This is a genomic window from Bacteroides luhongzhouii, assembly GCF_009193295.2.
GTDB lineage: Bacteria > Bacteroidota > Bacteroidia > Bacteroidales > Bacteroidaceae > Bacteroides > Bacteroides luhongzhouii.
On record NZ_CP059973.1, the window covers coordinates 230,686 to 346,028 of the forward strand.

A 115,343-nucleotide genomic window follows, 5' to 3' on the forward strand; every position below is an offset into this window, starting at 1 on the left:
TGTAGAGATCTCTTGCATAAGTACGTCTTTATCAATAGCTCTAACCAGGTTACCATCGATATCAACGGTTTCCGTCACAGCATTTGGAAACAGTGCAGCAAGTTTTGCAAAATTCTCATCTGCTCGATTTTTGGTTTGCATTCTTAGTCTATTCATATATATATTTTAGTTTTTATCAAATAAAAATTACTACATCAACCTCTTAATTCTTTTTTGAGCTTAAGTATTTACTGATGCAACTCAAATTTCTTCCGATATTGGACTTCTTTGCGAGCTTTTGATTCTAACATCGCCATATGTTTTTAAAGGCTTCATTATAAGCGATCTGAGAAGTTGTATTCCTTTTCAGAATGTACATCTAGTATTGCTATTTGACCTTCTTTTACTTACTATCCTCTTTTCCCTTACTATATTTTTCTCTTTCTATTTTCAACAATTCCTCAAACAATTTCACAGCTTGCTCCATTGAAAAGTGATTGAGATTTTCCACATGAGTTATAGGACCTATATTAGATGCACTCACATGGCAATTTTCATAAAAATTGTTTGTACTATATAGGACTGTTTCTTCTGTGAACTTCTTTAAGCCATCTTCCGTGACACCTAATGCGTCAGCTACTTGTTTTAATTTGTCGTCATCTATTTTTTCTGATTGCTCCATTTTAGAGATAGCTTGTTTAGTCACTCCCAATAGCTCCCCTAAATCAGTCTGTGTCATACCGCGAAGACGCCGTATTCGTTCTATTTTCCGTCCTAAATGCGAATTGTTCGTATAAGATTCAGTTTCCATAATAATAAATTTATTTTTAAGAATGTTGTGCGATTGATATAGCACCTTGCTCAAAAGTATTATCTCTGATATTATTAATATTATAAATAGCCTTCTCTACATCAAAGTCTTCAATCACTTCTGCAGATATTCAATTTGATTTAAAAGACCTTCTTCTATTTCTTCCTGTTTCTCAATTTTTGAGACGACCTGCTGGTTTACACCAAGATCAGCCGCTAGAGCTTCCTGCTTCATACCAAAGTAAACACGGATCTTCTGCAGATTATGTCCTACATGTCTCCGGTTTGCTTTATCTTTTACTTCGATATCCATATCACTATCTTTTTAACTAGTACTTTGAGACAAAGGTAGTAAAAATCAACCCAAATCAAACCAAAGTCAACTTTATTTTTTTTTCAATCTCCAGTTCTATATGCATAATTTTGCCCTAATAAAATCTAATAGCCTATGGGGTAAGTAAAGTCGTTACAATCGAGACATAGCTTTAAATTGTCCGGAAATATAGCTATCCAAAAACAAATTAGTAAACATACAATTAAACAAAAAGCATGCACGGGCTTATTGCTAACAGAACGATCTAAGGTATACTGAAAAACTCTCAAAGAGAGACGATTATCGGAGCAAATATCGTTGAAAAAGGTAGCAGTAACGGTTTGGAGTATCTCAAACAATATGCCGAAGTTAATTATACCGGAGACGCAAACTATATAGATCAGCAAGGCACAAGAGATGGAAACATCGTTACTGCCGGAGGATTGATAGAAAAGAGAATGAACGACAAACAGAGACGAGAAAATGCTATCTCATCTTCCAACCACCAAAAAGTGTTTTCTTAAAGCAGGCCTTGTTTCGTTTCGCCTCTTCCGAATCATACTCTATAGCAAGATCAAAGTACTCTATTGCCTGCGGTATATTCTGTTCCGTACCTCGTCCGAAGCCATAAGCAACACCAAAAGCATTCAGTACCATAGCATCAAGAGGTTCCCATACCTCATCGAGTCTACCATTCTCTTCTATCTCGGAAAGGAATTCGAATGCCGCATCATCATCCTGAAAAGTGCCTAGACCGTTCTGATAACAAATAGCAAGTTCGGCTGCCGGTTGCCAAGAATCCTCATCATCCATATTATGATATGCCTTATCTAACCATAACACTGCCTTGGCATAATCCTGTATTATATTGCCACGCCCTTCAAAGTAGAAGTTGCCTACCTGAAATTGCGCCTTTGCGTTACCTGCCTTCGCTGCTATCATGTAATTCTCAAATGCCTTGTCCAAATCTTCATCAACGCCGTACCCTGTTCCGTAACACACAGCCACATTGTAGGCGGACTGGACATCTCCGCGCTCCACAGCCATTGAGTAATAATGGAAAGCCCCCTCCGCATCATCATACTCATCTTCCAGCAATTTGCCGTAGTCATTACAAGTGAGCGGATCACCCGTATCAGCAAGAAGTTTCAGGTAGTTCTCGTACACCTCGTCATCAATATCCGCCAGTCCCGACTCATAAATGGTACGATAGTTGCCGAATGCGGCAGGCAGACCGTTATCGAACGAGTTTTCATAGTATTTTGCCGCTATAGGATAAGCAAAAGCGTAATACTCATCTTCAGAATTATATTTGCGGTTTTCTTCCTCACCACGAATGACGAGATAATCACCATAGAACATAACATTTCCCACCACATATTGGCTAAAGGCATCTCCCGCCTGTGCTTGCTGTATCACTGTCGTAAAAGCTTCCTCAAGAGATGCGAAAGGCATCGTTTTCTGAACAGCAGGAGACAAGTTACCGGTCCGCAAAGCACATAATACCCCATCGGCACTGCCCCGGCGCACACTCTCCTTAATCAACTGGGATGCCTGCTCCTCATCTACGGGAAATTCTGCTCCGCACCAGACAAAATCTTCCCCTAAATGGCATCGTCCAAGGTAACAGTAAGCATCCGCATCCCCCTCTTCCGCTGCCTGACGCAGAAGCTCATATCCTTCCCACATTTGTTCTTTGTCGTAGCTTTTCCATATTTTGTCAATGGCAACAGCTACTGTTTCACTGTGTTTCATTGTTACAAATTATTATATATCCGTTTTCTTTCGATATGTCTTTTATTCTTCATTCATCATTAGCCACTTCTTCCGTTATATCCTCCCATTCATCCGTAATCCGGGGAAACTCACGTTTATGGTAATAATTGAAAAGCCAAAATCTGATACGGCCGATATAAGAAGCTCGAGTCATGAGCACCACCCAATCTCCCTCTTCATTATTTCCTCCTATTTCGACGATATAATTATCTTTCGTCCTCCTCACTTCCAGATACCCGTTCTGACAGCCGGGAGTCTTCAACAGCAGCGAAGAACATTTGCCGGCTTCGAGATTCTCGAGAGCCGCCAACACGTCTTCATAATCGATAAATTTGAATTCTTCATTGTCTACGTATAAATAATACGGCTCGTCAGCAGGAGATACCGGAGTGAAATGCCCTTTCTCCCAATTCTTAATTTCCGGAATTTCAAGCCGTTCGAAGTAGTTACAGAACATCCGGACAATATCACTCGGACTATAATCACAGCTAGAATACCTTGTCAACCCGTCAGACATGGCGAAACATACTGCAACTTGCAGATTGCCGTCCGGCACACTCATACACGATATCCCGGAACAATTACCATAAGGAGTGATTACAGGACGACAGTTACTGAGCCATATATCTCCATATTCATCAATATTATTTATTGCCCGCTTTATCTCCTCTTCGGAAACAAGTGATGTCCGTTCATAACCTTCCGAATAGTTCAACACAAATTGCATAGGTAGTTCAAATGCTACAACCTCCTCCGGCTTTTGCTTCTTTCCCGAGATCTTTTTTTTAAGAAATGAAAAAAACATTTGGTGTATTCTTAGTAGTTTTGCGAGTGCAAAAATAAAAAAAGATCACTAAAATCAATCTATGTATTGCATTTTATTCGTACATCAAGCCAACGGGAAATACTTTACCACGCTCATCTTCCAGCCCTTGCAGCTTTTTACATATAATCTGTGCTCCAAGCATACTGAAAGTAAATCCATGATCTCCCGAGGCAGGAATTGGCCGGCTTCGTAAACATGCACGGTTATGCAGGCACAGCATTATCTTCTTTGAAACAACAGCACATCAAAAAAGCAAGAATGGAAAATTGTGCAGCTGGTACGTATGGCGGCAGAAAAACACGGGAAAGGGTGGATATCCAATCACCAATAAATTGAAATAAAGAGGCTTGTCACCCTATCAGACAAGCCTCTTTACTATAAATTTCGAAAGTACTATAAACGCATCGTGCAAATTACATCGGTAATTTTCCGACTATGTCTTTCGAACATACAGGCAATTTACCTTCTTTTCCCATATTTACAAAAACAGTGGCACATAATACGGTCCATTGGTCACCGTATGTCATCGTACTGCTGTGGTTATATCCCAGACAATGTCCGTATTCATGGAACATGGCTTGACGGGGATAATTGTGCGGATGAGCATCGGGGGGAGTAGCATCAAAATAGACACCGGTATAACAATAACTAGCCAGTCCATACGTACTGCCCCCACCAAGTCCGCCGACACCCGAGACACATCCCAGCACAAGTCCTCCATGACTGCGAATTCTTTGACGCAAATTATCTAAATTGATCGGATTTCCTCCATTGTCTTTCAGTCTTCCTTCATAATTGTTCATTTCCGCATTAAACTCTTCGGAAGAGAACATAAAAGCCATATTGAGAGCCAACGCCACTCCGTGCCGACACAACAACGGGTTCATGTGCCGCCAATATGCATGACCAGCGTCAGCCGAATAGGCAGAAAAACGTATGAACCAATGGCTGTCTATCTGTTCCATTTTCTTCATGAACGGATCATCCGTCCGGAAGACAAGCGTCACATCATCATTCGCAAGTTCATGTTGTGCAGGCACCACCACTTTCCGACCGTTACTAGTGGTGAACGTCCGTTCCGAATCTACGACAGGCAAAGGAAACGAAGCTTCCATAAAAGGATAAATCTGGTCGAAGTGCGCCAGTTCGAAAAACTCGGTACTGACTTTGTTAAAGCGGCACAAAACCGTTACATCCTGAATGCCGACAGGAGAGAAGAACTTAACGAGCAGTTCATGTTCGTTTGAAATGGACATCTGCAATGGAGCATTTGCATAAAAAGACCGACGCCCACTGTTATAAAAGACATCACGCGGCTCATCGGCAAGAAACATCGTATCAGTCCGGAAACGAACAAAATCTTCCTCACGCACACGAAAGAAACCGTCCTGATTTTCCGGATGAAGGTAATCAATACTGATATGCGACACTCGCCCGGGCTCAATATTACAACCAATGAAACGGTATTTGCGTTCAAACCGCCTACCGTCGCTACATTCCGACTCGATAGACACAAAACCGGAAAGTGGTTTGTTTCCCGGTAACGAGTAGAAGGAGCATTTCCCGGTAATGTCATACGCCTCTACTCCTTTCGCTCCTGAATATTGCCCATCCACACCAAGAGTGGCATATATTCCCTCAGAATCATCAAATGTAATATCAATCTTTCGGATGAATCTCCACATATAGTCGGATGACAGCTTCAAGTCTACGTCCACTCTTCCCACACAACGTTCCAATGTTACAAGCTGTGATACCGGAGCCTGCTCTCTTCCAATGTGCAATTCTATCTTTTTATAAAAATAAACTGCATCGAGCGGCGCTTTTTCTGTAAAGTTCATCAACCAATCATCAGACAAATACGCAGGATCTTTGATCGTTTCTCCTGTCTCTTCTTCCACACTAGTGGTAGCAAGAAATGCCAATGTATAATCCCCCTGTTCCAATCCTTCGATCGTCAGTTTGGAAAAGTCATTTTCCAGCTTCTGGTACAAAGGTTTGATTATCCTACCTTCTTTATCGGCAACGGCATACCACATACGAGTAATCTGTTCCTGGCTACCGCTGCGTGTCTGTACGATAAAAACGTCATCTTCCTGCAAACCAAACAGAAACGTCACTTGTCCCATACTGGAGGATATGTTGTCCGTTTCCTGTTCGAAATCCCCCGAACAAGAGGCAAGCACCAATATCCAAAGTAACAGTATTGTGATTTTCATCATCTTCATTCTCATCCTCCCCTATTTTTTTACACAACGTACAGAGGCAAATGCTTCCATCTGCAATTGTTGCTTCTTAATAGTAGTTTTCTCTGCTCCTTCAAATGGTAACCAATAGGCCCATGCATATCCGCCCGGACAGCCGTTGCGTTCGCTTGCCCACAACACTGCCTTTCTTCCAAAGCCAGGATTGTTGGACGTCGTTTTATCACCTTTTCCGCCAACCAAAGGAATGATAAGGCAACGCTTGGTTTCTTCTGAAGTAAATTTCACATAGTGCTGCGTGCCCGTCACACCAGTCGGTGTGATCAGTTTGCCTTCCCCTACATGAAGTGTAGCGATAATTGTTTCTCCATTTCCTGCCTTATATGTGCCCGGAATCTCCTGTCCGGCAGGAAGAAGAGACTGCAATTCTGCAACAGTCGGTATCCGATACCCTTCCGGACAAGGCATGTGGCTATCATTTTTCCATGGGGTATCGGCTGCCTGATTTCCCAGATTGTTGGAAGGATTGTATCCTTGCCATGGCACATACATATATAAACGTCCGGACTGGAACAGCCCACCCACAGTATTTATCCAGCTTGTGCGATACATATCTTCGATTGTAATCCCGTCCAACGGATAAATCTGGTCATCAAGATCGCGGCTGCGCGCATTGAATGCCATCCATACGTTTCCGCCTATTTCTACAGTCTCAATTTGCTTGTCACTGGGAGCCACACGAATCTCCACATAATCATACGTCCCATCCAGTAATACATTTTTCAAATGTACCCGTACTGCATATCCCAGACGTCCGTTGCCTTGCGCATTCACCGATACGTTGAATACCGACACAATGCCTTCCGCTTCTTCCGACATGGATATACTTCCCACGTTTACGTCGTCACCGGCACCTTCCGTAGAAGATATGCCAATAGGAGTGTCGGACACAAACGCCAGCGTCATTTCACCAACACCCGTAGCAGGCACTTCCAAAATATTGTTTTCATAATCCGCCTTCACTTCTGCCGGAATCTTCGATTTGGATGCACTGAGCAGAATGCGGTGGTTCGTATCAGGCTTACCGATAATCGTCTCCCCTTCTTCCCACGGTTTGATAGTAAAGTTTCCCTCTATCTTAGCACCTACATTCAGCACAGTCAATTCATATACTTTATTACGTTCGACGACAGGCAACTCTACTTTCAGCCTAATGGGCACTTCGCCATACGTTCCGCGTAAAACGATATGAACAGGACGCATACTCTCAAAAATACGGAACACTTCTTTCTGTTCACCGTTGAAATCGGAACTAAACTCTTTCCGATAGTTTACCGTTTTATCTGAAGCCTGTTTATTTTCAATGAACGGGAAAGTTTCCGCCGGAGCGTCTTCTACAATGATTTCCTTGATTTTCGTCTTGCTATCAGCAATCGTATTCAGGTCGATACGTGCCACACCACGTTTCATAGCTACATTAATCTCTGTACCTCCACGGGTTACCACTCCACTCTCCAACTCAACAACTGCTGCCATAAAGCTCGGTGCGGAATTATCATGCAGTCCTTCACCAATGACCATATTGCGAAATTCTTCTTCACTGGTAACATTTTCTTCCATCGCTCCCTCCAATCCTGTCAGGAAATAAAGCCGCGATCCACTCACCGCTGAAATCTCGGACTGCCCGTCTTTTCCCGGATTCAATTGTTCCGCCTTGTAAAGACCTCCATCACTAAACTGAAAAACAGACACATCCTTAAGTTCTTCAGAAGATTCCTCACCTGAAACTGTAATACCTTTTAATGTTACTGAATAAGTTTGTTGAATAACTTTTTCCTCTGTTTGCTCATTGTTCGAACAGGAGCCTAAAAATAACGCTCCCATTAAAATAGAAACAATGGCTTTTCTGCTAGAATAATTCATGTTTTTAATATATAATTTCGAAATAATTGAAAACATTACCGGTACGTTTTTTAAAAGCGGCGACAAAAATACTACTTTTTATCTATCGGCAAAATCAAATATTTAGAATATATATACAAAAAACACTCATTCATAACAGAGGCTTACCATTTAATTCCAAATCCAGCAACCTCTTTTTAGCAGAAAGTCCGCCAGCATACCCTACAAGCGCTTGGTTACTTCCAACCACACGATGGCACGGAGCAAAAATAGAAATAGCGTTCGCCCCGTTAGCAGCAGCAACCGCACGGACAGCCTTCGGCACATTCAGTTGTCCGGCCAACTCACCGTATGACACAGTCGAACCGTATGGAATCTCCAACAACTTATGCCATACACTCTTCTGAAACTCGGTACCTACAAAAAGCAAAGGCACCTCAAACACAGTCCGCTTGCCATTGAAATATTCATCCAACTGCCTGATCGCTTCCTGTATCACATCTGATGTCCTCTCCTCATAACCTGCTTTCAACAGTTTCCGCAATCTCCTGTCTACAATATCCCTGTGACTTTCAGCCGCCCAGTCACAAAGGCAAAGCTTATCCCCAACCGAGCCAAGCATCAAATCACCACAAGGGGAATGATAACGCTGTATCTGAATTATATTAGTTTTATCTTCCATACTTCCAAAGATACATTTATTATAATTACTCTTCAATTTAATCCTCGATTATTTTAATCCCCCAATTATTTTTTGTACACGATTTACCCTAACACCCGACTTGTATTCCCCTATTCATCGTCCTTTCTCCCCCCCCTTATCAATTACTCCACTTTCATCAAATGATAAAGCGTCCCCTTGCGGGACTTACGACAGGGAATATTCAGTTTTTGAAGTGCACGCCCAAACTGTCCGACTTTATTAATAGCCAACTTATCCCGTGTTTTCGTCTGCAAATAACTCAAAATCTGCATGGCAGTCAGCCATTCACCTTCCATTTCCTCTTCTATCGGATTAAGATAGCAGTGGAACAACTGCTCCAGCGGACTAGCCTGTTCAAACTCACGGTTAGTCTGTTTCAATATGTTTTCATCTTCATCATTCAGCCAATAACGCTCACCTTTATAAATAGCTTCCATCGCTTGAGCATAAAGCTGTTTGTAATTGATGGTAACGTTCGTATTGATAGGAGCCGTCACCTCAATGCAAATGAAACGGCGGCTACCGCTAGGATCAGTCAGCAAATCTTTCTGATTGCTGGTGCCGATAAAAGAAGCATAACGCCTCATCTCCCGAATCGTATTACCGTATGGTTTGCGCAAATTCGCCACAGGCTTCTGCAACAAATGCTTCAAGAATCCCTGCTGACTGACATTAATCTGATCGAACTCATCAATGTTTATCAGAAAAAAACGTCCCAAATAGCGTTCCGCCTCCTGTTTACTTTTGAAATCAATGCTGTCCGTATAACCGAAACGCAACTCCGGCGGCAGAATAATGCGACAGAATGTAGACTTACGATACCCCTGCGAACCAACCAGCAAAGGCGAAGTATTATTACCATGCTGCCGATCGACTCCCCTCCAATGCGCCACCATACTAAGAAACCAACGGTAAAACAAATCCTGCCAGTGCGGATTGTCACATGGCACCAAACCTGCCAATGCACGAATACGATCCTTCCCATCCCAACGTCCTGTCTCATAAAGATATTCCTCCACAGGATTATACAAAGGAACACATTCCGAATTCAGAAAACGATCCACATCACGGTCCCACGCACTGATCCCTTCTTTCAAAGCATTGATCGCAATACTGTTGCGCACCCGTTTATCCACCGGCTTAAAACAAAAGTGAATAGAATCGCGCTGCCGATATTCCAAATCGTCCTGCACCGTATTGTAACGGAATTCATACCGACGTTTCATAAATTCTTCCAACAGAAAAGCCGTCTCCTGCTCTTTGCTGATACTGCTTTTCTTACCAAACCCCTTACATTCCTGATAAAGATTATGCAGTATCGAACGGATCACCTGCTCTTCTTCCTCGCGATAATAATGAATCATCGTCTGCCGTATCGCTTCCTCTTCGGGAATACCCGCTTTAAAACAATGCTCGGCAAGGTGGACCAGTAAAGGCTGCAAGTTGTCCCCACGTTTCCAATTCTCCATTTCCTGAAGTGCCCTGTTCAAGGCCGCTTCATAAATCTTCGTGAATGTTTGCGCCGACTCATATCCCGGCTGCAACCGCAATAACGGATTTTTCTCTCCCTGTTTCCGCTGGCGGAAAGTCTCTTCTCCCGGCATTGTAAGCGGTTGTTCCAGGCAGAACGGCACCGCATCCGGATTATAATAAGGAGATTCGTCCAACGTCATACGGCATTTCTGCGCCAATACCGGTTCTTTCAAGTCAATATCAAAAGGCAACATCGGCTGATAACATTTCACAGCCAGCCAATAAGCATGAACATGAAATAATTCCGCCTCCGCTTCCTTAGTCGGCAACCCTCCGTCATCCGGCAAAGCAAAACGCACCCATATTTTTACACTACGACCGCTGGAGCCACAAAAAGCGGCAAAAGTCTGTGGCAGAAGCGCTGCCTGCCGTTTCACAAATTCCGCTTCGGACCCACCGGCCAACCGGCTCACTTCCAACTGTACCAAACCATTATACTGCTTCATCTTCCGTTCGCCCTCTTTGGTACGGGTATATTCCACAGCCGAATAGATGTATGACAATTTATCAATATGTTCGTATCGGGCATACGTACCTTCCAGCAACGGTATAATCTCCCGCAAAGCCGTGATATGTCCCGCCTTTGTTTCCGTCTTCATTTTGTCGAATAGTGTGCCTGCCTCACAAATGCTAAGAGTTTCTTTTCCGCTCCCGTTGTCTTGTCTGATTAAAGTAATTTTCATCCAATTTTTGTCTATTTTTTCTACAATTACATCTGCATATTTAATTCCTGTAAAGATACACTTTTATCTTCCGGAAAGCAAGCATTTCATCCGATAAATGTCCGTAGTTCATTTGCATTTACCTTATTATTTATGTATCTTTGCTTAGTAGTTGTCAAGGGCTCACCCGTGTGAACAAACAGGCTATCAATTGTAAACAAAAACGTCCACAGACGTAAACAGCTTTGTTCACATAGGTGAGCCCTTGCAAAGCATTAGAGCTTAACAAAAGAAACATTAAGCACTAATGTACTACTATCTAAGAGAATACATAACAAGAACAGTTCATTTAAAACAAATATAAAGCTATGGCAATATTATTCGATTGGTATGAAGACCCGAAGCCTTCAAACAAACAGCAGGGAGAAAATGAAAATACCCTGCATCCGCGCATCAAATACAACGGTTCGATTGGGACCGACGTACTACGCCGCCGTATTCAGGAGCGTTGCTCGCTGACAGAAACAGACGTCACAGCCGTACTTGATGCGCTTTCGCACATCATGGGACAGGAATTGGCAGAAGGACGCCAAGTTCATCTGAACGGCATCGGTTATTTCCATCCGTGCCTGACCACTACGGAACCCGTAACGATAAGTACCAAACGGAAAGCAACTAAAGTGAAACTGAAAGCAATCCAGTTTCGCGCTGACCAAACATTGAAAAACGAGTTCGGTGTGCTTAAAGCGAAAAGCCTCAAAGGAGGACTGGATTTCACCCAACTGACAAACGAAGAAATTGACTTGCAACTGACGAAATACTTCCGGACTCACCAATTTATGCGGAGACATGACTTCCAATATCTTTGCGGAATGGCAAGAAGCACAGCCATGCGACATATCCGACGTCTGCGCGACGAGGGCAAACTGAAAAATATGGGTGGAGCCATGCAGCCGATTTATGTGCCTGGAAGTGGATATTATAGTAATAATGAAGAAGTTAGTAAAAAAACGGAATAAGATTAGTCAACTCAAATCAGGACGAGACAGGGTGAGAGTAAAAAGTTACCCTCACCTACTCTCACCTTTACCCTCACACCTGTAACCCCGATGAATAAATGGATTGAGCATAGAGGGTGAGGGTGTGAGGGTAAAACGTCACCAACATTTATTTGAGAACATTTTCAATGCGAGCAACTATTATACAAGAATACCTCCATACCAATCAACATTTTACAGGGGAATCTTAACCATTTCAACCGGCTGCTCCTGTATCTTATCCAACGGTTGTGATTGATATTTTACCTTTGAGAAATCAATAGCTTTCAAGTCAATGCAACGTATTGAATTGTTATAAGCCGTCTTATAATAAACTTTCCGGTTCGTGAGGTCGATAGCCGAGGTCCATTGCGTAGCACTGGGAATATCGGGAATATCACCTTGCGAATGTTCTATACCGATAGGAATATCAAAATTATTAAGCAAGTGGAAACATTGCTGCACAGTATCAAAACCCGTAGCACGTTGCGGAGCTGTCCCCCGATAAAAGGCAGCACGTACAAACCGCGAAGGAGGCGTGGCATCACCCGGAATACCGAGAAAACCGGAGTTGCCACCAGTCGGTTGCAACGTAATACCGCCCAATTTTTGCACGGAAGCGTCACCCGGATGAAGATTGACGTAATTGTTCAAATTTGTAAGTTGCCATTCAAAACCGGGGGCATTCGTCAATACTCCTACTTCATTCTCATAAAAATGCGGCACGCCACCTACAATCTCCAACACGACCTGACGCCCCGACGGTTCACCGATACGCCAATGTACTACCGCTGTCTCTTCCAGTCCTACGACACGTACAGAAGAAAGGGCTGCCTTCACCTCGTCAATAGTGGAAAACTGTGACAACAGCCACTCCGTCACTTGAAGGTCTGCCAATGTCCGCTGGTTCTGTGCAGCATCATACGTCTCATAACCACCATAATGGGGAAAGAAAAATAGTCCGGCCGAAAGTCCTGCCTCATTGATTCCTTCGGCAATAAATTCTTTTTGTACAACAGTCAGACCGACCACTCCATATTTTGCCGTGAACGTTAGTCCATTGACACCCGTAGGGGTGAATGACGTGAGCTGTTGCCCACGTGGAATAATCACATACTCGCTTTGCAACACACCACGCGCCCATTCAATCGTACGGGCTTGCACATAACTGCCGTCACGGGATGTCAGCGAGATTCCCGTACAAGCTACAGCCTGAAAAGTGCTGCCACATACGGCAGCAACCCCTAACAATAAGTTCTTTGTCATCTTCATCATTATTTATATATTTATTCTCTAAAAACTCAATACTGTATAAAGACAACAAAATAGGGGTTATTTTAGTTTGCAGATATATCTTTAGAGGTTATCCTATAAAACAAGGAAAAGCCGGACAAACATATTTTATGCTCATCGAACAAAACAAAAACGGGAAATTGTTTGTCATTTCTTTGCTATCCTCCATAAATCATCTATCTTTGCCTTTTGAAAGCCGAAGAGAAATGCGGCATATTGAAACGTTTTTTTGCGCTAAGAAAACTACCAATTTTATTATAAACAAAAAACATGGTTTCAATAAATCTGTTTCATACGTGCGACCTAGGGTCGGGCGTGTGAACATATTTATTAAACCATGTGGGTATTGGTAGTACCTCTTAGCGGATAAATATGAACTCAGCGTCCGGCTTCTTTTATATATAAGGTATACATCACACAAGTATATACCAAACATACAACAGAACACGGACGGTCATCAATATCCAAAAGAAGAATGAACAGACCGAACAAAGAAACATTGCGCCGTGTCATCCGGAAGATGCACAAACAGAATGACCATGAAAAGCTTGCGGAGAAACTATCCGCATCTACCAACATGCCTGTGAAAATCCGCCCCTGTATCACACACCAAACAAAATGTCAGCGAAGCCAGTGAACACATATAGCTAACTTCCTGCAAATCCTCCCAAGCAACAAAACAAGAATTCAATTATCAACTTAATCCCTATTACTCCTATGGCAAACTGGTTAACAATCAAGCAACTGTCCGAAAAACGCGGCATTGCAGAATCCACTCTCCGAAATTGGACAAACTTAGGCTACATCACTTCCTCAACTATCGACAATATCATAATGCTGGACGACGATAGCCTGACTTCCTATTTGGACACCCATCAAAGCAAAGGACTTAGTAAAGAATCCCTGGAAAAATTAATCAAAGAGAAAGAGATGGAATACGAAATCATTCTCTCCCGCCTCAACGACGAACTGTTCCTTTTAAAAACCCAAAGCCTCCACCAACCGCTTTTTCATACCATCGTGCAAGAACTCGGGCAACTGGATTCATTTCCATCGTATTTTTTAGCCAATTCACAAGCCTCCTCCCACAATGTGAATTACCTGACACATATTCTGCGTATACTTCCGTTTTTTCATGAATTATCAGGTATTAAATATTTGGGAGTCTGGTACGGTACTGCTCCAGTTCCATACCGACTCCTTCTGATTATATCAGCTTCAACCCTACAATTGAAATAATCAAAGTCGTCATAAAAAACAAACGACCCAAAGTTGCCGGTTCGTGAAAGAATAGGATACCGACCAATACAGTCCCCACTGCTCCTATCCCTGTCCAAACAGGATATGCAGTGCCGATAGGCAATGTTTGCGCAGCCTTTGCCAGCAGGAACATACTCAAGGTTACAGAGATTACAAATCCCGCCCCCCACAAATAAAAGTCAGTGTCCGTTGCTCCTTTAATCTTGCCTAGACAAAAAGTAAAACCAACCTCAAACAGTCCGGCAATAATCAATATAATCCAATTCATATCATTCTATTTTAATATCAGACTGCAAAATTAACAGAATGCCCGGAGCTTTCACTTTACATTTGATAAGAAATGACGGTATAAGAGTATCGTCAATTCTTCTTTTCCTAATGTAACTTTTTGTATTTTTGCAGACTAATGATTCAATGCGATATGGATATACACGAGATTATAAACAGGATATATCGGATGCCGGAGGCTTCGGTGGATAAGGTGGTTAAGCGTCTGTCAAAGGTCACATACCCCAAAGGCCATCATATATTGGAGGCTGGTAAGACCGAAACGAATATCTTTTTCATCGAAAAAGGGATTGCCAGAGCTTATATTCCCGTAGACGGAAAAGAGGTAACGTTCTGGATTGGGAAAGAAGGGTCTACCATTGTCTCATTGAAAAGTTATGTAAATAATCAACAGGGATATGAGTCAATGGAACTAATGGAAAACTCGATGTTATATCTATTAAAGCGCAAAGATTTACACGAATTATTCAAGGAAGATATCCATGTTGCCAACTGGGGACGCAAGTTTGCCGAATCAGAGTTCCTGCAAACAGAGGAAAGACTTATTTCTCTCTTATTCACCACTGCATCCGAACGGTATATGAAACTGATACAAAATAATCCGGAACTATTACAAAGAGTACCACTGGAATGTCTTGCCTCTTATCTGGGAATAACTCCGGTAAGTTTAAGCCGGATAAGAGCGAAATTGAAACGGGTATTTTGAGACAGCAACACAGGAACATAAGTTAGGATTCGAAGAGTAGACATATCCGGCACTGCTATTATTAGTAAAAGTAGAGCCGGATAAAATCATCGTATATTTAAAAACGTATGTCCCAAATACCGCAAGACTTCTCTAATTCCACCAAAGAAGCTACATATCCTTTCATGGTTTCAAGATATTCCTGCTGTACTTCATTATAGGTACGTTGAGCTACTAATACATCCAAAATATTGGTTTCACCACGTTTGTATCTATAAACCATCCCATCAAGCACCTTTCGTGAATCTTCGAGCATCCCCGACCTAAACTGGGCTACCTTCTTTTTTTCCGCTTCATGGCAGAACCATGCTTGAGTAATCTCCACCTGTATTTGTAATTCCATCTCTCTTTCCAATATTTCAGATTGAGCAATACGGAATTTAGCTGCTTTGACTGCTCCTTTATTCATATTTGAGAAGGACAACGGAATAGATATCCCTGCGGTAGCAGAACGCGCCGGAGGAAGAAAACCGTTCCAGTCTCTTTCATAAGAGACTGACAGACCAATGTCCGGACGACGCTCTGCCTTCGTCAACTTGTACGCACGGGCAGTGACTTCGGTACTTTTTTGAGCTGCAAGTAAGTCTATACGATTGTCTAAACCAACTTTGATTAGTTCTGACAGTATAAACTCACGGTTCAGTTCCTCCCAATTACCAAACGGGATATGAAGAGTATCCGCTGTCACGCCCATCTGTTTGTTAAGCATAACCAATGCAGACTGATATGCTGCTTCCTGTCCGTAAACTGTATTGAGTAAAGTAACGGCTTCCAGTTTCGACTGACGGGCATCATTCTCCGTAATTTCTCCTGCCGCATAACGCAAACTATCCGATCGGCTCAATTGCAGCATATATTCATAAGAACTTCGCTGCACTCCAAGTAGCTCTTTCTGCAAAATAGCTTCCAGAAAAAGATTGGCTGCCTCGGCTCGCAAATCCTGAAATCCCTGTTCTATCATCAACTTCTCAAACGCTGCCTGACTTCGTGCCAATTTAATTCGCGCCTCTCGTTTTTTTCCTAATTCCAATGAATAGGAAAGTCCCAACGAAAAAGTTTCATTACCAGCTTCAAATCCGAGTTCCGGATCAGGAAACACCTTTGCGGCAATAGCTTCCGCATCAGCTATACTCACATTCAACTTTTCTGCCAGATAATCCAGATTGTTCTTTCCTACCCTGTTCAGATATTCTTCGAAAGAAATATTCCGTTGTGGGTGTCCGACGGAAATCTGCGCAAAAATATGAACAGTCATCGCTTCCACAAGCAGCAAAAGAAGCAAGCTATTAAAGTGTATATTCTTTTTCATCATTCTTCTTTTTATTTAAAACGTTATTCTCAATCAGATAGTAAAAAACCGGAAGCACAAACATGGAGATGAGTGATGAGAACATCAATCCATAGACAATGACCGTTGCCAAAGGACGTTGCACATCACTGCCAATCCCTGTTGCCAGAGAAGCGGGAAATAGTCCGAGCACTGTTGTGACGGAAGTCATCAGGATGGGGCGGAACCGTTGGCGTGCCCCTTCGACAACAGACTTCCGAAGTTCCATTCCTCCTTTGCGCAAACTATTTATCTGGGATATCATAATAATTCCGTTCTGGATGGAAAGCCCGAACATAGCAATGAAACCCACAGCAGACGATACATTCAAGGTCATACCACGTATATTGAGCGCGAGCATCCCGCCGAAAAGTGCCAACGGCACGATGGACAATACCAGTCCGGCTTGCCGGAACTTCCCGAACGTAGCATAAAGCAAAATAAACATACACATCAGTGTCAACGGAAGGATGACAGAAAGACGGGTATAGGCTCTGTCCTGATTTTCAAAGGCACCTCCCCACTTGACTGTGTATTTGCTGCTATCATACTGTACTTTCTGATTGATAACTTCCTGAGCCTCTTTTAGAAAAGAGGCCAAATCGCGCCCACGCAAATTCAACTTTACCGTCAGATGACGTCTGTTCATTTCGCGAGTGATCGTACTTTCTCCGACACTCAATTTCACATCGGCTACCTGTGAAAGAGGTATTTCAGCTCCGGTAGAAGAGGTTAGCATCAGTCCGGCTATCTTTTCGGGTGTATCCCGCACTGCTTCTTTATATTTACAGGTGATATCATACTGCCGGTCTCCCTGATAAAGTTGCGCAATAGCTTTACCTCCGATTGCCACCTCTATCAAATCAGCTACATCAGACACATTCAACCCGTATCGGGCAATCGCATCCCGGTTCATAATGATCTGCAGTTGAGGTAAGGGCGGTTCCTGATCAATATCCAAATCAACGGCCCCCTTCACCGTTCCCAACACCCGGGTTATTTCTTCCGCGATACGACGTGTTTCCCGGAAATCCTCACCATATACTTTTACAACCAATTCGCTATGTGCTCCGGCTATTTTATCCATCACCCCGTCTATCATCGGTTGACTGAATCCGACTCTAAAACCGGGCAGCGTCTTATATTCTTCTTCCAATTCATGAATCAAATCCTGCTTGGTTTTTCCTTTCGGCCATTCATCATATGGTTTCATACCAATAGACACCTCAAAATGCGAAGGGGTGAACGGATCTGTGCCATCATCATTTCTTCCTGCCTGAACCATGATATAAGTAACTTCGGGATATTTCATCGTACGGGCACGAAGTGTGTCGGACATCTCTCTCGACTTCTCAACAGAAATACCGGGAGGAAGATTCACCTGCAACCAAATAGAGCCCTCGTCCAGTTCAGGAAGAAAATCTTTCCCGACAACACCGCTCAACACGATACCTGTTATCAGAATCAGGCACGAAAGGATGATTATATTCACTGGTTTTTCTATGAGTTTCACTATCGCACCGGTATATTTATCCTTCAATTTTTCCAGCCATTTATTCTTATAAATCCTGCGCGGCTTACGATAAATAGCATAAGCAAGTCCCGGGATCAGCAGAAGGGCGACTAAAAGAGCTCCAATCATAGCATAACTCATTGTAAATGCCATGGGAGTGAAAAGTTTACGTTCCACACGTTCAAAAACAAATAACGGTAAATAGGCTGTAATTATGACGATGGTAGAAAAAAGGATCGGGCGCCCTACTTCTTTGACACGTTGCGCGATACTTTTTTCTTCGATATATTGTCCGGGATGATCCTCACGTTTCTTGAGAATCGTTTCCAGCATAACGATAGCACCATCCACAATGATCCCAAAATCAATAGCTCCAAGCGATAGAAGGTTGGCGGGAATATCTGTGAGATGCATCAGGATAAAGGCGATAAGCAAAGATACCGGAATGGTGATTGAAACCAGCAATGCTCCACGCCAATTACCCAAAAACAGGATAAGCACAATAATCACCAATGCCATTCCCATCAGCAAGGTATGAGAAACTGTATTCAAGGTGGTGTCTACCAGACTGGTACGATCCAGAAAAGTATGTATCCGCACCCCTTCCGGCAAAGTTTCATTATTCAATTCATCTACTGCCGCATGAATGCCGTCCAGTACCTTAGACGGATTCTCGTGTTTCAGAAGAAGCACGACTCCCTCCAGACTTTCCGAATAATCACGAGTGCGATCGGTATATCCCAATATGCCTTTCCTCTCCAAATTTCCATATTTTAAAGAACCGATATCATTCAAAAAAACAGGAACTCCGGAAGTCGTACTAACCACAATGTGGCCTAAATCGTCCAAGTTCTCAATCAAACCGATACCACGTACCACATACCCCAAGTCTCCCCTGTTCAATATGCTTCCGCCCACATTGGCATTATTATTTTCAATAGCCTCAATAACCTGGCTAAGAGACAAGTGATATTGTTCCAGTTTATACGGATCTATTTCTACCTGGAACTGGGTGGTAATACCTCCGAAGTTTGTCACATCCGCCACTCCCGAAACTTCTTTAATGCGGGGAATAATCACCCAATTCTGAAGGTCAGTCAGTTCACGAAGTGAATGTTGGTCACTTTCTATAATATAACGGTAGACCTCTCCCACAGGTGACGTCAACGGATCGAGTCCCGGAACTGCACCATAAGGTAGCTCCACTTCATTCAGTCTTTCCTGTACCCGCTGACGGCTCCAGTAGTCTTCCGTCCCATCCTTAAATACAATCGTAATCATAGAAAGTCCAAACGTACTTTTACTACGCATGACATGCATGCCGGGCAGACCGTTGATGGCGCGTTCCAAAGGAATAGTGATCTGTTGTTCCACTTCTTCGGCAGCCAATCCCGGCACTTGGGTAACTACCTGCGATGTAACATCTGCAATGTCCGGATAGGCTTCTATCGAAAGCTGCATCCATGAGTAATATCCGAAAATGCACATCATCACGAACAAGCAAAGCATCACCCATCTTTTCTGTATAATTGAAAGCATCAAATCCTTCTTCATAATCTCTTATTTTAAATAATATCCCCCTTCACTGATGACTTTGTCTCCCGCGTGCAATCCATTACTTATCATGGCAAATCCGTTTTTGGTTGCTTCTACTTCTACCGATGTCCTGACAAAGACACCCGGAGCAATCTGCACATACACGTAACTGCCTTTCTCTCCCTGTAATAATGCGCTCTCCGAAACCTGAACCTGTTCAATAGGAGTACTACGAAAATGGACAGTAGTATACATACCCAATTTCAACTGTTTTTTCGAATTATCACAAACTGAAAGTACTTTTATAGACCTTGTATCTTCGTCAACCGCCTCTTCTACATGATAAATATTTCCTTTAATCACCATGCCTGGCAATGCCGACACTTCTATATCCAAACTACTGCCTGCATTGATAAATCGAATGTCTTTTTCCTTCACTTGAGCGGTAATCCATACCTCCGACAAATCCGCCACTATCGCAACAGGATCAGTATCATCTTTCAGGTATTGTCCGGTCACAATATTATTCTCTATAATTTCTCCCGAAATAGGTGAACGAACCACAAGAGGTTGCCCCAATGTCATATTCTCCGGATGCTCTACCTGATATACTACCAACGCAGCAGAAGCATTTTCAAACTCTTTGTCGGCAATAAGCAACGCATTCTGTGCCTCTTCCAGTTCTTTCTGCGAGCTAACCCCATTCTTGATCAGGTCTTCTTTGCGCTGTAAATCCTTCTTTGCCAGCTCGCGTGACGAAAGTGCCTGGAAATATTCTTTTTGCGCCGTAGTAAAGTCCGGTGAACTGATTTCAAACAAAGGGGTTCCCCGGTCCACCAGTTGCCCGATTTGTATATACGACTTTATAACTCTTCCCGCAAAAGGTGAAGCAATACAGGCATAGCGGGTAGGAATAGGACGTACCACCCCGGAAGTGATTACCTCCTTGGAATAAGGCTCAAGCCTGACATCGGTTATTTTTATCTTTTCAGATAAAAAACAATCTGTAACATGCACGGTGTCCCCCTCCATACGATAACCACTTTGTGGTTCTTCCTTTGATTTACTCTTGCATGCGGTAACTAGCAATACACCGCAAATTAAAAGCATTTGCAAATTTTTCTTCTTCATCATTATTCATAAAAATATAGTTGGAATCTTTTTTCGGACGCAAAGATAAATAGGGATGCTCCGGAAGCCTGTTAGAGATTTGTTAGAACGCTATTAGAATTTTATTAGAGCCTTATAAAAATTATTTCAAGACTAATTTTCTTTTTTTATGAACCCGGTTTCCAGAGGAACGACATTTTTTGTCTACATTTGCCGAATCGAAAACTGAACCAGAGAATATGAGAGTTATCTGTCAATTCATCCTATCCGTATCTCATTTGGAGCTCTCTTAGCTAGGCTTCCGTTCCTTTATATCTTTCCTCCATTACAGGAAAATAGAGAAATTCAACAGTCATTTCTCTCAATCAATTGTTTATTATTTAATCATAACGGTATCTTCCCTCTGCCATTTTTAGATACAGACTGGCAATACCCCTTATCATCATCCATAATCAATAAAGTATTATGAATAATTGGAAAAAGAAGTTTATCATTATATGTATATAATAATCGAAAAGTATGCCAGCTAATAATTGAAAAGTAGTCCACTAGTTTAGATTTGCAAAGGATATGATTCTTTTATTTCCCCGGTACATTTTTCCTCATATTTTGGGTTTCTTTAACTCTATACGATTGTCCGCTCATGTTTATCAGGTGTGCCTTATGTGTTAGTCTGTCTACCATTGCTGCCACTAGTACTTTATCTTTCACGATTTCGCCCCATCTGTCAAATGATAGATTTGTTGTAATGATCGTTGCTTTCTTCCCTGCTCTGAGTGATAGATGATTAAACAGAAGTTCTCCTCCTTCTTTATCACAACTTACATACCCAAACTCATCACAAATGACCATATCATATTTTTCAAACCTAAGTTCCAATTGTCTGAGACTTTTCTGTGACCTGCATTCCCTTATTTGTGTGAGCAGATGTGGCACCGATGTAAAAAAGACACTATATCCCTCCATACAGGCCTTAATACCTAAGGCTGTGGCTATATGTGTTTTTCCTGTTCCCGGATTCCCATATAGAACCACATTTCTTCCTTCTTTAATGAACTCGAGAGTTTCAAGTTCGGGTATGGCCATCTGTGCATCCTTAGGTAAATCGTCTCTTACGAGTTCCTGGAGGTATTTCATTTGTGGGAATCCGGCTATTCTTACCCTTTGTTTTCTTCGTTTCTCTATCCTTATTTCCATTTCTTTTTCCAGAATACGGGCGATCAACGTCCTGCATCCCCAGTTCTCCTGTGTTGCCAATGTTATAAAATCCTCCAGTTCATTCTGTAGGACATTAATTTTAAGTTCCCTGGCATATCCTGTAATCATTTCATTTTCTGACAAGTAGTCCATAACAATATTATTTTTAGTTTAAAGAATCTATTTGAGTCAAAGTTTGCGTGCTCTCCATCATCCGTGTCAGATCTGAGAGTATACCGATTGCGGCATCCTCTATCTGCCGTGATTGCTGCTGGTGCTCTGCAACGGGTATATTTTCTCTGTTTCCATCCTGTGGCTCATTATTTGCATGCATAAAGGCTTTGATCTGGTCTGCCGACACCTTATGCACTCCACGCTGTCTCAAAGCCTCATATGAGCGGATAATATCCTTGTCTGTAAATCCGTTTTCACCAGCATATTGTATCAACAGGACAAATTCTCTTCCGTTGTCCTGAAAATGTCTTTTGAAGAGTTCCTGTATCTTAGGCGGCATCTGCATGAGTGCCAACGAACCTTGTACAGCTCCCGGCTTGCGAAGCAGGGTACGCGCATAATGCTCCAACTGTATTTTCCAATCTGCCACACCATATACCCGTTCATGTGTTGCCACCTTCACCTGTCCGTGGAAGATAACAACCTTCTCACTGTACATCTTGACCGAGACGATTTTGCCCACTAATGTGTCGGGAACCGAGTAATGAATATTTTTCATACAGATAGTAGACCATTTGTCTACTTTGTAATCATCCACCTGAAAGCACCCCATCTCGTTCATGTGTGGCTGTAAGGCCGCCAGATCGGCTGCAAGGGATTTTTCCTTGTCTTGGGTTGAGATGCTCCCGACTTGGGTGTTGAGTACATTACATGCGTCTTGCAGGTGCTTGCCGGCTTCTTCCACCGAGTCAAATGACATCCGGACACAGAACGCCTTGCGCCTGACATACTCCACACTACGTTCCACATGTCCTTTTTCCCATCCGGCACGTGCGTTACAAAAGCGGAAGTCAAACTGGTAAAAGGTGCACATACGGCTTAGTGCCTCCGTGGGAGTCTTGTCTGTTCCTACGAAGCTCTTGACCGCCACACGCATATTGTCGTATACCATGACATAGGGGACTCCCTTTACCTGGCGGAAGAAGTTGCGGTGCGACTCCATAAAGGCCAACGTATTCTGATGACGGAACAGATAGGCATAACGCCCGTTGCTGTGGCTAAAAGTAAACACTGCCAGAAAGAAACGCTGGAGCTTGCCACGGATGCAGAGTTTTACCTCACCCCAATCGAACTCGCAGTTCTCTCCCGGAATATAATACTGCCGGATAAAGGCCTCTTCACGCTTGCGGGACTTTTGTGTATCAAGCCCTGTAATATACTTACATACGCTCGGATAACTGACTGTGAAGCCTTGACAGACAAGAAGGTTATGAATGTCCTTCTTTAGCATACATTGCTTCTTAAGACCGCTGGCTCGTTTACTGGCGTTCTTAGCCAGACAATCATCTATAATGGATTGTATCTGCCCGGTGATTACTCTACGACCACGTTTGGAGCTATCATACCGGGGAGCAGTAGTCAAAATTGTCTCCAAGCTGGATGAAGGAGTATCAGTAGACAAGGAACTCTCATATTCCTGAATTACCTTATGAACCGTTTTACGGCTGATGTCCAGTTCACGGGCAATGGCACGTTTGCTATACTCCCGACTTCTATACAAATGAATTATGGTTTGTTTATCCACCATGGTTATCATGTTTATACTTCACTTATTGGTTGAACCGCAAAGGAAGTGGTTATCTTAATAAGTCTTAATATAGAGCATGGAATTACGATAGGGAAAAAGTAATAAACAGACTCTATTTACGAACCAAGTGGTATACTTTTCAATTATTATGGTGGACTACTTTTGGGTTATTATTTACAACCGTGAGCCGTCCTTGGATTGCAAGAACCGTCCTTTGTCGAGAACAGATTGCCAGCGGGATTGGATGAACGAGTTTTCGAGAAGTACATCGAAAAAAATAGTCACATGACGAAGATTGTTTACCCGGATATGAAACCCCTCTTTACAGGAAAAGAGAGCTTCCATATCCTCGATGCGGAGTGTAGAAACGCAAAACAGATGATAAGTATTGGCACAAGACACAATACCTGTCATCTGTTCTTGAGTGAAGTTGCATCCGAAAGAAAGCGGTGGGGCATCTGTCACCTTATCGGTGCGGTGCTCGACTGGTGGCGGCAACGGCTCCGACCTATCATACCTCCTTCGCAGTTCCATACATTTCTCGAATGAGAAATCTGATGCTGTAAAAAGAGGTTGGATAAGTTGTGCACATTCTGTCAGCAGCCCTCTGACGATGTAAATGTTCATTTCGTGGCAGTTCCGACAAACCGCATTATCGCAGTTGATGTACCGGTGACTGTTAATGAAGTCATCCACATAGCGGCTATACCGCTTACCATCCGCAGTCACATTTTGGAGATAAAGTTCTCTCGCCTCGGAGAGTAACTCGAATAATTCTTCCGCTACATCCTGTTCAGTAGCAAAATGGGTTAGGTGTTGCTTCCCTTCAAAAAAAGAGAAGACATGTTACATTTCTCTTTCATGTCTGTTTACTTATTCATATTTTAAGTTCAAATTTGATGATAGTTTAAAGAGGGTTCATATCAGACACCCTCTTTTTACAAACCTTCTTAATATCAAAGCCTTGCATGAAAAACTATTTGGTTACCTTGTAAGTTCCACTTCCATAGTTCTTTGACTTCATCTCTCCGGGAAGAGTTACGGTAGCGGTGGCACCTTTAGGGATGGTAAATTCCCAAATCCAGGCGTCACCTTCGTATTTCCAGGCACTCTTGATGAGTCCGGCGGCGGAACGGTATTCGGCAGTCACGTGTCCCAACCGCTTGTCTGGAATAGGCTTCATAATGATATGTTTGAAGCCGGGGGTGACTGGATCGGCTGCAATGCCGGCAACAGTTTCCCAAATCCATTCACATACGCATCCGTAGGCATAATGATTGAAGCTGTTCATGCCGCTCGGTCCCATTCCCTTGTCTATCATATAGCTGTTCCACCGTTCCCAGATGGTGGTGGCTCCGTTATCCACAGAGTACAGCCAGCTTGGATTCTTACGTTGGAAGAGGAGTTCATAGGCAATGTCTTCCATGCCATTCTCCGTGAGGGTGGTCATGAGGATGGATGTGCCTAAGAATCCGGTCTGCAAGCAAAGGTCGTGCTGTGCGAAGTTTTCGCGCAGACGGTCTATCATCTTCGCTTTGGCTTCGCCTTCCACAAGTTGGTTCTTCAGGGCGAACAAGGCAGGAGTTTGCATAGTGTTGAGGATGGCGGTTTTGAAGGTACCGTCTTCATTGAGGAAGTTCTCTTTGATGTATGCCTTTGCCGAATCAGCCATTTGCTGGTATTTGACGGCATCGCGACCGGTGGCGGCAGCCATGTCCCGCATCATGAAAGCATCTGTCATCCAGTAGGAAGCACTCAAATAGTTCCAGTAGCTGATGGCATCAGGAAGCGGACCTTGGGGAGAGAAAGCCAGTCCGCTCCAGCTTTCCAGAGGTTCGTAGCTCAGCCAGTCGGCCCATTGATAGTTACCGTTCTCGCTACAGAGGGCCTCGTGGTTATACTTGGTGTCGTTGATGTGGTTCATAAACAAGTCCATGGCATTCCAGTTCTCCTCGATGATTTGCGTGTCATCGAATTGTTTCCATACCGTCCAAGGCACGATGATTCCGGCATCAGCCCAACCGAAACGCATTTTCTCGTCACCGTATTGTGCCAAGGGGGCCACTCCGGGGAATCCCCCCAAACTGTTCTGTGTGTCGCGCATGTCACGCATCCACTTATGGAAGAACTTCATGGTGTTAGCAAAGAACGTACCGGTTTCTGCAAACACTTGTGTGTCTGCTGTCCAGCCCAGACGCTCGTCGCGTTGCGGGCAGTCAGTGGGTATGGACAGGTAGTTGGATAACTGCCCCCAATAAGTGTTGGAGATGAGCTTGTTCACAAGGTCGTTGCCTGTGGTTATAGTACCGATCTCCATTTTCTTTGTGATGGAAGTGATTGGGATGGACTTCAGCGACTTGATGGCGACATTCCCGGTGGCAGTTATGGAAACGTAGCGGTAGCCGAAGAAGGTGCAATGAGGGTAGTAGGTCACATAGCTATTTCCGGCAGCAAAAGTGTAGTCCAGACGGACGCCGTAAGGGAAGCGCAGGCTTTCGCGGTGACAGCTTCCTTCCGGACCGTCCATGCCACGAATCTTGGCACCATTACCGTCATTGAGTAGTTCTGCGGGAAGGCAGGTCAGCACTGTTCCCTCAGCAGCTTTGAATACGAAAGAGGGGATGCCAGCACAATTTTGTCCGAAGTCCACCACTAACGTCTCTCCCGGACTTACGGTCATCTCCGTACCCGATGCGAACTCACGGGCGATAATCACCTTACCGAACTCATTCTCCTTTGTTCCTTCTACATTCTTCCAAACGTATGCTTTGACAGGAGCGAGGGCGAGATCTGTACGCAGATAGACTTCCGCTCCGTCCGAAGGCAGGATGTCGCCGGAGAATTCGGTATTCTCTTCGGGTGTGGAGAGTTTGTCCACACATTCGTAGCCCATCGGTTCGCGTGCATCGTACTCTTCTCCGTCAAAGATACCGGCATGTTTCACCGGACCGGCAATTCCGGCTTTCCAGTTTTTAAGATCAGTACCGTAGCGCTTCTTGCTTCCGTCAGAAAAAGTCAGTTCCAGTACACCACGGAAGGCACATTTCTTGCCTATCATGCCGTCATATCCTCCGGGGGTTATAATTTTGTCACCCCACCATCCCGGCGTCACCTGTACGGAGAGCATGTTCTCGGCGTTTGGCTTAGTACGAATGATGTCTGTAATATCATAGGTGAAAGAACGTTTGGTCTTGGCATAGTGTGTGAAGCCCGGTTTCAGGAATTCCCCGCCTACGGGTTTCCCATTCACATACAACTCGTAAATTCCCAGTCCGGTGGTCATCCACTTGGCGGAGATGACTTCCTGTTCGTTTTTTACAGTGGATACGAACCAGGTCGCGCCATCGGCCGCGAGACCGTTGTTGTGTCCTTTCGCCACGGGAGCGTCTGTTGCGGAAATCCATTTGGATTCGTTCCAGGCCAACGCTTCCAATGCGTCAGTACGTTTCCCGACTTCGGTTGCGTTTATCAGTCCGCTATTTGAGAACAACGCGAAAATTATTATCGGAATAATATCCGCAAAATAATGAAAATTCATTTTCATACTTATATGTGTTTTTATTTTTCTTATTTAATCAGATAATCAGATGCGTAGATAAAAGCACCGGCTGTCCAGCCCATAAATGGAGGCATTTCGTATTCATTATTCACTTCCAAATTTCCTAATTCAGCGTTATATTTCTCCCATAGATTACCTGAAGATTGGTAAATCTTAACAATACTACTAACATATTTCTGAGCTATGCGACGAGCTTCTTTTTTAAATCCATAGCGGTCCAGACCATTTATTGATAAAAGATTAAAACTCGCCCATGCATTAGGAAAATCCCACTGATAGGTTCTCTTGCGTTTTCCTTGTTCGCAAGCGACAATGCCCCAAGGATATTCTAATCTTTGAAGATGAACAACCACATTCTTAGCTTGATGTTTGGTTAAGACCTCTGCCCAAAGTAAATTAAAAATAGCCGCAGAATATATAGGGCTTAGTCGATTATTTATAAAGTCATAATCATAAAAACAGCCGTCTTGAGAGTTGTAACAATATTTATTCAACAGATTTTTCCTTTTTTGGGCTGCATCCAACCATTTGTTTGAACCTTTCTTTTTCAATTCTTTATAGAAAAAAGCAAAATTCTGTTCATATAAATAGAGATTTGCATTTAAATCCACAGGATTAAAATCTTCACAACGAAAATCAAAACGAGGGGAAAAATCCCAACCGGACTCCGCTTCTGCAATTAAATGAGAAGATTGTTTCAATAACTTCAAAGAATCTGTTAAAACAGGCAAGTCAGTGAAACGTGTTCTCATATATTCATAAAATGAAACCAGTTCATCTCTTGTTGCACTGTTCGAATATCGGTTCAGTCCCGTAGGTGTAATTCGTTGAGTCATCCAGAATGTGTACTCTTTTTCTAATATTCTACAGGCAGATTCCAACCATATTTTATCCCTGCTCTTTTCGTAAATATCCCGAACCATCATACTGGCAAATGGTGGTTGTGAACGATTCAAATATGAAACATTAGATCCATTAGGCATAAATCCAAACTTATCTATTAAGTAAAGGATGTTATCTATATTATTCAATGCCTGCTCAAAGTCATCATCCGATATCAACCCTATATTTGTAAAATATGTATCCCAATAATACATATCTTGCTGAAATGCACCACTCAAACTTGGAACACTATAAGGTTTTGGCAAAGCAATATATCCCAATGTATCCTTTTTACACTCTTTTACAGTATGTCCCATATGTTCTTTAATGAATAAACGTACATTTCGTATGTCTTCAAGCGATTGTTGTTGTGCATTTATAAAGAGAGAAAATATGAAAATAAATATTGCGGTTAATAATTGACGCATAGTATATTGTATTTTAATAATGTTTTATTTTAACTCAAATACTATTGTTCCCTTGATATTCCGGGAGGAACTCCCAATCATCGCTTCAAACTTGCCGGGTTCGGCTACCCATTCATGTCTTGCATCATCAAAGAAACTCAACGCTTTTTTATCAATCGTCAGTGTTACCGTTTTCTCTTCTCCCGGAGCCAATTTAACTTTTTGGAAAGCTTTCAGCTCCTTCAACGGACGCGGCAGGGAAGATTTTTTATCGCTGATATAAAGCTGAACAATTTCCTGACCTTCATAGGTTCCTGTATTTTTTATGTTGACGGTAAACGAAATCGTATCATCGGCGGTCATTGTTTTCTTGTCCGCAGCAGGTTTGCTATAAGTAAAAGTGGTGTAGCTCAATCCGTGTCCAAACGGAAACAATGGCTTGATTTTTTCTTTATCTGCCCAACGGTAACCTACAAAGATGCCTTCATGGTAAGTTTCGTTTATTGTGTCCCCTTGATGCTTAGTTACCAATTCTTCTTTATTGCCTGGATATTCGCCTAATCTATGAGCACCTACATCATCCAATTTTACGGGAAAAGTAAAAGGTAACTTACCGGAAGGATTAATATCTCCGATTAATACAGAAGCGAGGGCCGTTCCGGCTTCCGAACCCAAAAACCAGCCTTGAACAATGGCGGGAACTTCGTTCACCCAAGGCATAGCCACTGCATTACCGGAAATATTGACAAAAATCAAATTCTTATTAATCTTAGCCAATTCACGGATTACTCTGTCTTGCGCATATGGCAATCCCAAAGAAATACGGTCTGAACCTTCACAATCTTGTCCCTCACTCTTATTTAGCCCACCGAAGAAAATAACATGATCCGCATTTTCGGCCGCTTGCAGAGCCTCAGCGAGAAGTTCGTCTTCCGAACGGTCGTCTTTCAAGTCCTGACCGGTTTTCACACCGTTATATTCGCCTGTCGGGTCGCCTACGTAACCACGAGCATACACTATTTCCGCTTTTGTACCTACACGATTCTTCAATCCATCCAACGGAGAAATCTCGTACTTCACTTTCAAGGAAGAACTACCACCGCCCACTGTCATCATCTTGATTGCATTCTCACCGATAACGGCTATTCTTTTCGCTTTGTTCAAGTCGATAGGCAACACGTTATTGTTGTTCTGTAAAAGAACGATTCCTTCTTCAGCTATCTTACGACCGGCTTGTCCGTGTTCGGGAGAACCTAAAGAACCGAACGGCTTATGCGGATTCATCGAAGTACGGAAAATCAGACGAAGGATGTTGCTGACTTTCTCGTCCAACTCTTTTGTTCCGACTTTACCCTCTTTAATCAGTTTCAGGTAAGGGAAAGCCAGGTAATAATTATCATAAGCATTATGGGTTCCGTCAGACAATCCGTTTGTCCACGAACCGAATTCCAAGTCCAGTCCGTTGTAGATGGCTTGTTCGGTATTATGCACACCACCCCAGTCGGACACTACCACGCCGTCGAAGCCCCATTCGTCACGGAGAATGTCTTTGAGCAGACGTTTGTTGTGGCAAGCGTGCTGCCCCTGATAAAGATTATAAGAACCCATAATTGACCAGGCTCCACCTTCTTGAATGGCAGCCTTGAAAGCAGGCAGGTATATCTCATAAAGGGGACGGTCGTTTAGGTACATATTCGTAGTGTTCCGATTGGTTTCCTGATTATTCAACGCGTAATGTTTCACGCAAGCGGCTACACCATTTTCCTGCACTCCTTTGATATAAGGAACTACCATCGTGGCGGACAGATACGGGTCTTCACCCATATATTCAAAATTACGTCCGTTCAGAGGAGTACGATAGATGTTCACACCGGGTCCTAATAAGATATCTTTCTTGCGGTAACGCGCCTCTTCACCGATACTTTTTCCGTAGAGGTGAGACATTTCCGGATTCCATGTGGCAGCAAGGCAAGTCAATGCGGGGTAAGCGATGCAGGAATCGTTTGTCCATCCTGCCTGGTCCCATTCATCCCACAATACTTCCGGACGGATACCGTGAGGACCATCGGTAGCCCATACTTCGGGGATTCCAAGCCGAGGTACGCCTGCCGAACTGAATTTTGATTGTGCATGAATCATCTTCACCTTTTCTTCAAGGGTCATCCGGCTCAATGCGTCTTTTACTCGCTCTTCGATAGGTCTATTCGTATCTAGATACGCTGGCGTCTGTGCAAAGACAGGCAACGCAGCCTGTAAACAGAAAAATAATAGTTCCACTAAGATTGTCAGTTGTTTCATACGTATAAAAAGATTAGTCAGTATTAATATAGAATTATATGAGTTACAGCTCATATAAAAAAACAGATAATAATCGTTTGATGTGATAAAGAACTACCTATAAGCAAAGACTAATATTTCGATAATCAGTCCTTACCTATAGGTAGATCATCAAACACCAATTGAAATTTAAGTGAAATGTCTTAACAAGTTTGCTGCTTTTTATTTGAAATCACGGGATGAACAATCTATAATCAGACGATTGTTCTCCGGATTTAATGATACTGTATTTCCACTCTGTTTCACATTACCTTTCAGACAGACAATGCCGTATGAAATACCTTTCAGTTCACCAGTCAACGAATTGTTTCCTTTCACTTTCAGTGGCAATGTCTTTCCCGTGGCAATTTCGAGTTTCAACTTCCAAGGGTTGGATGTTTTACCTTCAATTTTAATCTCTCTCTCGGACAGGGTGATTGTATAGGCAGATTGGTCGGTAGCTACACAACGCAGTTGCATCTTGCTGTCATTCAATGTCTTCACTTCTACATTCTTTATGGTCACTTCTTTTTCAGCTCCGTTCTTTATGGTGTAAAAACGGATAGCAGCATACTCTTTGGGGGTGCTCCATAAGAAACCGTCAACAATCGGACAAGTGGTGAATACACACTGGTTAGAAGTTCCACGTCGTTTTAAATAATCCGATTCTATACGTTCATCAAATAAGTGGATATCCCTAAAACGAATGGAATAATCATTCCATAACAGATTTGTACGGTAGAAACGACTGTTGAACCATACAGTCCGATTACCATTGTCTTGCGCGTCAGTGAGTGCTGTGACCGAGGTAGGAGGAGTGACTGGATATTTCTTTTTAAACCAACGTCCCGCTTCTTCCAGTGTCTTAATCTGTATATCTCCGGCTTGTGCCAATGAATCGAGAAGAGGGAATTGAACTCCCAATCCTTTCTTTATACCTGCCCAAGTAAAAGAATTTTCCTGACCGACTTGTGTATAGTTAAAACCGATACAGGGATCTTCAAAAATAGATTTAAAGAAATAGCGCACCCATTTTTCATTCCTGCCTGCCTCCCAAACAGGTTCCAACGTAATAACTCCCTGTGCAGATTCTCCCAAACTGGTATCATATTGATAAATAGGATCACTACCTAACATGCGGAATACCGGAACGAGAATTTGTCCTTCTTTCGTCTGTGCAGGCATATATCCGTTGAGGCGACTGGGATAGTAGGCTTGATTCCAATAGCCGCCCCACAATGTATAGCCATCTGTTCCATACTGATCCCTACATGTACATGATGACACAATGCCATATTTTTCATACATGTATCTCAATGTATGGGCATCGATAAACCATGAACCGACCGAAGCAGGATATTTTCCAAAAATCTCTTTAAATTTTTCCATGTACACATCTACGAGTTTTTCTCTCTCTTCCGGAGTATATCCTACGGCAAAACCGACATCTGCATGCCAGTCCCATGGATAACGTCCTCTCCATTTCAATCCGACTGCTTCTACATGCGGTTGAGTGATTTCCCACCAACCACCAACTTCTGTTCCTCTTTTCATCTCTTCCTTCAAAAGTGACTGATAACGAGGATTGATCAATGCATCGTATTGCAGTAAGAAAGTTCCCCTCATATTGTACTTCTTTAACAGTTTCACCTGTTCGCATACCGTTTCATACAATACATCTTCTGTGATGTTATTGTCTCTGGGCTCCAATTGACGTATAAAGTTGATGATGTTTACAATGCGAGGAGGATGATTATTTTTGGCAGTACCATTGGTTACCGCCAGAAATAATAGAATCGTGATTGAAAAAAATAATTTCATCATTGCGTTTCAAGATTATTGTTTAAAACATTATTCATAAAATACATTCCTGCAATGTCATATTAGCCTATTTAATACTGACGATAAGCTTCCGACATCTGATTAAGTGTTTTAGGAATCCACACTCTATAGCGTCCGGCTGGATTCCAATCATTCCCAGCAGAAGCAAAATCACAGAATTTAATCTGTTTGACAGCTTTGTTTTCTATATTTTCCAAATCCGTACCAAGTATCATTGGCACCTCCATTGTAACCCATGCAAAGGAATCTTTTCGAGTTTCTTGTGGCACAGCCGATACCTCTCCCTTTTCATTCTGTTGAATAATGGCACATTCATCTACATATCCATCCATAAACCGACTGTCACGGGCGAACACCAATGGTCCATAGGTTACAGCTTGATGCCGATCATACTCCTCCACTTTCGCTTTTAATCTGAAATTAATGGACACTTTATCTCCTTTTTTCCACTTTCTTTGCAAGTAAAGATACCCGCCTTTCCGTACACTTGTCTGTGATTCTCCATTAATGGCAATCTGATAATTATCATCCACCCATAATGGAATGCGGAATGCTAATGTAAACTCTGTTTCTTTACGTGGATTTATTGACAATTCAACATGTCCATCAACAGGATATTGAGTTTTCATATCAAGTTTTATTTCATTTTTATTCATGAAAAATGCAGCCTCTGAATCCAAATAAAGATTTACGTACACCTTGTCATTCTTCATCATATATGCCGTTTGGGGAATTAAGGCAAACGCACGCGGACCATTAGCATTACAACAATTGATTTGCATGCCACATTGTTTTTCGCCTTCACATCTACGTCCTTCTAACGGACTATATTTAGATATTTGCGTACCATCATTTTTCATGGACGACATCAATGCATTATACATGGTGCGTTCAAATTCGTCAGCGTACAATGAATTGGTCGTTTCCTGCAATAGCCGTGCACACAATTGCATCCAGGTAAATGTCACACAAGTCTCCATGGTATGGTAAGTAGGTATTGTTTGTTTTTTCTTTCCTTCATACCAACATTCAAAAGTTGCTCCCGAACCGACTATATTGATTTCATCAGCGATGATGTTTGCAACAGTCTTCTCGGTTGCCTGCAAATACAACGGATCGTTAGATATTCTGCCTAATTCAACCATTCCCTCATAGCACGACATCATTTCATAAGCTTTCTGTCCATTTTCATAACTCCACCATGATTTAGGAAAAGTAAAACGATGGACGGGGATATTCTTTAGCGCTTTGGTAATTAATTGCGAATGACCTTCTTTTTCAATACTGTTTATAATTCCTTTTGCGAAGTGCAAATAACGTGGTTCCTTTGTTGCTTCATACAAATAAACAACCGGCTCCAATATGGAACAACTTGGCATTCCGTAATAAAATCCGGTTTCTGCTATATCGAGTTGTTTCTCTTCCAGTTCTTTTATCAGAAGATCTATTAAGCGCTGTACTGCAATCAATGCATTGCTGTCTTTGGTCAATCTGTAGTAAGACAATAATGCCAAAGATGTGTATTTCCGTCCCCAGATATCCCAACAAGTCAGTCGACTTTCCGGTTTATAATTGCCGATATAACCGTCGGCGTGCTGTGTTTCCATAAACTGATTGGCTGCATTCACAATCTTCTGATAAAGCTCCTCATCCCGTGTGTATTCGTATGATGCAATAGCTCCTAACATCCATTTTCCTAAGAATTCTGATTGCCAACCGTTTCCTTCCGTCAGATGCCGAAAGGGCTCTACCAGTTCATCCGCATTCTGTGCTTTCACTCTTTGGTCAATACACATCCGGATGCGGTCTCCAATATAGCCGTTAATACTGATTTTTCCCCCTTCGTTATTTGTACCACTGAAGAGTTTTTTAGTCTGACCGTTAGCAACAATAGCGGTAAGAGCAAAAAATAAAATATAAATAATTTTTTTCATTTTCTTTCATGTTATAAGTTCTCTCCAATCCCCATAAAGGGATGTGGAGCTAAAGTAATTTTATTGTGCCATTTCCCTTGCTTAATGGCAATATGGAAATGGCATGTATTTTCTGATTTAAAAAGTTATGTTTTATCCTTTTACTGAAAACAGATAGTCTCCAGAACCAACTTTGATTTTTATTCTATTTTGTTCGACTCCTAAAAAAACAATATCCTCAGCCGAACTCAGGCAAATTCCATAATCCATAACATTTTCAATTTTTGCAGTTGGCAAGACTATTACCGCTTCACTATTTGCCGGAATAGAAACTTTCAATTCAAAACCTTCTTGCTTTTTTTTCCATTCACTACATATTCGGCCGTAGGGTGACTCATAAGAAGCCGATGCTGTAGTTATATCTCCAACGACATGAGGATCAATTAGTATTGTTTTATATGCCAATGATTGTTCTGTCTGACGTATTCCTCCTATGCCACCATATAACCACTCCATCAAATGTCCTAACATAAAATGATTGTTGGATACAAAACCAAATGCTTGCCATGATTCGGTAAGTGCTGTTGCTCCATGTGCCAACTGCCAACCATATCCAGGCACATTGTATTTACAATTCATCTTATAAATCAACTCTGATAAACCGTTTGTTTCTAAAGCTTGCAATACATATCTGTATCCGATATCACCCGCAGTTAACGAATAATTCCGTTTTTCTATATCGCAAATCAGATTGTTAATGATTGATTGTTTATATGTTTTATCTGCTAATCCCATAAATAACACTATCGAATTTGCAGTCTGACTATTACGGTCATAAGTTTTAGTGGAAGAATTGAAAAACCTGCGATTGAATGATTCTTTAATTTCAACTGCCAATCTTCCATACTTTTCGACGTCATCCGGTTGAGCCAGCAAACGTGCAATTTTTTGCATAATAGTAGCGTTATAGTAATAAGTTGCAGTTGCGGTTAAACCATTTGAAGTCAGCTGGGAATTTCCAGGAACATCCGGACCTATGTCAAACCAATCCCCCAATCCGTATGCTATGATATTGTCGTTTGCGCGGGAAGCTAAGTAATCCATGTATCTTTTCATCATAGGATAATAGTTTGTCAGTGCCCTGTCATCGCCATACCATAAATATGCGTACCAGGAAGATATTATAAAAGCACTTCCCCATTCCGGCGTATCTTCAAAGCCTTCTTTAAATCTTACATATTCGGGCGCAATGGATGGAATCACTCCTTGCTTGGTCTGTGATAGATACATATCCCTTATAATCTTATTGTACATCCTCGACATGTTATAGCGATACTGCAACGAATACTGCATTAGGTAAGTCTGTTCTACCCATCCTAATTTTTCTCTGTGAGGACAATCTGTCAATACACTGGCCATATTGCTACGCATAGCCCAGTCAATGAGGTCGTGTATCTTATTGAACAGGGGATTGGAACAAAAGAAAGTTCCGGATTGAGGAGCAGACAAACTTGTATGTAACCCTGTAAGTTCTATTATCTCAGGAAGATTCTTCGGATTTTTTTCTCCTGCTGGAACAGCCCCCTTTACTTCCACATAGCGAAATCCATAATAGGTAAACTGCGGTTGCCAGGTTTCGATAGTATCGTTTCCTCGAAGTTTATAATGATAACAAAACGGATGCCCGGAAGCTGACTGATTGGCAGTGTTGTTCTTGTTTAGCAATTCGGCCGGAACAAGGCAAAGACTCTGATCCCTTTTTCCTGAAACGCGGAGACGAACTATTCCGGAGAAGTTCTGTCCCAAATCATACACCCAGTTGCCTTTACTGTTTTTATAACATCTGACTATAGGTATTTCTTTTTTTATCTTTAACGGCTCTATTTGCTGGGAAACCATTTTAGGATGATAATCCACTTCAAGAGCATCTTTCCAATTTTTGTCATCAAAACCGGCATTCATCCATCCGACTTCTTGTTTGGTAGCATCATAATCTTCACCGCCATATATGCTGGAGAATGTAATAGGGCTTTCGGTCACCTTCCAAGAGTTATCCGAAACGATTTCCTGCGATGTACCGTTATCATATAGTACTTTCAGTATTAATTTCAGTTTGGGAGCACCGTATGAAACTAATAATTTGAAATAACGTTCTTGTGGTACATTGTAGAAACCATTTCCAAGCATAACTCCAAGAACATTATCTTGTTTATTCAACAGTTCTGTTACATCAAATGAAACATAGAAGACCTCCTTGTTATACAAAGTCCATCCTGCATCTAAAAAATGGTCGCCCACTTTAGAGCCATTTATAAACAAATCAAAATGTCCTACTCCTGAAATATAAACAAAAGCTTTTTGTATACCTTCCTTTATTTGAAACTCCTTTCGGAATTGGGGCATTTTATACATACCTGTTTTAGAAGTTGGCAAAGCATCTTTATCTTGATAATGAATACCCTTTATTTTTGCTCCGTCTGCTTCCATTGCTATCCAACGGGAAGTACCCCAATCGCTTTCATTCAGTAGTCCTGTTGTAAAAGTATGTATTTGACTCCATGCAGACTCTTCCCTTTTATCATTCCAGACTTTTACTCTCCAATAATAGGTTGTAGAAGATAGTAATTTTTTCCCTTTAAACTGATTGAAAATCGAATTGTCTGAGAATACTTTACCACTATCCCATATATTGCAATCGTCATTTTCCAATTTGGCAGGAGAGTCGGCAACACAGATATGATAAGCACTTTGTTTAAAATTTCGTTCTTGCGCATGTATCTTCCAACTGAAGTACGGCTCGTTGGTTTCTACTCCAATAGGATTTTCTGCTTGCTCTGTCATGAGTCCATATACTGAAAATGAGGGAGCTGCCGACATACTTGCAGTAATAAACCAAACGAATATAAAAACTATTTTCTGTATTTTCTTTTTCATTTTATCGCAATCAATATATCGGTAAATCTCTTTTTCGCAGTTACAATATCATTATCGTCTACCCTATCACGATAGATAGGGCAGACAATGGATTTACAGGTATACAAGTTCTTCAATTCATATCTCAAAGAATTGCTCATTACTCAACTGTGACGTTAGTAACATAGTTGTTTTTGCGTATAAGATTTGATGTTCCGGTTACTTTCGTACCTTTGGCATAATAATCTTTAATGTGTATATTGGATACTTTGTGCTCTTCGCTATATCCCATCAAAGCAATTCCTGTACAAACGGAACCTATATGACGAATATTCTCAAAATATACATTATTTATACTTCCTCGGATGTTATCTTGCGACCATGGGGTACCTGTAATTTCCAAATTAACTGTTCTTCCCCATGAACCTGTATCCAATGGTTCGTCTTTCAGCGTAGCATTTTCTGTTATCGGTTCTTCAATAGAAATATTGTTGAAATGTACATTTTCGATACGGGCTCTATCTCCATTCTGCATGTCCAATGCAACCATTGTAAAACGAGGAATATAACAATTTGAAATAGTGACATCGCGAATAACATCTACCACAGTTTCGGCTCCAAATTCAATAATTTTTCCCCAGTCATTCCAAAGCACACAGTTATCCACTTTTATATTTTCGATAACTTTTTGCTTGTCATAACAAGCTTTCTGTCCTTTAATTGCAATACAGTCATCAAACGCTCTGACAAAGGAATTCTTTATTGTTACATCGCTACTGTTGACAATATCTATCCCATCAGCATTATATCGCCAAAAGCCTACCAACTTGACATTGTCGAAAGTGATTCCATTACAATAATAGGGAACCACCGCCCAATGAGCCGGATCTTTCACAACAATGCCTTCAATATGAGCATTCGATACCCCCTTCAAGGAAATGGAATGTCCCGAATTCATGTGGCTTGAGTCGAGAATACCTTTTCCCACAATTTTTATATTAGACGTGTTCTCACTCTCAATAGCTCCGTAGACTATTGCTCCTTCGTCAATATATACCATTTCATTACTTCTCATTGTAATAAGACCGGCTTCATGGGTGCCGGGACCAAAATAACGCGCATCAGCACTTCTTTCGACTGTCAATTTTTTCGGATTGGCAAACAGATGCAAGGCTTCATGATGATCACCAAATTCGACAACGAACTGGCAAGGACCTGATAAGGTGAATTCAATAGTATTTTCTTTCACTACGGGAACAATGCCAAACTCTGTAGGACGTATTTTACATTCATTTACATTTTTCGGTGAAGTAATTCTCACCATGGCCCCTTTTTTATAATCGAAACAGGCAAAATGTGCTATTTCCGTCTGAGAAACAGGTCGTTGATATCCTTCAAACGCCTGATTATGGGGATATTTAGAAACCCGTGCCTGATGAACCGTTACCGGGGTTCCATCCACTTCTATCTTCCATTCTCCTGAAGGCTTATCAATCAATTCATCATTTGTCTTACTATGACAACTGGTAAAATGAAAACTGCAACTTACAATAAGTATATACTTAAAAAAAAGATTTATTGCTCTCAACATGATTATTAAAAAGTTATTGTTTTTAACGTAATTTGATACCGGAAACTGTATTCCTGAGTTTCCGGTACTCTATTCATTTTTTTCAATTATTTATATCCCGGATTTTCCACTAAATTAGGATTGTTACCTGTACGTCCTAACGTGATTGGGAAATAATATTGATGTTCGGAGAATTTAGGTCTATTATCTCCATCTATATTATATAACACTTCCAGTTTATATTTAGGCGGATTCGTACCATAAACCTGTATATAACGCAATCCGGAATTGCCTTTCGACAGTACATCTGTAGCTATTCTCCAACGTCTCACATCCCAATAGCGATGTCCTTCGAAAGCCAGCTCTACTTTTCGTTCATGACGTATTTTCTCACGGTCGATGGTTTCCAATTCTTTGATACCGGCACGTCTTCTCAGTTCATTAATAGCACCCAGTGCGTCTGATTCATTCAGTTCAAAAGCTGCTTCAGCCAGGTTCAACAATATCTCTCCATATCTGAAAACGATATAATCGGTACTTGAGAAACCGGGAGGGCCTTGAAGGGTATTGCTACTTTCATCCAAATATTTCATTACACCAAAACCAGTTCCAAAACTGTTATCTACACTTTGTGTACCCAATGCCAACACACCCTCGTGTGATCCTGAGGTCAAAATCTGTCCATTCGGCAAAAGCAATCCATTATGATAATCGACTTTAGCTCCCTTCCAGTCGGTATTTTGAGTATAAATGGTGGCAAAAAAGCGTGGGTCTTTATTTCCCCAAAGTTCTTCCGTAGTCCACGTTCCATTCATGATTTGTTGTTTGTTCAACGTACCGGGCGTTCCGTCTATGTATTCGAATTCCTCTGCCATTTCAAGGTAAGGGGCGTCTTTGTTCCCTGCATTCCACGCGTGTGGTTTCGGGCATTGGGCAAAATCATAACCCCAACAGTTTCCACCACTATACTGGCCGGTATCTATAGATGTCGGCGAGCTATTATGCTTTTTGGCAAAAATCACCTCATTATTGTCTTTTACAAGAAATATATTCTTGAAATTTACGACCTTATCAGCATCCGAATTGTATAAAGAGAATTTCTTTTTTATCTCTTTTGAAGCATTGTATGACTGGCGATAATAGCCTTCTGCTTCCGATGCTGGTATTCCCAATAAGCCGTCCAATTGTACTGTACCGAATTGCGCAATACTTCCGGCATATAAAGCCGCGCGGCTTATCAGTGCCAATGCCACATATTTAGTGGGGCGTCCTGATTTTGAATCCGCCACATCGGGCAAATGACCCTTTTCAACGACGTCTGTCATTTCAGAGAGTATGAAATCATATACCGCCTTCTCTGAAGTACGTTTAGCATACAATTCTTCTTCCGGATCATCCAATTTCTGAGGGACTGTAATCAATGGAACCGCGCCATATCGTTTGACCATTGCAAAATAATTGAATGCTCTCAAAAAACGTGCTTCCGCCATCCGCTGATCTTTTAAATTTTCATCAATCGGGGACGAAGGTAGCCGTTGCAGGAATTCATTCAACTTACGAATAATGACATAAGCGTGATCCCACCATTCTAACAGACCGCCTCCTATACTCAATCCGCCGGCTTTATAAATGGCCGCATCACCTGTGTTATATCCCCAGTTTACCTTGGCTTCATCGGCTATTTCATTAATCCAGTGCATTCCCATTCCGGCTTCGCTTTGCCAAAAGCTATTAAAGTGTTCGGAAAAATAGGTAGGCGTTTCATTGACGAATACGGAAGTCTGATAATAGCATTCTGAAAGATAACTTTCTATCAATACGGGGTCACTCCAGACTGTTTTGTCTGAAATTATATCCAACGGTTCCTTGTCGAGCACATCCAAACAAGATGTCATTGTTGTGAGTGTTGCTGCAAACAACCCTAACAGTAGATTTCTTTTATATTTTTTCATTGCATTCTACTTTTATTGTTCTAAAATGAAACATTTAATCCAAGACTGATGGTACGTTGTTGCGGATAATAGCAACCGACGTTCGGTGCTTCGGGGTCAATTCCATATTTGCCAAGTTTGTTGAATGTCAACAGGTTTGTTCCCGACAAATAGACTCTTACGTTACTTAACTTGCACTTTTCTATAAGATATTTTGGTAAATTATATCCTAAAGATGCTACCTTCAAACGAAGATAACCCGCCTTCTTGTAAAGGAAATCAGAGGCCCAATTATTACTTGCAGCTCCTCCTAAACGGTAGAACAAAGCATTAGGATTGTTTTCAGCCGAAGTCCATCTTTCCTCATAGAGTAAAGTGGAAAACATATCGCTTGTTACATGCTGGTTATAACCGAAAGCTCCTTGGAAAAGTGCACTCAAATCAAATCCTTTATAGGCTAATGCTATATTGATTCCATACATCCAATGCGGAGTCTTCCCTTTTCCTATTTCAGTCTGGTCTTTCCAGTTGATAATGTTATCACCATTCAAGTCTTTATACTTCACATCTCCCGGTCGGAGGGTAGCATTACCGCCCAAATCTTGATAATGTGGTGCTTCCATGATTTCTTCCTGGCTGGTAAATAGTCCTTCGGAGATATATCCATAATCGCAATCTGTCCATTTTCCGCTCTTCAAGTAAATTCTTGCTTGATCGGGGTCGGTTATATTTGCTTCTTCGACATATTTCCATTTCGCACGCGACCAAGAAATGTTTCCGCTTATATCATAAACGAGATCATTCCACCGTCCGGAGGTTCCTAATTTTATTTCAAACCCTCTATCGGTTAGGCTATTCAAATTCTCTGGCGGCAGAGCAGCACCGAAGGTGGACGGTAAAGAGCCGAGCCGATTGGCCGGAATACCCGTACGTTCGCGATAGAACACATCCATTTCTCCATATAAGTTCCGGTTAAAGAATGAAAAATCAATACCGACATTGCTTATTTCCACTTTTTCCCATGTCAAGTTAGGATTGGCAAGCCCTGTGGGAGTAATACCTTGCACCGCGTCATTACCAAACAAATAGGAATGCCCGTAATTATAACCCGACAAATATTGGAAATTTCCTACACCGTCATTTCCCGACTGACCATAGCTAAGACGCAACTTCAGATTATCAATAAACTTGATATCAGACATGAATTTTTCTTTGGAAACCACCCAACCTAAAGAGACGCTGGGAAAATATCCCCATCGTTTCTCGGGAGGGAATTTGGCAGAAGCATCAGCGCGAAGAATAGCCTCCAGCAAGTACTTATTCATATAACTGTAATTGATTCTTCCGACAACGCTCATTCTCCCCATTTCCGAAGCATATCCGTTATTGGTCATACCTTCTGCGCTACCGGCAAACATTTGGTCAATGGCTGTACTCATGAAGTTTTTTCTTCCTGCAAGTAAGGTATTGCTTGAATAATCAATGCATTCCAGCAAAGCCATTGCCGACACATGATGGTTTTTGAAATAATTATCGTAATTGAAAGAATATTGCTGGGTAAACGTGGCATCCCGCAACACCGATTGGTTTAAAGAAGCTTTGCTGCCACCGAATGTTCCTGCCAATGTATACGTATCACTGGTAGGATCGTATGTGTAAAGAGTCACCGGTTTGGAAAATGTCTTGCTAAATACCCCAAGCTTTCTGTAACTTTCAAATAACTTGAACGATAACCCTTTCACAAATTTGAACTTGTATTCCAATGAAGCAGAAGCACGCAAATCCTCATTTCTGGTATCTGAGTATCCGGTCAGATCTCTATTTGAGCTGACATGCAAACCTCCTGTACCTGCTCCATTCGCATAAGATATTTTGCTCGGATCGGGCAGAGTGGCGGGATAATAAGGTAATGTATTCCAATAATCCTGCCAGATGTTGGACGTCCCCGGAGACATGTCGCGTGTTGGGAAATTACGATCTTCCTGACTGTATCCGATGTTTACTTGCAGGGTCAGATTATCCAATATTTTAGTATCGATATTGGATTGGTAATTGAATCGCTCATATTTACCCCCATTTTTCTTAATCATCGTCTGTTGATTCAGATAGCCGACGAACCCGTAATATTTAATCTTGTCACTACCACCACGAATAGATACATTATGCTGCTGTTCGGGTGCCCAATCTCTCATTATCACTTTATACCAGTCAGTATTGGGAAAGAGAGGGTCTGTACCTTCATAATATTTCCGTACGGCTTCTTCCGTAAAAGGAGCGTCAGCTTCAGGCTTTCCGGACTGAAGATGTTTTTCTCTTTCCATTTCAGCTCTTTGACCGGCATTGGCAGGCTTCAACATGTTCGTTGCGCCCTGCCAGGTAAACGTACTGTTGACCGTGATTGTCGGCTTCTGATTGATACCCCTCTTTGTGGTAACCAATATTACACCATTACCGGCCCTGGCACCATAAATTGAGGCTGCTCCATCTTTTAGTATAGATACGGACTCTATCTGATTGGTATCAATATTATCAAGAGATGCTTCAACGCCGTCGACAATGACCAACGCATTGCCAAATCCACGAATGTTTAATGCAGCAGAATTAGCACCAGGCTGACCGCTGGATTGGGTAGCAATCAATCCGGGTAATCGTCCTGCCAATGAGTTGGAAACCGTAGCTATAGGAGCTATTGTCAAGTCTTCCGACTTTACGCTGGATATGGAACCGGTCAGAGTACCTTTCTTTTGGGTTCCGTAGCCCACCACCACCACTTCATTCAGCAATGCATTGTCCGATTGCATTTTAACATTCAATACTTGTTGATTGCCTGCTTGTAAGAGTTGTTTTTTATATCCGATGTATGAAAACTGTAATTTTGTATCGTTATATACCTCTATTGAAAAACTTCCATCTATTCCTGTAACGATTCCTCTATTTTCTCCTTGGGCCATAATACTGACTCCTACCAAAGGTTCGTTGGTATCTTCGTCTAATACCCATCCTGTCAATGTACGTTTTTTCCGTTTCTTGTTATCCTTCGAGGATTGTTGTGTTTCCTCTTTTTTGAGAGAAATCTGCCTGTCTTTTATCTCATACCGTACATCTGTACCTTCAAATAATTGGTTCAAGATGACAGTGATAGGTTTATCCTTTACAGACAAACTGACATTACGTTTCGTATCAATCGCTTTATTATAGTAGAAAAAGATGAATTCGCTATTCTTTTCTATATAATCAAGCACTTCTTTAACTGTTTTATTATGTATTTCCACTGTTAGTGTTTTCTCCTGAGCATATCTGTCCGCGTTTACTGCGTAAGAATGCAAAGAAAGAAAACAAAAACTAAAAAGAAATAATATGCGAGTAACTCTCGTTCCCGCAGAAAATATACTACCAGTATTTTTCATATATTAGCAACGAATTTTATAAAATTAAATAATTAAATGTTGTTTAATTTTTTGGCTGAATGATAATTGCAGTATCATTCAGCCTTTTCTTAAGGACTTTTATTTCTCATAAAATTTATATATTGAAGGGATAGCAATACTATTTCTGATAGGAACCCGGGATCAAATTACCTTCAGCAGGAAAGGCTTTAATGCTTTCCAACCAGCCCAAGAACTCTTTGCCCAAACTCTGTTCTATCTTGGCGGGACGAGAATCCGGATCAAACTCATTGATGGCACTTTTCACGGCACTCAAAGTTGTTGGAGTAAAGCCAAGGGCAGCAATATTTTCATCCCATTCACTAATCTCTTTCTCACTGTTATAATTGAATCCCAATTTGTGTCCATTAGAGTCCCATTCTGTACAGCCGTATAGGTCGGTATTTGAAGGAATGAACCCGCTGTTATTCGGAGCAATACCTCCAAACAGGTTATAGCCTTTGGAAGTCAGGCGACATTTATCAGGATCGCTTACATTTACAAGAGGATAGTTAACAACACCACCAGTAATAATGATATTGTTCATCAAGCATGATTGTTGGGAAGGAGTCGATTCGCAACGCAAGAGAATTCCCTCACACCCCTCTACTATCGTATTGTTGACAAGCAGCATTGCGGCAGCTCCATTTATAGAACCTTCACTACCCCAATTTGCGATTAAGAACGTATTGTTCATACATAAATTTCCGGCAGACATTTGAATGGCATAACCGTATTCTCTACCTACATTAAAATTGATGCGGCTACCGTTGATGAAAAGAACCACATCATTGTTTTTTGAACGGATAGTTCCCAGCGAACCACCATCACCTGTGGCATTATCTCTCACCAATACATCATTCAACTTGACGATACCGTGATCAATGAAAATGGCAGAACCACCCGCACCCTCCGTTTCAATTCTGTGATTCCGGCACTTTCTGATGCTACAATGGTTCAATTGCAAAGTTGCCTCCGCGTGTGCTACATAAAAACCGCTACCGTAGCTATTGTCTGAATTGTTAGCATGAAAACCTTGAGAAAAGGTAAATCCATCGAATGTAACGTCTGTATAAGCGCCTAATGTGAACAATGAATAATCGCCGTCATCAGCTTCACCATTTCCATTCACATCTCCTGTAAAGGTGGTCGGATTGGCTACTATGTCGCGTTTGTCCAAATCCGTTCCGGTACTTGCCGGATCGTATCCACCCCAGAATTTGATTACAACTTGCTTCTCAAGCTCTTTGTATGCAATCGTCACACCTTCGGGTTTGTCTCCAATAAGATAGGTACCTTGTGCGACGTGGAAAGTCATATTTTCGACATTTCCGGTTGCTTCCGCACTACTATTCAGCAGGTCGCGCAATTCTGCTGTGCCCATTGCGTTGTCCCAGTCTTCACCGGAACCCGATCCCGCTTTCTCTTGCTTGACAAAGTAGGCTTTCGACGGTACTTCCGGAATGTCGGGAACATCCGGAATGTCGGGAACATCCGGAACGTTGGGCTCGTCCGGTGGAAGCACCTCTTTTGTGTCATCGTCCGAACATGCGTTTCCCATCAAAATAGCTAAAGAAAAAAAAGCAATCTTTGAAATCGCTAAAAGTCTGTTTTTAATTATGATATTTTTCATATATCAGTAATAAATTTTATAAAGTTAATAATTGAATGTTGTTTAATCTTTTGGTTGAATGATAATTGCAGTATCATCCAACCTTTTCTTAAGGACTTTTGTTTTTCATAAATTATATATTAAAGGGTTAACTATAAATGATCCATACCTATTCTTTTCTTACAAATATTCTCCCTTCTATTTCTTCGCAATATATAGGAGCAGAAAAAGAAATAGTATGTAAAACGTCTTCCAATTTTTCTTTCAAATCCAGTTTCCCGGAAACTTGCAGCTCTGCCACGCCGGATTCCAAGACAAATTCTTTACCGTAATACAAATTTAATTTTCTAAATACCTTATCCAAAGGTTCATCTACATACATCAGCATATTCTTCACCCAACATATATATGGCTCAACATCTACATTGCGGGGAGAATGCAACCGTCCCGTTTCTATATCAACCAGTTGCCCTGGAGCAAGTATCACTTGTTCTTTCTGCTGATTCTTTACATTCACACTTCCCTCAACCAATACGACAGATGAAACGCCCTCCGACGGATATGCAGAGACATTAAAAGATGTCCCCAAGACCTGTATCTGAAAATCTTTAGTCCGGACGATGAAAGGAGCATCCTCATTACGGAACACGTCAAGATAGACTTCTCCTTCTACATAAATCTCACGTCGATTCTTTTCAAAATGACCGGGATAAACGACGCGTGTCCCTGAATTTGCCCATAAACGTGTTCCGTCTGCCAAAGTCAATCGGGTTCTTTTCCCTTTCGGTATTATCAATTGATTGAACTCTCTTTCTTTCTCCTGTGTTTCTCGCTGAGTAATTGTGTCAGAATTGACTACCACCGTTCCATTTTGCGAATAGATGATATTTGCATCTGTTTCTTTCACTTCCACCTCCTTCTTGCCTGGTATCAGTAATCGAATATCCTTGTTGGTTGCTTCTTCGGCTTGTGTGTATTGGGCAAAATCAACAATTGAATCATCATCCGCATAATAAGCAATAAATTGTTTGCCTAACCAAAACATGCCGAAGAAGATAACCGCAGCCGATAAAGCCGTGGTGACATACAGGATACGGCGTCGTGAGTTCTTTCTTTTCTCTATGAATACTTGTTCTTCTACACGTCTCCACAAGTCGTCCAGTTCTTCAGGAGTGACATGTCTCTCCTGTTCTCTGGCGTGCTTGATCAATTTTCGTGCAACATGGTGGTGTATTTTAAACTTTCTTTTCTCCATTTTTCATCATCTTTGTCTTTAAAACGATGATAATGCAAATGTCTACTCACTTTTTCCGAAAAAAAATAGAGTATTTATAAAAAAAGAGCAATATCGTGTCAGGAAAAGAATAAAATAATGAATAGTAAATACTCATCCAAAGTCATTTTTGACCGTAAATTAGTTAATGCACGGGAAACCAGATTCATGGAAGACTGGGGATTTATGTTCAAGACAGTTGCCATTTCTTTATAGGACAATCCTTTGACATAACGAAGATAGATTGCCACCCGCTGGTTCTCAGGCAGACTTTTGTAGGCGTTTATCAATTTTTTGCTTAATTGAAGTTCTTTATCATCATCTTTAAAAAGAGATTCTAAAGCAGCATCTTCTATTTCCAGTTCAAAGAAATGTTCATTCAAATCTTCCGTCAGTTTCAATGATGACAATTTATCGGATATAACATTTTTCAAAGAAGTTAAAAGATAAGAACGTACATACTCCGTCGATGATAATCGCTTACTTGTACAAAGTTTAACAAAAACATCCTGAATGCAATCCTTTACGAATTCTTCGTCCGAAGTATATTTCAGACCGAAGTTAAGTAATAATTCGTAATGTTTCTTATACAATAAAGACATAGCTTTCATATCACCCTTCAATACAAGGTTCCATAAAGCCACATCTTTCATGTTTTGATATGAGGTATATTGCATCAGAAAAGCAAGAAATATTGCGTTTATAAATTAATAATTCGTTGCAAATATAATTAAATCTTCAAGAAAAAAATACTTTTCTCTTCATCTATTACTATCAATATGCATTTTGCTATTTATTAAGTTACAAATTGATAGGGACGGAATACTTTAACCTTCAAAAATAAAAATAGCTATTAGATTGATTTTTCATCATACCAAATGGAAAGATTGTCTTTGCTCAAATCATGGTTCTTGTTTCTGATTATAAACTCGAAAAATGTATTGATAAATATAAAGGAAACTACAAAACCAAGAAGTTCACTTGTCGTGACTAGTTCATGATAATAGGTTATGCTCAGTTCACAAGGAGTCCTAGTCTTCGAGTGTATCAAACCACATTCTGTTCAGTTCGTCTTGACAAATAGAAAGTACTGATATTTGTGACAGACCATCTGATTTGCCCAAATGTTAAAAATAGATATTTCCGTGAATGGCAACAGATACGATGAGCGGGCACTTCAAAAGGGTACCCTCATTTTTTTGTAAAAGTCCGAACTTTCGCAAGCTCGAACTTTTTTATTTGCTCTAAAATGTTTATCTTAGAGCATGTTAATTGAATTTAAGGAGTATTCTCAAGGCATGGATTCCTTATTTCCTTCCCGTCTTGATGAAAATATTTCTTCGGATGCTCCGGTCCGGCTTGTCAATCGGATTGTTGATGAACTTGACATCAGTCCGTTGTTGTCCACTAATAAAGGTGGTGGTTGTCCTGTTTATTATCTCCGCATGCTTTTGAAAGTGTTGTTCTTCGTCTAGCTTAACAATGTGTACTCTTATCGTAAGATAGCACGTCTTCTTCAGGAGAACATCCTTTACATGTGGCTTTCGGGCAAGTCTACTCCCGACTTCCGTTCTATTAATGATTTCCGTAGCAAGCGTTTGAAGAGCTGTATCCATAGTTTGTTCACTCAGATTGTACTCATGCTCGTTGAGTTGGGATATATCAGTCTGGAAAAAGCAGTAAGAAGTTTGATTACCTTTGTAGAGCAGATTGAAATTCACTTAATTATGAATCGAACAACGATAGAAGATGCCGTATTCCCGGACTGTCCCATACGGAATATTTTAGCAAGGATCAGTGACAAATGGTCGTTACTGGTCATTTATACACTTGACAGATCCGAAAAGGAATCGGTCCGTTTCAAGGAATTGCAGCGTCAGATCCCAGACATATCGCAAAAAATGCTGACTGTAATGCTTCGTACCCTTGAAGAAGACGGTTATGTGACACGTACCATCTATCCCGAAGTGCCGCCGCGCGTGGAATATACGCTGACCGAGAGAACAAAATCGCTGCTGCCGCACATCAATTCCCTGCTCGGGTGGGCTTTGGAAAACCGGGAGCCGATCATGCAGGACAGAAAGAAAGCGGCCGGAAATTCATAACACATTATAGAACATATCTTACTCGCCCCTCTTTCCGCGGTTTAGCCATTCCCGTTTCTCCGTCCGGATATCCCAGACAAAGACAGACGTGCGCTTTGTAACGCCTCTCTATGCTGGCTTCCTGCATTAGACATTGCCCTGGTTCGCTGGCGAATGTTTCTTCCGCTCGGCTGACATAGCAACTGCCTATCCCCAGCGACCATGTAGCCAATGTCTTGTTTACGGTTGCTGACGTACAGTCATTCACTCCATAAAGCCAATTAGCGCAAGCAGGTTGCAGAAAAGAGGGAATGAAAATATAGTTTCAATCACGAGATTTCTTTTCCCTCCTTTCTGCGATAATTAGTTTACTTTGTTTTTTCCCTATACGTACCCAGATTAAAGTAAACCTAATTTTGGCCATATGCAGATATGGAAACAGTACCATTTTATAGCACTCAACAATGCTACGATTTACATTAGACTAATCGAACAATCCGTTTACCAAATTGACCGCATCGTCCTTTTTCTGATTGATGATTTTAGCGTACACCTGTGTCATTTTCACATCGGCATGACCGAGTAACTTCGAAGTGGTATAGAGATCCGCACCGAGTGTCAACATCATCGTGGCAAAAGTGTGGCGGGCAGTGTGAAAGGTGAATCGCTTGTCGATTCCCGCAGCTTTCGCCCAAGGCTTGATGAGTATATTCATCATCGACGGACTGGGCAAATCAAAAACATGGTCTTCTGCCGTCTTTTCGCCTCGTTCCGGCATCCACTTCAACGCTTCGGGGGAAAGAGGCAGGTAAATCGGTTCTTTGGTCTTTTGCATGGACACAGCCAAGCGGTATTGCCCTCTATCAACGAATACGTCTTTCCACTTCAATCCCACAATATCACTCACGCGCAATCCGCAGAAGCAGGAGAACAAATAAGCGGACTTCACCGCCTTATTATTCATCGGAGTGGCAATCAATGCCCGGACTTCTTCGATGGTCATATACGACCGTTTGCTTTCCGGAAGGCGAATCTTATCCGAATTGTTGATTTTGGTAAACGGATTGACCTTGATAATCTCGGCTCGAACAGCAGCATTCAAAGCTCCGTTCAAGATACGATAGTAGGTGTGGAGTGTAAAGTTCGACACACGCTTTCCTTTGGGACGATATTCCGTCATCAGATAATCGAGGTAGTCCTGGCAGAATGCCTTGTCGATTCGATCCATCGTCATCCGTTCTCCTGCATAGTCTTTCAGGATGCGAATGGTAACTGCGATTTGGTTTCCATCCTTTTTGCCTCGTTTTGCCTGATTCTCCTTATACGTATTCATCCAATCGAGCAAGAATACTTTTTCCCTGTTCTCGATACCGGCTTCCCCATTAGTCAGTTCGATGATACGCTTTGACTTGATAGCATTAGCCGCATCCATTGTGGCTTGATTCCGTTTCCGGGCATTATTGTCCGTTTCCGGGATGATATACATTTTGAGGTATTCATATGTCCGCTTTCCATCGCGGTAAATATCCAGATATAAACTCTTGCTTCCATCACTCAACGGCTTCATCCGAAGACGGATTGGTTCTTTGACTTTCGTCGGCTTTTTTACTCGTGGCATAAGCAACTCCTTTATTTGTTATTTCTGTTGCAAAGGTATGAATAATAATCCGAATTGAGGAACAAATAAGAAACAAAAATGTACCGAATAAGAACCAATCAACTGAAAACTATGAAAACAACTGAAAGGAGATATAGATACTTAAATATTTGTAAAACAGCATATTCATTTTCACTTGTTTGGCTGTTGTTTCCTTTTTTAGTGTGTGTTCTATAAATCTGGCAGATTTATCTGTTGCTGATGCTCCGTTCCATCGGAAGTGCCTTCCATGCGCCTGCCATGAAATCATCCATACCGCTACTTGCTCCAGAAAAAGAACTGACGCGAATTGCCAGTATTAATCAGACGATACAGGCCTTATGTAATATTTGCGGTCCTGTGTTAGGTGCTGCATTGATTGTCAGTACAAATATGAGTGTAGTCATGTTGCTCGATGTTGCCGGAGCAGCTATAGCCTGTACGACACTAATGTTTGTATTCATCCCTAACCCGGAAAAAACAGAAACGGAAACGACCAATAATGTACTCCGGGATATGAAGGAAGGTTTTCAGGCAATCTGTAGTAACTGCGGTTTGAAATGGGTGATGATCACTGAAGTACTCATCACTTTCTTCATCATGCCTGTTGTTGCCTTGATACCGCTGATGACCCTGAAAAACTTCTCGGGAACAGCTTATCAGGTTAGTTTGATAGAACTACTTTTTGGTTCAGGAGCATTAGTAGGCGGTATTCTACTGGGAATATGGAATCCACGTATCCGAAAGGTAGTTATGATAAATATATCCTATATCATCATAGGAGTCTCTATTTTCGTTTCCGGAATACTTCCTCCTTCAGCCTTTATTATCTATGCCATATTTGCGATTGTACAGGGTATTTCCATGCCGTTTTATTCCGGTCCGTTTACAGCTTTGCTGCAAACACAAATTGAAGTATCTTTCTTGGGACGCGTATTCTCTTTGTTCGACAGTATCAGTTTATTGCCCTCTATTTTAGGATTACTGGCAACCGGATTTATAGCAGACGCTATCGGCATAGCCAATATCTTTGTCATATGCGGTATTGCCATTGTGATAACGGGAACACTTGCATTCTTCATTCCGTCGATCATGAATCTGGAGAAAAAATAAATGACTAATTTTATTAACTAATACTTTTTTAGAAGCATTTTTTTAAGTTATTTTGCGGAACAAATATCACGAACTCATCAAATTATGGATTGGATTGGCCTTGATTTAACATTCCCTATCACCGACCCTACATGGATATTTCTCCTTGTACTCTTGATTATATTGTTTGCTCCGATATTATTGAATAAACTACGCATCCCTCATATTATCGGTATGATCTTGGCAGGACTGGCTATTGGCGAACATGGATTTAATATTCTGGCACGAGACAACAGTTTTCAGTTATTCGGGAAAGTCGGACTCTATTACATCATGTTCCTGGCCGGACTGGAAATGAATATGGGAGATTTCAAAGAGACGCGAAACAAAGCATTAGTGCTCGGATTACTGGCTTTTATCGTTCCCATCGGGATTGGATTCTTGGCAAATGTATCTTATCTGAAATATGGTGTAATCACCTCTGTATTATTAGCCAGCATGTATGCCTCCCATACGCTCGTGGCCTATCCTATTGTTACCCGTTTCGGCATATCACGCCATCGTAGTGTAAGTATTGCCGTAGGAGGAACGGCCGTGACGGATACACTCACACTACTGGTCCTGGCTGTTATCGGCGGATTGTTCAAAGGAGAAACCGGAGGATTGTTTTGGATTTGGCTGGTAGTAAAAGTAATCTTTCTAGGGGCACTTATCATTTATTTCTTTCCGCGCATCGGTCGTTGGTTCTTTCACCGATACAATGACAACGTGATGCAATTTATTTTCGTGCTTGCAATGGTCTTTTTAGGGGCAGGGCTGATGGAGCTTGTGGGTATGGAAGGTATCTTGGGAGCCTTTCTCGCAGGGCTGGTACTTAACCGGCTCATACCACACGTCTCTCCATTGATGGATCATTTAGAGTTCGTTGGTAATGCACTTTTTATTCCTTATTTCCTTATCGGAGTGGGAATGTTAATCAACTTACGTGTTATTTTCGGAGAAGGGGATGCTTTAAAAGTTGCCGCCGTGATGATAACCATGGCGCTGACTGGTAAATGGATTGCTTGCTGGCTCACACAAAAAATATACAAGATGTCTGTTCTTGAACGAAATCTGATGTATGGTTTGAGTAATGCACAGGCGGCGGCCACATTGGCGGCTGTGTTAGTTGGCTATAACATTATTCTGCCCACCGGTGAACGTTTATTGAATGATGATGTACTGAACGGAACAGTCTTGCTTATTCTGGTTACTTGCGTAGTGAGTTCACTGATTACCGAACGGGCAGCCAGAAAAGTGGCAATGGATGACTCACTATCGGAAAATGAATCTTCAAAAGAAACAGAGAAGATTTTAGTATCCATAGCCAACCCGGACACTATCGAGGACATGGTGAATCTGTCTCTAATCATACGTGATTCTAAATTGAAAGATAATTTACTGGCCCTCAATGTAATCAACGACAATAATAATTCCAATAATCTACGACTTCGAAGCAAATATTACCTGGAAAAAGCGGAAACGACAGCAACAGAAGCAAATGTACCACTAAAGAAAGTCACACGGTATGATTTGAATATAGCTTCCGGCATTATACATTCAGTCAAAGAAAATGAGATTACAAGTATTATCACCGGTCTGCATCGTAAGAAAAATATCACAGACTCATACTTTGGAATACTTGCCGAGCACTTATTGAATGGATTAAACTGTGAGATAATTATCTCTAAGTTTCTAATACCAGTCCATACAATCAAACGAATTGTCATTGCCGTCCCTCCTAAAGCCGAATACGAATCCGGTTTTCCTCATTGGATGGAACATTTCTGTCGAATGGGAAGTACCCTCGGATGCCGGGTACATTTCTTTGCCAATGAAAAAACGACCATACGCCTGCAAACGTGGATAAAGAAACGGCATAAACAGACACTTACCGATTTCTCCCTTTTAGAAGACTGGAATGACTTGCTGGTATTAACAGGACAAGTAAGCTACGACCATTTATTAGTTATTATCAGTGCACGACCGGGAACTCTCTCTTACGACAGTTCTTTTGAGAAACTACCGAGACAGCTTGGGAAATACTTCTCCAACAATAGCTTAATCGTATTATATCCGAACCAATCGGGAGAACCATTAGATACGTCGTTCTTCTCTAAACTATATACTGATACCGAAACCCGGCATTACGAGAAGGTGGGTAAATGGGTTTACAGGTGGTTTAAGAAAGACTGATATTTCATTGTGTCTCCCTTGTTAAAATTACAGACTGCTCATACAAAACAAGAACAGACTAATTTTGTATAGTTGTCAATTTTCCATTCTCAAAATACAAGTATTGTCCCACTCCATATACCCATTGTTCATGTGTCCCCCATGCACCGGTAGTTCTATTAATGCCACCCGAAGGATGCCCCCATGATTCCAAAACCATAGCCTTAGTCATCCCAATGCACACTTGGCCTTTTAATATCAAGTCCGCCGTAGCTTTTCCGTATTTCTTATATAATTCTTTAGTTCTCTGTTGTCTTTTTATACTGGCTAACTTCTTTGCCTCTTCTTGTGCTAACTTTTCCTTCATCAATAATTCTTCTTTAGCAAGTCTTTCTCTTTCCATTGTTTCCTCATAAACTTCTGCTTCGACAACATCCAAATTATAGAAATACATCTGAGTCATTCTTTTCTGATTATCAAATATGCTTACTTCGTATGAAAATAGAGATGGACTCTCACATAATGGCATTATCAAATCGGCACTATCATTCTTCAGAACAAATGAAGGAACCATATAAGTATCTTCACTGCCTGAATAGGCTATTTCCATACATTTATATTTATTAATCGGATGAATATTTTTAATGTATATGTCTTTATTCAAAAACAACTGTTTCATTTTATCCATAAATCCTAATACAATGACAGGATAGTGTTGCCTAGTATAATTGAATCCGTCATACTCACCACGTTTAGCATACCAATAAAGAGTATCACCTTCTTCAGACTGTAGTGCAAAAATTGTATTTTTTTCAACTTCGGCATCAGACAGCTCTATATCTAAAATTTTAAAACTCTTGCCTTCTATCTCATTATAAGGTGTGAAAATGCCATCATGTTTTTCCATAGAATGATTTGTTGCTCTATATATTTCAAATGGAAAAATCCTATATCCTTGTTCAAGTATATCGTGAAAAGAAGCACATAAAGTAACATAATCATCCTTCACCAACTGAGGTTTATATCTCTTGGAGGTTATTTGATTTAATTTATAATCTTTAGGTTTAGGGTTGGATCTTTTTTTTCGCCAAATAGTGTCAATGGCAACAACCTGCTTATTAGAAGTCAGAAAATTAGCATAATACTTAGGTAGTGATTCCGAAGAATTTGGATTCCGGGGATAGAACAAAATACTTTGCCCAACAAATTGTTTATAATATGAAGCATCTTTATAAGGGCGTATATTAGTTAACGAATCATATTCAACTACCACAGCATCCTTTTTATCTTTTTTCGGCATACTAGTATCAATCATTTTCATATTCTGAGCATAAGAAACAGTATAGAGCGTAAATACAATGACAGATAGCAAGACCTTCATTTTCATAATTCTTTGTTTTATTTCTACAAAACTAACTAAAAATATGATTCGTCCACGATGATTTCAGAAAAAAAGCACCCTTTTATTTTCCCGTATTATCTATCTGTTTATATTTGTAGAATTATGTAATTCACAAAGAACATTTAAAGAAAGGAAGCACCATGCCAAATTCCGAAGTTATTGGTGCGACTTCGATTCATGAATTGGTCAATTCCTAAATACACCGATATGGCAACTTACACTCATTTCGCAAAACAACCCGATGTCTTGAAACATCTGATACTCTGTGAAGTACTCAAGAATGAAACTCCGCAAGTATATGTAGAGACCAATTCGGCATGTGCCATCTATCCGATGACACAAACCCCGGAGCAACAATATGGCATCTATCATTTCCTGGCGAAAGCAGATGAGGTCCTATCTCTAAAGGATTCTGTATATTACCAACTGGAAAGCGAAGAGATGGCAAAAGGAAATTATTTAGGTTCACCTGCCTTGGCTATGAATGTATTAGGGAAGCAAGCAAAAAGGTTTGTATTCTTTGATTTAGAAAAGAGTGCACTGGAGAATGTGGGTACCTATGTCAAACAAATCGGATTAAGTGCCTCTGTAGAGATACATCATACCGACTCTTCGAGAGGTACCATAGAGTTATTGCCCTCACTCCCCGCATCCTCTTTCATCCATATCGATCCTTACGAAATAGACAAGAAAGGAAATTCTGGAGTAACCTATCTCGATGTCCTGATACAGGCTACTTTATTAAGAATGAAGTGTTTATTATGGTATGGATTCATGACCGGAGATGATAAAACATCCTTGGACAACTATATTACATCCAGTCTGGAAAAGGCCGGCATCAAAGATTACACAGGTGTAGAGCTTACCATGAATTCAATAAGGAAAGACAGTGTAGTATGTAATCCCGGCATTTTGGGAAGTGGTATTCTGGCGACAAACGTATCACAAGCTTCCAAAGATATTATCCTTGATTACAGTAATCAACTGGTTGATATATACAAAGATGCTAAATACAAAGATTATGATGGGAGTTTATATATTCAGCATCTTTGATATCAACTTATTAACAATTTTGTTTTAATCCATCTATTATCAATCAGTATCCTCCTCCCAATGCATGATAAAGATTAATAACTCCCTGTATTTCATCAAAACGATTGGAAGCGACGGATAATTCCGCCTGCAAAAGAGTCTGACGGGCAGTAAGTACTTCCAGGTAGTTTTGCGAACTGTGCCGCATCAATAGTTCAGAACTACGCACTGCGGACTGAAGCGAAATGACCTGCTGTTTGGAGAGTGCCAAACGGCCTTGCGCCTTCTGCCATTGCACCAATGCATCGTTTACTTCCGTGCCCGCATCAAGCAAACTTTGGCGGAAGGTGAGTAACGCCTCTTCCTGTTGTGCTTTCGCTACTTTCAAATTAGCAATATTCTGCCCGCGATTGAAAAGTGGCTGAACCAATGAGCCGACAGTGGAAAGCAACCACTGTCCAGGATTGGTTATAGCGCCACCTGCCGAGTTTGTCCATCCTGCGGAACCACCCAACGTGATAGAGGGATAAAAAGCAGAACGTGCCTGATTCGTTGCATAAAAAGCCTCAGCCAGTTCAGCTTCCTTTTGACGAATATCCGGACGACGGTGCAATAGTTGCAACGGCACTCCGGTTGAAAGGGATTCCGGGAAACGCTGGTTGTCAAGCGTAGAACGTGTTATCAGCTGCGGAGCACCATTGACGGAGATGGCAGAGAACAGATTGAAACGCGTCAGCGACTCTGCACCGTAGACTCGTGTCAAAGTGAGATATTGACTGACAGGAGACATCTCTCCATTGGAATTCCGGACAAACATATTATTCAAAGCTTCGGTATCCAGACGGAATTCCGGTGAAGCCTGCACCATTACACGGTAAAGTTTGGAGAAACGGTTCATATTGGATGCATAGTTACCACCGATATAGCCGGACAAAGTACTCAAGATATCCGAAGGTGACACTCCATTCCGCTTACAAAGGGCGGCATCCACTTCTACCAAGAATTGAGGACATTTTGTATCGAACGAAGTCGAAGCACGTCCGATTTCAGGCCGGGCATTCAATGCATCAATCATCTGACGGGTGTATTTCAGCAAATCTTCTACCGAACCGCCTTTCTGGTCCTGGATATAAATTTCAAAACCACTACTTACCCCATACCCGGGAATCATCGGTTGTGCAAAGGCCATAATTTGCGCAGAAGAAATGTCATCCGTACGCCGGTAAATCTCGTTAATAACAGCATTGATACCGTCTTCCTTTTCCGTACGTTCATCCCACAGTTTCAGACGGACGATAAACATACCGTTCGATGCTCCCTGACCGCTTATCATACCGTTACCCGTCACTTTAGAAAACATTCTGACTTGCGGTATGTCATGAATACGCTTATCTATTTCGTCCATTACACTTTTGGTTTCTTCCAGACTGTTTCCGGGTGAAGTACGCACATCTACAAAGATAGTTCCCATATCCTCTTGAGGAACCAACCCGGTCTTGGTGGTTTTCATCAGAAGGAACAATCCCGCACAAGCGACTAACAACAATAGTTGGCACCCAATTCGATACGTGCCACATCTTTCAGCCGTAGCACCTCGCCTCCTGCCTGCGAACGGATTACCAGATTGCCATAAGCCTTTTCTTCTTCATAATGTCCGCGATATTTCAATACATACTGAAAAATATTCTTCGATTCGGCACCAAGCGTTCCCGTAGGGGCTTCCAGATTCTGTTCGTCAAGTACCGTCGTGATGTCGGACGGAACCAATCCATATTTAGCCATCTTGGCAGGATCGAGCCAGATACGTAACGAATAGTCCGCTCCCATCACATTCACCTCACCCACGCCGGCAATACGTGAAAGACGGGGTTTGATATTGATTTTCAGATAGTTATTCAAAAAGCTTTCATCGAACGTGTTGTCGGGGCTATACAATGCCAATGCTTTGATATTACTTGTCTGGCGCTTACGGACGGTGATACCGCTGCGGGTGACTTCTGCCGGTAATAATCCTTGTGCCGTAGCAATACGGTTCTGCACATTAACTGCCGCCATATCGGGGTCGGTCCCTTGACGGAAGTAAATGGTGATTCTCGCTGAACCGTTATTGGTAGAGGAAGAGGTCATGTACATCATGTTCTCTACCCCGTTGAGCGCTTCTTCCAATGGCACGACTACGCTCTTCTGTACAGTTTCCGCATTAGCACCGGTATAGGTAGCGGAAACGCTGACGGTAGGAGGTGCAATTTCAGGAAACTGTTCAACAGGAAGCTGCGAAAGTCCTATCAATCCGATAATAAGAAAAACGACCGAAATTACTCCTGCGAGAATAGGCCGGTCTATAAATGTTCTGATTTTCATAACGGCATCTTATTCTTTAGTCGGATCACTCTTGATTATTGTTCCCTCACGCACCAGTCCGGCACCTTCGGCTATAATAACATCACCCGGCTCAAGTCCTGTTTCGACGATATATTCAGTACCGTTATTCAACCGGAACACTTCTACCGGGGTTGATTTCGCTTTGCCATCGACCACTTTATATACAAATATACGATTCTGCAATTCGTAAGTAGCCGCTTGCGGAATAATGATACATCCCTTCTTTATAGTAGGAACTACTACTTTACCACTTCCACCGTTACGCAGGAACTGGTCGGGGTTGGCAAAAACAGCCCGCAGTCCAACAGCACCAGTTCCTTCATCCACCGTACCGCTGATAGCGTCTATCTTTCCGGTATGGGAATAGTTTTTTCCATTGCTCATAGTCAGTTCCACTTCGTCCATGTTTTCTATCGCTTTTTTAAGTGAGCCATATTGTTGTACAAAGTCGAGTATCTGATTCTCCGTCATGGAGAAATAGGCGTATACTTCGCTGTCATCCGAAACAGTGACTAACGGCCCGGTGATACTGCTGCTCACCAACACCCCTACCCGATAAGGAATCATGCTGGCGACTCCGTTCACCGGACTTTTCACTTCGGTATAAGAAAGGTCATTGCGCGCATTCACTTCCTGTGCCTTAGCCTGTGCCAATGCCGCTTCTGCCGCCGCTTGTTCATTACGGGCTGTTTGCAGATCGAATTCGGACACAATCTGTTCTTTGTAAAGTTCAGCTTTACTATCTGCTGTCAATTTAGCAGTGGCAAGCTTGGCTTCCGCGCTTTTTACATTGGCAACTGCTGTTTCCAACGCTGCTTTATAAGGAACCTGGTCAATAATGAAAAGTGTCTGCCCTTTATGAACAGGATCCCCTTCATTGATACATATCCCGGTAATAATGCCACTCACCTGCGGACGAATTTCAACATACTGCCGCCCTCGTAACGTAGCTGTATAATCGGATTTTTAAATTCCGGTAATCATGCTGCCCATCATCATGCTAGTGCCGGTAGACAAATGGATTGTACGCCAGTTTTGCGAACGAAAAGGCGAACTGGAACTTACTACTTTCAGCGAACCGCTGACCGGACTGCGAGAAATAGCCCGGCGCAAACCTGATCTGGTCTTTCTGAATATTGAAATGAACAGTACCAACGGACTGGATATTGCCCATGCGCTTCCTCCCGAAAGTTGCCTTATTTTACGACAGCCCATGCACAGTATGCACTGGATGGCTTCGACCTCGATGCCGTGGATTTCCTGCATAAACCCTTTGCTTATGAACGATTTGAAAAAGCTGTTGAGAAAGCGATTGTCTTTATTGAAGCACGTCAGCATAAAGTACCGGAAAACATCATAATCAAACAAGAATACAATAACATATCCATCCCTATCTCCGATATTCTTTATATCGAAGCAATGGAGAATTATACGAAAATATTCCGTATAAACGGCAACTATATATTATCGCGCACAAGTCTGAAAAGTATTCAGGAGATGTTACCCGAAAAGTCTTTTCTACGTACGCACCGCTCCTATATCATTCCGGTTAATAAGGTGGAACGGTTCTCTAAACGGGAAATAAACCTGACCGGACGCCGGATTGTAATCCCCATAGGAAGACAATATGCAGACAATGTCTATGCCACATTGACGGCCAGGAATATGACGCTATAAACAAGCCTACAGAATACCGGAACTTTTTAAATCAGCTTCCGGCCTTCTGGCTATAAATTAATTTATCTCTTTGGCTGATTGTCCACAAGCCATCTATCAAGCGTACATTTTTCGTATCATCGTCCTCCACGTTCCATGCATAACCTCCTGAAAGCAGTCCACGCCTTTCCAATATTTCATTGGGCTGATTATTAGAAAAGAAAAGTTCCAGCTGTGTAGAATCGGGACCAAAGACAATGAAAGCTGGAATGCCGCTGCCATCCACCGCTTCTGTACGAATCCCTTTCTCAAATAAGCGGATACAGTCTTTTTGCACTTCACACCATACGTATCCGGCAGAGCCGATACAGCCATGTTCATCCCGGTCACCTCCCACAAGCGGAGATTGCGGATACTGAACTAGTTTGGAAGCCGGCATCCCCGGTGTATATTTTCCTGTATAAAAGACTTCCAACGTATCATTCAGAAGTAAACCGTCGACTTCTTCTTTATTCGCATCCATCGTACTGAATGAAAGGGTATCATTTTTATCCGTGACAATCGTTACCGTATTCATGGTTGCATCACTTACGATTCCCTTAGAACTGCTCACTTTCGACGAGCAACCTGCCATGAGACACAGAGTGCCTACCGCTAATAGCATTGTTTTCATTTTCTTCAAATTTTGCTTTGTTTTAAATTAATGCAAAGATAAAGGGAATACAACAATATTTTAATCTCAGAACTTGGATAAATACATAATTCCCTCTCCTTTCTTTCACAGCATTTGTTTTCTCATAAACATCAATTAAACAATATATTATCAGATATCGTTTTTTTAAGTGCTTTTTTTAAGTTATTTTACGCAACAAATATTACGAATACATAAATTTATAGTTTCTATTTCCATTATGTCAAATGTTGCAGAAACTCAGCCAAGTTATCTCCTTCGCCCAATCCTAGTTTTTTTCGTAGACGATAACGACTGATTTCTACCCCACGCAATGTTATATTCAATAACGGAGCTATTTCCTTTGACATAAGATTCATTCGTAAATAAGCACACAGCATCTTATCCTTGTAACTCAAATCAGGATAACGTTCATCAAGCAGATGGAAGAAATTATGATGCACCGAATCAAATGTATTCTGAAAAGTCTGCCAGTGTTCCTCATTATCAAGGTCCTTATCGATACGTTCTATCAGTATTAATGTTTTCCGACGAATATTAACTAGGTTCTCATCATTGACAGAACGGGAAATACCCACTGCAACCTTTCGTATATCCTGCAAAATCTCATTCTTATGTACAATGTTTAATGTCGTTTTAATTAACTCTTCCGACTTATGCCGCAACTCTGATTGCAGATTTTCTTCTTCTAAAGAAACAATCTTGCGGTCTTTCAACTCACTTTCTTTCCTGAATTCTTGTTTTTGTGAAATCAATTCCAATTCTTTCTGACGAATCAGATTCTTCCTGCTTTGTACTATACGATAATAAATATAATACAAAAATAGAATAACCAACACCCCATAAATACAGTATGCCCACCACATACGATACCAAGGCGGTAATATTTCAAAAGAAAAGGATGTTTCAATAGGCTCCTGTGCCTTATCAGTTATTATCTTCACATTAAAAACATAACTTCCTTCAGGCAGGTCAGTATACTCCTTCGTATTATTTTCACTATATTCGCTCCATTCGTTATCATTGACCCTCCCCCCTGACAAACGGCAGGAATACAAAGCTGCAGATGACTTGTCATAATCTGTCACACTATATTCGATCCTTATCGAATTTTTCGAGTATGGAAGTAGTAACGGCTCCTGATCATACGTATAACTACGCCCGTATACCAAAGAATCTTTTTTCCCTATACAATATACTCTCCTGATTTGTAGCCCCAACCGTTGTTCTGAAATCTTTTCGTTATACTTTAACAAAGAAAAACCATCTTCCGTACCTATAATGGCACGTTCTTTATCATAAAAATAAATATCTTCAAAATCTTCTATCAATGCCCCGCAAAAATAAGCCTCATTATTCAGTTTATAAAATCCCTTATGTCCGTCACTTCGAAGCATTTTTAGCTTTCCATTCACAACATACCAAATATCTCCTTTCTCACTTTCTTTCAAATAAGTATAGGCAGTATGCCCGTCCAGCGACTGTTCCAATAATGTATCCAGCACCAACTGATCATTTATCTGATCGTAATAATATAGTCCTTCGTGAGCCGCTACCACAATTTTCCGGTTGATACGTGTTATAAATGAATTATTATTGTTTGACAAAGACTCATTATTATAATTTTTAAGACTCATAATGCTGTCTAATCCTTCCGTAAGAGTGATTCTAAAAATACCTTTGCCTTTGTTCGCCACCCAAAGTGTATTAGCCTCTTCTACAAAAAAAGTTTTGCATGAATGGGAAAATCCTTTAATCTTATGCTTCACCTCCCATCTTCCGGTTGCTGATTTTCCCAACAAGAACATTCCACTATAAGTTCCGGCTATCAACAAATGCTCATTATAGGGAAACATTGCTACCGACCACACTCCTTTGAGCGAACTGGGAGAATAATGTTTCAAACCATCTATAATAAAAATTCCATTATCAGCACAACAGAACAATTGATTATTATATGTCTTAATAGACCATACCTGCCCGTCTGTTCCCGGCATAAATTGCATATCCACCGGTGTATTGATCTGCCCCAAAGAAGTGCGATATAATCCCTGATTCGTCCCCAAATAGAGTTGACCGTTATAACAACAAGAAGCGTATCCTGAACCAATAACCGCCTTTCCGCCATAAAGTGAAAAAATCGGAGATTCCAAATGTACGCAATCAATGCCATTATCCAACCCCAGCCAAAGATTATTACTACGATCAAAATACAATCCCAAAACTGTCTTATTCTGTAATCCATTATCTATAGAAATCCGCTCTAACTGACCGGTTTTCGAGTCCAACAGTAAAACTCCTCCTTGTACAGAACCTAAAGCAAGCAGTCCGTCTTTAGCCTCTGCACAGAACAGCAGATTAGAATGAATAAACGAATCGGCAGCAGAAGAATAAGGTAGTATTGAATTCCCATCATATACAAATAAGCCATTTTTGCTTGTCACTATCAATACTTTATTCTCCCATGGAAGCAATGCAACGATTTTGGCTGAACGATTCAAAGCCACAGTATGTCCGATATTAGATAAAGGTACGATTTCCATTCCTTTCAAGACAGCCAGCCCTTCCTCCAATGCTACATAAAACTTTCCATGGATCACTGCAGAACACCAAATTTCCGAAGAAGCATTCAATACTCTGATCCGCCCCTTGTCAAAACAATAGATATTCCATTCCGATTGGAAATAAATCCGATTGTCTACAATATGTATATTCCAGATAATGCCAATATTAGTATTCCCGCCGATACTATCCGAAAGACAAGTGTACTCTAGTCCACCAAGCCGATTGGGGGTAAAATAACCGAATTGTCCCATTCCACCGATATAAATTCTCCCGTCCGCTCCGACCTTTACGGCTCTGGTCTTAGCGTTATGTATAGAATAAGTATTCCAATTTCTGCCATCAAACTCAAGCAAACCTTTATTATTTGCGAAATACATCCAGCCATTCTCCTGTTGTGAAATCATCCAATTTTGATTACCGGAATTATATGTATTTCGATAATAGTTCGTCACCGAACGTTGCCATGTTGCAGAAATATCCCCATAAAAAGAGATAAATAACAAGATTAGATATATGCGTAACTTCATAGAATGATTTTTTCACAAAGATAAATGTTTCACCAAATATCCAATAGAAACCTTAATAAATATTTCTTTGTTTCTTCACAAATTATCGGAAAACCTATAAAGTTTTGACACATAACAGTACTACATCTTCTTCATTAAAAAAGAACATTAATGGAGAGTATATACTACAGCATAAAGTGCTAATTATAAACATATTAAAAAAACACAAGAGAAAGTAAAGATGTAGTTTCCAATACTTTCTGTAGTAATTGTGATGTAGTCTTTTTTTTGGCATATACATTCACAAACGATACTTTTGCCCCATCAAAATCTTAAAAAACTAAAGTTATGAAAAGCAAAAAAATCCTATTTCTTTTCCTTTTGTTAGGAATACAATTATCGCTCTATGCATCTTGTAGTCCCAACGAAAAATCCGGTCCGACAGACAATCAAGAAAAAAAGAACAAGGAGAATACTGATGTGACAGTATATATTACTACTGCAAACCGTGCATTCGATCTGGTTAAAAAGACTACCACATTAAAAAGCGGTTCCAGCATGTCACCGACAACTATTACTTTACAACCTGAAATCAAATATCAAAACATGGATGGTTTCGGAGCGGCAGTAACAGGCTCTACCTGCTTCAATTTGTCACTAATGCCTCCCCAGAAACGTTCTCAATTCTTAAAAGAGACCTTTTCTCCCACCGATGGCTTTGGCTTAAGTTACATCCGCATCTCTATCGGCTGTTCCGATTTCTCACTAAGCGAATATACTTGCTGTGATACCAAAGGTATCGAGAACTTCAACCTGACCATGGAAGAAAACAAATATATTATACCTATATTAAAAGAGATTCTGGCAATAAACCCGACACTTAAGATCATTGGCTCCCCCTGGACCTGTCCTAAATGGATGAAAGTGAATAATCTAACAGAAAAAAAACCTTATGATTCATGGACTTCCGGTCAGTTAAACCCTGCTTATTATCAAGACTATGCCATTTATTTTGCCAAATGGCTGCAGGCATTCAAAGATAATGGAATCAATATTTATGCCATAACACCCCAAAACGAGCCTTTAAACAGAAAAAACTCGGCCTCCCTCTACATGGGATGGAAAGAAGCCAGCAATTTTATAAAAACAGCTTTAGGACCGACATTACATTCCAAAGGCTTCTCTGACGTCAAAATCTACGCATTCGATCATAATTATAACTATGATAATATGGCTGACCAAAAAGGTTATCCGATAAACATCTACAAAGACGAGGAGACTTCCAAGTACTTGGCTGGAGCTGCTTACCATGATTATGGCGGTACACGAGAAGAACTGAACATTGTACATGCGCAAGCACCGGATAAAGATTTGCTCTTCACCGAAACATCCATCGGTACGTGGAATAATGGACAAGATCTTACTAAATCCCTCATTCGAGATATGAATAATGTAGCTTTAGGCACAGTTAATAACTGGTGCAAAGGGGTAATCGTATGGAATCTGATGCTCGACAGTGACCGTGCTCCCAACCGTCCAGGCGGTTGCCGGACTTGTTATGGAGCGGTAGACATCAGCAACAGCGATTACACGACAATTACCCGCAATTCTCATTACTATATTATCGCACATATGTCATCGGTTGTCAAGCCTGGTGCCGTCCGCATCGGAAACAGTGGCCAACCAGGAGAGAATCTGACCTATGCAACCTTCCAAAATACTGATGGCAGCTACGCAGTAGTTATTTCAAATAATGGAAGTACCGATCAAGACATTCGTATCAACGCTGAAGGAAATAACATCAGCTATAAAATACCAGCAAAGTCTATCACTTCCTTCCAGTGGAAATAATAAATTCATTAATATATTCACTAATTTAATTCTAATAATATGAGAAAATTAATCTTGCTATGCAGCATGATGTCGGCAGGACTTTTCAGCATTACATCATGTGACGATGCGAACGACGAGTTCGATGACAAGGGTAGTTGCTCTATCCTTTCATTCACGGGACAAGAAAGCGCATACATGGGCGATAGTATCGCTTTCAGCTTTCAGGTAGCCAGCCAGGGTGTTCCTCTTAATCAAGCTAAAGTACAGCTTTTATTTGATGAGAATATTGTATCGGAACGTTTCCTGAGTGTGGGAGAAAATAATACTTATTCCGCAAAGCTCTTTGTTCCTTTTTTGGCAAACGTGCCGGACGGTACTGCAAAAGTAGTGGTTTATGCCCAAAACGAGCGTTTTGCAAAAGACCGCAAAGAAAGAGAAATTCAGATTCAAAGACCACATTTTGAAAAGTTGTATCTGAAATCATCCAAAGGTGTGACCTATGAAATGACAGAAAATCCGAATGTAGCATTCGAATATGTAGCAAGCAGTCCTGATATGCCCTCTGATTTGGAAGGCTATATCGAGATTCCTGCCTACAAGACAAATGGAAATAAAATCACATTCGGTGCTGAAGATGGTATTGTGACACAAGGTTCTACTCAAAATATTGAATATATGATAGATCAGACTACTCCACGTGCCTGCTTCAACACAAAAACATTTGAAGCTAGTCCGGCTATAAAATTTGCATTAAACGGACAAGAATTTATCAAAAAGAACGATAACGAATTCTATGTCGAGAGAGAGATAAATCAAAACGAACGGATTGTCATCAGTGGAATGAAAAAAGAATGGGCGCAATATTGGATAGACCCTTCCTGGTTTAATTTCAAAAAAAACACCGAAAAGAAAGAACTTGTATTTAGAGCAATCACCGGAAAATATAAATTTACTGTGGATAAAAAGCTTAAATTCATCAAAGTAGAAGCGATGAATGGTGATGCAATGGCTTCTTTACTGGAAAACGGAACCGGTACAATCTGGACCAGCGGTAATAATGCTATTGGAAAACCGAATCTAACGAGCAATAATATCAACTGGTCTCCTGCCAAAATGTTCTGTCTATCTCCAATAGAAACAAACAAATATGAGTTCATATTTGAAGGTGGAAAACAATTAGGAACAGGCTCTTTGAATTTTAAATTCTTTTACGACAACACACAATCGGACGGAAGCGCAGATGCTCCTTTAGCATTCAACCAACATAATAAATTAAACCTCATAGGAAATGCGGGAACATATCTTACTGTCAGTGGCACTGATGGTAATATCAAACACGCATCTACAAAGTTCGCAGCGGGACAATTTTATCGTCTGACGATAACCGTAGCAAACGAGAGCCGTAAAGGAGAACTTGATATTGAAGAAATTAATGAGACGCTTCCCAAAGAAGTTGACTAATAAATAATATACAATGAAAAAGATTAAATATTGTGCAGCCTTGTTTGCTCTATCTATAACAATGCAACCGGGCATAGTTTTAGCAGACCCTTCCGGTATAGCCAATAAAGTAGCCGATGCACAGGTTATAACACAAAAGAATTTACAAAAAACAATCACGGGTGTAGTTATGGACACTAATGGAGAATCTATCATCGGAGCCACTGTACTTGTAAAAGGAACTTCACGTGGTACAGCCACCGACATTGACGGTCGTTTTACCATCAATGCTGCCGAAGGTGATGAACTGGAATTCCGCTATGTCGGTTACATAACTGTCGTCGAGAAAGTAAAAAAAGACACACGTACAATCAATATACGTATGGAAGCAGATGCAGTCAACCTGGAAGACGTTGTTATAGTCGGTTACGGACAACAGAAAAAGGAAAGTGTTGTAGCTTCCATGTCAACTATCGGCCCGGCAGAGCTTCATGTTTCAAGCCGAAGCCTGAATAACAACATTGCCGGTAAAATTTCAGGTGTTATTGCCGTACAACGTTCCGGTGAACCGGGATGGGATGACGCACAGTTCTGGATTCGTGGTGTAAGTTCCTATGCAGGTGGTACAGATCCACTCGTATTGGTAGACGGTGTACCTCGTTCCATGAGTGATATTGACGTAGACGAAATTGAATCTTTCACCGTATTGAAAGATGCGTCCGCCACAGCAGTATATGGCGCTGAAGGTGCCAATGGTGTTATTTTGGTTACTTCCAAACGTGGTAAACAACAAAAAACCCGTGTCAATGTCAGTGCACAGTATGGTATTTCTACTCCGATGCGTGTTCCATCTTTGCTTAATTCCTATGATTACCTAAGTCTTTACAACGAAGCACAATGGAATGACGCGGGTAACCCACAAGTTGGATTTCAACCTACTACTAGTGATGAAGAACTGGAATTATACCGTAACGGCAGCGACCCCGATCTATATCCTAATACAGATTGGATGAGCATGCTCCGTAAACATACACAAAACCAACGCTATACCATCAACTTCCGTGGTGGTGGCGAGCGTGTACGTTTCTTCGTTTCCGGTGCCTACTATACAGAGGACGGTATTTATAAAAAGAACAAAGTTGTGGAGGGAGTAGACACCAATGTCAGCTTCAAACGTTACAATCTCCGTTCTAATGTAGATTTTGATTTGACGAAAACAACCAAAATGGCTGTCGATATGAGCGGGCAGTACATCAACCGTGTAGCACCGAGCAAAACATCTGACGAGATTTTCAGCACGATGACTTTATTCCCGACTCACTTGATTCCAATGATTTTCTCGGATGGAACACCGGCAGAACATTATCAGGCAGATAATGGCGGATATCGTCGTAATCCGTTCAACTATCTTTATTATAGTGGTTACAGCAAATCATGGAAAGCGACCATACAATCTAAGATCAGTCTGGAACAACAACTTGAATTTATCACTAAGGGATTATCGGTAAAAGGTGTATTAAGCTTTGACGCTGAATCTGAACAGTATGTAAACCGTACTATGACTCCAACCACTTACTACGTTAATAAAAGTAATGGCGGCGGACGGGATTCGGAAGGAAACCTCATTTATACATTGAAAGAAAGCGGAAGTGCCTTGAGCAATCCCAGTAACGGTTCTACCGGTGGTAGTAAGAAAATATATATCGAAGCTTCTTTGAACTATAAAAACACATTTGCTCAAAAGCACGATGTAACCGGTATGCTTCTATATAATCAGAAAGAGACACAAAAACAAAATCAATCCGGATTAAACTTGCTGCCTTATCGTAAACAGAGCGTTGTAGGACGTTTCACTTATGGATTTGACAACCGATATATGCTCGAAGGAAGTTTTGGTATGACAGGTAGTGAAAACTTTGCGAAAGGAGAACGTTGGGGTATCTTCCCGGCTATTGGTGGTGCCTGGTTCCTTAGCCATGAAAAGTTCATGCAACCATTGGAAAAGGTGGTAAATAAGTTGAAACTGAGAGCTTCTTACGGACGTACCGGTAATGACGATTTAGGTAGTGGTGTCACACGCTTCCCATATCGTCCTACAGTAAATGCCAATGCCAGCGGATACAATCTTGGTATTAATGCACTAACCAATGTTACAGGCACTCACTGGATAGCAGGTGCCAGCGAACAAAGACCGGCCGCTCCGCTTTTGCATTGGGAAATTGAAGATAAAATCAATGCCGGATTCGACTTAGGGCTTTTCGAAGGACGTATCGATATGTCTGTTGACTATTTCTCCAACCGTCGTCACGACATTTTGGAAACTCGTAATTCAATACCATCAATGACAGGGCTACGCCAAGGGCCACTTCAAAACTTCAGTATCGTAACAAACAAAGGTATTGACGGTAATATCACTTACAAAGAACATTTCGGCAAGTTGAATATGACCTTCCGCGGCAATTTCACCTACACGAAAAATAAGATTATCGAATGTGATGAAATCAAACATGTTTTTCCCTATCAGGATCTGACTGGAAATACTATTGGAACACCGTTCATTTATATAGCTGACGGTCTTTACACTCCGGATGATTTCAACATCACCCGTGATCCGGTCACTGGTGCCGAAAGTTATGAACTGAAATCACATTTACCTAATCCGGGAGCAAAGGTATCTCCGGGTGACATTAAATACCGTGACTTAAACAACGATAATGTAATTGATGGAAATGACCAAACTTACCTATCTGGAATGAACTCTCAAAACCCTAAGTGCGTCTACGGTTTCGCAGTAGACTTCGAATACAAAGGTTTCTTTGGTGGCATCTTCTTCCAAGGTAGTGCCGGTACATCAGTCAATCTAATGGCTAAAGCAAGTAACTTCATGCCTTTCAATGGCGGTAAAGATGCTTCATCGGCACGTACTGAAGCTATGGATCGTTGGACTGCATCCAACCCATATAATCAAAATGTACTTTATCCCCGTATGCATACTACTGCATTCGACTATAATCTTAAACCTAGTACATGGTGGTATAGAGATGCAAGTTTCCTTCGTCTGAAAAATATAGAGTTCGGTTATCAGTTCAATAAGAAACAGTTGAGAAAGTTACAAATGCAAAACTTACGTCTTTATGTACAGGCAACCAACCTCGCAACATGGGATAAAGTTAAATACTGGGATCCGGAATTGAGCAAAGCCAATTCTGGAGCTAAATATCCATTATCCAGCACTTGGACAATCGGACTGGAAGTTACATTTTAAAAAAAGGAAAGAATCATGAAACTAAAAAACATTATATATACGGCTGTTTTGGCAGCAGGATTGTGTATCGGAACCAATTCTTGTTCTGATTACCTAGATATATCCAGTGAACTATCGGCTGATTTAAGTATCGAAGAAATATTCGAAACCCCCAAATATACCCGCCAATGGCATGCTAACATATTCAACTGCATCAGCGAATATTCAGAAATGGGATCGGAAATGAACGCATTCCGAAACCCTTGGGCCAATCTTTGCGGTGAAGTGACTTCCGAGGGCGCCAGTTCCAAAAACGTAATGACAGCAGGATATACAGCAGCCAATGCCGGTTATCATCGTTGGGCTACCCTCTACCAATATATCCGCCAAGCAATGATCTTCCTCGAAAGAGGAAAAGCCATTGGCTCCGGTACAGAAATCATAACAGAAGCCGAAATGGCTCAGATGAAAGACGAAGCCCGTTTTTTCTTAGCATATAGCTACTTCAGTTTATTCGAGCTATATGGCCCTGTACCCATTGTCACCGTGATTGATGATGCTTCTTATCCTACTGTGAATGACTATATGCGTCCATCTGTAGACGAAATGGTAGAACATATAGATAAGATTCTGAATGACCTCATCAGTCCCGAAAGTAATCTTCCCGAGTCCGTAGTCACTTCAGTGGATGCTGACGGCAGAGCCAACGGCTATAACCTGAATGACATTGTCCGCCCGACTAAAATCACAGCAATGGCACTGCGTGCCAAATTATGGGTTTACGCTTCTTCCAAATTGTTTAACGGTGGTTTCGGACAAGATTTAGCAGATAAAGACGGAAAGAAACTGTTCCCGGCCGAAGACAAAAATAAATGGAAAAAAGCAGCAACGTATCTGGAGAATTTGATTACTGCAGCAGAAACTGCCGGACACAGACTGTACGAAAAGTATGATAACGCCGGCAATCTGGACGTAAACCAAACTCTCTACCTGTTATTCCAAAACTATACGGAAGAAATATTATGGTGTACTTCCAATAATGACTGGAGTAATAACACCAAGATGGAAAAACGTACAACTCCACGCGACATTGCTTCTTCTTATGGTAATATCGGGCCTAGTCAGGAATCTGTCGATATGTTCTTCACCAAAGAAGGGCTGAACATCAATGACCCCGGAGCCAACTATGACGAAACAGGTTTCGCCGACGTTGCAAATCCTGATAACAACAACAAAACCGACCGTGTATTCAGTATGTATGCCGACCGTGAGCCACGGTTCTATCGTGATGTCCTTTACCAAGGAAGAAGTTGGTTTGCTAATTACATGGCGATCAACCCTAATTACAGATTGGATTTCTCCAAAGATGGTGGTGCAGGCCCAGCAGGAAACAACTCTAAATGTGGCTACATGATCAGCAAATTCAAAAATGTATCAATCACATTCCAAGGGAGCAATAATAGTAATATTGGCCGTCCATCCATCCTTTTCCGGTTGGCAGACTTCTACCTCTACTATGCAGAAGCTTTAAATGAAATAAATCCTCGTGACCCGAAAATCATCAGTTATATCGATAAGGTACGCGAACGTGCCGGTATTCCGGGCTATCAGGCACTGAAGGATGCAGGGAAGAAAGACATCATTGGAGATTATACCAAACAACAGAAAGCAATCCAAAACGAACGTTTTGTCGAATTATTCTGTGAAGGACAACGTTACTTTGATATCCGCCGCTGGATGATCTGTGGCAAAGGACAAGATGCTGACCAGACCCAGTTCCATGGCATGGATCAGTATGGAGACCCAACTGTTGCAATCGGACAACAAGGTTCATTCTATCGTCGCACACAATTGGAAAAAAGATTATGGGATGACAAAATGTATCTCTACCCGGTGCCACAAAATACAGTCAATCTAAGCGAGGGATTAATTGTACAAAATCCGGGATGGTAATTTTTTCTTAAACAATTCTTCATAGGTTCTCAAAAAGGTTATAGATTGTTTTAACTAGAGGAAAAAGGCAGAATCAAAGAGTCCCGACAAAGACCTGATTCTGCCTTCTCTTCATCTATTCAATTACAATATCATGAAAAGAAAAATACTTTTTTCACGACTGCTCTTTCTAACTTGCCTAAGTTTATGTTTCCAATACGCCACAGCCCAACGCGAAATGAGAACAATCAACTCAGGCTGGCTATTTGCCAAAGGGGTACAACCGGACAGTTCGGCTTTCACCCCCGTTTGTATTCCTCACACATGGAATACAGACGCTTATACTGATAAAAAATATTATCGGGGGACGGCTTGGTATCAAAAAACACTCACACTTTCCGAGCAATGGAAGGACAAACAGATTTTTCTACGATTCGAAGCAGTCAGCCAAGTTGCCGATATATACATTAACGGGCAATTGGCAGGACAACACAAAGGCGGTTATACCGCATTCACCATAGACATTACCCCTTTCTGTTCTTTTTCCAGTCCTAATTTATTGACTATACGGGTAGATAACGCACAGGACAGTGTACCACCCATTTCGGGCGACTTTACTTTTTTTGGCGGTATCTATCGAGATGTATGGCTTATAACCGTACCCAAACAACATTTCTGTCTCAACAATAATGGCTCGGATGGTATCTTCATCAGTACTCCGCACGTTAGTGAATCAGAAGGCACACTCTTTATCAAAGGTACCCTTCGTAACGATGCTACTACCAAAGCGGAGCTAGAAATCATTAATACACTCTATGCCCCGGATGGCAGCGTTATCCAACGCCTGCACCGGACAGTTAAAATAGCTCCCGGCGAGGACTATACATTTAAAGAATCTCCCCAACCTGTAAGTAATCCACAACTTTGGTCACCGGAAACTCCCCACCTCTATCGAGTAGAAACAACCTTATTAAACCGGAAAAACCGGCAACAACTCGACTGTGTAAGTCACCATATCGGTTTCCGCTGGTATCATTTTGACGGAGAAAACGGATTCTCACTTAATGGAAAACCTTACAAATTGAACGGCATCTGTCGTCATCAGGATCAAAAGCCTTTCGGAGTGGCACTTAGCGACGAAATGCACCGGCGAGATATATTGCTGATGAAAGAAATGGGAGTCAACTTTATCCGTATTTCCCACTACCCGCAAGATCCGGCTATCCTCGAACAATGTGACAAGCAGGGAATACTGGCATGGGAAGAGATTCCAATTATTGACATTGTCCCCGAATCAGAAGAATATGCCAATACCTGCGAGCAAAACCTGCGTGAGATGATTCGTCAACATTACAATCACCCGGCAATCATCACTTGGGGATATATGAATGAAATCCTATTAGTCACCCAACGCCAATACAAAACTCAAGAAGAACAAAAGCCGGTATTGGAACGTACATTGGCACTGGCACACCGGCTCGAAAAAGTATTGAAAGAAGAAGATCCATACCGCAACAGCACTATGGCATTTCACGGAAGTAACCATTACAATACCGTAGGACTGGGAAACATTACTGATATAATAGGTTGGAATCTGTATCAAGGATGGTATGGAGGCGAACTAAAAAGCTTCGACCTCTTTCTTGAAGAACAACATCGCCAATATCCTTCCCACCCCATAATTGTAAGCGAATATGGTGCCGGTTCAGATCGTCGCCTACATTCTTTTGAACCAAAATGTTTTGATTTCAGCATAGAATATCAGCAAAAATATCTGGAACATTATCTTCCGGTTATAACTGACACTCCTTATATCTGTGGTGGAACACATTGGAACTTTATTGATTTTTCGGCAGCCTTACGGGATGAAGCGACACCCCGAATCAATAACAAAGGGTTAGTCTATTCCAACCGTACCCCAAAAGATGTGTTCTACTATTACAAAGCAATGTTTCGTAAAGATATTCCTGTACTGCACATCGCATCGCGCGACTGGACTCATCGTGCAGGTATTCTCCAGAAAGGAGCAACAACAGTGACACAGCCTGTAAAGGTATATACTAATCTCCCAGAAGTGGAACTTTTCCTTAATGGACAGTCACTGGGAAAGAAACAATGCGAAAATTGCACCGCCAGTTTCAATGTTCCATTCAGAGAAGGCAAACAACTACTTCTGGCAAAAAGCAGAAATATAGAAGATGCCATTGAGGTATACTTTTCTCCCGTTCCCGCCCAATTGACAAAAGATAATATAAATGGAATAGAACTTGCAGTGAATGTGGGAAGCAATTGTTTCTACACAAGCGACGAAAGTCAGTTGACATGGGTGCCCGACCAGCCTTATACTCCTGGCAGTTGGGGATACACCACACATGACACTGCCAAAAGAGAGAACAATCGCGAAGAATCCACACAAACAGAAATTACCCTGACTGGTGACAATCCACTTTACCAGACAGCCCGCAGCAGACTGGAAGGTTATCAGTTCGATGTACCCAATGGAATATATGAACTCGAACTTTTGTTTGCAGACATCTTCCAGACCAGCGAAAAAATTCCCTATTTACTGGGTAGCGGACAAGGCGGAACAATCAGCCTCGGCAACGCATTCCATATCTTAATCAATGGGCAACAAGTAGAAGAAGCCTGTTGTCCATCATCAGAGAGTGGCACCTTCCGTGCTATAAAAAAACGTTTTATTGTTTCTGCCAAAGAAAACAAGGTCAATATCCAACTGAAAACAATCAACGGAAAAAATTTTTTGAATGGAATAAAACTAAGGAAATTATAAATATTTATTTTTGTAAAAAACTGTATATACATGAAGAACTTTATACGAACCAAACGCATCTGCATACTTTTTGTATACCTCCTCATCTTAATGCCGGCTCATGCTCAGTCCATTTGGGATAAGACAAATTTGGAAAAAGTAAAGCAACAAATTGATCAACCAGCTTACCAAACCGCCTATAATGCATTGCTAGAGCGAGCGGAACAGGCTTTGAAACAGCCCAACCTCTCTGTTATGATGAAAGAAAAGACAGCTATCAGTGGTAATAAGCACGACTACTACAGCCAAGCCCGCTACTTCTGGCCTGATCCTACTAAACCTGACGGTAAACCGTATATAAACCGTGACGGTATCTCCAACCCAGAATTAAATAAGCTGGATCGCAATCGCCTGGGTAACATGGCGAACAATGTCACCGCACTCTCGCTGGCATGGTACTTCAGTAACGATGAACGTTATGCACAAAAAGCTGTAGAACAATTGCAGGTGTGGTTCCTCAATAAAGAAACCTTGATGAATCCTCATCTCAAATATGCGCAGGTAGCTCCCGGTCACGGAAACGATGAAGGTCGTTCTTTCGGTATAATAGATACTTATTCTTTTGTAGAAATGCTGGAAGGCGTTCAGTTACTGGAAAAGTCCGCTGCTTTCAGCAAAAAGGATCAGAAAGCCCTTAAAGCATGGTTCAGCAAATTATTGGAGTGGATTCAGAATAGCAAACAAGGAAAAGAAGAATCTAAACAAAAGAACAACCACAGCACTGCCTATGATGCGCAAGCCATCGCTTTTGCCCTATACACCGGCAATACCCGATTGGCTAAATCCATTCTGGAACAGGTTCCCGAAAAGCGTATCTACAAACAAATAGCTCCGGATGGGGAACAGAAAGAAGAGCTGTGGCGCACTCTAGCATTCGGCTATTCCGAATACAATTTACAGCATCTCATTGATATCGCCACCATATCACAAAAACTAAATATTCCCATCCATCAAGCCAGCTCAGAAGATGGCAGAAACATTTATAAAGCAGCCGATTATCTGAAAAACTTTTTAGGCAAGGATGTTTCCGCCTGGCCTTACAAGCAAATCAGCGATTGGCAGGGTAAGCAGCAGGAGCTATGCAAAGATCTCTATCGACTTTATTTACTAGATCCTACTCGCACGGAATATAAGAAAGCATTCTTCCGTTATTGGAACCAAAATAAGAAAGACCGTTTCAGTTTACTGTTTTTACATCCGGACGATGCCAATCAATTACCGAATGAAACAGACCGTATGCTTACCTTTGCCGCCCATCAGTTGAAATTTGCCATCCAATGCACGGCAGATACCCGAAAAAATACAAAAGATAAAAAAAGGATCAGTCCGCGAAGTATCGAGAAAGATGGTAGTTTACGCATTGTCCGTCCATGGGACTGGTGTTCCGGCTTCTTCCCCGGCTCATTATGGCAACTCTATGCTTACACAAAGGATAATTATTGGAAAGAACAGGCAGCCACCCACACTTGGCCTTTGGAAGAAATTAAGAACCATCGTGGGACGCACGACCTGGGATTTATGGTCTATTGCTCTTTTGGGCAAGGTTATGAACTGACCGGAGACACCACATTCCGAAATGTAATCATTCAAGCAGCCCAAACATTAAGTACCCGTTACAACCCGACCGTTAAAGCAATCCGTTCATGGGACTTCAACCGCGAAAAGTGGCAATATCCGGTCATCATCGACAATATGCTCAATCTGGAACTCTTGTTCCGCACCACCCAACTGACTGGGGATTCCTTATACTATCAGATAGCTGTCAATCATGCCAATACCACACTAGCCAATCACTTTCGTCCCGATGCCTCTTCCTATCATGTGGTAGATTATGATCCACAGACCGGAACTGTTCGCATGAAGTGTACGCATCAAGGACTCTTTGATGAATCGGTATGGAGTCGTGGACAAGCCTGGGGACTCTACGGATATACTATGTGTTATCGTTTCACCCATAATCCGGCATATCTGGCACAAGCAGAAAAGATTGCAGACTATTTCTTCCATCTGCCCGATTTACCTAAAGATTTCATTCCATATTGGGATATGAAGGATCCTGCAATTCCCAACTCTCCGAGAGATGCTTCTGCCGCTGCTGTCATGGCTTCGGGCCTGTATGAGTTATCAACCTATGTATCAGGAGAAAAAGGCAGACAGTATAAAGCAACAGCAGACAAAATCATTAGCAGCCTCAACCAACACTATCGCGCTGCAGAAGATAGTACCCAAGGATTCCTATTACTCCATTCCACAGGTAACTATCCTGCTAAAGATGAGATCGACGTACCGATCTCCTATGCTGATTATTACTATTTGGAAGCACTCTTGAGGAAAAATCAATTAGAGAAGTAAAGTAAGTTACCAGTTCCCTATGGAGACACGCCAGTTCCCACATCGGAAAATGACAGTGTCCCATAGGGAAACAGCTATTGGAATGGATTTCCTTTCTTATTGGTTGAAATAATCCATCTCAATGCATTAAAGAAAAGATAATTCTGTGTCGGATCACAGAAGATGCGGTCGCCATGTCCCATATTCAGATAAATCATACGATAATCTGTGTTAGTCCAGACCACAGGCAAGTCTCCGTCAGGTATAATATCTTTCAATCCAATCGGATAATTCTCCGGTGAAAGTGTCAGAAGTACTTTCACATTCTTACGTTCACGGGGACTTGGTTTCCATTGATACCATTCATTTGCCGGAGAAATATATGAAGAAGGCATACCTTTGACTACTGGATGTGCCGGATCGTCTACCACCAATTTAGCAGGTTGCGGCGGCCAGTTATTGCGATGAAACACACTACCACCAATAAAATCGACAAACCATTGCCAATCAAAACCCTCCATGTTAAAATTAGCAGAATGGAATCCCATCCATCCGCCCCCATTTTCCATATATCGCTGGAAAGCCATGCGCTGTTCCCGTGTATGCGCAGGCAAATCATTCAGGGAGATAACTAGTTGATAGTTACGAAGAGTCGCATCATTCACCTTGTTCCAGTTACTGGTCGTATCACAAATGAACCCTTCGCCATAAGTAGCCTTATGAAGAAAATCCATTGCATCACGGGCAAACTCCCGATGCGCCGTTTCAACGTGTGGATTGTAAAATGCCAGCACCTTGAAACGAGGGAACCATTTAGCAGGCCCGGCAGCCCAAAGAACAGCATTACCAAACATGGTCGTAAAGTCCTTGTTTTTCAGCAAATCCGCATGATGTCCCATAAGAAAATAAACATTACGTGCTTTCATTCTCTCATTCACCCACACTACAGGATGGTCCCCCATCTTTATGTTTGATGCCGGTTCATAACTGGATTCGTCAACATGTGCCAATACACGTACATTACGACGGGGACTACGATCGAAAGTATACCATTCGTCATGCGGTAAAGTAAACGATTTACTCACTCCTTTCATCACCGGATGCGAATGCTGCTCCAGTTCCACTTTACCGGACGCTGTAGGAGCGATATAGTTTTTAAACCGAATCCCCCCCATGAAGTCGGAAAACCAATCCCACATCGGATAGCCATCAAAATTTCCCAACAGCGTAGCGTGATGAAAGCCTACCCATCCTCCACGTCCTTCTTCAATATAACGTTCGAAAGCTTTTTTCGACTCATCACTCCAAGTGTAAGGCGGAAAATCCAGTTGGATAAACACTTTAAATTCTGCCAGAAATGCCTCATTGATCTTTGAAGTATTATTTATTTCAGTTACTTCAAACCGGTTCTCTCTGGCAAAATCTTTCAACCAAGCAAGTGCTGCATCGGTGAAACCACTGTGTTGCCCACCACGTTCAGTGAGCACTAACACTTTAAACAGTGGAGTCACATCCGTCTTTTCCATTGCCTGCAGCGTATTGATAAAAAACACGCCCAAGAGGAATATTATCACCATAATTCGTTCTTTCATCTCAACCCATAATTCTGTTTTCATAATCACATTGTTTTAAAGTTAATACAGTTACATATCTTCAATCGGACAACCACCCATTCAGCAAAATATGAAGGAAAATTTGTAAAAAGGACTGAAAGCCCGAAAGCATTATCAATGCACGAAAACCATCAATAACATGGATTCGTTGCAACTATATAATTTGATCTATTCCTCAGTTTATAAATAATCTTTCAAGGCAATACGTAGTGCACGTTGCGCTTTACTCACATGATAATCAATTCCTTTGGCAGAAATTCCAATTCGACAGGCAGCTTCATGATACGTCATCTCATGAATACGAATCATCTGAAACACCTTCTGCGTCCGTTCAGGAAGCATGGCAAGTGTCTGTGTCAGGATATGACACACTTCTTCCGAAAACAGTTCACAATGACTTGCCTCTTTCCAACTGCAGATACTTATACGTAGTTCTTGCCGCTGACTATTACAAATTTCATTAAAAGCAGCCTGTTTTACTTGCTCATGCCGCAAATAATCATAAGATTTATTGCGCAAAATTGTAATAAGCAACCGACGGGTACTCTCAACGTCTTCCACTTTTATTTCCCTCCATACTTTCAATAAGGCTTCAGTAGCAATATCTTCCGAGACTCCTTCATCATGCACATAGTACTTGACAAAGCAACAAGCTTTCTTATAATACAAATTATAAATGTAGCTAAAAAAACGAGATGACATAGTTTTATTTATCTTTGAGTATTAATTGTTTTTCGGCGATTAGTGAATGATGCAAACATACTGATTACAAGCAAAAAAGCAGAGGAAAAAACAAAAAAATACACCTCACAAAAGAAGTATAGAACAAAGACAAGAAAGCAAGAAAAAAGGATATTATTTCATTATAAATCAACAACATAAAGAAACAATGAGAAAGTATTGACGTATTCAAACATACTTGCAGTAGTAGTAATGAAGTAGTGGAAAAAGAGTTATTCTTCTCGTTTTTTTCCAGAAAAACAACTTATCCTGCTAGGAAACAGGCTTCCTTAAACGTCCTTTATTGTAAAGGAAAGAATATAATGAGAAAACACGTATTATTCACATGCGCTATCGGATGTTTTTGCATGGCGACAATGGGTACGTCCGCACAGGAATCACCCCAACAAATGAAAGAGATAATTATAAAAAGTGGAGTAATACACCGCCCACTTCCGTTGGCTGTCTCCCGTTCACTGGAAGAAGCAGGTCTGAAAAAGAAGGTACTCGTTTCTACTCCTCTATGTACCATGGAAAGTCTTAAAGGATGGATCCACCACGGTATCGGAAAGATAGAACGAAGTACAGAAAAAAGCATCACCGGAAACGGAAGTCTGAAGTTGACCGTTCCAACGACTCGTCAGGGGTGGAAGAATTCTGACCATGCTGTCTATGGATACTCCCAAGCTACTTTCGATGTGAAAGGTGCCAATTGGGAGAAATACAATCGTATCTTCTTCTATATCTATCCCGACTGTGAAGGAAGTCGTAACACACACCTGAATCTATATCTGTTCAATGACGGAATATTAAAAATACCCGACGAATACGGGCGGGAAGGTGCTCATGAAATTAATCTTATAAATCGTCAATGGAACAAATGTTATCTCGAAATCAGTGAACTGCCCCGTGATAGAATTACTCGATTGACTTTCGGCTCCACAGCCTTTGGTCGTGACCGAACCACCGGAGAAACGCAAGAATTCTATATTGACGGAATCGAACTTCAACAAATCGATAATCCAGAGATCGTAAGCGGATGGTTGCCGGAAAAGGAACGTATTGTCTACTCTACCAGCGGTTACACAGTCAAAGGGAATAAAATGGCTGTCACGACCCCTCAAACCGATTCTCCCAACAAGCAGTTCCAGCTACTGAATGCCACAAACAAAATACCTGTCTATACAGGAACCATCAGAAACGAGCAAACAGCCATCGGCCTTTTTGGTATTCTCGATTTCTCCGACTTCAACCAATCTGGTAATTACTATCTCCAAACCGACTCATTCACAACTCCTTCTTTCCGTATCGGAGAAAATATATGGGAGAACTCGGTCTGGAAGGCTCTGAACTTTATCTTCTGCGAACGTTGCGGATACCCTGTCCCCGGCAAGCACGATTACTGCCATGCCGATATCTATGCCAAGCACAACGGACGAACTCTTGCTTACAACGGTGGATGGCATGATGCCGGGGATATGTCACAACAAACCATGCAAACAGGGGATGTTATGTTCGCCCTCTTCGAAATGGCCAATAAAACAAAAGAAAAGAACACCCTACTCTATCAACGCCTACTGGAAGAAGCCAAATGGGGACTAGACTTTATCTTAAAATGCCGCTTTGGAGATGGATACCGTGCAAGCAGTGCCGGTATGGCTATATGGACTGATAATATGACAGGCAACGAAGACGACACTCCTGCCCGCGTACACAATAATCCGTTTGACAATTTCCTGTTTTCAGGAATGGAAGCCTACGCCGCTCTCTCTATTGATGATGACCCAGCTTTAAAAGAGTCATTAATCAGCACGGCCAAGGAAGATTTCGAATTTGCCCTGACAACACATAAAGAAATAGGATACGGACATTTCAAAATATTCTGGGAACACAGCTACAACACCTCTGAAAGCCAATATATGGCAACAGCATCATGGGCTGCCAGCCAACTTTACCGACTGACCGAAGAAAAATACTATTCCCGCCATGCCGTTGAATTTGCAGAATATGTTCTCGCCAGCCAACGCACAATCCCCATACAAGACAAAGACCATCTTTCCGGCTTCTTCTACCGCAACCATGAGCAAAAAATAATCACTCATTTCAATCATCAATCACGTGACCAAATCTATATGCAATCGCTTATCGCACTTTGCGAGACACAACCAGAGCATATCTACTATAATAAATGGAAAAAAGCCATTGAACTGTATGCCGGCTACCTGAAAAGCATCACTCGTTACTCACATCCCTATCGAATGATACCCAGCGGTATATATCATATCGGTGAAGCAAAGGATAATACCAGTTTCTATGCCCAACATTTATTTCCGGGCGAGCAGGCTGTGAACGACTACACTCGACAGTTGGAAAATGGTATCCGTCTGGATAAAGAACATTATCTGCGTATCTTCCCCGTTTGGTTTTCTTTCCGGGGAAATACAGCTATCCATCTCGCAACAGGAAAAGCTGCTGCTCTCTGCGGTAATTTTTTGAACGACCGTGAACTAAAAGAGATAGCCGAAGACCAACTAAGATGGACTGTCGGAAAAAATCCGTTCGGACAATCTTTGATGTATGGAGAAGGAGACCGATATGCACAGCAATATGCCGCCTTACCGGGTGAAATGACCGGTGAACTACCGGTAGGCATTCAAACAAAATATAATGAAGACAAACCCTATTGGCCACAATGGAATAATGCCACATATAAAGAAGTATGGGTGACATCAGCAGGCAAATGGTTATCCTTGATAGCAGAATTATAAAACAACCCTCTTAAACTGAATAATAGAATGAAAAAAAATTATTATGTATTTATCACATGGATTACTACTGTAATCCTTTACTGTCTTCCACTCCATACAAATGCCGCAAAAAAGAATGCTCCGGTAGTTGTCGCATACGTCACCTCATGGAGTCATATCCTTCCCGACCCGGAAGTAGTCACGCACATCAACTACGCCTTCGGGCATATCAATGAAAACTTCAACGAGATAGGTATTGCCAACGAAGAACGATTACGAACGATTGTCAAATTGAAAAAAAAGAAACCAACCCTGAAGATACTTCTTTCCATCGGTGGATGGGGCAGCGGACGTTTCAGCGAAATGGCCGCATCAGCCAAACATCGGGCTGAATTTGCGGCAGACTGCAAACGGATAATTCACGAATACAATCTGGATGGTATCGACATCGACTGGGAATACCCTACCAGCAAAGCTGCCGGTATCTCTGCTTCTCCTGAAGACACCTCAAACTACACTCAGATGATGAAAGAAATACGCAAAGCCATTGGAAAGAAGAAACTACTGACACTAGCCTCAGTAGCAAGCGGACAGTACATTGACTTTACCGCAATCAAACCATACATAGACTTTGTCAATATCATGACCTACGACATTGCCAATCCGCCCTACCACCATGCGTCACTGTTTCGTTCCGTTTTTACGCATGGGATATCTTGCGAGGAAGCTGTAGAGGCGCACGTAAGGGCAGGCATACCTATTCATCACCTGGTGCTCGGTATCCCTTTCTATGGTCATGGCAAAGAAAGTATTACCAATTTTATCAATTATAAGGATATTGTTAAACTGATTGATAACGGTATGTACATTAGAAAATGGGACGCACAGGCCAAAGTTCCTTATCTTGTGAATACGGACGGGAAGATGGTATGCACATACGAAGATACCGAATCCATTGACAGGAAATGCCTGTTTATCCGTGAAAAAGGTATGCTGGGCGCAATGTATTGGGATTATGACGGAGACGATGCACAAGGAACACTACGAAAAGCAGTATATAAAGGAGTGAAGAGAAAAAATAAAGGCGGTTTATAATAACCGCCTTCACCTACAATTTTCCCCAACCACCAATAACAGTGTTTATTTCAACTCAAACCTAACAGTTCCCCTTATATCTCTTGACGAACTTCCAAACAATGCTTCAAATTTACCAGGTTCCGCCACCCATTCATGTTTAGTATCATCGAAGAAACTCAATGCTTCCTTGCCGATAGTAAATGCTACTACCTTCTCTTCTCCCGGAGCAAGCCTGATTTTCTTGAAGGCTTTCAGTTCCTTCACCGGACGAAGCAAAGAGGATTTTTTATCACTGATATACAATTGAATAACCTCCTGACCGACATAATTCCCTGTATTTTTCACTGTGACTGTGAAAGTTATTGTATCATTCATTGTTATCACTTTCTTATCAACCGAAGGTACCGAGTAATCGAAACTAGTATAACTCAATCCGTGCCCAAACGGGAATAACGGTTTGATTTTCTCTTTATCCGCCCAGCGATAACCCACAAAAATATCTTCACGATATACTTCATTTATTGTGTCACCTTTCTGAACCGACTTTGCCAGCTCTTCTTTATTTCCGGGATATTCACCCAATTTATGAGCACCAACATCATCCAACTTTACAGGGAAAGTAAATGGTAGTTTACCGGAAGGATTTACATCACCAATTAATATGGACGCAAGCGCCGTTCCGGCTTCCGACCCCAAAAACCAACCTTGCACAATAGCAGGAACTTCATCCGCCCATGGCATAGCAACAGCATTTCCCGAAATATTAACCACTACCAGATTACGATTTACCTTTGCTAACTCGCAGATAACCCGATTTTGTGCGTATGGTAAATCAAAGGAAGCACGATCTGAATCCTCACAATCCTGATGAGCACTCTTATTCAAGCCACCGAAAAAGACCACATAATCAGCATCTTTTGCCACCTGTAAAGCCTCAACCAGCAATTCATCTTCTGCACGTTCTTCTTTCAAGTCCTGACCTGTTTTCACTCCATTATACTCTCCTGTTGAATCACCTACATAGCCACGAGCATACACAATTTCAGCATGAGAACCTACACGCTTTTTTAAGCCATCCAAAGGAGATATCTCATATTTCACTTTCAAAGAAGAACTGCCACCACCTACGGTCATCATCTTTATAGCATTTTCTCCGACAACAACAATCTTTTTTGCTTTTGTCAAATCAATGGGCAATATATTGTTCTTGTTCTGCAACAAGACAATACCTTCTTCTCCTATTTTACGCCCTGCCTGTCTGTGCTCCGGAGAACCCAATGAACCAAACGGCTTATTAGGATCCATTGACGTACGGAATATCAAACGTAGGATATTGCCAACTTTTTCATCCAGTTCCTTGGTACCTACTTCACCGTTCTTTATCATCCGCAGATAAGGAAAAGCCAAATAATAATTATCATAGGCATTACTTGCACCATTAGAAAGTCCGTTCGTCCAGGAACCGAATTCCATATCCAAACCATTCATTATAGCCTGACGAGTGTTGTGCACACCACCCCAATCAGATACAACAACTCCATCAAATCCCCATTCATCACGCAAAATGTCTTTCAGTAGCCGTTTATTCTGACAAGCATGTTCACCTAGATAAAGATTATAGGAGCCCATGATTGCCCAAGCCCGGCCTTCCCGTACAGCAGCTTTAAAAGCGGGTAAGTATATTTCATAAAGAGCGCGGTCACTCAATTGTACATTCGTCGTATGTCGGTTGAATTCCTGATTATTCAGCGCATAATGTTTCACACAAGCTGCAACTCCGTTCAATTGGACTCCTTTAATATAAGGAACTACCATAGTAGCAGACAAGTAGGGATCTTCACCCATGTACTCAAAATTACGACCGTTTAATGGTGTCCGATAGATATTTACACCAGGTCCCAGCAAAATATCTTTTTTCCGGTAACGAGCTTCTTCCCCAATACTTTTCCCATAGAGATACGACATTTCAGGATTCCATGTTGCCGCAAGACAAGTCAGAGCCGGATAAGCAATACAAGAATCGTTCGTCCACCCTGCCTGGTTCCACTCGTCCCACAAAACTTCAGGCCGAATGCCGTGAGGACCGTCGGTAGTCCAGACTTCAGGAATGCCAAGACGAGCAACTCCCGGAGAACTGAACTTTGATTGCGCATGTATCATTGCAATTTTTTCCTCAAGCGTCATGCGGGCCAACGCATCTTGTACCCGTTCTTCAATAGGTTTATTCACATCAAGATAAACTGGAACTTGCGCTGATACAGATAAAACTGTAAGGAAAAAGCAAGCTAATATCAATTCCTTTATTTTCATAACATTACTGTTTTTTGCAGTTTTCAATTATTCATACCTAATGAACAGATATATCCTTCCTGAACTATACAATTCCTGAATTTACATGCATCAATAAAATCCATCATTGCCTTACGGACCATTTCTTGTTCAGGACGTGCATTACGGATCTCTTTATAACTACTACGAGGAGCTTCGGAGAACGTAACAATCTTATCCCAATTTTCCGGTGGAGTAATTCCGACAAATGATGAACCATCCATCTTTTTATAAGGCCAAAAAGTATAACCGATGTTATTTTCTCTCATTACCTGACAGAAAGCAGCCTGCCACTCATCAGTGTTATGACCTATTTCACCCATATACATAGGTAAATTCACACTATCTCTAAAATTTATAATTTTCTGAATAGCCTCTTTTGTCGGTTCTCCACCATAGCGATGGCATGTATACATAATTTTGTCATCAAACGTAGAATCTTTGAATGGCCTGAAATTGCCATTCCATTGCGAACCTCCCAATAAAATAATATGATTCTTGTCAACCTCACGTATTGCAGCCGTTCCTATCTTGTAAATACCTTCAAGTTTACTATTCATTTCCTCCATGTTAGGAAAATACGGGGCGATTGGTTCATTAAAAAGTTCATACCCCAAAATTACAGGTTCGTTCTTATAATAGTCGGCAATACGTCGCCAAATATCACAATATAGCTTTTGGCTGTCTTCACTCTCAAACAGCCATGGATAACCATAACTATCATCAATATTATCACCAGTTTGTCCCCCCGGTGCATCGTGCATATCCAAAATCAAGTATAAGCCTTCTTCACGACACCAGTTTACAACAGAATCTACACGTGCGAACCCATCCTGTGCCACTGTCAGTCCCATATAATCTTCATCCGTAAAAAGCTTGTAATGAAAAGGCAAGCGAATAGTGTTAGCGCCACTTTCCTTAATGAAACGTATATCATCACGTGTAATATAATTATCTTTAAAAGCCTTCCAAAATTCGGCTGTAAAGTCTGCCCCCACCATTTGACAAAACATCTCATTAATAAATCGTCCTGAATTCGTTTTATTAAAGCGAAACATATAACCTTCAGGATTTAGCCAGTTGCCCAGATTTGTTCCTTTGATAAACAATTTACTTCCATCTGGCCGAACCAGATCTTGTCCACTAATCGTAACAAATTTAACAATGTTACCTTCCATTGGCTTTCCTGAAGTACAACTATTCAAAAAGATAATTGTCGGAAGCATAAATAATAAGAGAATGTGTTTCATAAATAACTGCGTTATAATAAATAATATATGAGAAGAACGGACATATGTTCCGTCTGCCTAGTCCTGTTAACCTTTATTAGTTAAACAGATTAGAAAGATAGCCATATTGGACAACGTTCTATTAGAAAATTATCCTATCTTTGTGATATGAAGTGCGACAAGAAGTCGTACAAGTAATTGTTCAGCATGATGTCTGAACCTATTGTTCCGTCAATAGTAGCCTAAAGAGGCGTGCTTGACTGGCAACGGTCGGGTGCGAAGCCCTCCCTCTGAAAAGGGTCTGCATACCGAAGAAGAACGGCAAGATAAGTACATATTGGAGAAAGGGCTGAACTTTATCGGAAGTCGTTGCCTGAAAAAGGACGGATGAGCCGATTTAGTTTTATGAGAACTAAATTTTGAATTATCGGAACTGTATGCGGTGAAACTCGCACGTACAGTTCTTAATGGGAAAAGTGGCGGTAACGCCGCCGACCTGCATAACTAATCAAAAATACCATGAAAGAAACTTTGCAAATTCCCATTCCCAAAACACTGGAAGCCCTAATAGGTAAAGAACTATATAATGTATGGTCTTCGCTTTGCCAACTTATTGAACAGAAGTACAATATGGAACAATTATGGAATCATGGCGGAAAAGCATGGAAGTATGAATATAAATATCGCAGAGGTGGAAAAACACTTTGCGCCCTATGCGCCAAAGAACAGGCCATCGGTTTTTTGGTCATTTTAGGCAAAGACGAACGTACAAAATTTGAATTACAGCGAGAGGCTTTTTCCAATGAAACACTTAAGATATATGATGAAACGATCACTTTTCATGATGGGAAGTGGCTTATGTTCGAACTAAAAGACACTAGCTTATTTAATGACATGGAACGGCTTCTATCCATCAAACGAAAACCCAATCGATGATTGAATCAGAAATAAACAAGAGGTATTGTCAAAGTTGCGGGATGCCTCTCCACTTTGATGTAGAGAAATATATGTAAGATTACACTAAGATATTATTGTGTAAGAAAAATGACAAACTGGAAAATAAATTGCATAAACAAATGCAATTATATCCAGAAAATTCACACTTGCAAATACTATGGTTTTTCTAACCTTCTCCTAATGCGGATCACATTTATTGCCCTCTCGACAGTTTAAATATTCCATTCTTCAGGTTACCCTGTAAAAGATTTGCGGATAGTATCTTTATCCCACACAATCCATCCAATCCAGAAACCGGGACAGAATATTTTCGAGAAGCTACCCGTATACAGAATACTTCTAGCCTTATCAATATCTATTGGAGAAAGAAGAGAACAGATACACTTTTTTATATATTGACAGATACAGATAAGGGAGTTTTCAAAGGATAGCTATATAAAGTTAATCTCCCATATTACTTATTTCGTCATGAGAAATCAGGGCGTTCGTCGAATAATCCTATACAGAACCCTGTTTAAACTTACCTTTGCACAGAAAACAAAAGTAATCGATAGTAACTATGGAAGAGCAAATACTAATTTTTCGCACCTCGGTAAAAAATGTACGGGATATCAAATATATCGCAGCGCTTTTCACCCTATGTCCCCAAATCTACAAATGGAATGTAGATATGGAGGATTGGGAAAAAGTATTGAGAATAGAATGTCAGGGGATCACCCCGACTGAAATATTAAAGGCATTACGCGCCATCAACATTTATGCACAGGAACTGGAATGAAGCAAAGAGAAAACCATAAACTAATAGCGAGGTAAATCCTTTACCTCTTCATAATATTTTTCCACTCCAATCTCTTGCATCCGTCTGTTGATAGCTACAAATCTCTTGTATAAATGCTCATCAAACCCTGTATTCTCACAAGGGAAGCAACTACACTGGAAGCAATAATCCACTTGCTTCTCCTCGCTGCATGCACGAACATTACAGGTTTTGAACAACTTGCATTTTTCTTTCCTGCATCCTTGGCAAGTTGCCACAGATAAATGGTCCAAAAACTCTTTAAAATCCGCATACTTTGCAAAGACAGGCTCATCAAGCATCTCTACGAAACGTTGCGCATACACATCAAAATTACCTAACGACTTCTTGAGTTGACCACTGTAGTAAGAAATATCTCCATCGGCAAAAGCAAAGCACTTTCCACAGTGCAGCCCACAAGGAGCAATACGCCCCTTAATAAATTCATGATTTATCTTTTCCATTGTCATTCCTCAATCATTAGTTCCATCTGTATATCTCCCCGCTCATAAGTCGTATGATATTCGGGAAGTTCCTTGAAGCCCAATTTATGATAGATGTGAATAGCAGGTTTCAAACGTGTATTGCTCTCTATAAAGATTCTTTTACCACCAAGCTCCTTCGCCTTATTGACAACGGCTTCGCAAAGTAGTACTCCGATACCTTTGCCCTGAACCTTAGGGCTGACAGCCAGTTTGGCCAACTCATAATCATAAAGAGGATGATCCATCTTACACAAAGCGCATACACCGACAGGCTCATCTTTATAAAGAGCCACTAGAATAGCTCCTCCCTTATCCAAAATATATTCTTGCGGATGGTCCAATGCTTTGTAATCGGCCTCTTCCATCCGAAAATAAGCAGTTATCCACTCTTCGTTAAGAGTCCGGAAAGCAGATTGATAACAAGGTTCATAAGGGACTATTTTTATATCTTTACTCTCGCGTTCTTTTTTTGCTTCCTTCACCCGTTCCAACAAGGACTTAGCCTGCAAAAGATTCTCCCATTCTTCGATAGCTTTCCAAAGGTCATTCCGGGTTTGCTGTGTGATTTGCTCAATAGCTGCGGTAACATCTATGCACTGCTCCGCAAAAGAGTCGGACATTCTTTTTCCTTTGGCAGACAACATGACCATATTTCTTCTCCCGTCAGATTTGTCCTTTATCTCCTTCACCAATCCTTTAACTACCATTTCTTTAATAATATTGCTCACTGAAGGATGAGAATGACCAATCTCTTTAGCGATAGACGTAATGTTTTTTGCCTCCCCACGCGATAATACAAAAAACACAGGAAACCACTTAGGTTTGAGATCTACTCCAAACATTTTATAGATTGCGGCTGCATCCACTGTTATTTTATCGGTCAACATACGTAATCTGCTACCGATGGCTAACTTGCCTGTCTGATTAAAAAAGTCCATGTTTTCACTAATTGCGTTACTAAATACGTAATTGATTACGCAATCATATCAGTTTTTCATAATATGCACAAATATTTTCCGCAAAAATATGTAATCAGTTACATAATTAGTTCTATTTATGGTTTAATAACAAGAAATTCAGTTCACAGGCAGAGAATTTTCCCGAATCCTTCCCAATATTTTGGGAAACTGCCAAAAGAACAACAAAGTACAGCAAATTGCCGCAGTGGCATCAGATATTGCTTCGGCTGCATATACACCAGTTACTCCCATATAATGTGGTAGTACCAATGCCAATGGAATCAGTAGAATCACTTTACGCAACAAAGCAATAAAAATAGATATTTTTGCTTGTCCCAAGGCTACAAACATATTTTGGCAGGCTCGCTGTAATCCGAAAATAGTCATACCGCCCAAGAAAACAGGCATTGTCCAGCGGACTGTTTCTATCAGTCTTTCATCACTTGTAAAAGCAGATGCAACAATCGTAGGAAACAAGATCATAAGCAGCATCAATACCAGATTAAATGAAAACATAGTTATCATCACAATACGAAAACAGTCTTTCACACGTTGTTTATCACCATGACCATAATTATAACTGATAATCGGAACAAATCCCAGCGCAAAACCGGTTAACGGAACACTTGCAAACTGCATCGCACTTTGCAAGATAGTCAATGCGCTGACATAAATATCTCCAAAATTTTTCAGACTGCTATTCAATACAAAACCAACCAGGCTCTCCGTACTTGCCATTATAAATGGAGATACTCCCAAAGCTAACATGGCAAATACAATCTTCCGGTTCAACCGCATATTGCGCTTTTCCAAAGGTAAGGAAGCACGATGGGAAAAGAGAAAACTCAATACCCACGCCGCACTACATGCTTGAGACAATACAGTAGCCAAAGCTGCTCCTTTCACTCCCATATCAAACCCAAAAATGAAAATAGGATCAAGAATAATATTCAATAAGGCACCGATCAAGACGGAATACATTGCAATGGCTGGCCGTCCCTGTGCATTAATGAAGCTATTCAGTCCTGTAGATATTTCAACGAAAACGGTTCCTAATAAATAGATGGAAAGGTAATCAACCGCATATTCCAACGTATTTTCCGAAGCACCCGTAAAAAGCAGAATCGGTTCCATAAAGGTATATGCGATGAACGAAGTGAACAGGGTGAATAGTATCAATAAGACAAAGCCATTCCCCAAAATTTTTCCGGCGCGCAGACGGTCGCCCTGTCCCAGTGCCATGGCTGCCAATGGCGCACCCCCTCCTCCCACAATTGCCGAGAAAGAAGAAATCAGTATAACAAGAGAAGTCGTCACTCCTACCCCAGCCAACGCATCAGTACCAATACCCGGAATATGTCCGATATAGATACGGTCGACCATGCTATACAGCAAATTGACGAATTGGGCTATTACTGCGGGAAGCGCCATTTTAAAAACGAGCGGCAACATACGCTCTGTACCTAGCCGTGCTTCATACTTATTTATCATTCCAAACTTCTTTTTCTAAAATCAGCTGCAAAGTTATAAGAAAAACAGGCTCCCGATTTAAAACCGTTGGATAAAATAAATAGAATAGATACCTTTTATCCACCCGGGATAACTAATCGTACCTGCCAGATAATCATTCAGTTCATCATACAGCTTTTCCAATTCATTTATATCAGCAGAAGTTCCGGGTTCTATTATAAATTTCATATATGCATTGTTTATCTTTTCATCAGTTCTTCTATCTTTCCACCTGTAATATCAGGTATATATTCGGAGATCTTTTCGACACTCCAATCCCACCATTGCAATTCTTGCAATCGGACAATCGTTTGCTCATCAAAACGTTTCCGAATCTCCCTGGCTGGCGTTCCGCCTACTATTGTATAAGGAGGAACATCTTTAGTAACCACTGCCCGCGACGCAATGACTGCTCCATTCCCGATGTGTACTCCTGCCATGATAACAGCTTCATATCCAATCCATACATCATTACCTATTACTATATCCCCTTTATTATCCCAGGCAGAAGTAACATCTCCCTTATCTAAATTCCATTCCTCAAAAAAGATAGGAAACGTATAATTGGATAAAGAATTCAATGTGTGGTTTGCACTATTGAAAAGAAACTTAGCTCCACAGGCTATGGAGCAGAATTTTCCTATTATCAAGCGGTCTTTATTAATCGGATAATGATATAAGACATTGTTCTTCTCAAAAAGAACCGGATCATTTACAAAGTCATTGTATATTGTATAATCACCTACGATAATAGCAGGATTCTTAATCACCGTATTCAGGTAAATAGTCTGAAAATCATTAGAACGAGGATATATGTTCGAATTCATTGTAATGGCTTCTTTTATATAGTTTATTGAATAGAATAAAAAAATAACTTGTGACTTACGTTAAATCACAAACAGTTGTAGCAGCAGAACTCTCTATTGTTACAATCCATATGGGCGAAGCTATTTACAAAGTTGCCATTTCATTGTGTCAGCAAAACAGGATTTATATTACATAGCAAATATACAAGATAAATTTCAGACTATCACACAAAGGACTAAATATGTATCCCATATTGATGCTTCACTTCTGCCATCACAAATGTACTTTCCAGTGATCCCAAACTATCAATCGTCCCCAACACATTCAGAATAAACTCCTGATAGTATTTCATGTTGGGAGCGTGAATCTTCAACAGATAATCATAACTTCCTGATATGTTATAACATTCGGTGACTTCAGGAATGTCCTGTATGATCCGTGTAAACTCTGCCGCTATATCCCTGTTCAAGCGTCTAAGCTTCACACTGCAGAACACGACGAATCCTTGATTCAGTTTCTCCGCATCCAATACGGCAATGTACTTCTTTATATAACCCCCACTCTCCAACCGTTTAAGACGTTCAAAAACAGGAGTTGAAGAAAGACTCACCCGCGCAGCCAACTCTTTCGTTGTCAATCGGGCATTCTCTTGCAAAGTACGGAGTATTTGCAAATCTACTTTATCCAGCTTATCAAAAGTATCCATAAGAAAAATATTCTTCTAAAAGGTGATTTTCAGGAATAACGCAGTTGCATTATTCTATATGACGGCACAAAAATAGCATTATTTTCTATATTTCATCTATATCTTGTTCGATATATCTACATCTCATAACTTTGCAAGAAAATAAAGAAAGAATATAAACTTAAAAAATATACGATTATGGCAACAAAGAAATTACACTTCGAGACTTTACAGGTTCATGTGGGACAAGAACAAGCAGACCCGGCAACAGATGCCCGCGCAGTACCCATTTACCAGACCACTTCTTATGTATTTCACAACTCCGCCCATGCAGCCGCACGTTTTGGTCTGCAGGACCCGGGAAACATCTATGGCCGTCTGACCAACTCCACGCAAGGAGTTTTTGAACAACGTGTAGCCGCCCTTGAAGGAGGAGTAGCAGGACTGGCAGTGGCTTCAGGAGCTGCCGCTATCACTTATGCTTTCGAGAATATCACTCGCGCAGGCGATCATATTGTGGCAGCCAAAACCATTTACGGAGGAAGTTACAACCTACTGGCACATACCTTGCCCAGCTATGGTATCACAACAACATTCGTTGATCCAAGCGATTTGTCGAACTTAGAAAAAGCTATTCAGGAAAATACGAAAGCCGTATTTATCGAAACCTTGGGAAATCCGAATTCAAATATCATTGATATAGAAGCAGTGGCAGAAATAGCCCACCGCCACAAAATACCTTTGATTATTGACAACACATTCGGAACTCCGTATTTAATCCGCCCTATCGAACACGGAGCAGATATCGTAGTACATTCCGCAACAAAGTTCATTGGCGGACACGGTTCTTCATTGGGAGGAGTCATTGTGGATTCAGGCAAATTCGACTGGGTAGCTTCCGGCAAATTCCCACAGCTGACCGAACCCGATCCATGCTATCATGGCGTACGCTTTGTCGACGCAGCCGGTCCGGCTGCCTATGCAATCCGTATCCGTGCCATTTTGCTGCGCGATACAGGAGCTACCATCAGCCCATTCAACGCTTTTATCCTGCTGCAAGGTCTGGAAACTCTTTCCTTGCGTGTAGAGCGTCATGTGGAAAATGCATTGAAGGTAGTGAATTTCTTAAACAATCACCCGAAAGTAAAGAAAGTGAATCACCCGTCATTATCCAACCATCCTGACCATGCACTGTATCAACGTTATTTTCCGAACGGTGCCGGTTCTATCTTCACTTTCGAGGTAAAAGGCGGACAAGAAGAGGCACACCGTTTCATCGACAGTCTGGAGATTTTCTCCCTGCTTGCCAATGTGGCTGACGTGAAATCATTGGTGATCCACCCGGCGAGCACCACCCATTCACAACTCAATGCCCAAGAGCTAGCCGAACAGGAAATTTATCCAGGCACCGTACGCCTATCCATCGGAACAGAACATATTGATGACCTGATTGCGGATTTGGATCAGGCACTTGCCAAAATCTAACATTCAATCATTGAACTTTCCATGACTGCGAGATGTTATACCTACATAACATTAAAAACATTGCAGTCATGGAAAAATATTTAATACACAGCAACGAACTGCATCTGATAGACGCAGAGAAAATCCATCAAGCCGTAGAAAAGATGGTGGAATCACTCGATTTAGCCGCAGGCTCAACCACAAATTTCGATCTCTATCAGGTTGTGGAAAACTACTTTAAAGATCTAGAGAAAAGGAGAAAGATCAATCATGTACTGGGAATTAAAGAAGATAGATATGAACTAGCCGAAGATTTCGGCATTAAATAAAAGAAAGAAATTTATTCAATCACACCAGACAAGTTTTCCAAAAACGAGGGAGTTCCACTTAATGTGAAACTCCCTCGTTTTTTTGAATAATCAGCGTATAATAATTAATTTCCCTGATGTACTGTAAGTTGTGGGAAAGGGAAGTTGATACCTTTTTCATTGAAGGTTTCGTAAATCGCTTTATTTATATCGAAATAAACACCCCAGTAATCTCCGCTATTTACCCATACACGTGCCACTACATTCACACTGCTGGCGTCCAGCGCATGAAGAGCCACAAAGGGAGCCGGTTCATTCAGGATGCGTTTATCAGCAGCAAGAATTTCATAAACGATTTTCTGCACTTTCTCATAATCTTCTCCATAATCTATACCAACAATCCATTCCACACGGCGGGTTTCCTGATGGCTGTAATTGGTCACTACTCCACTACTCAATGAACCATTGGGAATATAGATCAGTTTGTTGTCCGCGGTAGTAAGGATGGTATGGAATATCTGAATTTCTTTTACCGTACCGGATGATCCCTGCTGTGTTTCTATCCAGTCGCCAACTTTATAAGGTTTGAATAAAAGAATAACCAGTCCGCCGGCAAAGTTCTGCAGATTGCCGGATAAAGCCATACCGACAGCTACACCGGCAGAAGCCAATAAAGCTGCGAACGAAGTGGTTTCAACCCCCAGAGCGCCAACGACAGAAATGATTAACAGAATCGTCAACAGAATATTGACCAGACTTTTAACGAAAGTTTTGATACTTACATCCACTTTTCGTTTATCCATCAGGCGTCTGATAAACTTGTTGAGCATCGAGATGAGGAAACGTCCGACGACAAAGACAAGGACCGCAATCAATATACGTTCTCCGGCACGAATACCGAAATCTATCAGTTGTTGAGTAATCAGCGAAAGTTTATCCAAGCCGTCGGCATTGGCAATCGCTTGTTCCATCAAATTATCTGCGGCCACTTGCACAGAATCCGCAGCTTGTGTTGCTTGCAATAATAGTAGCATAATTAAATTATATATTAAATGAATAAATGCAGTTTTGTTATTTCAACAATTTACAAAGTTATATTGTTTTTAGTGAATCTAAAAGTTTTTTTTTGCTTTCCTCCTGCAAAAGCCGTATTTTTGTAACCGATTCACTGGTAGGGGTGCCTTAACATGACGGGCTGAGAACATACCCATAGAATCTGATCCGGGTAATGCCGGCGTAGAGAACTAATTAGTAAGCAAAATGAAAAAAATTGTATGGATGGCCGTCGCCTTATCGGGCGTAGGCATCACTGTTCATGCACAGACGAGTGCAAAGGATAGTATGAGAGTAGTAAACCTGCAAGAAGTGCAGGTAGTATCCACGCGTGCCACCTCCAAAACTCCCGTGGCATTCACCAATATAGGCAAAGCGGAATTGAAGAAGGTTAACTTCGGACAGGATATCCCTTATCTGTTGAGCATGACTCCTTCTACGTTGACCACATCGGATGCTGGAGCAGGTATCGGCTACACGACCCTTCGCGTGCGCGGAACCGACGGCACACGCATCAACATCACAGTGAACGGCATACCGATGAACGATGCCGAAAGCCATAATCTGTTCTGGGTAAATATGCCCGACTTTTCTTCTTCCGTAAAAGATATGCAAGTGCAACGCGGCGCAGGTACGTCTACCAACGGGGCAGGCGCCTTCGGAGCCAGCGTAAATATGCAGACCGAAGGTGCATCCATGAAGCCGTATGCCGAATTCAACGGTTCATACGGTTCATTCAACACGCACAAAGAAACAGTGAAAGTGGGAACCGGTCTGCTCAATAATCATTGGACGTTTGACGCCCGTCTTTCCAATATCGGTACGGACGGATACATAGACCGTGCTTCGGTAGACTTGAATTCTTACTACCTGCAAGGAGGTTATTTTGCAGAAAACACATCTGTGAAGCTGATTGCATTCGCCGGAAAAGAAAAGACATATCACGCCTGGGGATACGCAACCAAAAAGGAAATGGAGGATTTCGGCAGACGCTACAACCCCTGCGGCGAGATGTACACCGACGCCAACGGCAACAAGCATTTTTATGACGACCAAACGGACAATTATCTGCAAAAGAATTATCAGCTTCTCTTCAATCATACTTTCTCAACAGCCTGGAACTTGAACGTTGCCTTGCATTATACCAAAGGCGATGGCTATTACGAAGAGTACAAAGACGGCAGATCCCTCATAGAATATGGTCTGAAGCCATTCACAATAGATGGGACCGAAATAGCCAAAAGTGATTTAGTCCGTCAGAAGAAGATGGACAACAAATTCGGCGGTGGCGTTTTTTCTCTCAATTATACGGCCAACAGGCTGAATGCGTCTCTGGGAGGTGGTTTGAATCAATACCGGGGCAATAACTTCGGAAGGGTTCCCTGGGTGAAGAATTATGTGGGCACTCTATCTCCCGATCATGAATATTACCGCAATAAATCCAAAAAGACCGATGGCAATATTTATCTGAAAGCAAACTACGATCTTACCAGAGGACTAAGCGCGTATGCCGATCTTCAGTATCGACACATCGACTATACCATCGACGGCAACAATGATAAATATGACTGGAGCAAGAATGCTCTGCGTCCACTGGCAGTAGACAAGAAGTTCGATTTCTTTAACCCGAAAGTCGGATTAAACTGGAATATCACGTCCAACCATCGCGTTTATGCCTCTTTCTCGGTAGCTCAAAAAGAACCGACAAGGAACAATTATACGGATGGCGATCCGGATTCGTATCCAAAAGCAGAAAAACTGCTCGACTATGAAGCGGGATATACTTTCGCCAATCAATGGTTGACGGCAGGCGCAAACTTCTACTACATGGATTATACCGACCAACTGGTTCTGACCGGAGCTTTAAATGACATCGGTGAAGCACTGACCGAAAACGTACCGGACAGTTATCGTATGGGAGTCGAGCTAATGCTGGGAATCAAACCGTGTAAATGGTTTCAATGGGACATAAACGCTACATGGAGCAAAAACCGCATCCAGGATTTTGTAGAAAGCCTGCCGGGTTACCATTATAATGCAGATGGTAGTTCTACTTCCCTCCCGACTGTTCAGATCAAGCATAAAGACACTCACATCGCTTTCTCACCCGACTTCCTATTTAATAACCGTTTCTCATTCATTTATAAGGGATTCGAGGCAGCTCTGCAATCGCAATTCGTCAGCAAACAGTATATGACAAATGCAGAAGTAGAAGAATTGACTCTTGATAAATATTTTGTCAGTAACCTCAATCTGGCGTACTCTTTCCGCCCCAAGAAGGTGTTGAAAGAAGTCACGGTAGGGTTTACTGTATATAATCTGTTTAATGAAAAATATGAGAACAACGGTTGGGCCTCGAGCGATTACACCGATACGGTGGAGAATCGGGGAAACTATGCCGGATATGCAGCGCAGGCAGGAACAAACGTCATGGGACATGTTTCTTTCCGCTTTTAATACTACAGAGTTATGGAATTGAATTTTCTGGAAATATTCGGTACGATTGTCGGGCTAGTCTACCTTTGGTTGGAGTACCGGGCAAGTATCTATCTTTGGATAGCAGGTATCGTGATGCCTGCCATCTATATCTTCGTATATTATAAAGCAGGACTGTATGCCGATTTCGGTATCAATATCTACTATCTGATAGCTGCCATCTACGGTTGGTTCTTTTGGATGTGGGGAGGGAGGGAACCCAAAAATCTTCCTATCGTACATACTCCGTGGAAATGTTACTTACCTCTTTTTCTGGTATTTATTGCCACATTTATCGGCATTGCATGGATACTGATCGAATATACGGACAGCAACGTGCCCTGGCTGGATAGTTTTACTACGGCATTGAGCATTGTCGGCATGTGGATGCTGGCACGCAAATATATCGAGCAATGGTTTGCCTGGATTCTTGTGGATATTGTCTGCTGCGGACTTTATATCTACAAAGACCTTTATTTTACTTCTGCTTTATACGGACTTTACTCCATTATAGCTATCTTTGGCTACTTTAAATGGAAAAAATTAATGAATATACAATGATAAGCGAACACTATACTCCCGAAGCCGTCATACTTGCCAACGGCGAATATCCTACGCATGCGCTTCCCCTGAAAATACTGGAAGAGGCTAAATTCGTGATTTGTTGCGATGGAGCAGCCAACGAATATATCTTACGTGGACATACCCCGGATGTGATTATCGGTGACGGAGATTCTCTTTCTTCGGAAAACAAAACACGCTTTTCGGACATTATTCATCATATAGCCGATCAGGAAACAAACGACCAAACCAAGGCTGTCCACTTCCTGCAAGAAAAAGGCTACCGGAAGATAGTCATCGTCGGTGCTACCGGAAAACGGGAAGACCACACATTGGGAAATATCAGTTTGCTGCTGGATTATATGAAAAGCGGTATGGAAGTGCGGACAGTTACGGATTACGGAGTATTTATTCCGGCAAGTGGCACGCAGACTTTCGTTTCCCACGCCGGGCAGCAAGTATCCATTATCAATTTCGGAGCGAAAGGATTGAAAGGGGAAGGATTGGTTTATCCGCTTAGCGACTTTACGAATTGGTGGCAAGGGACTCTTAATGAGGCTACAGGCAATCGTTTTACCATTCAGTGCACGGGAGAGTATTTAGTATTTCTAGCTTCTATATAAACCGATATTAACTCTCAAGACATTTTATTACTATGAGAAAATATTCTCATTGCAATGAGAAAAAATACTCATAGTGATGAGAACTTTTTCTCATTGCGGTGAGAATATCTCTTTCATTCCAATAGACTGACAACGCTTCACATCCCCCTGTCTAACAGTCTATTAAGACTGACTATAATGAAAGCAAATAGCTCTTGAAATCTGCAAACTCTTTCGTCATTTGCAAGCTCTTCTTCTCGCCTTTCATAAATTCCTGCAATTTGGCAGGTATCTCTACTGATTCACCGATAATGCTTTCCACTGTTTCAAGGAATTTAGCCGGATGAGCCGTTTCAAGGAATACACCCGTTTCGCCTTCTTTCAAGCCTTCTACCAATGCACGGTATCCGCAAGCTCCGTGAGGATCGAGGAGATAATGATGTTCTTTCCAAGTTTCTTTCACCGTTTCACGGATCTGCTCGTCGGTATAAGTTGTTCCTGAAATTTCGGCAGAGATAGCAGCATGCGAACCATTATACAAATCAAGTACACGGGCAAAGTTGCTAGGATCTCCCACGTCCATAGCGTTAGCGATTGTTGCAATAGACGGACGGGGATTGTATTTACCTGTTTGCAGGTATTGATAGAAAATATCGTTGCGGTTGTTGGCAGCAATGAAACGCTTCACAGGCAATCCCATTTTCTTTCCGAACAATCCTGCGGTGATATTTCCGAAGTTTCCGCTAGGTACGCAGATGACGGCGTTATCTGCTTTTCCGGCACGCTTCAGTTGAGCGTATGCATAGAAATAATAAAATGCTTGTGGCAGGAAACGGGCTACATTGATGGAATTGGCAGAAGTCAATGATAGATGTTCATTCAGCTCCTTATCCATAAAAGCAGCTTTTACCAATGCCTGGCAATCATCAAACGTTCCGTCCACTTCGAGGGCAGTGATGTTCTGCCCCAGTGTAGTGAATTGTTTTTCCTGTATTTCGCTGACTTTTCCTTTCGGATAGAGCACATATACATGAATACCGTCCACACCCAGAAAACCGTTAGCCACGGCACTTCCCGTATCACCGGAAGTGGCTACCAGTACATTTACATTCTTCTGTCCTTCTTTCTTAATGAAGTATCCCAGCAGACGTGCCATGAAACGACCGCCTACATCTTTGAAGGCCAGTGTCGGTCCGTGGAAAAGTTCGAGCGAGTAGATGTTATCCGCTACCTTCACCAAAGGTACATCAAAACTTAATGTATCATATACAATCTGTTTCAAGGTGTCGGCAGGAATGTCCTCACCGAAGAAAGCATCGGCTACACGATAAGCTATTTCCTGAAAAGACAACGTATCAATTGTATCGTAAAACTCTTGTGGAAGAGGCTTGATAGACATAGGCATAAACAACCCTTTATCGGCTGCAAGACCCTTTACAACTGCTTCCTGTAAAGAAGCCACCGGCGCTTGTTTATTCGTACTATAATATTTCATGGGATGATATTTTTAGTGCTCACCACAGATTACACAGATTGACACAGATATTTTCTCTATTATTACATAATACAAAAGTCTCTTATCACTTTAAATCTGCGCGAATCTGTGTAATCTGTGATGAACATTATTTCATAAATTCTTTAATGAACTCGTCTTCTTTCAACACACCATAACTACCATTGCAGGCAGATACTTCGTCGTAAGTTTGCACCTCGTCCGGCTCAATTCCCGGATACCAGATAAGGAACGGGATAGGTTCGGAAGTGTGTGTGCGAAGTTCGCAGGGAGTAGGATGGTCAGGCAATACGGCTATTGCTACCGGTTCATCCCAATCTTTCACAGCTTCGTAGATAGGTCCTACGGCACGTTTATCCAGATTCTCGATAGTGAGAAGTTTCAAGTCGATGTCTCCTTCGTGTCCGGCCTCATCACTGGCTTCGATATGAAGATAGACAAAGTCATCGGTTTTCAAGGCTTCCAATGCAGCCGCCACTTTATTTTCATAATTTGTATTATACAGACCGGTTGCTCCTTCTACCGCAATACGACGCAACCCGGCATAATAACCGATTCCATTTATCAGATCGACTGCCGAAATCACCGCACCTTTTTCCACTTGCGGGAAAGTTTCGGAGAAAGTAGACATCTGCGGACGATAACCGGGGCTCCAAGGCCAAATACTATTGGCGGGGTCTTTACCTTCAGCCATGCGTTTCAGGTTCAATGGATGATTCTTCAACAGTTCCTGTGATTTTAGAATCAGGTCATTAATCAGATCTGCCGTTTCTTGTGCTTCCGGCACCAATGGTTTCACCATCAGCGGGCGGAAAGGTTTCAAAGGAACATCGTGCGGAGGGGTGCAGTCCAATTCTTTATTTCCTCCCTTGATAACCAACAGATGACGGTATTGGACTCCTGTGTGAAACCGTACGCGTTCATTGCCTAGTTTTTCTTGCAAGTATTGAATCAATACGTCCGCTTCTTCCGTAGATATATGTCCGGAGGAGTGATTCTTCAGAATTTCTCCTTCCACACAAATCAAGTTACAACGCATTGCCATCTCGCCTGGTTTCAGATCCACGCCGATACTGGCAGCTTCCAGCGGTCCACGACCTTCGTACACTTTCGGAAGATTATATCCCAACACAGACATGTTGGCTACTTCACTACCCGGATGGAAACCTTCTGCCACGGTAATCAAGCGACCATTACGTCCCATTCGGGCTAATTTATCCATATATGGCGTTTTCGCATATTGCAGGAGCGTCTTGTCCCCTAGTGACTTCACTGGCCAGTCGGCCATTCCGTCTCCCAATATAATGATATGCTTCATAAATTGAAAATTAAACGTTCGCGATGCTCATGATATCAGCGAATACTCCGGCAGCCGTAACTCCGGCACCGGCACCGTATCCCTGAATCATCATCGGATATTCTTTATAGCGTTCCGTAGTAAGCAGGATAATGTTGTTGCTACCTTCCAGACCGTAGAACGGGTGGTTGGCACCTACTTCCTGTAAGCCGACAGAAGCTTTTCCGTTCTCCAGTTTGGCTACGAAACGCCAGTGTTTATTTTCTTTCTCCAATACCTGGCGGCGGGCTTCAAAGTCTGCGTCGAGACTTGGAACACGTTTCCAGAAATCTTCCAGAGAACCTTCGAAGAAGTCATTCGGAACAAAGAGGTTCTTTTCAACATCTTCCTGTTCCAGACGGTATCCGGCTTCACGTGCCAGAATCACCAGTTTACGGATTACGTCTTTTCCGCTCAAGTCGATACGCGGGTCCGGTTCGGAGTAACGTTCTTCCTGTGCCATTTTGATGGTACGGCTGAAAGGAATATCGGCACTGATTTTGTTAAAGATGTAGTTCAACGTACCTGAAAGCACTGCTTCAATCTTCAGAATCTTGTCGCCACTATGAATCAGGTCATTGATCGTGTTAATAATTGGAAGGCCTGCACCTACGTTTGTTTCGAACAGATATTTCACACCACGTTGGCGGGCAATCGTTTTCAGTTCACGATAGTTCTCGTAAGCGGAAGAAGCGGCAATCTTGTTGGCTGCTACCACAGAGATATTGTGTTGCAGGAAATCTTTATAAAGTGACGCAATGTCGGCGCTGGCCGTACAGTCTACAAATACAGAATTAAAGATGTTCATTCCGATAATCTCGTCGCGGATGGTTTGCAGACTACTGTCTTTCCCCTTTTCCAGCAGTTCTTTACGGAAGTTGGCAAGGTCGAAACCTTCACGGCTGAACATTGCCTTGGCAGCATCAATGATACCTACCACATGGAGTTTCAATCCGTTTTCCATCATGAGTTTCTGCTGTTGGCAACGAATCTGTTCTACGAGGCTGCCGCCTACCGTACCGACACCGCAGATAAAGAGGTTCAGTACCTGATATTCGGAGAGGAAGAAAGAGTCGTGAATGACGTTCAGGGATTTACGCAGAGATTTGGAATCGACCACAAAAGAGATATTTGTTTCCGAAGCTCCTTGCGCACAGGCAATTACGTTGATACCGTTGCGTCCCAGCGTACCGAAAAGTTTACCGGCGATACCCGGGGTATGTTTCATATTCTCGCCTACGATAGCAACCGTTGCCAGGTTTCTTTCCGCGAGAATCGGAGAAATCTCTCCCATTTCTATTTCTTTCGCGAATTCCTCATTCAGCACTTCACAAGCCAGGTCGGCATCGGCATTACGCACACCGATAGAAGTACTGTTCTCCGATGAAGCCTGCGACACGAGGAATACGCTGATTCCGTTCTTAGCCAATGCTTTAAAGATACGGTAGTTTACACCGATCACACCCACCATACCGAGTCCCTGAACAGTGATCAGGCTGGTGTCGTTGATGGAGGAAATACCTTTGATAGCCTTGCTCTGCGGGTTGGAAACTTCTTGTTTGATAATCGTTCCCACTCCGTCCGGATTGAAGGTATTCTTTATTATAATAGGAATATTCTTGTGACATACGGGATAGATAGTCGGCGGATAAACCACCTTTGCACCGAAATTACAAAGTTCGGTCGCTTCTACATAACTCAATTCCGTAATGGTATAAGCAGTTGAAATGACACGCGGGTCAGCCGTCATAAATCCGTCTACATCCGTCCAGATTTCCAGACTTGCCGCATCCAAAGCCGCAGCAATAATGGCAGCCGTATAGTCCGAGCCACCACGCCCGAGGTTCGTCACATCTCCTGTCGTTTTATCTGAAGAGATGAATCCCGGCACCAGTGACACTTTAGGGATAGACCGGAAAGCCTCTTTCACCAACTTATTAGTCAGGTCGGTATCCAGCGTATGTTTACTATGTTTTCTTTCGGTCTTGATAAAAGTGCGCGAATCGAACCATTCTGCTCCATCAATCAGTTCGGTAACGATAATGGATGAAAGGCGTTCACCATAGCTGACGATTGTATCCGAAGTCTTAGCGGAAAGGTCTCTAATCAGATAAATTCCCTGGAAGATGTCCTTCAATTCGTTCAGCAGTTCGCCAATCTGACGTTGCAACGAAACTTGCTTTTCTCCGGCAGGAATCACCTCCTTAATCATCTCTACATGACGGTAAACGATTTCGCGGAACTCACCCTCATAGGCTGAATCTCCTACTGCCGCCATCTTTGATGTATTTATCAATTTGTCAGTGATGCCTCCCAATGCGGAAACAACTACAATTACCGGCTCACCTGCCGACTCTACAATTCTCTTTACGCTTAAAATGCTGTTCACGGAACCTACGGACGTCCCGCCGAATTTCATTACTTTCATGAAGATACTTATTTAAATGCAATGTCCTGCAGTTTGCTTTTTACAGAACGATTGGTTGTTTACGAATAAAATTGAATTTGAATTTTGCCTGTTTATACAAGCGTGAATCACGTAGATACACAAAAACTATCCATCAACCCCTAAGGGTCATGGTACACATGGATGTGACTGTATGTGGATAGTACTTCATCATAGTCCTTGTTTCTACTCTTGTTTTTGATAAGTGTCGCAAAAGTAATAATAAAAACGTTCAATCTATCACTTTTTTCGGTTTTTTTCTGATAAAAAGAATCTTCCGCCTTCTATTCGTTCTGTCATCCGCCTTTACTTTTATGACATTTTGCTACTTATATATCAAATATATTATTATATTTGCGAAAACAATCGCACAAAATCAGCTTATGAATCCATTAAATACTTCCGTATTGCTAATATACACCGGTGGAACAATTGGTATGATCGAGAATGCCGCGACAGGTGCTCTGGAGAACTTTAACTTCGAGCAACTGCAAAAGTATATCCCCGAACTGCAAAAGTTCAACTTCCCGATCGATACCTATCAGTTTGACCCTCCAATGGATTCATCGGACATGGAACCGGATATATGGCGGAAGCTGGTACGCATCATTCATGAAAATTACGACCGTTACCACGGCTTCGTCATTCTGCACGGGACGGATACGATGGCTTACACTGCTTCGGCATTGAGTTTTATGCTCGAAGGACTCGATAAACCTGTTATCCTCACAGGTTCACAACTTCCCATAGGTGTACTCCGCACGGACGGAAAAGAAAATTTGATGACCAGCATCGAGATTGCCGTCGCACAAAATAAGGAAGGGAAAGCGCTCGTACCGGAAGTATGCATCTTCTTTGAAAACCATCTGATGCGGGGAAACCGCACGACCAAGATGAATGCGGAAAACTTCAACGCATTCCGTTCTTTCAATTATCCGGTATTGGCGGAAGCCGGAATCCATATCAAATATAATAATGTGCAGATTCACGTAAATGGTGAGGAGCGGGAATTGAAGCCTCATTATCTGTTGGATACCAATGTAGTGGTGCTGAAACTCTTCCCGGGCATCCAGGAAAATGTGATTGCCACCATTCTAGGGATTGACGGATTGAAAGCTGTCGTGCTCGAAACATACGGTTCGGGGAATGCTCCTCGGAAGGAATGGTTCATACGTCGGCTGTGCCAGGCCAGCGAACGTGGAATTGTGATTGTCAACGTGACACAATGCAGCGCAGGAATGGTAGAGATGGAACGTTATGAAACGGGCTACCAATTGTTGCAGGCAGGTGTTGTCTCCGGATATGACAGTACGACGGAGTCGGCTGTGACTAAATTAATGTTCTTACTGGGACATGGATATACAGCGGACGAGGTGCGCGACCGGATGAATCGTTCGATGGCAGGAGAGATAACTCTGTAAATTCCCTGTTTGTTTTACGCATTGAACAGATTTTATCTGAATTTGTTTTGCGCGTTGAACAAATAGGGTTTTAACTAAACAAATTCTTAAGCCAGTTCACAAATAAAATGGCCTGTTCAGAGTCTGCTCTCAAATAGCTTTTTGCAATTGCACTTCCCATAGAAACTCCGGGCTCCTCTTGCCAAGCCAGAAATGTATGAATGCGAGCCTTGGATTTATGAATTGCTTTATACTTATTCACTTTTTTATCTTCTATTACTTCCAAAGCGGCATCTACTTCATCTAACAAGTCTTTGTCATTGACAGCCAACTTAGCCAGGAAATCCTCCAACATTCCGTTCAATTGATTATCAGGCATCACCCAAACTCCAATCTTCACATCGTCAGAATCATTTGGGAAAAGAATCAGCCCTTCATTTGGAAGAACATCAGGTACTGTATACTTTCCGCTTTCAACTAATATCTGAGAGATTCGTTGCCAACGCCCGGCCATATTCAAATCCGCATCAATCACAAGCCCTAATATTCGATTATTGGCAGTTTGTTTATCTATCAGAATACGAAATAATTCGATTGCTTTTTCTACTGAACCGCATGGTTTAATAAAAATATTATCCTCTAATTGATTCAATTCCCTTAAATGCGCTATCACAAACAAATCATCCGGTCCCTCTACTAATAATTTGAATGCATAATCTTCTTCTCTCCGCTTGTCAGCCATTTTATCGTTTTATCTAATTTCAATATCCTGCTCCAATACCAACTCCAAGTCTTCCTTATTATCGTAAGTAACGGCTACAACTTTATTTTTACGCCGCTCTAAACGAATAAATGTCCCGTCATTTTCTATATTTTCTGCTACAAAAGCGCGAATTGCATCACGGCTATGGGTTGTTACGAAAACCTGTATATTGAGCATCCTTGACAAACTAAAAATGACTTTCCATAATTTCTGCTGAACTGAATAGTGTAACCCATTTTCAAACTCATCAATAAGCAAAACACCCTCCTTAGTATTCAACATTGCAAGAATAATAGTCAAAATACGGTTTATTCCATCTCCCATAGAACTTAATCTACGTGGCTTTGATTCTCCCTCAAACACAACATACGGTACACGCTCATCCTCATTTCTCTCACGCGAAAACCTATTTTTACGTCTATCATCTTTCAAGAAGTTCAAATCCACTATTCTTTGCTCTATTATTTGCAGAGCCTTCACAACCTCTTTCTGTAATGGAGTTAGAGCTAGTTTATCAAACAAAGAAGGATTATTTATTGTATTTATATCCCCCATTCTTACATATTGAACTTTATTCAACAAATCCATTTGGGAACGAGGAACCGAACCATTAAACGTATAAAGAATCTTTTGACCGAGAGAAGGAGTAATCTCCAAACCAAGTCCTATATTTTCATAATAACTACTTGGGTCATAATTCTCGACAACAGTACGAACAGTTCTATCAAAGCCACCTTCCGTTATCTGCATCTCCGTAAAATACACAAATCGTATTTCCACCTTACGCTCCATATCTGATAGCATAATAGGAAGCTCAAATTTATGCTCATTATCGTAATTAGGAACAAAGGACAAAAAACTATCCAACTCCTTTCGTTGGTGGTTTTCTACATATCGGTCAGTTGACTCACCACGGAATTCCAATAATTGCATCAGCCATTCAAGACTTCCACCGGATTGAAGTATGGAAACAGCCTCTAATAGCGAAGATTTACCTACGTTATTTTCACCTGCTATCAAATTCACACGTCCCAATTTATCGATTTGTAAACTCTCCAGGTTCTTATAATTCTTTATATACAAACTATTCATATTGAACGGAATTTTGTGTATTATCACAACAAAGATAGTTATTATTGTGATTCGCCTTACATAATTGAATTAAAATCAATGAGATTTGTTTTGTGCTTTGGGCTATTTATAGTTACTTTTGCTCCAAAAGCAAGTTGACGAGACTTATTTAGTTAGAATAAGAGATAAAATGGCAAAAGAGAAAACCGTATATGTATGCAGTAATTGCGGACAAGATTCACCGAAATGGGTGGGTAAATGTCCGTCGTGTGGAGAATGGAATACGTATGTTGAAGAAATCGTACGGAAAGAACCTACCAACCGCCGCCCGGTGTCGGGCATTGAGACACAGAAACCCAAGCCACTGGCACTTAGCGATATTGAAGCGGACGATGAGCCACGCATCAATATGCACGATGATGAATTGAATCGCGTATTGGGTGGCGGACTTGTACAAGGTTCTCTTGTCCTGATAGGCGGTGAGCCGGGAATCGGTAAATCCACACTCGTCATGCAGACCGTACTGCACATGCCGGAGAAGAAAATTCTTTATGTGTCCGGTGAAGAAAGTGCACGGCAGCTTAAACTCCGTGCCGACCGTCTCTCCGATACTTCCAGCGATTGCCTGATCGTTTGTGAAACTTCGCTCGAACAAATTTATGTGCATATCAAGAATACGAATCCCGATCTAGTGATTATCGACTCTATACAGACCATTTCGACCGAGAGTATCGAATCATCTCCCGGAAGTATTGCGCAAGTCAGAGAGTGTTCGGCCTCTATTCTTCGTTTTGCGAAAGAAACGCATACTCCTGTGTTGCTGATCGGTCATATTAATAAGGAAGGAAGTATTGCAGGACCTAAAGTGTTGGAACACATCGTAGATACTGTTCTTCAATTTGAAGGCGACCAGCATTATATGTATCGTATTCTGCGCAGTATCAAGAATCGTTTCGGCAGTACGGCAGAGTTAGGTATTTATGAAATGCGTCAGGATGGGTTGCGCCAGGTGAATAATCCTTCCGAACTTTTGCTTAGTCAGGACCATGAGGGAATGAGTGGAGTAGCTATTGCTTCCGCTATCGAAGGGATACGCCCGTTCTTGATCGAGACACAGGCTTTGGTCAGTTCTGCCGTTTATGGAAATCCTCAACGTTCGGCAACCGGTTTTGATTTAAGAAGAATGAATATGTTGCTGGCTGTTCTCGAAAAGCGTGTCGGATTTAAGCTGGCACAGAAAGATGTGTTTCTGAATATTGCCGGAGGACTGAAAGTAAATGACCCGGCTATCGACTTGCCGGTTATCAGTGCCATCCTTTCTTCCAATATGGACGCAGCCATTGAGCCGGAAGTTTGTATGGCGGGAGAAATCGGATTGTCGGGAGAGATACGTCCTGTGAATCGAATAGAACAACGTATCGGTGAAGCCGAAAAATTAGGCTTCAAACGATTCTTGTTGCCCAAATACAATCTGCAAGGCATTGACACTAAGAAACTGAAGATCGAGTTAGTTCCGGTGAGAAAGGTAGAAGAGGCATTCAGGGCTTTATTTGGATAAGCACTGATACATATCACTGATGAATAAATGATCTGCTTTATCAATTTTATAGTAGAAAATAATATCAACAATAACTAAATGATACAAGAATACCAACTCCGCATACTTCCCGAAATCGCAGCAAACGAACAGAAACTAAAGGAATATCTTTCTAAAGAAAAAGGGTTGAACCTGCGTGACATCACTGCTACCCGAATCTTGAAACGAAGCATCGATGCACGGCAACGGACCATCTTCGTCAATCTGAAGGTACGGGCGTACATCCGTGAGATGCCTAAGGATGACGAATACGAGCATACTATATATAATAAGGTAGAGGGAAAGCCGCAAGTGATTGTCGTAGGCGCAGGCCCCGGCGGACTATTTGCTGCCCTGCGTCTCATCGAACTGGGATTACGTCCCGTTGTTATCGAGCGCGGAAAAGACGTGCGTGAGCGGAAAAAAGATTTAGCACAGATCAGCAGGGAACACACGGTTGACCCGGAATCGAATTACAGTTTTGGCGAAGGAGGTGCAGGAGCTTATTCGGACGGGAAACTCTATACCCGGAGCAAGAAGAGAGGGAATGTAGACAAGATATTGAATGTATTCTGCCAGCATGGGGCTTCTACGGCAATATTAGTAGACGCGCATCCGCATATCGGGACAGATAAGTTGCCACGTGTCATTGAAAATATGCGGAATACCATCATCGAATGTGGCGGAGAAGTACATTTCCAGACACGAATGGAGGCACTGATTATCGAGAATGATGAAGTAAAAGGTATCGAAACAAACACAGGAAAGACTTTTCTCGGACCTGTGATACTGGCAACCGGACATTCGGCGAGAGATGTATATCGTTGGTTGGCTGCGAATAATGTGGCGATTGAAGCGAAAGGCATTGCAGTCGGTGTCCGTTTAGAGCATCCGGCAATGTTGATCGATCAGATACAATATCATAGTAAGGAAGGGCGAGGCAAGTATCTGCCTGCCGCAGAATACAGCTTCGTCACGCAGGTTGAAGGCAGAGGAGTGTATAGCTTCTGTATGTGCCCCGGCGGTTTCATTGTTCCTGCCGCCAGCGGACCGGAGCAAGTGGTAGTGAACGGTATGTCTCCTTCTAATCGTGGCTCGCGATGGAGCAATTCGGGCATGGTGGTGGAAGTGCAACCGGAGGACTTGATTAATGAAGAAGTAAAAGTGGACAACGGAGAATCGGTTGCGCGACGAAATGAACAGCTGCTGGCTCTTAATCCTAATCTAAATAGTGCTCAACTTTCTGAAATCAATTCACAACTGCTGTCCGTTCTTCACTTTCAGGAAGAACAGGAACGCCAATGCTGGTTGCAAGGAGGCAGAAGGCAGACAGCACCGGCACAGCGTATGCAGGACTTCACCCGCAAGAAATTGAGTTACGACTTACCCGAATCTTCCTACAGTCCGGGATTGATTTCTTCTCCGCTTCATTTCTGGATGCCGGAGTTTATCAGCAAAAGATTATCTCTCGGTTTCCAGCAATTCGGACGTTACAGTCATGGCTTCCTCACTAATGAGGCGGTGATGATCGGCATAGAGACACGTACTTCTTCTCCCGTTCGCATCGTACGCGATAAAGAGACATTGCAACATACAACCGTTCGCGGATTATTCCCTTGCGGAGAAGGCGCAGGCTATGCTGGAGGAATTGTTTCTGCCGGAGTGGATGGAGAACGGTGTGCGGAAGCCGTAGCCAATTATTTTAATCGCTAACTAAAACTACATGAAAATGAATCATCAACCCGAAATAGCCATTGTAGAAGCAAACACACTAACCAGTCTCGGCCTGAAAGGAATCCTGGAAGAAATGATTCCTATGGCAACCATACGCACCTTCCATCAATTCAGTGAACTGATGGATGATACGCCGGATATGTATGCCCATTATTTCATTTCTGCGCAGATTTACGTGGAGCACAATGCTTTCTTTCTCCCCCGGAAACGAAAAACGATTGTATTAGCAAGTGACAGTCCGCAATTCCAACTGTCCGGCGTGCCTGTACTCAACATCCATGAATCCGAGGAAGAGCTGGTGAAAAATATATTGAAACTCCACCAACACGCCCACCACAACGGCTATCCGGTGAAAGACATGCCGTCCATGCCTCCGACACAACCTCATCAGGAGATTTTATCTTCCCGTGAAATAGAAGTGCTCGTACTGATAACCAAAGGATTAATCAACAAAGAAATTGCAGATAAACTGAATATCAGCCTGACCACCGTTATCACTCACCGGAAAAATATCACAGAGAAATTAGGCATCAAATCCGTCTCCGGACTGACTATTTATGCGGTAATGAACGGGTATATCGAGGCTGACCGGATCTGACGCGTCCTCTATGGTGAACAAATCCTAATAAATGAGGATTGACCATTGTCTATATTTGCCGTTACTTTGCACCAGATAAATTAACAGCAGATGAAGACAAAGAATATTATGATTGCCCTTACACTCCTGACGACAGGAACAGCATGGGCTGAAGATTTCCCCAAAGACTCACTAAAAATAGTAGACATCGAAGAAGTGGTAGTGATTGCTACCCCGAAAGAGAATCGTAAATTGCGTGAATTGCCGGTAGCCGCCACTGTTTTATCACAAGATAATATGCGAGCCTATCAGGTGAACTCTGTAAAAAACCTGACAGGCATTGTCCCCAATCTGTTTATCCCCGATTATGGTTCCAAACTGACCACTTCCATTTATATCCGCGGAATCGGCTCACGTATCAACACTCCGTCCGTAGGACTTTATGTAGACAACATCCCTTATATCGACAAATCCGCTTTCGACTTCAACTATGCTGATATCGAACGTATTGACATTCTCCGTGGACCACAAGGTACTCTCTACGGACGTAATACGATGGGAGGACTTATCAAAGTACACACAAAATCGCCTTTCACTTATCAAGGTACTGATATCCGCATGGGAGCAGCAACTTACAATAATTATAATGTTTCACTCACCCACTATCATCGGACATCCGACCGCTTCGCTTTTTCTACCGGAGGTTTCTACGAACACACAGGTGGCTTCTTTGAAAATTCGGCAAGAAATAACGAAAAAGTAGACAAGAGCAATGCCGGTGGCGGACGTTTCCGTGGTATTTACCTGCCTACTTCGAACCTGAAAATAGATATGGCTCTTAGCTATGAATATAGCGATCAAGGCGGTTATCCCTATTATTATACCGGGATTACCCCCAGTGCAATAGCTAAAGCGAAAGAAAATGGTAAAGAAATTACAGAAGACCGGGCAGATTATATCGGTAAGATTTCATATAACGACCGCAGCAGTTACCGCCGTGGATTACTCAACTCCGGTGTTAACATCGAATATCAAGCTAACAACTTTATATTAAGTGCCGTGACAGGTTATCAGAACTTGAACGACCGTATGTTTCTCGATCAGGATTTCACAGAAAGAGATATTTTCAATATTGAGCAAAAGCAACGTGCAAACACCATTTCCGAAGAGATTGTGTTGAAAGCCAAACCCGGAAAAAGATGGCAATGGGCTACGGGAGCTTTCGGATTCTATCAATGGCTGCATACGACAGGTCCTGTTTTGTTTAAAGAAGAAGGTGTGAAGTCGGTCATTGAAAACAACGCCAATGCCGCTTTTAAAGAAGTATCTGCCAAACCCGGAGCTCCCACCATGGGAATGACTGTACACAACCCGTCATTAAGCGTAGGAGGAACTTTCGATACTCCGACTCTTAGCGGCGCACTTTATCATCAGTCTACTTTCAGCAACTTGTTCATAGAAGGGCTGTCCGTTACAGCCGGCCTCCGGCTCGATTACGAGAAAATCAGTATGAAGTATAATTCTCTTAGCACTCCTATCGACTTTGGTTTTGATTTTCACATGGCAAAGGGTCCCATGCAAATCAACCTGTCCGATCAGAATATGAAAGCCCCGGCCTCTTTTGTAGGCAAGCTCTCTACTGATTATGTACAGCTTCTACCCAAATTTGCTATTCAATATGAATGGAAGAATCAAAATAACGTTTATGCCACCGTTACCCGGGGATATCGTTCGGGAGGATATAACATCCAAATGTTCTCTGACTTATCACAAACAGAATTGAAAAATTCGATGATGAATGCCATCAAAGAAAGTCCGACAATAGGACAAGATCCCACCTGGGGAGCAACCATTATTAAAATGATGGACCAAATGGTGCCTGCAAAAGAGATTGATGTAAAAGCGTCCACTACTTACAAACCCGAATATTCGTGGAACTACGAAGTAGGTAGCCACCTTACTTTATGGGAAGGCAGACTTTGGGCCGACGTCGCAGCATTCTACATGGATACCCGCGACCAACAACTCTCCCAATTTGCAGAAAGTGGTTTGGGACGTATCACTATCAATGCAGGAAAAAGCCGCAGTTATGGTGCAGAAGCAGCTCTTCGTGCCAGTGTGACAAAAGCATTTAATCTGAATGTTAGTTACGGATATACGTATGCCACTTTTACGGATTATGTAATCACAGAAGAGAAAAAAGATGGCACTCCTATAACTACGGATTATAATGGCAAATACGTACCCTTCGTCCCCAAACACA

Annotated in this window: 77 protein-coding genes, 8 pseudogenes and 1 riboswitch (2 of these 86 only partly in view); of the genes and pseudogenes, 32 read left to right on the forward strand and 53 right to left on the reverse strand. The window is 41.8% G+C overall.

Going from position 1 to position 115,343, the window contains the following annotated elements; genetic code table 11:
* The 9 genes and pseudogenes from GD631_RS00845 to GD631_RS00885 all read right to left on the reverse strand — a co-directional run.
* Window positions 1-156 carry the start of a site-specific DNA-methyltransferase gene (locus GD631_RS00845; RefSeq protein WP_185911548.1) on the reverse strand. It extends 1,797 nt beyond the left edge of the window, so only the first 156 of its 1,953 coding nucleotides appear in the window; its start codon is at window positions 154-156; the stop codon falls past the left edge of the window.
* 226 nt (window positions 157-382) lie between these two features.
* Window positions 383-790 (reverse strand): helix-turn-helix domain-containing protein, encoded by a 408-nt coding sequence (locus GD631_RS00850; protein WP_004323518.1) that lies wholly within the window; start codon window positions 788-790, stop codon window positions 383-385.
* Between the two features lie 28 nt (window positions 791-818).
* A pseudogene (locus tag GD631_RS00855) lies at window positions 819-1,102 on the reverse strand (helix-turn-helix domain-containing protein); the annotation flags it as partial.
* A 486-nt stretch (window positions 1,103-1,588) separates the two neighbouring features.
* On the reverse strand, window positions 1,589-2,857 hold the full coding sequence (locus GD631_RS00860; RefSeq protein ID WP_143259943.1) for a tetratricopeptide repeat protein: 1,269 nt from the start codon (window positions 2,855-2,857) through the stop codon (window positions 1,589-1,591).
* A 49-nt stretch (window positions 2,858-2,906) separates the two neighbouring features.
* Window positions 2,907-3,683 (reverse strand): hypothetical protein, encoded by a 777-nt coding sequence (locus tag GD631_RS00865; protein ID WP_143259944.1) that lies wholly within the window; start codon window positions 3,681-3,683, stop codon window positions 2,907-2,909.
* 434 nt (window positions 3,684-4,117) lie between these two features.
* Window positions 4,118-5,932: a hypothetical protein gene (locus GD631_RS00870; protein WP_143260051.1), complete on the reverse strand. Its 1,815-nt coding sequence runs from the start codon at window positions 5,930-5,932 to the stop codon at window positions 4,118-4,120.
* A 12-nt stretch (window positions 5,933-5,944) separates the two neighbouring features.
* Entirely contained in the window at window positions 5,945-7,831 is a 1,887-nt protein-coding gene (locus GD631_RS00875; RefSeq protein WP_143259945.1) for an FISUMP domain-containing protein, read from the reverse strand.
* Between the two features lie 130 nt (window positions 7,832-7,961).
* Window positions 7,962-8,492: a methylated-DNA--[protein]-cysteine S-methyltransferase gene (locus GD631_RS00880; protein ID WP_143259946.1), complete on the reverse strand. Its 531-nt coding sequence runs from the start codon at window positions 8,490-8,492 to the stop codon at window positions 7,962-7,964.
* Window positions 8,493-8,635: 143 nt separating this feature from the next.
* Entirely contained in the window at window positions 8,636-10,729 is a 2,094-nt protein-coding gene (locus GD631_RS00885; RefSeq protein ID WP_143259947.1) for a BT4734/BF3469 family protein, read from the reverse strand.
* Between the two features lie 347 nt (window positions 10,730-11,076).
* Here GD631_RS00885 and GD631_RS00890 point away from each other — a divergent pair, with 347 nt between their 5' ends.
* Entirely contained in the window at window positions 11,077-11,727 is a 651-nt protein-coding gene (locus tag GD631_RS00890) for an HU family DNA-binding protein (RefSeq protein ID WP_143259948.1), read from the forward strand.
* Window positions 11,728-11,940: 213 nt separating this feature from the next.
* On the opposite strand, the gene GD631_RS00895 is transcribed toward GD631_RS00890, so the two are convergent.
* Window positions 11,941-13,020 (reverse strand): linear amide C-N hydrolase, encoded by a 1,080-nt coding sequence (locus tag GD631_RS00895; protein WP_143259949.1) that lies wholly within the window; start codon window positions 13,018-13,020, stop codon window positions 11,941-11,943.
* Between the two features lie 493 nt (window positions 13,021-13,513).
* Here GD631_RS00895 and GD631_RS22065 point away from each other — a divergent pair, with 493 nt between their 5' ends.
* The gene (locus GD631_RS22065; RefSeq protein WP_223225916.1) at window positions 13,514-13,675 is read left to right on the forward strand and encodes a hypothetical protein; all 162 of its coding nucleotides are present in this window, start codon (window positions 13,514-13,516) and stop codon (window positions 13,673-13,675) included.
* 80 nt (window positions 13,676-13,755) lie between these two features.
* A complete protein-coding gene (locus GD631_RS22070; RefSeq protein ID WP_223225915.1) occupies window positions 13,756-14,277 on the forward strand; it encodes a hypothetical protein in 522 nt (173 codons plus the stop codon).
* Here the strand turns inward: GD631_RS22070 and GD631_RS00910 are convergent.
* The gene (locus tag GD631_RS00910) at window positions 14,246-14,566 is read right to left on the reverse strand and encodes a DMT family transporter (RefSeq protein ID WP_143259950.1); all 321 of its coding nucleotides are present in this window, start codon (window positions 14,564-14,566) and stop codon (window positions 14,246-14,248) included. The two genes, GD631_RS22070 and GD631_RS00910, sit on opposite strands and share 32 nt — an antisense overlap.
* A 153-nt stretch (window positions 14,567-14,719) precedes the next feature.
* Between GD631_RS00910 and GD631_RS00915 the strand changes: the two genes are divergently transcribed.
* Window positions 14,720-15,292 carry a Crp/Fnr family transcriptional regulator gene (locus GD631_RS00915; RefSeq protein WP_143259951.1) on the forward strand — a complete coding sequence of 191 codons (573 nt, stop codon included), beginning with the start codon at window positions 14,720-14,722 and terminating at the stop codon, window positions 15,290-15,292.
* A gap of 97 nt (window positions 15,293-15,389) precedes the next feature.
* Here GD631_RS00915 and GD631_RS00920 read toward each other — a convergent pair whose 3' ends face one another.
* From GD631_RS00920 to GD631_RS01005, 18 genes and pseudogenes are all read right to left on the reverse strand, one after another.
* Window positions 15,390-16,640 carry a TolC family protein gene (locus tag GD631_RS00920; RefSeq protein ID WP_143260052.1) on the reverse strand — a complete coding sequence of 417 codons (1,251 nt, stop codon included), beginning with the start codon at window positions 16,638-16,640 and terminating at the stop codon, window positions 15,390-15,392.
* Window positions 16,618-19,725, reverse strand: coding sequence for an efflux RND transporter permease subunit (locus tag GD631_RS00925; RefSeq protein WP_143259952.1), 3,108 nt, complete (start codon window positions 19,723-19,725; stop codon window positions 16,618-16,620). The genes GD631_RS00920 and GD631_RS00925 overlap by 23 nt, the downstream gene beginning before the upstream one ends.
* A gap of 6 nt (window positions 19,726-19,731) precedes the next feature.
* Entirely contained in the window at window positions 19,732-20,841 is a 1,110-nt protein-coding gene (locus tag GD631_RS00930; protein WP_185911549.1) for an efflux RND transporter periplasmic adaptor subunit, read from the reverse strand.
* Between the two features lie 555 nt (window positions 20,842-21,396).
* The gene (istB, locus tag GD631_RS00935; protein ID WP_143259953.1) at window positions 21,397-22,167 is read right to left on the reverse strand and encodes an IS21-like element helper ATPase IstB; all 771 of its coding nucleotides are present in this window, start codon (window positions 22,165-22,167) and stop codon (window positions 21,397-21,399) included.
* 13 nt (window positions 22,168-22,180) lie between these two features.
* Window positions 22,181-23,785, reverse strand: coding sequence for an IS21 family transposase (istA, locus tag GD631_RS00940; RefSeq protein WP_143259954.1), 1,605 nt, complete (start codon window positions 23,783-23,785; stop codon window positions 22,181-22,183).
* A gap of 177 nt (window positions 23,786-23,962) precedes the next feature.
* Window positions 23,963-24,505 (reverse strand): annotated as a pseudogene (locus GD631_RS00945) (hypothetical protein); the annotation flags it as partial.
* 247 nt (window positions 24,506-24,752) lie between these two features.
* The gene (locus GD631_RS00950) at window positions 24,753-27,320 is read right to left on the reverse strand and encodes a family 78 glycoside hydrolase catalytic domain (protein ID WP_143259955.1); all 2,568 of its coding nucleotides are present in this window, start codon (window positions 27,318-27,320) and stop codon (window positions 24,753-24,755) included.
* A gap of 23 nt (window positions 27,321-27,343) precedes the next feature.
* Window positions 27,344-28,645, reverse strand: a complete 1,302-nt coding sequence (locus tag GD631_RS00955; protein WP_143259956.1) for a trehalase family glycosidase — start codon at window positions 28,643-28,645, stop codon at window positions 27,344-27,346.
* A gap of 24 nt (window positions 28,646-28,669) precedes the next feature.
* Window positions 28,670-30,922 (reverse strand): glycoside hydrolase family 3 C-terminal domain-containing protein, encoded by a 2,253-nt coding sequence (locus GD631_RS00960; protein ID WP_143259957.1) that lies wholly within the window; start codon window positions 30,920-30,922, stop codon window positions 28,670-28,672.
* Window positions 30,923-31,123: 201 nt separating this feature from the next.
* Window positions 31,124-32,764 carry a polysaccharide deacetylase family protein gene (locus GD631_RS00965; protein ID WP_143259958.1) on the reverse strand — a complete coding sequence of 547 codons (1,641 nt, stop codon included), beginning with the start codon at window positions 32,762-32,764 and terminating at the stop codon, window positions 31,124-31,126.
* A 68-nt stretch (window positions 32,765-32,832) separates the two neighbouring features.
* Window positions 32,833-34,716: a beta-L-arabinofuranosidase domain-containing protein gene (locus tag GD631_RS00970; protein WP_143259959.1), complete on the reverse strand. Its 1,884-nt coding sequence runs from the start codon at window positions 34,714-34,716 to the stop codon at window positions 32,833-32,835.
* A 132-nt stretch (window positions 34,717-34,848) separates the two neighbouring features.
* Window positions 34,849-37,629: an alpha-L-rhamnosidase gene (locus GD631_RS00975; RefSeq protein ID WP_143259960.1), complete on the reverse strand. Its 2,781-nt coding sequence runs from the start codon at window positions 37,627-37,629 to the stop codon at window positions 34,849-34,851.
* 139 nt (window positions 37,630-37,768) lie between these two features.
* The gene (locus GD631_RS00980) at window positions 37,769-39,199 is read right to left on the reverse strand and encodes a glycosyl hydrolase family 28 protein (protein ID WP_143259961.1); all 1,431 of its coding nucleotides are present in this window, start codon (window positions 39,197-39,199) and stop codon (window positions 37,769-37,771) included.
* Between the two features lie 86 nt (window positions 39,200-39,285).
* Window positions 39,286-41,130, reverse strand: a complete 1,845-nt coding sequence (locus tag GD631_RS00985; protein ID WP_143259962.1) for a RagB/SusD family nutrient uptake outer membrane protein — start codon at window positions 41,128-41,130, stop codon at window positions 39,286-39,288.
* A 20-nt stretch (window positions 41,131-41,150) separates the two neighbouring features.
* Window positions 41,151-44,381, reverse strand: a complete 3,231-nt coding sequence (locus tag GD631_RS00990) for a TonB-dependent receptor (RefSeq protein WP_244983353.1) — start codon at window positions 44,379-44,381, stop codon at window positions 41,151-41,153.
* 274 nt (window positions 44,382-44,655) lie between these two features.
* Window positions 44,656-46,167 carry a hypothetical protein gene (locus tag GD631_RS00995; protein ID WP_143259964.1) on the reverse strand — a complete coding sequence of 504 codons (1,512 nt, stop codon included), beginning with the start codon at window positions 46,165-46,167 and terminating at the stop codon, window positions 44,656-44,658.
* Between the two features lie 148 nt (window positions 46,168-46,315).
* Entirely contained in the window at window positions 46,316-47,401 is a 1,086-nt protein-coding gene (locus tag GD631_RS01000; RefSeq protein ID WP_143259965.1) for a FecR family protein, read from the reverse strand.
* Window positions 47,402-47,499: 98 nt separating this feature from the next.
* Window positions 47,500-48,072, reverse strand: coding sequence for an RNA polymerase sigma factor (locus tag GD631_RS01005; RefSeq protein ID WP_143259966.1), 573 nt, complete (start codon window positions 48,070-48,072; stop codon window positions 47,500-47,502).
* Window positions 48,073-48,323: 251 nt separating this feature from the next.
* Between GD631_RS01005 and GD631_RS22390 the strand changes: the two genes are divergently transcribed.
* The 3 genes and pseudogenes from GD631_RS22390 (at window position 48,324) to GD631_RS01020 (ending at window position 49,524) form a co-directional block, all read left to right on the forward strand.
* On the forward strand, window positions 48,324-48,413 hold the full coding sequence (locus GD631_RS22390; RefSeq protein WP_143259967.1) for a hypothetical protein: 90 nt from the start codon (window positions 48,324-48,326) through the stop codon (window positions 48,411-48,413).
* Between the two features lie 271 nt (window positions 48,414-48,684).
* A pseudogene (locus GD631_RS01015) lies at window positions 48,685-49,095 on the forward strand (transposase); the annotation flags it as partial.
* Window positions 49,096-49,146: 51 nt separating this feature from the next.
* Complete coding sequence (locus GD631_RS01020) at window positions 49,147-49,524, forward strand: winged helix-turn-helix transcriptional regulator (RefSeq protein ID WP_143260054.1); 378 nt, start codon at window positions 49,147-49,149, stop codon at window positions 49,522-49,524.
* A gap of 4 nt (window positions 49,525-49,528) precedes the next feature.
* Here the strand turns inward: GD631_RS01020 and GD631_RS01025 are convergent, their stop codons facing one another.
* Together GD631_RS01025 and GD631_RS01030 are read right to left on the reverse strand one after the other, a co-directional pair.
* Window positions 49,529-49,771 (reverse strand): nitroreductase family protein, encoded by a 243-nt coding sequence (locus GD631_RS01025; protein WP_143259968.1) that lies wholly within the window; start codon window positions 49,769-49,771, stop codon window positions 49,529-49,531.
* A 216-nt stretch (window positions 49,772-49,987) separates the two neighbouring features.
* A complete protein-coding gene (locus GD631_RS01030; protein WP_143259969.1) occupies window positions 49,988-51,121 on the reverse strand; it encodes a site-specific integrase in 1,134 nt (377 codons plus the stop codon).
* Between the two features lie 216 nt (window positions 51,122-51,337).
* On the opposite strand from GD631_RS01030, the pseudogene GD631_RS01035 reads away from it, so the two are divergent.
* Window positions 51,338-52,252: pseudogene (locus GD631_RS01035) on the forward strand (MFS transporter); the annotation flags it as partial.
* Between the two features lie 84 nt (window positions 52,253-52,336).
* Window positions 52,337-54,466, forward strand: a complete 2,130-nt coding sequence (locus GD631_RS01040; RefSeq protein ID WP_143259970.1) for a cation:proton antiporter — start codon at window positions 52,337-52,339, stop codon at window positions 54,464-54,466.
* A 58-nt stretch (window positions 54,467-54,524) separates the two neighbouring features.
* On the opposite strand, the gene GD631_RS01045 is transcribed toward GD631_RS01040, so the two are convergent.
* Window positions 54,525-55,832: a hypothetical protein gene (locus GD631_RS01045; RefSeq protein WP_143259971.1), complete on the reverse strand. Its 1,308-nt coding sequence runs from the start codon at window positions 55,830-55,832 to the stop codon at window positions 54,525-54,527.
* A gap of 222 nt (window positions 55,833-56,054) precedes the next feature.
* On the opposite strand from GD631_RS01045, the gene GD631_RS01050 reads away from it, so the two are divergent.
* Window positions 56,055-56,900, forward strand: coding sequence for a 23S rRNA (adenine(2030)-N(6))-methyltransferase RlmJ (locus GD631_RS01050; RefSeq protein WP_143259972.1), 846 nt, complete (start codon window positions 56,055-56,057; stop codon window positions 56,898-56,900).
* Window positions 56,901-56,943: 43 nt separating this feature from the next.
* On the opposite strand, the gene GD631_RS22075 is transcribed toward GD631_RS01050, so the two are convergent.
* The 3 genes and pseudogenes from GD631_RS22075 to GD631_RS01065 all read right to left on the reverse strand — a co-directional run.
* Window positions 56,944-58,389 carry an efflux RND transporter permease subunit gene (locus GD631_RS22075; protein WP_223225913.1) on the reverse strand — a complete coding sequence of 482 codons (1,446 nt, stop codon included), beginning with the start codon at window positions 58,387-58,389 and terminating at the stop codon, window positions 56,944-56,946.
* 26 nt (window positions 58,390-58,415) lie between these two features.
* Complete coding sequence (locus GD631_RS22080) at window positions 58,416-59,240, reverse strand: efflux RND transporter permease subunit (protein WP_143259973.1); 825 nt, start codon at window positions 59,238-59,240, stop codon at window positions 58,416-58,418.
* 9 nt (window positions 59,241-59,249) lie between these two features.
* A pseudogene (locus tag GD631_RS01065) lies at window positions 59,250-60,227 on the reverse strand (efflux RND transporter periplasmic adaptor subunit); the annotation flags it as partial.
* Between the two features lie 16 nt (window positions 60,228-60,243).
* Here GD631_RS01065 and GD631_RS01070 point away from each other — a divergent pair.
* A pseudogene (locus GD631_RS01070) lies at window positions 60,244-60,938 on the forward strand (LytR/AlgR family response regulator transcription factor).
* Window positions 60,939-60,969: 31 nt separating this feature from the next.
* Here GD631_RS01070 and GD631_RS01075 read toward each other — a convergent pair.
* Together GD631_RS01075 and GD631_RS01080 are read right to left on the reverse strand one after the other, a co-directional pair.
* Window positions 60,970-61,590: a hypothetical protein gene (locus tag GD631_RS01075; protein ID WP_143259974.1), complete on the reverse strand. Its 621-nt coding sequence runs from the start codon at window positions 61,588-61,590 to the stop codon at window positions 60,970-60,972.
* Window positions 61,591-61,826: 236 nt separating this feature from the next.
* The gene (locus GD631_RS01080; RefSeq protein WP_143259975.1) at window positions 61,827-64,700 is read right to left on the reverse strand and encodes a triple tyrosine motif-containing protein; all 2,874 of its coding nucleotides are present in this window, start codon (window positions 64,698-64,700) and stop codon (window positions 61,827-61,829) included.
* Between the two features lie 327 nt (window positions 64,701-65,027).
* Here GD631_RS01080 and GD631_RS01085 point away from each other — a divergent pair, with 327 nt between their 5' ends.
* From GD631_RS01085 to GD631_RS01110, 6 genes are all read left to right on the forward strand, one after another.
* The gene (locus GD631_RS01085) at window positions 65,028-66,530 is read left to right on the forward strand and encodes an endo-1,6-beta-glucanase (RefSeq protein ID WP_143259976.1); all 1,503 of its coding nucleotides are present in this window, start codon (window positions 65,028-65,030) and stop codon (window positions 66,528-66,530) included.
* Window positions 66,531-66,569: 39 nt separating this feature from the next.
* The gene (locus tag GD631_RS01090) at window positions 66,570-67,973 is read left to right on the forward strand and encodes a DUF5125 domain-containing protein (RefSeq protein ID WP_143259977.1); all 1,404 of its coding nucleotides are present in this window, start codon (window positions 66,570-66,572) and stop codon (window positions 67,971-67,973) included.
* 13 nt (window positions 67,974-67,986) lie between these two features.
* Window positions 67,987-71,217 carry a SusC/RagA family TonB-linked outer membrane protein gene (locus tag GD631_RS01095; protein WP_143259978.1) on the forward strand — a complete coding sequence of 1,077 codons (3,231 nt, stop codon included), beginning with the start codon at window positions 67,987-67,989 and terminating at the stop codon, window positions 71,215-71,217.
* A gap of 15 nt (window positions 71,218-71,232) precedes the next feature.
* Window positions 71,233-73,149, forward strand: a complete 1,917-nt coding sequence (locus GD631_RS01100; RefSeq protein ID WP_143259979.1) for a RagB/SusD family nutrient uptake outer membrane protein — start codon at window positions 71,233-71,235, stop codon at window positions 73,147-73,149.
* A 217-nt stretch (window positions 73,150-73,366) separates the two neighbouring features.
* The gene (locus GD631_RS01105; protein ID WP_223225912.1) at window positions 73,367-75,919 is read left to right on the forward strand and encodes a glycoside hydrolase family 2 TIM barrel-domain containing protein; all 2,553 of its coding nucleotides are present in this window, start codon (window positions 73,367-73,369) and stop codon (window positions 75,917-75,919) included.
* Between the two features lie 30 nt (window positions 75,920-75,949).
* Window positions 75,950-78,310 carry an alginate lyase family protein gene (locus GD631_RS01110; RefSeq protein ID WP_143259981.1) on the forward strand — a complete coding sequence of 787 codons (2,361 nt, stop codon included), beginning with the start codon at window positions 75,950-75,952 and terminating at the stop codon, window positions 78,308-78,310.
* Window positions 78,311-78,384: 74 nt separating this feature from the next.
* Here the strand turns inward: GD631_RS01110 and GD631_RS22475 are convergent, their stop codons facing one another.
* Both GD631_RS22475 and GD631_RS01120 read right to left on the reverse strand, forming a co-directional pair.
* Window positions 78,385-79,905: a ThuA domain-containing protein gene (locus GD631_RS22475; protein WP_143259982.1), complete on the reverse strand. Its 1,521-nt coding sequence runs from the start codon at window positions 79,903-79,905 to the stop codon at window positions 78,385-78,387.
* A gap of 177 nt (window positions 79,906-80,082) precedes the next feature.
* Window positions 80,083-80,604 (reverse strand): sigma-70 family RNA polymerase sigma factor, encoded by a 522-nt coding sequence (locus GD631_RS01120; RefSeq protein WP_143259983.1) that lies wholly within the window; start codon window positions 80,602-80,604, stop codon window positions 80,083-80,085.
* A 341-nt stretch (window positions 80,605-80,945) separates the two neighbouring features.
* On the opposite strand from GD631_RS01120, the gene GD631_RS01125 reads away from it, so the two are divergent.
* Window positions 80,946-83,390 carry a glycoside hydrolase family 9 protein gene (locus tag GD631_RS01125; protein WP_143259984.1) on the forward strand — a complete coding sequence of 815 codons (2,445 nt, stop codon included), beginning with the start codon at window positions 80,946-80,948 and terminating at the stop codon, window positions 83,388-83,390.
* Window positions 83,391-83,417: 27 nt separating this feature from the next.
* Complete coding sequence (locus GD631_RS01130; RefSeq protein WP_143259985.1) at window positions 83,418-84,464, forward strand: glycoside hydrolase family 18 protein; 1,047 nt, start codon at window positions 83,418-83,420, stop codon at window positions 84,462-84,464.
* 45 nt (window positions 84,465-84,509) lie between these two features.
* Here GD631_RS01130 and GD631_RS01135 read toward each other — a convergent pair whose 3' ends face one another.
* Together GD631_RS01135 and GD631_RS01140 are read right to left on the reverse strand one after the other, a co-directional pair.
* Window positions 84,510-86,756: a glycoside hydrolase family 3 C-terminal domain-containing protein gene (locus GD631_RS01135; RefSeq protein ID WP_143259986.1), complete on the reverse strand. Its 2,247-nt coding sequence runs from the start codon at window positions 86,754-86,756 to the stop codon at window positions 84,510-84,512.
* A 23-nt stretch (window positions 86,757-86,779) separates the two neighbouring features.
* A complete protein-coding gene (locus tag GD631_RS01140; protein WP_143259987.1) occupies window positions 86,780-88,024 on the reverse strand; it encodes a glycoside hydrolase family 5 protein in 1,245 nt (414 codons plus the stop codon).
* A 498-nt stretch (window positions 88,025-88,522) separates the two neighbouring features.
* Here GD631_RS01140 and GD631_RS01145 point away from each other — a divergent pair, with 498 nt between their 5' ends.
* From GD631_RS01145 to GD631_RS01150, 3 genes and pseudogenes are all read left to right on the forward strand, one after another.
* Complete coding sequence (locus tag GD631_RS01145; protein WP_143259988.1) at window positions 88,523-88,939, forward strand: DUF3788 domain-containing protein; 417 nt, start codon at window positions 88,523-88,525, stop codon at window positions 88,937-88,939.
* A pseudogene (locus GD631_RS22300) lies at window positions 88,936-89,013 on the forward strand (4-Cys prefix domain-containing protein); the annotation flags it as partial. The gene GD631_RS01145 and the pseudogene GD631_RS22300, both read left to right, overlap by 4 nt.
* A 506-nt stretch (window positions 89,014-89,519) precedes the next feature.
* Window positions 89,520-89,738, forward strand: a complete 219-nt coding sequence (locus GD631_RS01150; protein ID WP_143259989.1) for a hypothetical protein — start codon at window positions 89,520-89,522, stop codon at window positions 89,736-89,738.
* 20 nt (window positions 89,739-89,758) lie between these two features.
* On the opposite strand, the gene GD631_RS01155 is transcribed toward GD631_RS01150, so the two are convergent.
* The 6 genes and pseudogenes from GD631_RS01155 to GD631_RS01180 all read right to left on the reverse strand — a co-directional run bounded on the left by GD631_RS01155 (window position 89,759) and on the right by GD631_RS01180 (window position 94,222).
* On the reverse strand, window positions 89,759-90,220 hold the full coding sequence (locus tag GD631_RS01155) for a DUF3795 domain-containing protein (RefSeq protein WP_143259990.1): 462 nt from the start codon (window positions 90,218-90,220) through the stop codon (window positions 89,759-89,761).
* Between the two features lie 2 nt (window positions 90,221-90,222).
* Window positions 90,223-91,179 (reverse strand): bifunctional helix-turn-helix transcriptional regulator/GNAT family N-acetyltransferase, encoded by a 957-nt coding sequence (locus tag GD631_RS01160; protein ID WP_143259991.1) that lies wholly within the window; start codon window positions 91,177-91,179, stop codon window positions 90,223-90,225.
* A 138-nt stretch (window positions 91,180-91,317) separates the two neighbouring features.
* Entirely contained in the window at window positions 91,318-92,691 is a 1,374-nt protein-coding gene (locus tag GD631_RS01165) for an MATE family efflux transporter (protein WP_143259992.1), read from the reverse strand.
* Window positions 92,692-92,769: 78 nt separating this feature from the next.
* Window positions 92,770-92,898: pseudogene (locus GD631_RS01170) on the reverse strand (GNAT family N-acetyltransferase); the annotation flags it as partial.
* An 11-nt stretch (window positions 92,899-92,909) separates the two neighbouring features.
* A complete protein-coding gene (locus tag GD631_RS01175) occupies window positions 92,910-93,536 on the reverse strand; it encodes a CatB-related O-acetyltransferase (protein ID WP_143259993.1) in 627 nt (208 codons plus the stop codon).
* Window positions 93,537-93,751: 215 nt separating this feature from the next.
* On the reverse strand, window positions 93,752-94,222 hold the full coding sequence (locus tag GD631_RS01180) for an Lrp/AsnC family transcriptional regulator (protein ID WP_118220020.1): 471 nt from the start codon (window positions 94,220-94,222) through the stop codon (window positions 93,752-93,754).
* A gap of 177 nt (window positions 94,223-94,399) precedes the next feature.
* Between GD631_RS01180 and GD631_RS01185 the strand changes: the two genes are divergently transcribed.
* Together GD631_RS01185 and GD631_RS01190 are read left to right on the forward strand one after the other, a co-directional pair.
* Complete coding sequence (locus tag GD631_RS01185; protein ID WP_143259994.1) at window positions 94,400-95,686, forward strand: O-acetylhomoserine aminocarboxypropyltransferase/cysteine synthase family protein; 1,287 nt, start codon at window positions 94,400-94,402, stop codon at window positions 95,684-95,686.
* A gap of 68 nt (window positions 95,687-95,754) precedes the next feature.
* Window positions 95,755-95,994 (forward strand): hypothetical protein, encoded by a 240-nt coding sequence (locus GD631_RS01190; RefSeq protein WP_004306417.1) that lies wholly within the window; start codon window positions 95,755-95,757, stop codon window positions 95,992-95,994.
* A gap of 104 nt (window positions 95,995-96,098) precedes the next feature.
* Here GD631_RS01190 and GD631_RS01195 read toward each other — a convergent pair whose 3' ends face one another.
* A complete protein-coding gene (locus GD631_RS01195) occupies window positions 96,099-97,007 on the reverse strand; it encodes a mechanosensitive ion channel family protein (RefSeq protein ID WP_143259995.1) in 909 nt (302 codons plus the stop codon).
* Between the two features lie 129 nt (window positions 97,008-97,136).
* A riboswitch (TPP riboswitch) is annotated at window positions 97,137-97,233 on the forward strand.
* Here GD631_RS01195 and GD631_RS01200 point away from each other — a divergent pair.
* Genes GD631_RS01200 through GD631_RS01210 form a run of 3 tightly spaced genes read left to right on the forward strand, consistent with a single transcriptional unit; the run spans window position 97,234 to window position 100,685 of the window.
* A complete protein-coding gene (locus GD631_RS01200; protein WP_143259996.1) occupies window positions 97,234-99,483 on the forward strand; it encodes a TonB-dependent receptor in 2,250 nt (749 codons plus the stop codon).
* Window positions 99,484-99,495: 12 nt separating this feature from the next.
* Window positions 99,496-100,062, forward strand: a complete 567-nt coding sequence (gene pnuC, locus GD631_RS01205; protein WP_143259997.1) for a nicotinamide riboside transporter PnuC — start codon at window positions 99,496-99,498, stop codon at window positions 100,060-100,062.
* The gene (locus tag GD631_RS01210) at window positions 100,059-100,685 is read left to right on the forward strand and encodes a thiamine diphosphokinase (protein ID WP_143260056.1); all 627 of its coding nucleotides are present in this window, start codon (window positions 100,059-100,061) and stop codon (window positions 100,683-100,685) included. Before pnuC ends, GD631_RS01210 begins: the two co-directional genes overlap by 4 nt.
* Before the next feature lie 172 nt (window positions 100,686-100,857).
* Here GD631_RS01210 and thrC read toward each other — a convergent pair whose 3' ends face one another.
* The 3 genes from thrC to thrA form a co-directional block, all read right to left on the reverse strand.
* Entirely contained in the window at window positions 100,858-102,159 is a 1,302-nt protein-coding gene (gene thrC, locus GD631_RS01215) for a threonine synthase (RefSeq protein ID WP_008640729.1), read from the reverse strand.
* A 127-nt stretch (window positions 102,160-102,286) separates the two neighbouring features.
* Complete coding sequence (locus tag GD631_RS01220) at window positions 102,287-103,495, reverse strand: cofactor-independent phosphoglycerate mutase (RefSeq protein WP_143259998.1); 1,209 nt, start codon at window positions 103,493-103,495, stop codon at window positions 102,287-102,289.
* A gap of 10 nt (window positions 103,496-103,505) precedes the next feature.
* A complete protein-coding gene (gene thrA / locus GD631_RS01225) occupies window positions 103,506-105,941 on the reverse strand; it encodes a bifunctional aspartate kinase/homoserine dehydrogenase I (RefSeq protein ID WP_143259999.1) in 2,436 nt (811 codons plus the stop codon).
* A gap of 401 nt (window positions 105,942-106,342) precedes the next feature.
* On the opposite strand from thrA, the gene GD631_RS01230 reads away from it, so the two are divergent.
* On the forward strand, window positions 106,343-107,380 hold the full coding sequence (locus GD631_RS01230; protein WP_143260000.1) for an asparaginase: 1,038 nt from the start codon (window positions 106,343-106,345) through the stop codon (window positions 107,378-107,380).
* A 70-nt stretch (window positions 107,381-107,450) separates the two neighbouring features.
* Here the strand turns inward: GD631_RS01230 and GD631_RS01235 are convergent, their stop codons facing one another.
* Both GD631_RS01235 and GD631_RS01240 read right to left on the reverse strand, forming a co-directional pair.
* Window positions 107,451-108,101 carry a DUF3226 domain-containing protein gene (locus tag GD631_RS01235; protein ID WP_143260001.1) on the reverse strand — a complete coding sequence of 217 codons (651 nt, stop codon included), beginning with the start codon at window positions 108,099-108,101 and terminating at the stop codon, window positions 107,451-107,453.
* 9 nt (window positions 108,102-108,110) lie between these two features.
* Window positions 108,111-109,214, reverse strand: coding sequence for an AAA family ATPase (locus GD631_RS01240; RefSeq protein ID WP_143260002.1), 1,104 nt, complete (start codon window positions 109,212-109,214; stop codon window positions 108,111-108,113).
* Between the two features lie 169 nt (window positions 109,215-109,383).
* Between GD631_RS01240 and radA the strand changes: the two genes are divergently transcribed.
* The 4 genes from radA to GD631_RS01260 all read left to right on the forward strand — a co-directional run.
* The gene (gene radA, locus GD631_RS01245) at window positions 109,384-110,751 is read left to right on the forward strand and encodes a DNA repair protein RadA (protein WP_143260003.1); all 1,368 of its coding nucleotides are present in this window, start codon (window positions 109,384-109,386) and stop codon (window positions 110,749-110,751) included.
* A 78-nt stretch (window positions 110,752-110,829) separates the two neighbouring features.
* Window positions 110,830-112,482 carry an NAD(P)/FAD-dependent oxidoreductase gene (locus GD631_RS01250; protein ID WP_143260004.1) on the forward strand — a complete coding sequence of 551 codons (1,653 nt, stop codon included), beginning with the start codon at window positions 110,830-110,832 and terminating at the stop codon, window positions 112,480-112,482.
* Window positions 112,483-112,498: 16 nt separating this feature from the next.
* Window positions 112,499-113,101, forward strand: coding sequence for a response regulator transcription factor (locus GD631_RS01255; protein ID WP_143260005.1), 603 nt, complete (start codon window positions 112,499-112,501; stop codon window positions 113,099-113,101).
* A gap of 90 nt (window positions 113,102-113,191) precedes the next feature.
* Window positions 113,192-115,343: the 5' portion of a TonB-dependent receptor gene (locus tag GD631_RS01260; RefSeq protein WP_185911550.1), read on the forward strand. 311 nt of this gene lie beyond the right edge of the window; the window shows 2,152 of its 2,463 coding nt (coding positions 1-2,152); the start codon lies at window positions 113,192-113,194; the stop codon falls past the right edge of the window.

What these genes read in the sequence shown, in the direction of transcription:
- GD631_RS00850 (WP_004323518.1), bottom strand. Translation starts at nt 790, where the DNA reads ATGGAAACTGAATCTTATACGAACAATTCGCATTTAGGACGGAAAATA.
- GD631_RS00860 (WP_143259943.1), bottom strand. Translation starts at nt 2,857, where the DNA reads ATGAAACACAGTGAAACAGTAGCTGTTGCCATTGACAAAATATGGAAA.
- GD631_RS00865 (WP_143259944.1), bottom strand. Translation starts at nt 3,683, where the DNA reads ATGTTTTTTTCATTTCTTAAAAAAAAGATCTCGGGAAAGAAGCAAAAG.
- GD631_RS00870 (WP_143260051.1), bottom strand. Translation starts at nt 5,932, where the DNA reads ATGAAGATGATGAAAATCACAATACTGTTACTTTGGATATTGGTGCTT.
- GD631_RS00875 (WP_143259945.1), bottom strand. Translation starts at nt 7,831, where the DNA reads ATGAATTATTCTAGCAGAAAAGCCATTGTTTCTATTTTAATGGGAGCG.
- GD631_RS00880 (WP_143259946.1), bottom strand. Translation starts at nt 8,492, where the DNA reads ATGGAAGATAAAACTAATATAATTCAGATACAGCGTTATCATTCCCCT.
- GD631_RS00885 (WP_143259947.1), bottom strand. Translation starts at nt 10,729, where the DNA reads ATGAAAATTACTTTAATCAGACAAGACAACGGGAGCGGAAAAGAAACT.
- GD631_RS00890 (WP_143259948.1), top strand. Translation starts at nt 11,077, where the DNA reads ATGGCAATATTATTCGATTGGTATGAAGACCCGAAGCCTTCAAACAAA.
- GD631_RS00895 (WP_143259949.1), bottom strand. Translation starts at nt 13,020, where the DNA reads ATGATGAAGATGACAAAGAACTTATTGTTAGGGGTTGCTGCCGTATGT.
- GD631_RS22065 (WP_223225916.1), top strand. Translation starts at nt 13,514, where the DNA reads ATGAACAGACCGAACAAAGAAACATTGCGCCGTGTCATCCGGAAGATG.
- GD631_RS22070 (WP_223225915.1), top strand. Translation starts at nt 13,756, where the DNA reads ATGGCAAACTGGTTAACAATCAAGCAACTGTCCGAAAAACGCGGCATT.
- GD631_RS00910 (WP_143259950.1), bottom strand. Translation starts at nt 14,566, where the DNA reads ATGAATTGGATTATATTGATTATTGCCGGACTGTTTGAGGTTGGTTTT.
- GD631_RS00915 (WP_143259951.1), top strand. Translation starts at nt 14,720, where the DNA reads ATGGATATACACGAGATTATAAACAGGATATATCGGATGCCGGAGGCT.
- GD631_RS00920 (WP_143260052.1), bottom strand. Translation starts at nt 16,640, where the DNA reads ATGAAAAAGAATATACACTTTAATAGCTTGCTTCTTTTGCTGCTTGTG.
- GD631_RS00925 (WP_143259952.1), bottom strand. Translation starts at nt 19,725, where the DNA reads ATGAAGAAGGATTTGATGCTTTCAATTATACAGAAAAGATGGGTGATG.
- GD631_RS00930 (WP_185911549.1), bottom strand. Translation starts at nt 20,841, where the DNA reads ATGATGAAGAAGAAAAATTTGCAAATGCTTTTAATTTGCGGTGTATTG.
- istB (WP_143259953.1), bottom strand. Translation starts at nt 22,167, where the DNA reads ATGGACTACTTGTCAGAAAATGAAATGATTACAGGATATGCCAGGGAA.
- istA (WP_143259954.1), bottom strand. Translation starts at nt 23,785, where the DNA reads ATGATAACCATGGTGGATAAACAAACCATAATTCATTTGTATAGAAGT.
- GD631_RS00950 (WP_143259955.1), bottom strand. Translation starts at nt 27,320, where the DNA reads ATGAAAATGAATTTTCATTATTTTGCGGATATTATTCCGATAATAATT.
- GD631_RS00955 (WP_143259956.1), bottom strand. Translation starts at nt 28,645, where the DNA reads ATGCGTCAATTATTAACCGCAATATTTATTTTCATATTTTCTCTCTTT.
- GD631_RS00960 (WP_143259957.1), bottom strand. Translation starts at nt 30,922, where the DNA reads ATGAAACAACTGACAATCTTAGTGGAACTATTATTTTTCTGTTTACAG.
- GD631_RS00965 (WP_143259958.1), bottom strand. Translation starts at nt 32,764, where the DNA reads ATGATGAAATTATTTTTTTCAATCACGATTCTATTATTTCTGGCGGTA.
- GD631_RS00970 (WP_143259959.1), bottom strand. Translation starts at nt 34,716, where the DNA reads ATGAAAAAAATTATTTATATTTTATTTTTTGCTCTTACCGCTATTGTT.
- GD631_RS00975 (WP_143259960.1), bottom strand. Translation starts at nt 37,629, where the DNA reads ATGAAAAAGAAAATACAGAAAATAGTTTTTATATTCGTTTGGTTTATT.
- GD631_RS00980 (WP_143259961.1), bottom strand. Translation starts at nt 39,199, where the DNA reads ATGTTGAGAGCAATAAATCTTTTTTTTAAGTATATACTTATTGTAAGT.
- GD631_RS00985 (WP_143259962.1), bottom strand. Translation starts at nt 41,130, where the DNA reads ATGAAAAAATATAAAAGAAATCTACTGTTAGGGTTGTTTGCAGCAACA.
- GD631_RS00995 (WP_143259964.1), bottom strand. Translation starts at nt 46,167, where the DNA reads ATGAAAAATATCATAATTAAAAACAGACTTTTAGCGATTTCAAAGATT.
- GD631_RS01000 (WP_143259965.1), bottom strand. Translation starts at nt 47,401, where the DNA reads ATGGAGAAAAGAAAGTTTAAAATACACCACCATGTTGCACGAAAATTG.
- GD631_RS01005 (WP_143259966.1), bottom strand. Translation starts at nt 48,072, where the DNA reads ATGAAAGATGTGGCTTTATGGAACCTTGTATTGAAGGGTGATATGAAA.
- GD631_RS22390 (WP_143259967.1), top strand. Translation starts at nt 48,324, where the DNA reads ATGGTTCTTGTTTCTGATTATAAACTCGAAAAATGTATTGATAAATAT.
- GD631_RS01020 (WP_143260054.1), top strand. Translation starts at nt 49,147, where the DNA reads ATGAATCGAACAACGATAGAAGATGCCGTATTCCCGGACTGTCCCATA.
- GD631_RS01030 (WP_143259969.1), bottom strand. Translation starts at nt 51,121, where the DNA reads ATGCCACGAGTAAAAAAGCCGACGAAAGTCAAAGAACCAATCCGTCTT.
- GD631_RS01040 (WP_143259970.1), top strand. Translation starts at nt 52,337, where the DNA reads ATGGATTGGATTGGCCTTGATTTAACATTCCCTATCACCGACCCTACA.
- GD631_RS01045 (WP_143259971.1), bottom strand. Translation starts at nt 55,832, where the DNA reads ATGAAAATGAAGGTCTTGCTATCTGTCATTGTATTTACGCTCTATACT.
- GD631_RS01050 (WP_143259972.1), top strand. Translation starts at nt 56,055, where the DNA reads ATGGCAACTTACACTCATTTCGCAAAACAACCCGATGTCTTGAAACAT.
- GD631_RS22075 (WP_223225913.1), bottom strand. Translation starts at nt 58,389, where the DNA reads ATGAAAACCACCAAGACCGGGTTGGTTCCTCAAGAGGATATGGGAACT.
- GD631_RS22080 (WP_143259973.1), bottom strand. Translation starts at nt 59,240, where the DNA reads ATGAAAATCAGAACATTTATAGACCGGCCTATTCTCGCAGGAGTAATT.
- GD631_RS01075 (WP_143259974.1), bottom strand. Translation starts at nt 61,590, where the DNA reads ATGAAAACAATGCTATTAGCGGTAGGCACTCTGTGTCTCATGGCAGGT.
- GD631_RS01080 (WP_143259975.1), bottom strand. Translation starts at nt 64,700, where the DNA reads ATGAAGTTACGCATATATCTAATCTTGTTATTTATCTCTTTTTATGGG.
- GD631_RS01085 (WP_143259976.1), top strand. Translation starts at nt 65,028, where the DNA reads ATGAAAAGCAAAAAAATCCTATTTCTTTTCCTTTTGTTAGGAATACAA.
- GD631_RS01090 (WP_143259977.1), top strand. Translation starts at nt 66,570, where the DNA reads ATGAGAAAATTAATCTTGCTATGCAGCATGATGTCGGCAGGACTTTTC.
- GD631_RS01095 (WP_143259978.1), top strand. Translation starts at nt 67,987, where the DNA reads ATGAAAAAGATTAAATATTGTGCAGCCTTGTTTGCTCTATCTATAACA.
- GD631_RS01100 (WP_143259979.1), top strand. Translation starts at nt 71,233, where the DNA reads ATGAAACTAAAAAACATTATATATACGGCTGTTTTGGCAGCAGGATTG.
- GD631_RS01105 (WP_223225912.1), top strand. Translation starts at nt 73,367, where the DNA reads ATGAGAACAATCAACTCAGGCTGGCTATTTGCCAAAGGGGTACAACCG.
- GD631_RS01110 (WP_143259981.1), top strand. Translation starts at nt 75,950, where the DNA reads ATGAAGAACTTTATACGAACCAAACGCATCTGCATACTTTTTGTATAC.
- GD631_RS22475 (WP_143259982.1), bottom strand. Translation starts at nt 79,905, where the DNA reads ATGAAAACAGAATTATGGGTTGAGATGAAAGAACGAATTATGGTGATA.
- GD631_RS01120 (WP_143259983.1), bottom strand. Translation starts at nt 80,604, where the DNA reads ATGTCATCTCGTTTTTTTAGCTACATTTATAATTTGTATTATAAGAAA.
- GD631_RS01125 (WP_143259984.1), top strand. Translation starts at nt 80,946, where the DNA reads ATGAGAAAACACGTATTATTCACATGCGCTATCGGATGTTTTTGCATG.
- GD631_RS01130 (WP_143259985.1), top strand. Translation starts at nt 83,418, where the DNA reads ATGAAAAAAAATTATTATGTATTTATCACATGGATTACTACTGTAATC.
- GD631_RS01135 (WP_143259986.1), bottom strand. Translation starts at nt 86,756, where the DNA reads ATGAAAATAAAGGAATTGATATTAGCTTGCTTTTTCCTTACAGTTTTA.
- GD631_RS01140 (WP_143259987.1), bottom strand. Translation starts at nt 88,024, where the DNA reads ATGAAACACATTCTCTTATTATTTATGCTTCCGACAATTATCTTTTTG.
- GD631_RS01145 (WP_143259988.1), top strand. Translation starts at nt 88,523, where the DNA reads ATGAAAGAAACTTTGCAAATTCCCATTCCCAAAACACTGGAAGCCCTA.
- GD631_RS01150 (WP_143259989.1), top strand. Translation starts at nt 89,520, where the DNA reads ATGGAAGAGCAAATACTAATTTTTCGCACCTCGGTAAAAAATGTACGG.
- GD631_RS01155 (WP_143259990.1), bottom strand. Translation starts at nt 90,220, where the DNA reads ATGGAAAAGATAAATCATGAATTTATTAAGGGGCGTATTGCTCCTTGT.
- GD631_RS01160 (WP_143259991.1), bottom strand. Translation starts at nt 91,179, where the DNA reads ATGGACTTTTTTAATCAGACAGGCAAGTTAGCCATCGGTAGCAGATTA.
- GD631_RS01165 (WP_143259992.1), bottom strand. Translation starts at nt 92,691, where the DNA reads ATGATAAATAAGTATGAAGCACGGCTAGGTACAGAGCGTATGTTGCCG.
- GD631_RS01175 (WP_143259993.1), bottom strand. Translation starts at nt 93,536, where the DNA reads ATGAATTCGAACATATATCCTCGTTCTAATGATTTTCAGACTATTTAC.
- GD631_RS01180 (WP_118220020.1), bottom strand. Translation starts at nt 94,222, where the DNA reads ATGGATACTTTTGATAAGCTGGATAAAGTAGATTTGCAAATACTCCGT.
- GD631_RS01185 (WP_143259994.1), top strand. Translation starts at nt 94,400, where the DNA reads ATGGCAACAAAGAAATTACACTTCGAGACTTTACAGGTTCATGTGGGA.
- GD631_RS01190 (WP_004306417.1), top strand. Translation starts at nt 95,755, where the DNA reads ATGGAAAAATATTTAATACACAGCAACGAACTGCATCTGATAGACGCA.
- GD631_RS01195 (WP_143259995.1), bottom strand. Translation starts at nt 97,007, where the DNA reads ATGCTACTATTATTGCAAGCAACACAAGCTGCGGATTCTGTGCAAGTG.
- GD631_RS01200 (WP_143259996.1), top strand. Translation starts at nt 97,234, where the DNA reads ATGAAAAAAATTGTATGGATGGCCGTCGCCTTATCGGGCGTAGGCATC.
- pnuC (WP_143259997.1), top strand. Translation starts at nt 99,496, where the DNA reads ATGGAATTGAATTTTCTGGAAATATTCGGTACGATTGTCGGGCTAGTC.
- GD631_RS01210 (WP_143260056.1), top strand. Translation starts at nt 100,059, where the DNA reads ATGATAAGCGAACACTATACTCCCGAAGCCGTCATACTTGCCAACGGC.
- thrC (WP_008640729.1), bottom strand. Translation starts at nt 102,159, where the DNA reads ATGAAATATTATAGTACGAATAAACAAGCGCCGGTGGCTTCTTTACAG.
- GD631_RS01220 (WP_143259998.1), bottom strand. Translation starts at nt 103,495, where the DNA reads ATGAAGCATATCATTATATTGGGAGACGGAATGGCCGACTGGCCAGTG.
- thrA (WP_143259999.1), bottom strand. Translation starts at nt 105,941, where the DNA reads ATGAAAGTAATGAAATTCGGCGGGACGTCCGTAGGTTCCGTGAACAGC.
- GD631_RS01230 (WP_143260000.1), top strand. Translation starts at nt 106,343, where the DNA reads ATGAATCCATTAAATACTTCCGTATTGCTAATATACACCGGTGGAACA.
- GD631_RS01235 (WP_143260001.1), bottom strand. Translation starts at nt 108,101, where the DNA reads ATGGCTGACAAGCGGAGAGAAGAAGATTATGCATTCAAATTATTAGTA.
- GD631_RS01240 (WP_143260002.1), bottom strand. Translation starts at nt 109,214, where the DNA reads ATGAATAGTTTGTATATAAAGAATTATAAGAACCTGGAGAGTTTACAA.
- radA (WP_143260003.1), top strand. Translation starts at nt 109,384, where the DNA reads ATGGCAAAAGAGAAAACCGTATATGTATGCAGTAATTGCGGACAAGAT.
- GD631_RS01250 (WP_143260004.1), top strand. Translation starts at nt 110,830, where the DNA reads ATGATACAAGAATACCAACTCCGCATACTTCCCGAAATCGCAGCAAAC.
- GD631_RS01255 (WP_143260005.1), top strand. Translation starts at nt 112,499, where the DNA reads ATGAATCATCAACCCGAAATAGCCATTGTAGAAGCAAACACACTAACC.